This is a genomic window from Bradyrhizobium sp. 25ACV (assembly GCF_054863005.1).
Genome location: NZ_JAVAYO010000002.1, coordinates 405,084 through 520,426 on the forward strand (window position 1 = coordinate 405,084; position 115,343 = coordinate 520,426).

At 58.3% G+C, this 115,343-nt stretch carries 83 protein-coding genes and 27 pseudogenes (1 of these 110 only partly in view); 76 read left to right on the forward strand and 34 right to left on the reverse strand.

What is annotated here, in order from left to right:
• Positions 1–200: 200 nt before the first annotated feature.
• Positions 201–733 (reverse strand): annotated as a pseudogene (locus RAD04_RS05675) (carboxymuconolactone decarboxylase family protein).
• A 16-nt stretch (positions 734–749) separates the two neighbouring features.
• Complete coding sequence (locus RAD04_RS05680; protein WP_461622963.1) at positions 750–1,304, reverse strand: peroxiredoxin; 555 nt, start codon at positions 1,302–1,304, stop codon at positions 750–752.
• A gap of 1,292 nt (positions 1,305–2,596) precedes the next feature.
• Here RAD04_RS05680 and RAD04_RS05685 point away from each other — a divergent pair.
• The 3 genes from RAD04_RS05685 to RAD04_RS05695 all read left to right on the forward strand — a co-directional run bounded on the left by RAD04_RS05685 (position 2,597) and on the right by RAD04_RS05695 (position 6,518).
• Entirely contained in the window at positions 2,597–2,803 is a 207-nt protein-coding gene (locus RAD04_RS05685) for a cold-shock protein (protein ID WP_461623178.1), read from the forward strand.
• A 1,632-nt stretch (positions 2,804–4,435) separates the two neighbouring features.
• On the forward strand, positions 4,436–5,791 hold the full coding sequence (gene ectB, locus RAD04_RS05690) for a diaminobutyrate--2-oxoglutarate transaminase (RefSeq protein ID WP_461622964.1): 1,356 nt from the start codon (positions 4,436–4,438) through the stop codon (positions 5,789–5,791).
• The gene (locus tag RAD04_RS05695) at positions 5,685–6,518 is read left to right on the forward strand and encodes a 2OG-Fe(II)-dependent halogenase WelO5 family protein (protein WP_461622965.1); all 834 of its coding nucleotides are present in this window, start codon (positions 5,685–5,687) and stop codon (positions 6,516–6,518) included. Before ectB ends, RAD04_RS05695 begins: the two co-directional genes overlap by 107 nt.
• A 636-nt stretch (positions 6,519–7,154) precedes the next feature.
• On the opposite strand, the pseudogene RAD04_RS05700 reads toward RAD04_RS05695, so the two are convergent.
• From RAD04_RS05700 to RAD04_RS05735, 8 genes and pseudogenes are all read right to left on the reverse strand, one after another.
• Positions 7,155–7,590 (reverse strand): annotated as a pseudogene (locus tag RAD04_RS05700) (transposase); the annotation flags it as partial.
• Positions 7,591–7,608: 18 nt separating this feature from the next.
• Positions 7,609–7,998, reverse strand: a complete 390-nt coding sequence (locus tag RAD04_RS05705; RefSeq protein WP_461622966.1) for a hypothetical protein — start codon at positions 7,996–7,998, stop codon at positions 7,609–7,611.
• 58 nt (positions 7,999–8,056) lie between these two features.
• The gene (locus RAD04_RS05710; protein ID WP_461622967.1) at positions 8,057–8,614 is read right to left on the reverse strand and encodes a hypothetical protein; all 558 of its coding nucleotides are present in this window, start codon (positions 8,612–8,614) and stop codon (positions 8,057–8,059) included.
• A 44-nt stretch (positions 8,615–8,658) separates the two neighbouring features.
• A complete protein-coding gene (locus RAD04_RS05715; protein WP_461623179.1) occupies positions 8,659–9,123 on the reverse strand; it encodes an IS4/Tn5 family transposase DNA-binding protein in 465 nt (154 codons plus the stop codon).
• A 36-nt stretch (positions 9,124–9,159) separates the two neighbouring features.
• Positions 9,160–9,401, reverse strand: a pseudogene (locus tag RAD04_RS05720) (transposase); the annotation flags it as partial.
• A gap of 342 nt (positions 9,402–9,743) precedes the next feature.
• Positions 9,744–11,429, reverse strand: a complete 1,686-nt coding sequence (locus RAD04_RS05725; protein WP_461622968.1) for an MFS transporter — start codon at positions 11,427–11,429, stop codon at positions 9,744–9,746.
• Positions 11,426–11,818 (reverse strand): hypothetical protein, encoded by a 393-nt coding sequence (locus tag RAD04_RS05730; protein WP_461622969.1) that lies wholly within the window; start codon positions 11,816–11,818, stop codon positions 11,426–11,428. The genes RAD04_RS05725 and RAD04_RS05730 overlap by 4 nt, the downstream gene beginning before the upstream one ends.
• Before the next feature lie 314 nt (positions 11,819–12,132).
• Positions 12,133–12,609, reverse strand: a complete 477-nt coding sequence (locus RAD04_RS05735; protein WP_461622970.1) for an Lrp/AsnC family transcriptional regulator — start codon at positions 12,607–12,609, stop codon at positions 12,133–12,135.
• Between the two features lie 154 nt (positions 12,610–12,763).
• Here RAD04_RS05735 and RAD04_RS05740 point away from each other — a divergent pair, with 154 nt between their 5' ends.
• From RAD04_RS05740 to RAD04_RS05770, 7 genes and pseudogenes are all read left to right on the forward strand, one after another.
• The gene (locus tag RAD04_RS05740; RefSeq protein ID WP_461622971.1) at positions 12,764–13,147 is read left to right on the forward strand and encodes an aldehyde dehydrogenase family protein; all 384 of its coding nucleotides are present in this window, start codon (positions 12,764–12,766) and stop codon (positions 13,145–13,147) included.
• Positions 13,148–13,189: 42 nt separating this feature from the next.
• Entirely contained in the window at positions 13,190–14,593 is a 1,404-nt protein-coding gene (locus tag RAD04_RS05745) for an aminotransferase (protein WP_461622972.1), read from the forward strand.
• A gap of 252 nt (positions 14,594–14,845) precedes the next feature.
• Entirely contained in the window at positions 14,846–16,285 is a 1,440-nt protein-coding gene (locus RAD04_RS05750; protein ID WP_461622973.1) for an aldehyde dehydrogenase family protein, read from the forward strand.
• A 45-nt stretch (positions 16,286–16,330) separates the two neighbouring features.
• Positions 16,331–17,614, forward strand: coding sequence for a methylaspartate ammonia-lyase (locus tag RAD04_RS05755; protein ID WP_461622974.1), 1,284 nt, complete (start codon positions 16,331–16,333; stop codon positions 17,612–17,614).
• Complete coding sequence (locus RAD04_RS05760; RefSeq protein WP_461622975.1) at positions 17,611–18,762, forward strand: CaiB/BaiF CoA transferase family protein; 1,152 nt, start codon at positions 17,611–17,613, stop codon at positions 18,760–18,762. The genes RAD04_RS05755 and RAD04_RS05760 overlap by 4 nt, the downstream gene beginning before the upstream one ends.
• 641 nt (positions 18,763–19,403) lie before the next feature.
• Positions 19,404–19,907: pseudogene (locus RAD04_RS05765) on the forward strand (helix-turn-helix domain-containing protein); the annotation flags it as partial.
• Positions 19,908–20,197: 290 nt separating this feature from the next.
• Entirely contained in the window at positions 20,198–21,862 is a 1,665-nt protein-coding gene (locus tag RAD04_RS05770; protein ID WP_461622976.1) for an ABC transporter substrate-binding protein, read from the forward strand.
• Positions 21,863–21,933: 71 nt separating this feature from the next.
• Here the strand turns inward: RAD04_RS05770 and RAD04_RS05775 are convergent.
• A pseudogene (locus RAD04_RS05775) lies at positions 21,934–22,149 on the reverse strand (IS3 family transposase); the annotation flags it as partial.
• A 501-nt stretch (positions 22,150–22,650) separates the two neighbouring features.
• Here RAD04_RS05775 and RAD04_RS05780 point away from each other — a divergent pair.
• From RAD04_RS05780 to RAD04_RS05810, 7 genes and pseudogenes are all read left to right on the forward strand, one after another.
• Complete coding sequence (locus RAD04_RS05780) at positions 22,651–23,586, forward strand: Rid family hydrolase (protein ID WP_461623180.1); 936 nt, start codon at positions 22,651–22,653, stop codon at positions 23,584–23,586.
• A gap of 306 nt (positions 23,587–23,892) precedes the next feature.
• Positions 23,893–25,136, forward strand: a pseudogene (locus RAD04_RS05785) (amidase).
• 350 nt (positions 25,137–25,486) lie between these two features.
• Positions 25,487–25,603 (forward strand): annotated as a pseudogene (locus RAD04_RS05790) (hypothetical protein); the annotation flags it as partial.
• 186 nt (positions 25,604–25,789) lie between these two features.
• Complete coding sequence (locus RAD04_RS05795) at positions 25,790–26,485, forward strand: aspartate/glutamate racemase family protein (RefSeq protein ID WP_461622977.1); 696 nt, start codon at positions 25,790–25,792, stop codon at positions 26,483–26,485.
• 1,009 nt (positions 26,486–27,494) lie between these two features.
• The gene (locus RAD04_RS05800) at positions 27,495–28,598 is read left to right on the forward strand and encodes an ABC transporter substrate-binding protein (protein ID WP_461623181.1); all 1,104 of its coding nucleotides are present in this window, start codon (positions 27,495–27,497) and stop codon (positions 28,596–28,598) included.
• A gap of 160 nt (positions 28,599–28,758) precedes the next feature.
• On the forward strand, positions 28,759–29,850 hold the full coding sequence (locus RAD04_RS05805; RefSeq protein ID WP_461623182.1) for an ABC transporter ATP-binding protein: 1,092 nt from the start codon (positions 28,759–28,761) through the stop codon (positions 29,848–29,850).
• A gap of 14 nt (positions 29,851–29,864) precedes the next feature.
• Entirely contained in the window at positions 29,865–31,643 is a 1,779-nt protein-coding gene (locus RAD04_RS05810; protein WP_461622978.1) for an ABC transporter permease subunit, read from the forward strand.
• Between the two features lie 1,925 nt (positions 31,644–33,568).
• Here the strand turns inward: RAD04_RS05810 and RAD04_RS05815 are convergent.
• Positions 33,569–34,600, reverse strand: a complete 1,032-nt coding sequence (locus tag RAD04_RS05815; protein WP_461622979.1) for an NAD(P)-dependent oxidoreductase — start codon at positions 34,598–34,600, stop codon at positions 33,569–33,571.
• Between the two features lie 398 nt (positions 34,601–34,998).
• Here RAD04_RS05815 and RAD04_RS05820 point away from each other — a divergent pair.
• From RAD04_RS05820 to RAD04_RS05840, 5 genes and pseudogenes are all read left to right on the forward strand, one after another.
• Positions 34,999–35,154, forward strand: a pseudogene (locus RAD04_RS05820) (IS5/IS1182 family transposase); the annotation flags it as partial.
• A 74-nt stretch (positions 35,155–35,228) separates the two neighbouring features.
• A pseudogene (locus RAD04_RS05825) lies at positions 35,229–36,431 on the forward strand (IS701 family transposase).
• Positions 36,432–37,123: 692 nt separating this feature from the next.
• On the forward strand, positions 37,124–37,255 hold the full coding sequence (locus RAD04_RS05830; RefSeq protein ID WP_461622980.1) for a hypothetical protein: 132 nt from the start codon (positions 37,124–37,126) through the stop codon (positions 37,253–37,255).
• Entirely contained in the window at positions 37,252–37,569 is a 318-nt protein-coding gene (locus RAD04_RS05835; protein ID WP_461622981.1) for a reverse transcriptase domain-containing protein, read from the forward strand. The genes RAD04_RS05830 and RAD04_RS05835 overlap by 4 nt, the downstream gene beginning before the upstream one ends.
• Positions 37,566–37,718, forward strand: coding sequence for a hypothetical protein (locus RAD04_RS05840; RefSeq protein ID WP_461622982.1), 153 nt, complete (start codon positions 37,566–37,568; stop codon positions 37,716–37,718). The genes RAD04_RS05835 and RAD04_RS05840 overlap by 4 nt, the downstream gene beginning before the upstream one ends.
• A gap of 189 nt (positions 37,719–37,907) precedes the next feature.
• On the opposite strand, the gene RAD04_RS05845 is transcribed toward RAD04_RS05840, so the two are convergent.
• The gene (locus RAD04_RS05845; RefSeq protein ID WP_461622983.1) at positions 37,908–38,123 is read right to left on the reverse strand and encodes a hypothetical protein; all 216 of its coding nucleotides are present in this window, start codon (positions 38,121–38,123) and stop codon (positions 37,908–37,910) included.
• Between the two features lie 35 nt (positions 38,124–38,158).
• On the opposite strand from RAD04_RS05845, the gene RAD04_RS05850 reads away from it, so the two are divergent.
• Together RAD04_RS05850 and RAD04_RS05855 are read left to right on the forward strand one after the other, a co-directional pair.
• The gene (locus RAD04_RS05850; protein ID WP_461622984.1) at positions 38,159–39,325 is read left to right on the forward strand and encodes a DUF2817 domain-containing protein; all 1,167 of its coding nucleotides are present in this window, start codon (positions 38,159–38,161) and stop codon (positions 39,323–39,325) included.
• Positions 39,322–40,473: a M24 family metallopeptidase gene (locus RAD04_RS05855; RefSeq protein WP_461622985.1), complete on the forward strand. Its 1,152-nt coding sequence runs from the start codon at positions 39,322–39,324 to the stop codon at positions 40,471–40,473. The genes RAD04_RS05850 and RAD04_RS05855 overlap by 4 nt, the downstream gene beginning before the upstream one ends.
• Before the next feature lie 287 nt (positions 40,474–40,760).
• On the opposite strand, the gene RAD04_RS05860 is transcribed toward RAD04_RS05855, so the two are convergent.
• Positions 40,761–41,057, reverse strand: a complete 297-nt coding sequence (locus RAD04_RS05860) for a hypothetical protein (RefSeq protein ID WP_461622986.1) — start codon at positions 41,055–41,057, stop codon at positions 40,761–40,763.
• A gap of 347 nt (positions 41,058–41,404) precedes the next feature.
• A pseudogene (locus tag RAD04_RS05865) lies at positions 41,405–41,617 on the reverse strand (helix-turn-helix domain-containing protein); the annotation flags it as partial.
• Positions 41,618–41,942: 325 nt separating this feature from the next.
• Between RAD04_RS05865 and hglS the strand changes: the two are divergent.
• The 6 genes and pseudogenes from hglS (at position 41,943) to RAD04_RS05895 (ending at position 48,910) form a co-directional block, all read left to right on the forward strand.
• Positions 41,943–43,291, forward strand: a pseudogene (gene hglS / locus RAD04_RS05870) (2-oxoadipate dioxygenase/decarboxylase HglS).
• Between the two features lie 710 nt (positions 43,292–44,001).
• A complete protein-coding gene (locus tag RAD04_RS05875; RefSeq protein WP_461622987.1) occupies positions 44,002–44,706 on the forward strand; it encodes an aspartate/glutamate racemase family protein in 705 nt (234 codons plus the stop codon).
• A 561-nt stretch (positions 44,707–45,267) separates the two neighbouring features.
• On the forward strand, positions 45,268–45,501 hold the full coding sequence (locus RAD04_RS05880; RefSeq protein ID WP_461622988.1) for a hypothetical protein: 234 nt from the start codon (positions 45,268–45,270) through the stop codon (positions 45,499–45,501).
• A 67-nt stretch (positions 45,502–45,568) separates the two neighbouring features.
• The gene (locus RAD04_RS05885; protein ID WP_461622989.1) at positions 45,569–46,234 is read left to right on the forward strand and encodes a M24 family metallopeptidase; all 666 of its coding nucleotides are present in this window, start codon (positions 45,569–45,571) and stop codon (positions 46,232–46,234) included.
• A 356-nt stretch (positions 46,235–46,590) separates the two neighbouring features.
• A complete protein-coding gene (locus tag RAD04_RS05890; RefSeq protein ID WP_461622990.1) occupies positions 46,591–47,781 on the forward strand; it encodes a CaiB/BaiF CoA transferase family protein in 1,191 nt (396 codons plus the stop codon).
• Between the two features lie 364 nt (positions 47,782–48,145).
• Positions 48,146–48,910, forward strand: a pseudogene (locus RAD04_RS05895) (IS5 family transposase).
• A gap of 29 nt (positions 48,911–48,939) precedes the next feature.
• Here the strand turns inward: RAD04_RS05895 and RAD04_RS05900 are convergent.
• Both RAD04_RS05900 and RAD04_RS05905 read right to left on the reverse strand, forming a co-directional pair.
• Positions 48,940–49,106, reverse strand: a pseudogene (locus tag RAD04_RS05900) (IS5/IS1182 family transposase); the annotation flags it as partial.
• Between the two features lie 101 nt (positions 49,107–49,207).
• Positions 49,208–50,038, reverse strand: coding sequence for an enoyl-CoA hydratase (locus RAD04_RS05905; RefSeq protein ID WP_461622991.1), 831 nt, complete (start codon positions 50,036–50,038; stop codon positions 49,208–49,210).
• 1,500 nt (positions 50,039–51,538) lie between these two features.
• Between RAD04_RS05905 and RAD04_RS05910 the strand changes: the two genes are divergently transcribed.
• The 8 genes and pseudogenes from RAD04_RS05910 to RAD04_RS05945 all read left to right on the forward strand — a co-directional run.
• A complete protein-coding gene (locus RAD04_RS05910; protein WP_461622992.1) occupies positions 51,539–52,774 on the forward strand; it encodes a CaiB/BaiF CoA transferase family protein in 1,236 nt (411 codons plus the stop codon).
• The gene (locus RAD04_RS05915) at positions 52,771–53,601 is read left to right on the forward strand and encodes an enoyl-CoA hydratase/isomerase family protein (protein ID WP_461622993.1); all 831 of its coding nucleotides are present in this window, start codon (positions 52,771–52,773) and stop codon (positions 53,599–53,601) included. The genes RAD04_RS05910 and RAD04_RS05915 overlap by 4 nt, the downstream gene beginning before the upstream one ends.
• A 179-nt stretch (positions 53,602–53,780) precedes the next feature.
• Complete coding sequence (locus RAD04_RS05920; protein WP_461622994.1) at positions 53,781–55,256, forward strand: NAD-dependent succinate-semialdehyde dehydrogenase; 1,476 nt, start codon at positions 53,781–53,783, stop codon at positions 55,254–55,256.
• Positions 55,257–55,264: 8 nt separating this feature from the next.
• Positions 55,265–56,647, forward strand: coding sequence for an aspartate aminotransferase family protein (locus tag RAD04_RS05925; protein WP_461622995.1), 1,383 nt, complete (start codon positions 55,265–55,267; stop codon positions 56,645–56,647).
• A 1,009-nt stretch (positions 56,648–57,656) separates the two neighbouring features.
• A complete protein-coding gene (locus RAD04_RS05930; RefSeq protein ID WP_461622996.1) occupies positions 57,657–58,619 on the forward strand; it encodes a D-2-hydroxyacid dehydrogenase in 963 nt (320 codons plus the stop codon).
• A 118-nt stretch (positions 58,620–58,737) separates the two neighbouring features.
• Complete coding sequence (locus RAD04_RS05935) at positions 58,738–59,850, forward strand: M42 family metallopeptidase (protein ID WP_461622997.1); 1,113 nt, start codon at positions 58,738–58,740, stop codon at positions 59,848–59,850.
• A 146-nt stretch (positions 59,851–59,996) separates the two neighbouring features.
• Positions 59,997–61,445 carry an amidase gene (locus RAD04_RS05940; protein WP_461622998.1) on the forward strand — a complete coding sequence of 483 codons (1,449 nt, stop codon included), beginning with the start codon at positions 59,997–59,999 and terminating at the stop codon, positions 61,443–61,445.
• A gap of 936 nt (positions 61,446–62,381) precedes the next feature.
• Positions 62,382–62,607, forward strand: a pseudogene (locus RAD04_RS05945) (transposase domain-containing protein); the annotation flags it as partial.
• A gap of 296 nt (positions 62,608–62,903) precedes the next feature.
• Here the strand turns inward: RAD04_RS05945 and RAD04_RS05950 are convergent.
• Positions 62,904–63,380, reverse strand: a complete 477-nt coding sequence (locus tag RAD04_RS05950) for an Lrp/AsnC family transcriptional regulator (RefSeq protein WP_461623183.1) — start codon at positions 63,378–63,380, stop codon at positions 62,904–62,906.
• 689 nt (positions 63,381–64,069) lie between these two features.
• Here RAD04_RS05950 and RAD04_RS05955 point away from each other — a divergent pair.
• Entirely contained in the window at positions 64,070–64,969 is a 900-nt protein-coding gene (locus RAD04_RS05955; protein ID WP_461622999.1) for a LysR family transcriptional regulator, read from the forward strand.
• A gap of 891 nt (positions 64,970–65,860) precedes the next feature.
• Here the strand turns inward: RAD04_RS05955 and RAD04_RS05960 are convergent.
• Positions 65,861–66,244, reverse strand: coding sequence for a cupin domain-containing protein (locus RAD04_RS05960; RefSeq protein ID WP_461623000.1), 384 nt, complete (start codon positions 66,242–66,244; stop codon positions 65,861–65,863).
• A gap of 579 nt (positions 66,245–66,823) precedes the next feature.
• Here RAD04_RS05960 and RAD04_RS05965 point away from each other — a divergent pair.
• The 4 genes from RAD04_RS05965 (at position 66,824) to RAD04_RS05980 (ending at position 71,913) form a co-directional block, all read left to right on the forward strand.
• Positions 66,824–68,224, forward strand: a complete 1,401-nt coding sequence (locus RAD04_RS05965) for a M20/M25/M40 family metallo-hydrolase (protein WP_461623001.1) — start codon at positions 66,824–66,826, stop codon at positions 68,222–68,224.
• A 128-nt stretch (positions 68,225–68,352) separates the two neighbouring features.
• A complete protein-coding gene (locus RAD04_RS05970) occupies positions 68,353–69,522 on the forward strand; it encodes a M24 family metallopeptidase (RefSeq protein WP_461623002.1) in 1,170 nt (389 codons plus the stop codon).
• 43 nt (positions 69,523–69,565) lie between these two features.
• On the forward strand, positions 69,566–70,273 hold the full coding sequence (locus RAD04_RS05975) for an aspartate/glutamate racemase family protein (protein ID WP_461623003.1): 708 nt from the start codon (positions 69,566–69,568) through the stop codon (positions 70,271–70,273).
• 152 nt (positions 70,274–70,425) lie between these two features.
• Positions 70,426–71,913: an MmgE/PrpD family protein gene (locus RAD04_RS05980; RefSeq protein WP_461623004.1), complete on the forward strand. Its 1,488-nt coding sequence runs from the start codon at positions 70,426–70,428 to the stop codon at positions 71,911–71,913.
• Positions 71,914–72,042: 129 nt separating this feature from the next.
• Here the strand turns inward: RAD04_RS05980 and RAD04_RS05985 are convergent, their stop codons facing one another.
• Positions 72,043–72,900, reverse strand: coding sequence for an IS3 family transposase (locus RAD04_RS05985; RefSeq protein WP_461623005.1), 858 nt, complete (start codon positions 72,898–72,900; stop codon positions 72,043–72,045).
• Positions 72,897–73,298 (reverse strand): transposase, encoded by a 402-nt coding sequence (locus RAD04_RS05990; RefSeq protein ID WP_461623006.1) that lies wholly within the window; start codon positions 73,296–73,298, stop codon positions 72,897–72,899. The genes RAD04_RS05985 and RAD04_RS05990 overlap by 4 nt, the downstream gene beginning before the upstream one ends.
• 126 nt (positions 73,299–73,424) lie before the next feature.
• On the opposite strand from RAD04_RS05990, the gene RAD04_RS05995 reads away from it, so the two are divergent.
• The 7 genes from RAD04_RS05995 (at position 73,425) to RAD04_RS06025 (ending at position 81,697) form a co-directional block, all read left to right on the forward strand.
• Positions 73,425–73,943 (forward strand): transposase, encoded by a 519-nt coding sequence (locus RAD04_RS05995; protein ID WP_461623007.1) that lies wholly within the window; start codon positions 73,425–73,427, stop codon positions 73,941–73,943.
• A gap of 290 nt (positions 73,944–74,233) precedes the next feature.
• On the forward strand, positions 74,234–74,698 hold the full coding sequence (locus RAD04_RS06000) for an IS110 family transposase (protein WP_461623008.1): 465 nt from the start codon (positions 74,234–74,236) through the stop codon (positions 74,696–74,698).
• A 90-nt stretch (positions 74,699–74,788) separates the two neighbouring features.
• The gene (locus RAD04_RS06005; protein ID WP_461623009.1) at positions 74,789–75,262 is read left to right on the forward strand and encodes a transposase; all 474 of its coding nucleotides are present in this window, start codon (positions 74,789–74,791) and stop codon (positions 75,260–75,262) included.
• Between the two features lie 779 nt (positions 75,263–76,041).
• Positions 76,042–77,706, forward strand: coding sequence for an ABC transporter substrate-binding protein (locus RAD04_RS06010; protein WP_461623010.1), 1,665 nt, complete (start codon positions 76,042–76,044; stop codon positions 77,704–77,706).
• Between the two features lie 70 nt (positions 77,707–77,776).
• Entirely contained in the window at positions 77,777–78,727 is a 951-nt protein-coding gene (locus RAD04_RS06015) for an ABC transporter permease (RefSeq protein WP_461623011.1), read from the forward strand.
• Positions 78,724–79,578, forward strand: coding sequence for an ABC transporter permease (locus RAD04_RS06020; protein ID WP_461623012.1), 855 nt, complete (start codon positions 78,724–78,726; stop codon positions 79,576–79,578). The genes RAD04_RS06015 and RAD04_RS06020 overlap by 4 nt, the downstream gene beginning before the upstream one ends.
• Complete coding sequence (locus RAD04_RS06025; protein WP_461623013.1) at positions 79,571–81,697, forward strand: ABC transporter ATP-binding protein; 2,127 nt, start codon at positions 79,571–79,573, stop codon at positions 81,695–81,697. Before RAD04_RS06020 ends, RAD04_RS06025 begins: the two co-directional genes overlap by 8 nt.
• Positions 81,698–81,831: 134 nt before the next feature.
• On the opposite strand, the pseudogene RAD04_RS06030 reads toward RAD04_RS06025, so the two are convergent.
• Positions 81,832–82,038 (reverse strand): annotated as a pseudogene (locus RAD04_RS06030) (IS701 family transposase); the annotation flags it as partial.
• Between the two features lie 88 nt (positions 82,039–82,126).
• Here RAD04_RS06030 and RAD04_RS06035 point away from each other — a divergent pair.
• On the forward strand, positions 82,127–82,309 hold the full coding sequence (locus RAD04_RS06035) for a transposase (protein WP_461623014.1): 183 nt from the start codon (positions 82,127–82,129) through the stop codon (positions 82,307–82,309).
• 193 nt (positions 82,310–82,502) lie between these two features.
• Here RAD04_RS06035 and RAD04_RS06040 read toward each other — a convergent pair.
• A pseudogene (locus RAD04_RS06040) lies at positions 82,503–82,802 on the reverse strand (porin); the annotation flags it as partial.
• Positions 82,803–82,804: 2 nt separating this feature from the next.
• On the opposite strand from RAD04_RS06040, the pseudogene RAD04_RS06045 reads away from it, so the two are divergent.
• Together RAD04_RS06045 and RAD04_RS06050 are read left to right on the forward strand one after the other, a co-directional pair.
• A pseudogene (locus RAD04_RS06045) lies at positions 82,805–83,536 on the forward strand (porin); the annotation flags it as partial.
• Between the two features lie 785 nt (positions 83,537–84,321).
• Positions 84,322–84,648, forward strand: a complete 327-nt coding sequence (locus RAD04_RS06050) for a polysaccharide deacetylase family protein (protein ID WP_461623015.1) — start codon at positions 84,322–84,324, stop codon at positions 84,646–84,648.
• Positions 84,649–85,006: 358 nt separating this feature from the next.
• On the opposite strand, the pseudogene RAD04_RS06055 reads toward RAD04_RS06050, so the two are convergent.
• Positions 85,007–85,455 (reverse strand): annotated as a pseudogene (locus tag RAD04_RS06055) (ATP-binding protein); the annotation flags it as partial.
• Here RAD04_RS06055 and RAD04_RS06060 point away from each other — a divergent pair.
• The 3 genes and pseudogenes from RAD04_RS06060 to RAD04_RS06070 form a co-directional block, all read left to right on the forward strand.
• Positions 85,451–85,598 (forward strand): annotated as a pseudogene (locus tag RAD04_RS06060) (IS256 family transposase); the annotation flags it as partial. The pseudogenes RAD04_RS06055 and RAD04_RS06060 sit on opposite strands and share 5 nt — an antisense overlap.
• Before the next feature lie 80 nt (positions 85,599–85,678).
• Positions 85,679–86,771, forward strand: a pseudogene (locus RAD04_RS06065) (IS5 family transposase).
• A complete protein-coding gene (locus RAD04_RS06070; protein WP_461623016.1) occupies positions 86,771–87,115 on the forward strand; it encodes a hypothetical protein in 345 nt (114 codons plus the stop codon). Before RAD04_RS06065 ends, RAD04_RS06070 begins: the two are co-directional and overlap by 1 nt.
• Before the next feature lie 87 nt (positions 87,116–87,202).
• Here RAD04_RS06070 and RAD04_RS06075 read toward each other — a convergent pair.
• Positions 87,203–88,337, reverse strand: a protein-coding gene (locus RAD04_RS06075) for an IS630 family transposase (protein WP_461623017.1) whose coding sequence is annotated in 2 segments (ribosomal slippage) — positions 87,203–87,316 and positions 87,318–88,337 — 1,134 coding nt in all. Because the reading frame shifts where the segments join, the coding sequence is not laid out codon by codon here.
• Between the two features lie 38 nt (positions 88,338–88,375).
• On the opposite strand from RAD04_RS06075, the gene RAD04_RS06080 reads away from it, so the two are divergent.
• Together RAD04_RS06080 and RAD04_RS06085 are read left to right on the forward strand one after the other, a co-directional pair.
• On the forward strand, positions 88,376–88,660 hold the full coding sequence (locus RAD04_RS06080; protein WP_461623018.1) for a LexA family protein: 285 nt from the start codon (positions 88,376–88,378) through the stop codon (positions 88,658–88,660).
• Positions 88,661–88,668: 8 nt separating this feature from the next.
• Positions 88,669–88,977: pseudogene (locus RAD04_RS06085) on the forward strand (IS256 family transposase); the annotation flags it as partial.
• A gap of 246 nt (positions 88,978–89,223) precedes the next feature.
• Here the strand turns inward: RAD04_RS06085 and RAD04_RS06090 are convergent.
• Both RAD04_RS06090 and RAD04_RS06095 read right to left on the reverse strand, forming a co-directional pair.
• A complete protein-coding gene (locus RAD04_RS06090; protein WP_461623019.1) occupies positions 89,224–90,579 on the reverse strand; it encodes an LLM class flavin-dependent oxidoreductase in 1,356 nt (451 codons plus the stop codon).
• A 553-nt stretch (positions 90,580–91,132) separates the two neighbouring features.
• Positions 91,133–91,300 (reverse strand): annotated as a pseudogene (locus RAD04_RS06095) (transposase); the annotation flags it as partial.
• Positions 91,301–91,328: 28 nt separating this feature from the next.
• Between RAD04_RS06095 and RAD04_RS06100 the strand changes: the two are divergent.
• The 3 genes and pseudogenes from RAD04_RS06100 to tnpC (RAD04_RS06110) form a co-directional block, all read left to right on the forward strand.
• A complete protein-coding gene (locus RAD04_RS06100) occupies positions 91,329–91,556 on the forward strand; it encodes an IS66 family transposase (protein WP_461623020.1) in 228 nt (75 codons plus the stop codon).
• Positions 91,557–91,672: 116 nt separating this feature from the next.
• Positions 91,673–93,121, forward strand: a complete 1,449-nt coding sequence (locus RAD04_RS06105) for an IS4 family transposase (RefSeq protein ID WP_461623021.1) — start codon at positions 91,673–91,675, stop codon at positions 93,119–93,121.
• A gap of 9 nt (positions 93,122–93,130) precedes the next feature.
• Positions 93,131–93,918 (forward strand): annotated as a pseudogene (gene tnpC / locus RAD04_RS06110) (IS66 family transposase); the annotation flags it as partial.
• A gap of 47 nt (positions 93,919–93,965) precedes the next feature.
• Here the strand turns inward: tnpC (RAD04_RS06110) and RAD04_RS06115 are convergent.
• Positions 93,966–94,239: pseudogene (locus tag RAD04_RS06115) on the reverse strand (helix-turn-helix domain-containing protein); the annotation flags it as partial.
• Positions 94,240–94,407: 168 nt separating this feature from the next.
• Between RAD04_RS06115 and RAD04_RS06120 the strand changes: the two are divergent.
• Positions 94,408–94,689, forward strand: a complete 282-nt coding sequence (locus tag RAD04_RS06120) for a hypothetical protein (protein ID WP_461623022.1) — start codon at positions 94,408–94,410, stop codon at positions 94,687–94,689.
• A gap of 36 nt (positions 94,690–94,725) precedes the next feature.
• Here RAD04_RS06120 and RAD04_RS06125 read toward each other — a convergent pair whose 3' ends face one another.
• Positions 94,726–95,427 carry a hypothetical protein gene (locus RAD04_RS06125; RefSeq protein ID WP_461623023.1) on the reverse strand — a complete coding sequence of 234 codons (702 nt, stop codon included), beginning with the start codon at positions 95,425–95,427 and terminating at the stop codon, positions 94,726–94,728.
• A 513-nt stretch (positions 95,428–95,940) separates the two neighbouring features.
• Between RAD04_RS06125 and RAD04_RS06130 the strand changes: the two are divergent.
• A pseudogene (locus RAD04_RS06130) lies at positions 95,941–96,998 on the forward strand (IS3 family transposase).
• Between the two features lie 138 nt (positions 96,999–97,136).
• On the opposite strand, the gene RAD04_RS06135 reads toward RAD04_RS06130, so the two are convergent.
• On the reverse strand, positions 97,137–98,096 hold the full coding sequence (locus tag RAD04_RS06135; protein ID WP_461623024.1) for an IS630 family transposase: 960 nt from the start codon (positions 98,094–98,096) through the stop codon (positions 97,137–97,139).
• A gap of 1,659 nt (positions 98,097–99,755) precedes the next feature.
• On the opposite strand from RAD04_RS06135, the gene RAD04_RS06140 reads away from it, so the two are divergent.
• The 4 genes from RAD04_RS06140 to tnpC (RAD04_RS06155) all read left to right on the forward strand — a co-directional run bounded on the left by RAD04_RS06140 (position 99,756) and on the right by tnpC (RAD04_RS06155) (position 104,950).
• Positions 99,756–102,239, forward strand: coding sequence for a CaiB/BaiF CoA-transferase family protein (locus tag RAD04_RS06140; RefSeq protein WP_461623025.1), 2,484 nt, complete (start codon positions 99,756–99,758; stop codon positions 102,237–102,239).
• Positions 102,240–102,554: 315 nt separating this feature from the next.
• Positions 102,555–102,977: a transposase gene (locus RAD04_RS06145; RefSeq protein WP_461623026.1), complete on the forward strand. Its 423-nt coding sequence runs from the start codon at positions 102,555–102,557 to the stop codon at positions 102,975–102,977.
• Positions 102,974–103,327 carry an IS66 family insertion sequence element accessory protein TnpB gene (tnpB, locus tag RAD04_RS06150; protein ID WP_461623027.1) on the forward strand — a complete coding sequence of 118 codons (354 nt, stop codon included), beginning with the start codon at positions 102,974–102,976 and terminating at the stop codon, positions 103,325–103,327. The genes RAD04_RS06145 and tnpB (RAD04_RS06150) overlap by 4 nt, the downstream gene beginning before the upstream one ends.
• 69 nt (positions 103,328–103,396) lie before the next feature.
• Positions 103,397–104,950, forward strand: a complete 1,554-nt coding sequence (gene tnpC / locus RAD04_RS06155) for an IS66 family transposase (RefSeq protein ID WP_461623028.1) — start codon at positions 103,397–103,399, stop codon at positions 104,948–104,950.
• Here tnpC (RAD04_RS06155) and RAD04_RS06160 read toward each other — a convergent pair.
• Positions 104,841–106,918: pseudogene (locus RAD04_RS06160) on the reverse strand (recombinase family protein). The gene tnpC (RAD04_RS06155) and the pseudogene RAD04_RS06160 sit on opposite strands and share 110 nt — an antisense overlap.
• A 168-nt stretch (positions 106,919–107,086) precedes the next feature.
• Complete coding sequence (locus tag RAD04_RS06165) at positions 107,087–107,356, reverse strand: hypothetical protein (RefSeq protein WP_461623029.1); 270 nt, start codon at positions 107,354–107,356, stop codon at positions 107,087–107,089.
• Between the two features lie 35 nt (positions 107,357–107,391).
• On the opposite strand from RAD04_RS06165, the pseudogene RAD04_RS06170 reads away from it, so the two are divergent.
• A pseudogene (locus tag RAD04_RS06170) lies at positions 107,392–107,592 on the forward strand (transposase domain-containing protein); the annotation flags it as partial.
• A 64-nt stretch (positions 107,593–107,656) separates the two neighbouring features.
• Here RAD04_RS06170 and RAD04_RS06175 read toward each other — a convergent pair.
• Positions 107,657–108,046: a hypothetical protein gene (locus RAD04_RS06175; protein ID WP_461623030.1), complete on the reverse strand. Its 390-nt coding sequence runs from the start codon at positions 108,044–108,046 to the stop codon at positions 107,657–107,659.
• A gap of 1,572 nt (positions 108,047–109,618) precedes the next feature.
• The gene (locus RAD04_RS06180) at positions 109,619–110,110 is read right to left on the reverse strand and encodes a GNAT family N-acetyltransferase (protein WP_461623031.1); all 492 of its coding nucleotides are present in this window, start codon (positions 110,108–110,110) and stop codon (positions 109,619–109,621) included.
• Between the two features lie 633 nt (positions 110,111–110,743).
• On the opposite strand from RAD04_RS06180, the gene RAD04_RS06185 reads away from it, so the two are divergent.
• The 8 genes from RAD04_RS06185 to RAD04_RS06220 form a co-directional block, all read left to right on the forward strand.
• Positions 110,744–111,244 (forward strand): GNAT family N-acetyltransferase, encoded by a 501-nt coding sequence (locus tag RAD04_RS06185; RefSeq protein ID WP_461623032.1) that lies wholly within the window; start codon positions 110,744–110,746, stop codon positions 111,242–111,244.
• A 282-nt stretch (positions 111,245–111,526) separates the two neighbouring features.
• Positions 111,527–111,745 (forward strand): IS66 family insertion sequence element accessory protein TnpB, encoded by a 219-nt coding sequence (tnpB, locus tag RAD04_RS06190; RefSeq protein ID WP_461623033.1) that lies wholly within the window; start codon positions 111,527–111,529, stop codon positions 111,743–111,745.
• 34 nt (positions 111,746–111,779) lie between these two features.
• Entirely contained in the window at positions 111,780–112,010 is a 231-nt protein-coding gene (locus tag RAD04_RS06195; RefSeq protein WP_461623034.1) for a hypothetical protein, read from the forward strand.
• Between the two features lie 120 nt (positions 112,011–112,130).
• On the forward strand, positions 112,131–112,706 hold the full coding sequence (locus tag RAD04_RS06200) for an IS66 family transposase (RefSeq protein ID WP_461623035.1): 576 nt from the start codon (positions 112,131–112,133) through the stop codon (positions 112,704–112,706).
• A gap of 84 nt (positions 112,707–112,790) precedes the next feature.
• Positions 112,791–113,213 (forward strand): IS66-like element accessory protein TnpA, encoded by a 423-nt coding sequence (gene tnpA / locus RAD04_RS06205; RefSeq protein ID WP_247280258.1) that lies wholly within the window; start codon positions 112,791–112,793, stop codon positions 113,211–113,213.
• On the forward strand, positions 113,207–113,560 hold the full coding sequence (gene tnpB, locus RAD04_RS06210) for an IS66 family insertion sequence element accessory protein TnpB (RefSeq protein ID WP_280096162.1): 354 nt from the start codon (positions 113,207–113,209) through the stop codon (positions 113,558–113,560). The genes tnpA and tnpB (RAD04_RS06210) overlap by 7 nt, the downstream gene beginning before the upstream one ends.
• A gap of 51 nt (positions 113,561–113,611) precedes the next feature.
• On the forward strand, positions 113,612–115,177 hold the full coding sequence (tnpC, locus tag RAD04_RS06215; RefSeq protein WP_461623036.1) for an IS66 family transposase: 1,566 nt from the start codon (positions 113,612–113,614) through the stop codon (positions 115,175–115,177).
• Positions 115,174–115,343, forward strand: partial view of a plasmid pRiA4b ORF-3 family protein gene (locus RAD04_RS06220; RefSeq protein WP_461623037.1) — the 5' end (the start) only. The gene runs 433 nt beyond the window's last position; 170 of the gene's 603 nt are visible here — the first part of the coding sequence; the start codon lies at positions 115,174–115,176; the stop codon falls past the right edge of the window. The genes tnpC (RAD04_RS06215) and RAD04_RS06220 overlap by 4 nt, the downstream gene beginning before the upstream one ends.

Consider the following 115,343-nt stretch of genomic DNA (forward strand, 5'->3'; position numbering starts at 1 on the left):
CTCCGCGTTATCGGTAAGGCGGAGAAGATCTCACGGCGGAGTCATTGCGCCGTACCTTGCGCGCGCGCCAGAGGCCGAAAATCGACCGAACTCAAATATTCGGATGCAAGGGCACACTCGGCGAACTCAGCTCCTGAATATCGGCGCCCACCCCGAACCTGCCCCGGGAGCGGTGAGGCGAAGGGTGCGGGAAGGGCGGATTACTCCGCCGCTCGTGGCGTGCCACGCCCTGCCGCCTCGATCGCAACCGCAACTGACTGCACGATCGCGGCAAAGCGCACGGTCGTTTGAATTGTGTCCGAGCTGACGCCGTTATTGCCGCAGCGTCTTCTCGTGGGCGTCCATGCAGGCGCCGCAACCGTTGATTGCGCTCACTGCCAGTGCCCACAACTCGAAATCGGCTCTGTCCACGCCGGGACTGCCAAGCCAATTCATCCGCAGCCGAGCGGGCATTGTCTTGTATTCGGGATTGGAGGCGAGATGTACAAATCGGTAGTAGACGTTGTTCATCGCCAAGACGGATGCTGCGGATTTCGCCGCTTCGACTGCCGCCGGCGTCATCACCCACGCCTGCGGCGGATTCCACAGCGGCCGTCACGACCGAATTGCGGGCCGCGATCGCGCTCGACAGCAACAGGCCGTATTTGCTCTGCGATGACAATGTTTCATCCGCCATCATGGACGCCAGGTTGAGCCTGACGTCCTTAGCGAAATCCGGAATCCGCTCTTTCAACTGTCGTCATATCCCCTCAAGCGACTTTCAGTGTTTCGCCGCCGATCTCGCGGTTGCAGGGGCAGAGCTCGTCAGTTTGCAGGGCGTCCAAGACGCGCAACGTGTCATTCGGGCTGCGGCCGACATTGGGATTGGTGGCATAGACATGCTGGATGGTATTTTCAGGATCGACAATGAAGGTCGTGCGGTGGGCAACGCCATCGGCCGAGCGGCCGCCCAGGCCATCGACGAGCGCGCCGTCCGTGTCGGCAAACTGCCAAATCGGCAGATGGTGCAGGTCCTTGTGCTCGCGCCGCCAGGCAAGCTTGCAGAACTCATTGTCAGTCGAGCCGCCCAGCACGACCGCATCGCGGTCGGCAAAATCCTTGGACAGGCGGGCGAACTCGGCGATCTCAGTCGGGCACACAAAGGTGAAATCCTTAGGATAAAAGAAGATAATCTTCCATTTCCCCGGAAAGCTCCTTTCGGTCAGCGTCTCGAAGGCACTCTGTCCCTTCTCTTCGTGCAAGTGAAAGCCGGGCTTTACCCCGGTGATTTGGAACGACGGCAACTTACTTCCAATTCCAAGCATTTATGTCCCCACTGTGTACTTCGGACGAAGCCGTGTGATCTCGCGCCATCGGCGAAGCAAGCGATGTGCCATCAGATCCCGCGGGTTAACTGTCGCTGATCCAACATTCGCTTGTCCTTATGCGAGTCCGAGCCATGTTGCGACATCAACACTGTGGTTCCTGAATTCAGACGGTGCTGGACCGGGAGACCCGAAGAACGAAGATCTATCGCAAGCTCTCTCGACATCGCGACGAATAGGACAGGCGCCGGGTCCCGATCCGTGAGCAAGCCGGCAATGATGTCTCCGGAAACAGAATGAGGCTGGAAGCAAGGTCCTGAGCTTGTCCACAGTAGGCACTACATTGCGAGCGCAGGGAGTTGCGACCGCAAATAATGCTCGGGGCGATCGAGTTCTCTCAACGCTGAGCACCTGAAGTTTGGGTCGCAATCCGGCCCTCAAGTTGCGCAGTTGAATGAAGCGGTGCCATCGTCGTTGCTTGGCTTGTAAATGACAACCGAGCGAGCTTTCGATGAGTCTTTCCTCCGGAGTTTCGGGCCGAAACCTGAGAATACCGGAGGGAATGATCCCGTTCCTGTGGGAAGATCAAGTGCTAGCGACTAAGCTCGGGCCAATAGGCATACCTTGTGCTATTGACGCTTAGCGATACACGTCGAATCCGCTGGGGATCACGGCGCATTGTGTATCTCATTCATCATTCTCGCTGGGCAATGCACTTGGCCTGGATCTGAATGAGCCTACCCATATCCGATCTCGCGCAGTCAGCGCTATCAGCGTAGGAATCAGGAGACCAGATGATCAAGGCCCGGAAGGAAAGAGTCCGCGAACTAATTCGATCACTTGAATCGGTCCAGGTGCGAAATCGGGCTCTCCGCGAAGGAGCGAGTGCGTTCAAAGGTATGTCGTCCTCCTTGACGGAGACGGGGGCTGGCAAGAACGATGCAGCGCGTTCCCCGCGCGAAACTGGCGACGACATCCAGAGCGTCATTGAGCCCAGGACCGCTGTCGGTGATGACAGCCATGTCGGAACCTAAGGCGGCACCCAAGCCACCAATCATTGCCGTCTCGTCAGGCTCACGGCCACGCGCTTCTCATGAAATACTGTAGAGCAGCCTCGGCTAGAATGGCACCGGGAGCGCGACCAGTGGAAATCACAAGTCTGGCTCAAAGCTTGCAATAGGCGAGACGAAGCAGGAGACACGATGGGGCGCTCGGCGCTAAGCCCCGCCGGTCACGCCGGCGCTCGTCTGCGCTCCTGGAATCCCGAATATGAGCACTATTGGAGAGTGAACGTGGCGATAGGCATTGTGAAGTGGTTCAATCCTGAAAAGGGGTACGGATTCATCAGGGCTGACGACGGCGGCGGTGACGTCTTCGTTCATATATCGGCAGTTCAAAAGGCCGGGCTCACAACTTTAGCTGAGGGCGCGCGCGTGAGCTACGAGCTTCTCCCCGGCCGCTCCGGCAAGATGTCGGCGGAAAATCTTCGTATTGGCTGAAGCCGGACCTCTGGCCTTGTTAGGCCAGCAGATCGGGAGAAGGGGTTGGTGTGCCACCTTTCAGTTCAACTGACGTGTACGTCAGGCTCCTTGGACCAACTGAAGCTGCTCGATGACCCATCCTCCCTACATGAAGCTCCCCGAGCCTCAGCCCGTGCAGCCATTCGCGTTGATCGGTTGACCTAGGAAAGTGATCGTGACGCGACGCGCTTCGGCGTGCCTTTGAAGCAGGATCCAGCTTGCATCCCATTGGTCGAAGTGCAGCTTGAACTAGCGGCGTTGAGTGCTGATCCATAAGCATGTTAGCTTGATCGCTCCAGGTAAGGCAACCGGAGACGTCCGCCGACGGCCGCAGCTAAAGATCCGGGACTATAGATGAGACTCGGTTTTCGCTGGTGCCTTTGGTTGCGACGACCTGCGTCATGATGCCAAAGAGTGTCCCTGCGCTTGTCCGCTGGATGTCAGGATACGAGCCATGAACTGCGGGCGTCGTTCGTCCAAGCGGGCAGAAATTCAATGGTCATCGAGAAATGCTGATAACCGCTCAAAAGGCCTGAGCGCGACGGCCACACGAATTTGCCGTGTCGGATCGTTGTGACTCCGGGTTGGTGGACGAAGCAGATTTTGGGTCGCGCTGTTCGGGAAGTTGTAAGTGTTCCCGACCTTTGAGCGAGAACATCGCATCCGTGATCGACAATGTTTTGAGATCAACGCGCGCACAAATCCCAGCAAGCGCACTGGCAGATCCATCGAATCGTTGATAGGTGCACCAATTGAGTAGGGCGAGGCCCGCTGCGATGTGAGAAACACGAGCGCGCTCGTGCTGGTTGGGCGTTCCGGCCACAAGCGTCCAGTTGCGGACAAGACACTTGGCGAAGACCCTGGGATGCGCCTGGCCAGCACCGGCTAGGATGAGCTCAATCCGACCGTTAGACCCCGCGCAAATGCTTCGAAGCACTGTGTCGACACGCTAGAGTGAACCTGTACGGGCGCTTGGGCAACGACAGACCTTCTAACCGCGGCCAAGCCTCCACAACAGCCAGGCATCCTGAAACAGGTCGAAACGCCGAAAGCCATTCGGTTTTCGAGAGGCGACGATGGGCGTGGCAGCGTGGATACATAGCTCAGGATACGAAACTGCCAGCATTAGTAGGTTCGTTGTTCGCTTTTCTCAGGTATGGAGGAAACCATCTGAAAGATGCGCGCAACGCGGCACAAGTCCATGCTTCGGAAGATAATCATGTTCAGCAAGTTGAGTAAGATTGAGCGCAGGCCGAATACTGTACCGGCTTACACAGACAGCGTGCTAACCGGAATGAGGGGCTTCTGGACGTTGGCCATACGCACATGGCGCTGTCGCAGAATACGGTCGTCGTGGCGCCGGGCGTACGGGCAAGCCAAAGTATGCGGCTCGGATGGATTCTACATCTCGAACATAAAAGCGACAGCTTGCGAATGATCTCGACCAAGTCGATGATTAAAATGGGCTTCAGAGAGGCGCGATTCAGCTGCACGAAATCATGGGCCCGCAATGCGTCGTCATCACTCGTGTGGTCGGAGTCAGGCTGAAGAACGTCTATCGCGAAAAGCCAAACGCGCTAATGCGATGCCTACGTACAGATGGACCGAAAAATGAATACCGATGTCTTCGCGGCTTATGAGTCCAACGTCCGTCGCTATGGGCGCTCCTTTCCCGCGGTCTTTACAAAGGCCCTTGGCGCGACGATCTGGGATGAGGCCGGCAAGAACTATATCGATTTCCTTGTGGGGTCCGGCGCACTGAACTACGGACACAACAATCCCAGCATTCTTAAACCAGGAATCGAATATCTCGCCGGCGGGAACATTCTGTTGTCGCTCGATATGTACACGGCGGCAAAGCGCGAATTTATTGAAGTGTTTGTCGATTCGATCCTGAAACCCAGAGGCCTTTCGTACAAGATACAGTTTCCTGGGCCGACCGGCACAAATGCTAACGAAGCTGCGCTTGCGCTTGCTCGGAAATATACCGGTCGGTCGAGCGTCATGGCCTTCTCAAATGCATTCCACGGCATGTCGCTCGGTTCCCTGGCGGTATCTGGTTCTGCGTCGACCAAGGACCTAGGCGGTGTTCCTCGCCACGACGTGATCCGCGTCCCATATGACGGCTATCCGAGCGAAGCGTTTGATTCCGCGAGCTACATTGAGCACGCGCTAAGCGATCCGGGCAGTGGCATAGAGAAGCCCGCTGCAATCATTCTGGAAACGATCCAGGCAGAAGGCGGCATGAACTCCGCGTCCGCAGCGTGGCTCGCAGAAATTCAGCGCATTTGCCGTAAGTACGGCGTTGTTTTCATCGTCGACGATATTCAGGCGGGTTCGGGACGAACGGGCGATTTCTTCTCGTTTGAGTTCGCCAAGATCGAACCCGACGTCGTGTGCCTTTCGAAATCCCTGAGCGGTTCAGGTAATCCGCTCTCCATTGTTCTGATCCGACCCGATATGGACATATGGAATCCGGGAGAACATAGCGGGACCTTTAGAGGCAACAATCTAGCCTTCGTGACCGCGGGGGCCATGTGCAAGATGTGGTCGGACAAGCAGTTCGTTGCCGGCGTAGAGCGGACTGCCATCAAATTGCAAGGACACCTTGATTGCCTTGTCACTAGGTTTTCCAGTTTCATTGAACAAAAGCGCGGCCGCGGTCTGATGGCCGGCCTCAAGTGCCGTTCACACGCCGTTGTTGCCCGTGTGCATGATATCGCTTTTGAAAATGGCCTCCTGATCGAATCGTCAGGGCCAAATCGCGACGTCATCAAAGTCCTCCCGCCGATAACGATCACCCACGACGAACTCGATCGCGGCATCTCCATCCTCAACCAAGCACTGCAGGAGCAAGCCAATGGTAACTGCGCAAGTATCTCAAGCACCAGCGGTCTCGCCTCTTACGATCAGGGAGCGGACCGGCTCAATCAGCACTGCGGAGATTGTCTCAATCCTGAAAGGTGAGATTACAGGCCTACACATCAAACAAGGCTTCAGTATCGAGGTAGCCGAAGAGATCACCGCGAACTTTACTCGCAATCCCGGTCTCAAGGAGCGAAAAGATGGCGTTCCCGGACAATATATAGGCGCATCTCACTACAAGAAGGATGCAGCCGGCTATTTCGCAGAGGCAAAAAATGAGCAGCCGTTCATCGATGGCCTCTTTGGCTCTTTGGTGGATCCGGTCCGCGGATTGTTCGATGCGTTGAGGCGCGAGCTTCACAAGCACGGCATTCAATTGCGGCTGGCCAGTTCAAGCCACGGCCAGGCTAACATTTGTCGCGCCATCTGTTGGTCTGGCACCGGCACGTATGCCCTGGAGCCTCACGATGACCTGGCTCAGGTCTTGTGTGCCGACGACCTTGCTGCTGTAGCCAAAAACACCGTCGTCGCGCTCAACTTCTATCCTAGCATGCCCGAGAAAGGTGGCGATCTGAGGATCTGGAGCCATAAGCCGACAGCCACGGACCGAAAGTCGCAGGGCGTCGAGACCACCGGCTATCCTTATTCGACAGCTTATCTCGAGGCCGTTCCTTCTCACGAATTCAAGCTTCAGGTTGGGGATATCGCTCTGATCGATGGCGGCTTTATTCACGGCGTCACCCGACAACTGGGCGACGGTAGACGCCGTCTTCTGCTGAACTCCTTCTTCGGGTTTGCACGGCCTGATCTTGTTCTTTGGTGGACCTGAAGTTCGGCATCGCGGCGAGTGAGCTTCGCGGCAGTTACAAGCGTCAACACGCTTGGAAACGGGGAGTTTAGCGGGATAACTGGCGGTTCCAAAGGCAATTTGCCGAGGCGGACATGGCCTTGTAGATTGCTGCGTCCAGGCAAGGCCACTGCGAAGTGGTTCGCATCGCATAGGTGGAATGCGCATATGTCTCCAGCGCTTTCGACCGGGTTCCCGGCGCTTAGTGCTTACTGGCGATTGCGCCCGTCGCGCTGCGACGCGACGAGATCAGTCATGTCTTTCGACAAGGCCCAATCGGTGTGCTCTGATGCATCGGCGGAAACCAGCGAAACTGATCCTAGTGTCAACGGCTAAAGCTGTCGGCATGGGCGAGTTGCTCCATGCGAGCAACGTCAATGACGAGGGCGCGAGACCTGAGTTTTTTGCGCAGCTCCTAGGCTGGAGTCGCCGCCGAGCACATCCGTGAATGCTGGATGACGATCCGCCACGCTCGCGCCCTAAGACGACGACCGACGTGGAAGCTCATACCGGGAACGTCTTTGTTTCGTCGCACTGATCCGAGGAGCGGCCAATTTGCCGTTCCGACAGTGCAGCAGCAAGGTGAGATGCGGGCCGAGCATTCCTTTGAAATTGCAGCACCATGGTGTCGACCGTGAGCCGATTGAGGTCTTGACTCCGTAACGCGCCGGCCTCGTGCGCCACGCGCGGGTTCTCGGCCAACAGCAGCTCCAGTCTGTCGTCGAGCCGCTTACGCCAGCGGCTCAGGTCCGAGCGCTCGTGCGGGAATCCGTCCTGGTAAGAACTCTTCGCCGGTGAAGTACTGGAAATACAGGGTCTTGGACGCTGCGCTCGCACACAGCCTCGTCGGACAAGCCGTAAATGTGCTTGAGCAAGGATAGCCTGATCATGAAGCGCGTCTTGCCAGGCCGGCCGTTCTCCCCGTAGAGCGGCGGGATCTCGTCGCCGATCCAGTCCCAATCGACCTTGCCGGCAAGCAGAACAAGCTCGTGCCTCAGATTGATGATCTGTCAAGCCGCGCCCGGAACGGATCGTTGGATCCGGTCGTCTTGGTCTCCCTCCGGTGACGCTTTCAATTACCCACAATTTCTGCTCCGACCATGGCGCCCAGCGCTATATCGGTGAGGCGCGACAACCCGCGCCACATGACGGGATTGCCAGGCGGCGGATCGCTGGTGCGGGCGAGATAACCGCCGAGCCGCGCGATCTTGGTCAGGTAATGTGAGAGGGTTTTCCGTCGAGCTTGCGGTTTGTCATTCACGAGGCGATCGAGCAGGGCGATTTCAGTCGCGGTCAACGCAAGAGTCGGTAGTGCCCGTGGAGCTGATCGATTGAGCATCGTCATCCAGAAGACCCGCGAACTCAGGATGCAAAAGAGCGAGATCAGATTGGTCAGACGCTGGGCGGTCCTGAGCTTTGACTCCTCAGCTTTGCAGCCTAATTTGAGGATCTTGTGGAACACCTCGATCTTCCATCTCAAAGCATACCATTCGCGCTTCTCAATGGCGTCGGTGCGGGAGCTAACAGGCAGATCTGTGATCAGCTTCTACTCGATTTTTCTTTCTGTTCTTCGGCGTCGCGCGCTCTTCGGCATGGATCACCGTCAAGGTCTGCGCGGGATAGCGCTTCTGCTTTCCGATCGGCGGCAGGACGCGAATCTTGCGATATCTGATCTCGAGGACGGCTTCTTCGGTATCGCCGTTCTTGTCTTGTCTCTGACGTCGATGCGATGCAGTCCTTTGACCGCGACCTCGTCCATTTCGTCGGCGATCGTGTGATTTCCACCCAGCCAAGCGGTCAACGCAAGTCCTGATCACGAAATGCGTTCCAGCTTCTCGAGCCGAGCAGAACGGCTCATAGATGTCGCTCTCGCGATCACCAACATGGATGCATCGTTCCGGATAACCCAGCAGCTCTGTGGATTGCCGGACATTGTCCAGCCACCGAATGCTATCCTTCTTCTCGATGGGAACGCGCGTCGGATTGATCTTCTTCTTAAGCGCGGCAGTCCCCTTGAATTTCTTCCGAGTCCAGAATTTGACAGCCGTCAATCCAAGCGGCAGCCCGTCGGTCGTCACCGCCAGGCTCGAGTGCATCAGGATGCCGCAGACCGTGTGCGATCTCAGGCGGCACGCCTTGTCGCGCCCGCTGTTGGTGATCCCGATCGCGTCTGAGTTCTCTCTTTGATAACTGAACTCGGTCGTATCGTGGTATCGTGGAGCACTAGAATAGGGCCGTCGGCGGCAATCGTGCGTTCACGCGTCGATTGAAAGTGGCCGGCCAGAATGTCCGCCTCACTGACCCGGTCGTTGGAGAAAAACCGATACGCGGCCTTGGTATTAGCCCAGTCCTGGCACACCAGCGGAATGCTTTCTCCCATGGCGCTCCCGATCTGCGCTACCAGTTTGCGGAGCCGCTTATTCAGGCGCTCGTCGGCAAGCTTGCAGCCAGCGAGCTCGCGATCAAACCATGCGTCGGCTTTTTCGTCCATTGGCACCGCCCCCTGCGAATCGGTGCCAGACAAGGAATCACGGTCCATTCCTGCGATGCAATAGTTGGTGCGCTCCCTCAGCCCACTCGGCTCCATGTGGGTATTTGAAAGCCTCACCGGATGCTTACGAAGCCGCTCCGAGCGGATCGAATAAAACGCCTGCAACAGCATCGCCCGCAGCAGCTTCTCCGGCGGGATCGACGGCCGCCCAATCGGCGAATAGAGCGCGGCAAACTCGTGCTCCAGTGCTCCAGCGCCGACAGCGCTTCGTTCACGATCGTCCGGATCGTCCGCAGCGGATGATCACGCCGTACCCGCGCCTCCAGGTCAACGCAGCTGAACAGCTCGCCCGTTCGATCGTCGCTGTCGCGCACACACCACCTCCGAATCTCGTCGGAGCCAATGATCACGGCCACGATCGGCGGCGAGCGCCCTTTTCAACGGCCTGCTAGGTTCTTTCGACTAGACGAAACTCTTCGTCGTAACTCGATCGGCGCGGGCGTTCAGTACTGGATACGTTGAAACTGCATTCGCTAAATGAGTTGAGGCTAGACTAAAGGTCAGTTCCTAACGGCTGCCGATACCAACAGGCGATCCATGGTTCCGTGCTGTAGCGAATCCTTCACACTTGCCCCGGCGGGTTGTGGGAAGGTGCATCATCTGGCCGAGCGCACACGCGCAACCTTCGATTCAATAAGAGCGAGGCTTCCCTGCAACTACTGCTCATCGCCACACTTGTAGATGCGGAGCATCATTTCGTTCGCGCCACGATCGGCCACGTCTCCCTTCGAGCGCACCGATCCGAACGGGCGCTCAAGCATGCGGCGGACGCGCGTGGGCTCAGGGCCGAGGTGGAAAGCAATCGCCTGCTGTTCAATTTCGCGCTCCGACCGCGTCGAGCGGTTGCGCTGCCGCAAATAATCGAGCCATGTTGGGCAGTGATAGCGCTCGGTCCACAATTCGGGGTCGGCGATGTTGCGGGCAATCGACCAGCCATAAGCACCGTTGCGTTGGCGGAACAGCTGTACGTCCTGCATCACGGTGTGGAAGGCCCGCGCATTCTCCTGCGCAACCCTGTATTCGATCTCAACCACCAATGGGCCGCTACGTCCGGTGAGGGCCAGCCGTACTTCGGGATCCGCTAGCACCTCCGCCTCGTCGCGCCGCGCACCGATGCGCGGAACAGGCAGCCAGAGACCCAAAAGGGGCGAGACCAACATTAGAGCGGCCGAGACCAGGAGCGCAGTTTCGACTCCAGCGGAATCGGTCAGATAACCCCAGCCCCAACTGCCGACTGCAATCCCCCCTGAGCTCGCCGCTTGATAGGCTGCCAGCGAGCGCCCTGTCACCCACCTCGGCGCCGCCAGCTGCACGCTAATGTTGAACAGCGCCCACGCCAGCATCCATACAGCCCCGGCGAGAACAAGCGCGGCTGCCGTCACCATCAGCTCGCCGCTGAGTCCCACTGCGGCAATCGCTCCGGCCATGGAAAGCGCGCAGGCGCGGATCGCCGCCTCACCACTCATGCGCCTCCGGACTTCGCTGACACTCAGCGCACCAATGACCGCACCGAGGCCAAAGGCGCTGAGCAGGATACCATAGGTCTGGGCATCGCCCTGCAGGAGATCGCGCGCAACTAGCGGCAGTAACGCAATGATCGCGCCGCCGATCACGCCGGTTACCATGGAACGAATTAGAACAATCTTGATCGAGGGTGAATTGGCGATATAGCGCACGCCGGAAACGATGGCACGGTTGAGTTTTTCAGGCGGCAGATGCGGGGGCTCGGAAATGCGTTTCCATAGAAATAGCGCAAGCATTAGCGGTAGGTAAAGCAGCGCATTAACAGCGAAGGCCGCAACTGCGCCGGCGGTCGCAACGACAATGCCGCCGATCGCCGGGCCGACACTACGCGCGGTATTATAGCTAATACTGTTTAACGCCACAGCCGCAGGAAGTGCTTCTAATGGTACCTGCTCAGTGACTGAGGATTGCCAGGCCGGATCCATCAACGCCGCGCCGATCCCGACGACGAAGCACAGGGCCAACAACAAGTTCGGCGTGACTAAGCAAAGCCAAGCGAGCATCGCCAGGGCAGTCGCGCCGGCGAGCGCGATAGCGAGTGAGACCAGCACCACGATGCGCCGGTCATACATGTCGGCAATTGCGCCTGCCGGAATCGAGACCAGCATAACCGGTAGCATCAGCGCGGTCTGGACCAATGCGACCTTGTCAGCCGACGATGTCATCTGCATCATAGCCCAAGCCGCGCCAACTCCCCGGATTAAGGCGCCAAGATTGGACAGCAGGCTCGCCAGCCAGATGCGCCGGAAGCTAGTGTGGCGCAGTGGTACGATGATCCCATCAGCGCTGAATGACCGAGGTTTGACCAAATCGATCATCTCGGCTCCAATGGCATGATTCTGGACCAGATCGGCGATAGTCCGGAAGATTTGGTCAATAGCGCCTGGCCAAGCGCTTTTTCAGCGCCGTCTAGCTTGTGCAGCTTGCATTCAAGGGCCTCATGACGCTGGTCAACGGCCTCAGGTATTCCTGTTGATTCGCAATCGCCTCTTCGCGCGCGAAACTCCGTCTTTCCGCCTGTGATACGGAAGTCCAAGCTCCTCTTGCGGTGTCTTGTCAATTTGGCCGGCATAGCAGCGCCATCGCCCGGATCGGGCGATATGGTGTCCCATTTTTGATGACAGCTTCCCGCGACCTGGTACGGCAAACCCTGATCGACCGCGGTATTGACTTCGAAATTGATGCCGCTGGCGTAGCGGATAAACATGACATTGACGTCACGGCCGTTTGAGATGGTCCCTGTATGATTAGCTGACCCCCAGATAAAGCTCTCAAATCGCCGAATTCCTGTGCTTTGAAGAGAGTCATCAGTGGATGGGTAACGCGACCGAATGAGACACGATCTTGGTGGTCCTGATTCTGTTCTGAGTCGAATCCGAAGAGAACTCAGCTCAAATTCGAGCAGCATAGGATAGAGGAGGAACGGTGCGTTTTTTTCCTGTTCTAGGGCGCGTTAGCGAGGAAAAAGTGCGCAACCGCACGAATCCCGCGGAGCGCGTGAGACGCCAATGCTGATTTTGCTCAATCCCCCGGCGGGGCCTCAATTGGGATAGCAAAGCTCACCTTTACGCGATCTACGATGACCATCGTCTTAAAGCCCTTGATGTTTGGATTTTCATAGAAGAACTGCCTCGTGAATTGCTCATAATCCTCCATGCTGTGCGCGGTAATGTACAGGACGAAGTCTGCGTCGCCAGTGACGTAAAATCCATTGACGACTTCAGCTGACGACTTGATAGCTTTCTTAAACTTATCGATGATATCTGCACGCTCCCGCTCCAGGCTTACCATCACAAGCATCTGAATAGACCTCCCCACCGCCTTGGGCGAAACGATCGAGACATCAGCCTCGATGATGCCCTCCGAGCGGAGCCTCTTCAATCGCCGTTGGCACGCGGTAGCGGAAAGTCCCGCCATTTCGCCAATCACCTCGGACGTTAGACGATTGTTCTTTTGTACGATCTCGAGGATGCGGGCGTCTGTTCGATCGTACTGCATAGTCGGCTCCAGCCTTTCAGGTGAATTGCGGCGTCAAATGCCTCTGCGATGCAGGAAATACTCCGAAGCGCGGGACATACGGCGCACATATGTTCGCAACATCAGTATCCTGAATGCATAGGCATTTCAACAAATGGCCGCTTGGAACGCGCAAATGGTCTTTCAAACAGTTCGGCAGTCGGTGCCGAGATCGCAGCAAGCGGCTGGCCCGCTAGAAAATAGCTTTATGAAAGCTGCCGTACTTGCCGATGATGTTGGGGACATGCGGATCGGCAAGGAAGACGCCTGCGGCCGGGTCGCGGGACTCTTGCCTTTCGATGACGAGGAAGAGGTCCTCGCGCGCCCAAACAGTTTGGAAAGGTGCCAAGGTGGCTACGCCTATCCGCAAAAGCCTAGTGTCGTCATGCGGCTCGCGGGCTCGCTTGAATGCGGCATGTTCGCGACTACCCAAATCGACGGCGCTGGCCTCTTTCGGAGGATGAAAACAGTCGAGCGTCGTTCCGTAAAGGCCCGAAATGTGGTCTTCCCGAGAATCTAGAAACCCAAACACGTCCGCCCGGCGATTGAGAGGAAGTGCAGAATGACCATTGATATCAAAGAAATCAGCGAGAAGGACAAAAGGTCCGTCCTACATCCTTTCACGCATCTCAAGGATTTTGCGACTGGCAAGCTTGGGGAGCCAACGATCGTCGAAACCGGTAAGGGCATCCGAATTCAGGACGCTCACGGCAATGAGCTGATTGACGGTTTCGCCGGCATGTATTGCGTCAATGTTGGCTATGGGCGTACCGAAGTGGCTGAGGCAATCTCGCGGCAGGCCTATCGTCTCGCGTATTATCACTGCTACGCGGCGCACACGACAGACGAGCTCGCGATCCTCTCCGATCGTCTCGTCAAAATGGCGCCAGGAAAGATGAGCAAAGTCTTCTACGGCATGTCCGGCTCCGACGCCAATGAGACGCAGGCAAAGCTCGTCTGGTACTATAACAACCTTCGAGGTAAGCCGAACAAGAAGAAGATCATCTCGCGCGACCGCGGCTATCACGGCTGCAGCGTCGTTTCCGGTTCGATGACGGGTATGAGCTTTTACCATGACTATATGGATCTTCCGCTGCCGCACATTGTGCGGACCGGTGTTCCGCACCACTATTGGGGCGCGAATCCAGGGGAGACCGAGGGCGAATTCTCTGCGCGTCGCGCGGTTGAACTTGACGAGCTCATCGAGCGCATCGGCCCAGACAATGTTGGCGCCTTCATCGCCGAGCCGGTGCTCGGCACTGGCGGCATTACGCCGCCGCCGGAAGGCTACTGGAAAGCAATCCAGGCTGTGCTCAAGAAGCACGACGTTCTTCTGATCGCCGACGAAGTAATCACCGGCTTCGGCCGCACCGGGTCAATGTTCGGCTCTCAGCACTACGGTATCGAACCCGATCTCATCACTGTCGCCAAGGGTTTGACTTCCGGTTACTTCCCTCTTTCCGCTGCGATCGTTGGCGAGAAGGTCTACAAAGTCTTCGAAGACGGTGCTGACAAGGTCGGTGCATTTTCGCACGGCTACACTTATTCGGGTCATCCAATCGGAGCCGCTACGGCAAATGCCGTTCTCGACATCGTCGAGAAGGAGAACCTTCCTGGCAATGCCCGCGAGGTAGGTGTCTATTTCCAAGCTCAGCTAAAAAAGAAGTTCGCGCAGCTGCCGATCGTCGGTGAAGTGCGCGGGGTCGGGTTGATGGGCGCTATCGAGTTCGTCAGCGACCGCGATAGCAAGAAGCGTTTCGACCCATCCCTCAAGGTTGGTGCTCGTGTGTCCAAGGCAGCCCGCGACCGCGGCCTGATCGCGCGTCCTATGCCCCATGGCGAGATTCTCGGTTTCGCTCCGCCGCTCGTGACCAACAAGGCTGAAATCGACGAGATCATCTCGATTACTGAAAAGGCCATCCGCTCCGTCATGGACGAGCTCGTCCGTAGCGGTGAAAAGATCTAGCGAATGGCGGCCGGAGACCTTCGGCCGCTATCTCCCAGAGCTTACTGCCAACGATCTCCATTCGTTGCGATGGCGCTGGTCGCTTTGGGTTGACATCGCGGGATGACATCGATGTCGCGGGTACCGCGATCCAGCCGAAGCTGACGCTGATGGTCGAGAAGACGGTGATCCTCAGCCTTAGGCTAGCGGCAGGTTAATCACCGGCGTTTGTAAACAGCATGAGATGGTCAACAACAGAGCGGCGATTGACGTATGTCCGATAGCGTAAACTACAAGCTCTTTATCAATGGAACGTGGCGCACAGGCGGTTACGGCAACGACCTTGCCCTCGTCAATCCTGCCACCGCGCAGGCATTCGGGCATGTCGCTGTCGCTTCCGCGTCCGATCTCAATGATGCTTTGACGTCGGCAGAAGGCAGCCTGCTGCGCTGGTCCAGCACACCAGCCCACAAACGGGGGGCGCTTCTCGTTCGCGCCGCACAAATACTGAAAGGAAAGATCGAACTCGCGGCATCAGCACTTTCCAGAGAGCAAGGGAAGACTGTGGCCGAAGCGAGAGGCGAGTATGCGCGTGCGGTCGAAACCCTCGAATGGAATGGTATTCATGCGGAGGAATTGTCGGCGCCAATTTCGATTGATCAGAAAAGGATGATCGTGCCGGAAGCGATTGGTGTTGTTGCTGCATTTTCACCTTGGAACTACCCGGCCGTCCTCAACGCCCGGAAACTTGCCGCTCCTATCGCGGCCGGTTGCGCGGTCATCCTGAAAGCGGCGGAAGAGACTCCAAGCGCTGGCGTCTACCTAATGGAAGCCTTGGAGGAAGCAGGGATTCCAGCCGGAGTAGTAAGCCTGGTTTTCGGTCATCCGCCAATGATCTCCGAGCATCTGCTCGGTTCCCCTATCGTCCGAGTTCTGTCCTTCACCGGCTCGACGCCGGTTGGCAAACAGCTTGCGAAGATGGCAGCGACCAATCTGCAGCGATGTGTTCTAGAGCTTGGCGGCCACTCCCCTGTCGTAGTCTTTGAAGATACAGACGTCTCAAACGCGGTTTCTGCAATATCCGAATACAAATTCGAGTGCGCGGGTCAGAGCTGCAACGCGCCAAACCGCATTCTAGTCGCGCAATCGATTTATGAGGATTTCGTGTCAAAACTCGTTGATGCCGCAGAAGGGATCCGGATCGGTCTGCCCGACGACCCAGCGACGGACATGGGCCCGATGGCGAATGCGAGACGAATCGAGGCAATGGAGCGCCTAACGAAGGACGCCGTCAGTCGCGGAGCAAAAGTTGAAACAGGTGGTAAGCGCCTCAACCGACCAGGGTTCTATTGGGCACCTACTATTCTGACCAACGTCCATCCCGACTCGCAGATACTTTGCGAAGAACCTTTCGGGCCGGTCCTCACAGTTGCTCCGTTCGATACGATTGAAGAGGCAATTGAGGGAGCCAACGCCACTGAATTCGGGTTGGCATCCTATGTCTTCAGCGACTCCGCTGACGTTCAGAAAAGAATGATCCGCAGCCTTTCTGCGGGTACTATCAGCGTGAACTATCTCAAGGGCGTGTCCGCGGATGCGCCGCTCGGTGGCATCAAACAGAGCGGTTATGGCTACGAAGGTGGAGTGGAAGGGTTGAGGGTATTCCAAAACCTAAAACTCGTTAATTCAGCCAATGCCCTGGCTATCGGTTAGGCGCCTACGGGCGGCAGATAACGACGAACCTAGATTGAGTACGCAATGAGAAACTCCGCAACGGTAAAAGATGTCGTTTTGGCTCCCGGGAACGGTAGCTTCTTCTATGACGATCAAGCTGCAATACGAGCCGGCGCCGCCCAGGACGGTTTTCTCTATGTAGGCGCTCCTGTGACGCCTGGATTCACCAGCATCCGCATGCCGGCGCGTTCGCTCAGCATCGGTCTTGTCTTGTCGGACGATGTCATCGTGTGGGGCGACATGATGAGCGTGCAATATTCAGGCGCCGGCGGACGCGATCCGGTGTTTGAAGTCGCGGCAATTGAAGCCCTTACTAGATCTGTTGTCATCCCACGACTTCTATCGGCCGACGTGTCTAACTTCGTCGGTGCTTGTAAACATGCCCTCGCATACCACGAGGATAAACGTCTGCCCCTGGCAATCGAATATGGCGTGAGCCAGGCGTTGCTTCGGGCTGCCGCACATTTTGCGCGGATTACACTTGCTGAGGTGATCTGCTCTGAATTTTCTTTGCCACTGCCGGAGCGGCCGATTCCGATCTATGCTCAGAGTGGCGATTCAAGAGAACTCAATGTTGATAAGATGGTCCTCAAGTCTGTGGATGTTCTTCCACATGGATTGATCAACTCTCTTGAAAAATTCGGCCCTTCGGGCGAGACGTTTCGCAACTTCGTCAGGTGGGTCGCTACGCGCACGAGAGAAATCGGCGGGCCCGGATATCATCCCATCCTGCATTTCGACGTTTACGGTTGGATTGGTCTCGAGATCGGCATGCAAGCGGAAAAGATTGCCGATTTCATCGCGCGGCTGGCGGATGACGTCCCCGGTTACCGGCTTCACATCGAATGCCCGGCAGACTTTGGGTCCACGGAGGCACAGCTGCGCGAGTACGCCAAGATCGTCGCACTTCTCGATGCGCGTGGCACAGAAGCCCGGGTCGTGGTTGACGAGCAATGCAATACCCTTGAGGATATACGCCTCTTCGCCGAAGCAAAGGCGGCTCATCTAATTCAGATCAAAATGCCTGACGTGGGTTCGATCGCCGATACTGCGAGGGCTGTGTTGGTTTGTAAGGAAAATGGGTGCGGTGCGTATGTTGGCGGAAGCTGCACCGAAACAGACTTGTCGGCCAGGGTCACGGTCAACATCGCAGTTGCTACGCAGGCGGACATGATCCTTGCAAAACCTGGGATGGGCGTCGATGAGGGCATCTCCATTGTAGGGAATGAGCAGAGCAGGTTACTCTCCATTCTCAGCTACCGACGTTCGAAAAACGCCATTCGGAATGTTAATGCGGCATCAGCATGAGAAAGCCCCTTGAAGGTATTACGGTCGTTGCTGTCGAGCAGGCGGTGGCTGCGCCCTATGCTTCTTCCCGGCTTGCGGATGCTGGTGCACGTGTCATCAAAGTCGAGCGGCCCGAGGGCGACTTTGCGCGAAATTACGATAAGCTCGTTCAAGGCCAGAGCGCCTATTTCGTTTGGTTGAATCGTGGGAAAGAATCGATCTGCCTTGACCTGACGGTCGAGCAGGACCGCGCAGTGCTGGATGGGATGATTGCTCAGGCGGATGTCTTCATTCAAAACTTGAAACCTGGCAGCATCGGCAAGCTTGGTTTCGGCTCCGCAGTTCTCCGCAAACGCTTCCCCCGTCTGATAACCTGTGACATCTCCGGGTTCGGTGACGGCGGCGCCCTGTCGCATTTGAAAGCGTATGATCTAATCGTGCAAGCGGAGACCGGTCTCTGCGCTATCACCGGGACAGCGCGTGGACCGGCTCGGGTCGGAGTCTCTGTTTGTGATATTTCAGCCGGTATGACTGCTCTCAACGCGATCTTGCAGGCGCTGCTGCTGCGTGAGCGCACCGGGGAAGGAGCAAGTATTAAGGTATCGCTCTTTGATGCCATTGCGGACTGGATGAACGTTCCAGTGCTTCAGTTCGACTATAGCGACTACCACACTGCACGAGCGGGTGTGAACCATCCCTCTCTGGCGCCCTATGGGGCATACAGTTGTGCGGACGGCAAAGACATTATCTTCTCCGTCCAGAACGACCGCGAATGGGTCAATTTCTGCACGAAATTCCTTCAGCGGCCAGAACTCATCCGACGGACCGGGTTCGCTGATAATATGGCGCGAATCAGCAACAGGGCAAATTTGGATGAAATCGTCGTTCAGCGGTTTGCGCAACTCTCGAGCGAGCACGCGATGCGAGAGTTGGAGGCGGCCGGCCTCGCGTACGGGAGGCTCAACCAGATAGAGGACGTATCACGGCATCCGCATCTGCGACGCGTACGTGTATCTACGCCGGAAGGCGATGTTCGCGTGATCGCGCCGGGCGCAATCTTTGACGAAGAGAATGCTCCGGAATTGGGACCTGTTCCCGCTCCAGGAGCCCATTCTGTGGCCTTGCGGAAGGAGTTTGGAAATTCCCACCGGCATCGGACGGCCGACTGACTCAATTGACCTTATGCGAGACCTTCGAAGTTCATGGTACAAACTTCAAGCAGTTTCCAAGTGCGCCACGTTCGAAAGTGTGAGCGAGCCGGTCGGTCTCGTGGTTCTCGGTAGCGACGCGGGGCAGGCTTGATCATTACGCCATTAGCGAACGCAGAAGCCCTTTTTGGATGCCATAGTAGCGTCGGTGAAGTAGGCACCCTTCGCCTCGACAACAATCCATAGGTTTGACCTAAACCGTATAGCAAAGGCATCCAGTGCGCGTTCAGCTACCATCGCCGTTCCGGTGGGAATTCGCCGCGAATGTTTGCCTTCGGTTCTTCATGGCTGCTGAGAGACATGACTGGCCGATTGTGGCGCGAGGCAACCGCTTAAAAAATGCCGATGGATAACAACATCACCGCACCAATCGAGATATTGGCAAAGCGCCTTTTCAATCGGGGCGCGAAGATCTGGAAAGCATCAGGCAGCGTTTGAACCGAGCTGACCTATATCCGGTCGAAGGTGCGGATCTCGATCGATGTCGCCCGGGATTCCGAGATGATCTCGCCCACCCATTCCGGGATGATGTCGCCCGGGTGACGAGGTCTCTTCTGGCTCCCATAGGGTCAACCCTTTCGGCTTTGCGAAGGGGGACTTGGATGCCGACGGAGAGGCTTGCGATGCGCCGTGTGCGCGATGTGATCAGGATGAAGACGGCCGGGCTGCCGAGCCGCGAGATTGCGCGACGGGTGGGCGCCGCGCCATCGACGGTGCGGCTGACGATCCGGCGGTTTGAGGCTACGGGCTTGACCTGGCCGTTGCCGGACGAGTTCACGACGCGGTTCTGGAACTCCGCCTGTTCGCCAAGACCGGCAATGGCAACCGGCAGGGTCGCCGCCGCATCGCCGAGCCCGACTGGGCAACCGTTCACCGAGCTCAAGCGCAAGCACGTGACGCTGTCGATCCTGTGGGAGGAATACATCGCCGCCGAGCCGGAGGGATACCGGTACTCGCGCTTCTGTGAGCTTTACCGCGCCTAGGAGGGCCGCCTGTCGGTGACGATGCACCAGGCGTACGCAGTCGGCGACAAGCTGTTCGTCGACTGTGCCGGCGACGGCGTGCCGGTGGTGGTCAATCGCGTCAGCGGTGAGCGATCGCCCGCTGTTCGCCAAGCTTGTCGAGGGCCGCTGGGTCGACGACTACGTCAATCTCCTGATCTGCGGTCCGGCCGGCGTCGTCAATCATGCCGCGAACTGACGTCCTGACCTGCCACCGCATCGAGCGATGCTTGGCAAGCCACTTCAAATTCAGCGGCGAAATCCATCGATAACAAGGGCTAGAACGCAGAAATTAAGCGTCAACGTCGGGTTGGTTGCATCACTCAATATAAACGTGTGGTTACTATCGAGGGGGACACGTGTCCCGTAGGTCACGACACAACGAAACGGGAATCATGAAAAAAGCTTTGCCGTTGCTCGATGAGCTTCGCTCCGGCCTCTCACCTCTCGAGAACCATCTGATTGACGGCGTTGTCGATGGCCGTGTAAGCCGTCGGGAGTTTATGCGGCATGGCAGCGTGATCGGTCTGTCGCTGCCGTTTCTGGGACGAGTTGCTCTGACAGCGGGTGTGGGTGCGTCGCCTACGCTGGCTCGAGCAAACGTTCAGCCTGGCGCAACGATCCGGATTGCCTGCGACGGGCCGATCCAGGCAGTCGACCCCATCGTGGTCGGTGATACTGGCGGCATTGTAATGATCCAGCAGGTCGGCGAGTTCCTATGCATCGACGGAACTGACCTAGTGCTAAAGCCTTGCCTCGCAACAAGCTGGAAGCCCAATCAGGATGGCACTGTCTGGACTTTTCTACTCCGTAAGGGCGTCAAATTCCATTCCGGGAGCGAGATGACGGCTGACGACGTCGTCGCCACCTTCGATCGCCTAACCGACCCAAACGTTCCTTCACCTGCGGGCTCGGTTTTTAGCGGCTTCTTGCGGAAGGGCGGTACTCGAAAGGTGGACGACTATACTGTAGCATTCCACCTCGATGCGCCGAACGGCAACTTCCCTTATCTGGTATCGTCGGATAATTACAACGCGATCATCCTACGAGCATCCTTTGCTGGTAATTTCGAGCAGAACTGGGATGGGACCGGTCCGTTCAAAATCGAAAAGTTTACAGCAAGGGTTGGCGCCAGTTTCGTGCGCAACGAGAACTATTGGGGGCCCAAGGCATTGCCAGCTCGTACCCAATTCGTATTCTTTACCGATATTCAGCCGCAGATCCTCGCATTTCAGAGCGGCGAAGTCGACGTCATCCTTAAGCTGCCTGCGCTTGCCGGCGTCTCGCTGTTGAACGATCCGACCGTCGACATCATCAGCGTAGAGTCTGCGGCGCACGAGGCGGTGAGCATGCGCTGCGACACGGGACCGTTCAAGGATCCACGCGTCCGGCAGGCGGTGGCACTATGCCTCGATCGGGAAAAGCTGGTGCAAGGCTTGATGAGAGGCCATGCAATTATCGGCAATGATAGCCCATTTGCTTCCATCTATCCCTCGACAGACCAGACAGTACCGCAGCGCAAGCGGGACATTGCGCGGGCCAAGGAACTAATGAAGGCTGCGGGGATGGAGAAGGGATTCCAAGCGCCGGTCGTGGTCCTGAATTGGCAGGAAATTCCGCAGTATGCGCAGCTCATCCAAGCCTGGGTAAAAGAGATCGACATCGATCTCAAGTTAAACATCATGAATTGGAAGTCGGCTATCGGCGATAGGGTGTTCGGCAGATCACCTTGGCTCGATTCCGCGATGTCTTTTATGGTTTGGGGTGCTCGTGGCGTGCCGAACTTTTACCTTTCGAGCATACTGCGTAGCGAGGGTCCGCGCAACGCCGCACACTTTAAGAACACGCGGTTCGACACGCTGGCCAGCAGCTATATAGCCGCCATTGATTTTGAGGCACAACGGGCGACTGCCGGCGAAATCCAGCGGCTTCTGCTTGAGGAAACGCCCCAGCTATATGGGTACTTCTTTAGCCAATTAGCGGCAGTCAAGAAGGGCATTGTCGGCATTGAGACAGATGCGCTATCTCATCTGTTCCTGCAAAGCGCAGGGAAGGCATGAGCGAAGCATCCTGGAACAGGCATATACCTGTTCTCAACCGCGCCGGGTTTGCCGAAGGCCATTGGTTTAAGTTACGCCGCCATGGCGGGTTGTTCGAGCATGGCGGAGTAGCGTTGTTCGGCCTCCGCCGGCGGGATGTTGTCGATGGGCTCCAGGAGCCGCCGGTTGTTGAACCAGTCCACCCATTCCAGGGTCAAGAACTCGACGGCTTCGAAGCTGCGCCATGGTCCGCGGCAATGGATCACCTCGGCCTTGTAGAGACCGTTGATGGTTTCGGCGAGAGCATTTCTACGGCAGTGGCCTTGCACCAAAGATGCGTGCCTATCCGGCACCAGCCTAGGACCATTGGAGGCAATTATCGTGTTAACAAGAAATATGGCTCGCGCGTGTGGACTGCGCTCAAGCGCCGCCTCGATCGCATCAGCGCGAAAGACGCGATCTGGTGGTCCGCCGAGGCTTCAATTGATGTACAGGGAAGCGAATTGGGGAGGGGCATGATGGCACCGATCACTTGGAATTTGCCGATTGCCGATGCCCACCATTTGTCTGCCAGCGCGGGCGCATTGAGCTTCGTCGGCGGCGCCGGTGACTTCGATGCAGCGGGACGGATTCGCCATCCTGGCGACCTCGATAGGCAGATCGAGGGCGCGATGATGAATGTGACGGAGGCGCTTGCTACCGAATCTTGCACACTCCAAGACGTGGTGCGGCTCAAGGCTCATTACACCGCCGAGCGCGACGACTGGGAGGTGATTGCGGCGATGGCCCGCTTCTTCAAGGCAGATCCCATGCCTGCGATCAGCACGGTGCCCGAGCCCTTGCAGCCGTTTTCCGGCCAGACGATCCAGATTCAGGCCATCGCTCAGCGCGGCTGGCGGACGCACGCCGATATCCGAGCTGTGCCCCGCCCGGTTCCGCCGCAGAGACATGCTCTCTTCGCCGGCCGGCCGGTGACGGCTGGCCTGCGCGCTGGCGAGTTCATCACCGTAGCCAATCGTACGGCCGAGGATGCCGATGGCGTGGTGCGCCATCCCGACGACGGTGTGGCCCAGACGCACTTTATCATGGAAAGGCACGCGGAGACATTGGCTGCTCTCGGCGCCTCCTTCCAAGACAGCGTCAAGCTGGAAGGCTACCACTTTGGCAGCATCACACGCGAGCAATGGGTGCCGTTCGCCAAGGCGCGGGCGAGCTACTTTCGCGAGCCGGGGCCCGCGGGGACCGTGGTCCCCTGCCACCGTCTCAATCCAAAGGGGGCGTTGACCAAGGTCGAGGTCATCGCCATGCGCCAGCTGCGGAACGGCTTCGACAAATATATCCCGCGCGAGGACCATTGGCCGGAGCGCGTGTGGGATTGGTCGATCCCCGTGCCCTACCGCCAAGCCATCCGGCTGCGGGATACGGTGTGGCTCGGCGGGCAGGTGCCCCAGAGTCCTTACAGCAACAAAGCGGTGCGCGTCATGGACGGCCAGCTCATGCCCCAGACCCGCTTCACGATGAGTTATGTCCAGGACCTCCTGCGCCCCTTCGGCCGGACACCCGCGGACTTGAAGCTCATGGTCTGCTATTTCGCCTCGACTGGCACCGAGGCCGAGACGATCGCTTTTACCAGGACCCTCGCCGACTGCGTAGGCGGGGCGCTTCCGCCGATGACGCTCGTTCCAGAGCCCACGTTGCACAGTTCTGGCGGTACCGTTGAGATTTGGGGCGTGGCGCAGGGCTGAAGCGCTTTCGCCGAGCAAGGACATCTTTGAAGGGTGGAAGATACAATGGCCAGTTTATCGGAAGATATCCGATCGCTTTATAGGAAAAGCGATGCGCTCGCACTTTCGGATATTGTGAAACGAAAAGAGGTGAAGCCCTCGGAGCTCATGGAAAGCGCTCGCCGCAGCTGAAGAGTTCAATCCTGCGCTCAATGCGGTGGTCAACATTAACTATTCCGACGCTCGAACACGTGCAGAGCAGTGCGATCCCACGGGACCATTTGCGGGCATACCTTTTTTTTTCTGGCGAAGAATCTGGGTGTAAGCGTGGCCGGTCTACGGACCACCAACGGTTCGCACTTTTTCCATCGATACGCACGGCCGGCTTCCGACGACAGTGAGGTCATTCGACGAACCCGCCAGGCAGGGCTGATTCCGTTTGGGAATACGAACGTGCCGGAATGGGGAGCGTCCCTGACGACTGAATCAAAACGCATGGCCCTTCGCGGAATCCATGGCATAAAGACTTTTCCACCGGCGGTTCAAGTGGCGGTTCGGCAGCCGCGGTCGCGGCGCGAATCGTGCCAATCGCCGGCGCGAGCGATCGGCGCGGCTCGATCCGTTTGCCAGCGAGCGCATGCGGGCTCGTCGGTCTGAAGCCGTCCCGCGGGCGCGTCCCTGTATGTCCGGACGCGGACCGCGCCCATGGGAGTTCGGTGCTTGGCTGCGTCTCGCGCACCGTTCGGGATACCGCTGCCTACCTCGACGCGGTCAGCGGCTGGTGTGACGGCGACCCCTATACACCCCCGACACCCAATGCATCATTCCTCCAGTTGTCGTCGCAGGACCCACGGCGGTTGCACATTGGATTTACCACCTCCTTGCCATTCGGATACAAACTCGATGGCGAGGTTGCAACATCGGTTGCAGATACAGCGCGCATGCTCGAGAGAATGGGCCACGATGTCCAGCCATACGACCTCACGTTCGACATTGAGGCTTGCTGCCGGGCCAACCTGCGCATCATAGCCGTGCAAGCAGCACTCCAATTCCAAAAGGCCGAGGCGGAATTCGGTGTAACATTGGGGGGCAACGACGAAGAGCCATGGATCAGAACCTGCATGCAGAAGACTAAGAGCATCGATGCTGTTATGCATGCAATGGACATTGATCTCATTCGACCTGCTGGTCGTGATATCGCCTCCAAGTTGGCTCGGTTTGACGCTTTCCTATGCCCGGTTTATCCGCAGCGCCTGTTCCGCATAGGCGAATGGGGGCCTTTGTATGACGCGGAATCCGATTCTGGAAAAATTGCGCTGCTCGCGTTTCTCTTCCCCGTCAATGTAAGTGGACTGCTAGCCATTTCGTTACCCGTTCATGAATCACAGGACGGACTTCCGATGGGCGTGCAATTGGTCGGCCGCTATGGTGACGAAGCCACGCTGCTCAGCGTCGCGAATGTCTTGGAAAGACAAGTGCGCTGGGATGAGCGGCTCCCGCCCATCCTCACTACGCAAGTCCAAGTCCACCGGCAACACAGATCTCCGGGACTCGGGAGCCGGGACAGATGAAACAGAGGAATTGCCGCCTAGGACACTCGTTGGACTAAAGGATCGAATGATGCGGAGGTCGCGAGGATCCGCGCCGACGCGTTCAGCCTCCGCGATCTGATCGGCAATGACAAAGAACGGCGACGTTCAGGTGGGGCACTTCATCCCTGAGGCACCTTCATGTCGCCCCTCATAGAGCTTTGCCGGACGGCCTGATCCGCTCCCGGTGCAGGGGACGCCGTTGGACAGACCGATGTCACGGGTGCGTTGCCACTTCCTGCGCCGTCGACTTGATCGAAGCGGCCAGGACCGTGCCTAGGCGGGCAAGTGGAGGAGCAGGCCCATCGGTCGGGCTTTAAGGCGTTGAGCCGGCACGTGTCGTATTGATCGGTGGCAGCGTCGCCGGGAGCCGCGCCGCCCTCATGACGGCAGCGCTCGGTGCGAATGCGTTGTACTTCACCGTCGTTGCTCCGCTTGCGTTAGTCTAGCTCAACGTTCGCGAGCCCCGCACGCTGTTTCAGCAACTGTGCTACAAGGCTGATCGCGTGGAACCTTCGCACCGATCCAATCCGGCGCAGAATTTCAAACGTGCTGCGCTGAAATTGAGAGATTTCGGGCTCAAAACCCCGCTACAGTTCATAGCGTTCGCAGTTTCAGCAACCCGGAATTCCAAAATGGCCTCGCAGACCCCGCGCTCTCTTGGAGTTCTGAACCTCGAATCGGGAGTGTCGGTCTGGAAGCCGAGGCTTGGATCTATAACGAATCCTTCCACGTTTGGCTTCCCAGTCGTCGTAGAAACGGTCGAGGGGGCTTGGGCGGATGTCGTCATCCGCGGCGATCGAGCGCTTGCGCCGGCCTGCATCGCAGCTGCCCAGCGCTTGGTCGAACGTGGCGCCGCCGTAGTAAGTGCAAACTGCGGCTTCTTTATCCGCCATCAGGCGGCGGTCGCCGCCTCGGTAAACGTACCTGTGGCGTTGTCGAGCCTGCTGCTGGTACCGACGTTACTCCGCCAACTGCCGCCCGCCGCCAAGCTCGCCGTCGTAACCGCCGATTCAACGAACTTCAGCGAAGATCTTCTGGGAGTCGCCAATCCGGCTGATCGGGCCAGGGTGGTGGTCGGCGGCATCGAAGGCGGTAAATTGTTGCAGAATGAGATGCAGCGCCCGCCGGTGCCGACTGAGGACGCTGAGATTGAGGCAGATGTTGCCGCATGCGTCGCGCGGCTCCGCGCCGCTCACCCGGAAATCGCGGCGCTTCTGTTCGAATGCACCGCATTCCCACGGATAACGTCAGCGATTCGTCGTTTTACAGGACTGCCCATCTACGACATTACGACCCTCTGCCGGATGACGTTCGCGTCGGTCGTCTGACGGCGTCATTGGGTGTCGCGGAAGCACTGCAGTGCTTGCTTGAAGAAGTCGAGTCGATGATATTGGACGGCGACACGCTGCGCATTTCAGTGGACGACCGCCTCGCCAGCGCCTGGCATGGGAGGGCCTCGTGCAACTCTTGGCGGGTTGGAATCTGGTGAAAGAGCACGCGAGTATCGGCGTCGTCGTACTCACGTCAATCGGCTAGGACTCCAGCACCGTTATGCCCCTGAGATACATGCTCGGGGGACCTGGACCCGCGACGGAAGCGGCAGCACGTTCGCGGGCATTGTACATGCGTTGTACGCCTGCCGTCGCTGACCTTCGTCCTGAAAAGCCGCGTGGAGTGAAGCGAGACCATGGGCGGTTGCGTCTGATTTCCGCAATCGCGTGCCGCGCGCTGGTCAGCCGAAATGCATTTCGATTCGTCGACGCCATTGTGCATCGCTGAGCCACATGTCGCCAGTCAGCTGGCACGTCTTGTGGAAGTTGCGGCCAATACGATGAGTGTTTCCGATGCGCGTGAGGATTTAACTAGCCTGGTTGACGGACGCGTGTGCGCTCTCGGTCACGCCGCGGGTGAACCGATCACGCCCGACTCATGCGGTTGCACAGGATTCTATAAAACCTTGACAGAGGTGGCAGCCAGATCGTCGTCTTCGATGTTTGCTTTCTCACAGCGCCCGCGGCGCAGCCGGACAGTTATACCAAACGGAGGTTGCCAAAAAAAGTGCTCGTTGCCGGCTCCCAAATTATCGACAACCACCGGTCGCGGCTGCGGACTGATCCTCGATGGGGTTGTGTAAGCGTTAGATACAGAGCGAGGCACAGCACGCGGCTTAACGGCGACGCGTGAAGACCGCGCTGGTCGAAAACCTTCACATATCGCGATCTGGCGCCCACTTTCGATAGTACGCGGCCCTACATCGAAGAAATTCCTCTTCAGGAGGCGGTAATGAGAAACGAAAGCAAAGTTTCCGTCGACGAACTCACGAAATGGGAGGGGATAATGAGCCGTTTATTGAACCGCAGGCGTTTCATGCTGGCAGGGTCTTCCGCTATGGCGGCTGGCGCGCTGTCTTTGTCTAGCCGCGCTTCGGCACAATCATCCGGTGCGCTAAGGGTGCAGGTGAACGGTGGCGATTTTGGTAAAGCCGTCATCGAAGCTTATGTGAAGCCTTTTGAAGCCGAGACCGGAATCAAGGTGACTCCGATCACCCAAGATGTCCCCACAGCTCAGATCGCGATGATGGTAAAATCGAAGAACGTCACGATCGACGTGTCCTCATCCAGCTCAGTGCCGACGCTTGTCAATCTAGTTAAGGACGGCCTCCTCGAGGACATCGACTACACGATCTATAAAAAGGATGAGCTGGCGGGAATCCCGGACTACTGCAAGCAGCCATACGGTGTGGCCAGCTATATGTATTCCTACAATATGGTCTACAACACCAATAAGTTTCCGACTGGCAAGCCGCGGCCCGCCAGCTGGGCCGATTTCTGGGACGTCAAGAAGTTTCCTGGTGTCCGCTCGCTCTTCTCCGGTCAATACGGAACTGTAGGCCCCTGGGAGGAAGCCCTTTTGGCCGACGGCGTGCCTATGGATGCGCTCTATCCGATGGATGTCGACCGCATTTTCGCTAGCTTGGACAAAATAAAGCCGCATATCGTCAAATGGTGGACGAACGGGTCTGAGATACAACAGATCATGCGCGATAACGTAGCTGATATCGTGGAATCGTATGACGGGCGGGCTCTTCTTCTAATTGATCAGGGGTCTCCGATCGAGATCAGTCGGAATCAGGCTAGGCTGACCTGGGACTATTGGTTCATCCCAAAGGGCAGCCCGAATGCGCAAAACGCCCAGAAGTTCATCGAATTCATAACCCGCGCCGATCGCCAGGCGGCCTTCGCGCAGGTGTACCCCCAAGCTCCCAGCAACCGCAACGCTTTCAAGTTGATACCGGAGAAGGTGGCCCGGAAGCTTTGTACCTATCCTGACTACATGGCAACTAGCTACCCTATCAATCCGAATTGGTACGTCGAAACCGGATCGGACGGCCTGACGAATGCCCAGCGGTTACTCCAGCGCTGGAACAAGTGGATTCTGTAGGTCGCTAGATGGTTCTCGGCGGGGCGACGACAATTTCCCGCCCTTGCTAATCGGCTCCAGAGTACATGTGGAGAAGTTGGTCCGGCGGCCAGTCTCGCACGCTGGCTCGCCGACTTTGGTTGTTCGTGCAATAGCGTCATTCTGGAGTCCAGCAGTGGATATGTATGTTCAAGGTGCCGTCCTGCTTACCAAGGGTGAAACGGTGGAGAAGAGTTTCGTTTCCGCGCAGATTGAATTCCGTAGCGTCACCAAAATGTACGGTGCGATCGCTGCGGTTAAGGACTTGTCACTGACGGTCCGGCGCGGCGAATTTCTAACTATTCTTGGTCCAAGCGGTTCAGGTAAGACCACCGCTCTGATGCTGCTCGCCGGGTTTGTCGCGCCCAGTGAGGGTGACATCCTGATCGCCGGAAAATCGGTCGCCGCAGTGCCGTCCTACCGGCGCGACCAAGGCATCGTCTTCCAGAGTTATGCGCTGTTTCCGCATCTTACGGTGCGCCGAAACTTGGAATTTCCGCTCGAAATGCGTGGCGTAAAGGCCGCCGAGAGGGCGGCACGGGTTGAACGAATGCTCGAGCGCGTGCACCTCTCCGAGCTCGGCGACCGCATGCCGTCGCAATTGAGCGGCGGCCAGCAACAGCGGGTGGCGCTTGCCCGCGCGCTGATTGCCGATCCGCCGATCCTCCTGCTCGACGAGCCGCTCGGCGCGCTGGATCGCAACCTTCGCGACCAGATGCAAGGCGAGGTCAAGCGCCTGCACAAGGAGTTCGGCAAGACCACAATATGCGTCACTCACGATCAGGAGGAGGCGCTCACGCTGTCGGATCGCATCGTCGTCATGCGTGCTGGGCAGATAGAGCAGACCGACACGCCCGAAGCCCTGTACGACCGACCTGCGACACGTTTCGTAGCGAATTTCCTGGGCGAGGCTAACATCTTCGAAGGTCTCGGTTTCAAGCTCGACTTCGATGCTCCGCAGCCTGCGGGCACAGTGGCCATGATCCGGCCGGAACGCATCTGCGTCGCCGCTCTGGCGGCGCCGAAGCGCACTGATGCGGGCCGGCGTCAATACGTTACTGGCACCGTGGAAGATATGATCTATGCGGGCCCGCTCCGGAAGTACCATGTGCGCGTCGGGGACGGAATCCTTGTGGTGCGCGAGCACGTTGCCCCAGCGCAGCAGACCTTCCAGCTCGGGGAGCAGGTGCGGCTCGATTGGTTGCGGTCCGACCTCCGCTTGGTCGCGTGCTGAAAGACGGACCGCAGATGAAAACGCTTCAAAAACTTGGTCGAATGCCCATCCTGCTCACGGTCCCGGCCTTAGCAATCCTGCTGGTGGTCTTCGGCATACCAATCATTGAGCTGTTCCTGTCCAGCCTCAACGCGCCCTCCCTCTCGATCGTCAACTATCAGGCGTTTTTTGCTCAGAGGGCGAACGTCCTCATCGTCTTGCAAACCATCGAGATAAGTGTCGTGGCCACGGCCATCTGCTTCATCATCGGCTACCCCACGGCCTATCTCATCGTGGCCGCCTCAACGCGCCTCCGCATGATGCTCATCGTGCTCGTTCTCATTCCGTATCTGACCAGCGGGTTAGCGCGGACCTACGCCTGGGTCGTAATTCTCGGCGGTAAAGGCCTGATCAATAATCTGCTGCTCGAACTCGGGCTGATTTCTAGTCCGCTGTCCCTTATTTACAATCGCCTTGCCGTCTATATCGGCATGGTCCACATCATGCTGCCGATGATGATTCTGCCGCTGGTCAGCACTATGCAGGGTATCGACAAATCCTTGATGGCGGCAGCCCGTAGTATGGGCGCGCGGCCTCTTACCGCCTTCTGGCGCGTCTTCTTCCAGCTCAGCCTGCCAGGCGTGCGAAGTGGCTCGCTGCTGGTCTTTGTGATCTGTCTCGGCTTCTACGTCACGCCTGCCGCCCTTGGGGGACTGAGCGACGCTATGCTCTCGACCTTTATTGAGGGACAGGTCGAGAATTCCTTTAACATCGCACAGATCGCCACCTCAGCGTTCATCCTTCTGGGGATTGCCGGGATCGTGCTCAGCGTGTTCGGGCTGGATCTTTCCGGCAAAGAGGGCCTTGCAGCACAACCAGTGCGGAAATCTGGACTTAGCGGGCGACAGCCATTCGGCGTGCTGACACGCAATCTCAATAAGATTGCTACGCCCTATAGGGCGCGGCGCTGGATGACCCAGCTATATCAGGCTGGGGGCAACAGCAGTTGGTCGGACATCGCCGGCACTATATTTGTCGTACTCGTTCTGGTGTTTTTGCTGTTTCCCGAACTTGTCGTCATCACCATGTCCTTCAGCGCTGGGGCATTTCTGGAATTCCCGCCCTCGGGCTTTTCGCTGCAATGGTACCGCTCGTTCTTCGACGATCCGTCCTGGATCGGCGCGCTCTGGACCAGCGTTCAAATTGGAATCGCTGTCACCATCCTTTCGACCATTGTTGGAACTCTCGCGGCCTACGGCCTAAGCCGCACTTTCGCGCGAGTCCGAGGGATCCTCACCTTGTTGATCCTGACGCCGATCACTTTTCCGATTATCGTTGTCGGCGTCGCGACTTATTTGGCGTCGATTAAACTCGGAATGATCGGCACGACCGTCGGCGTCGTCCTAGCGCACAGCATTGGATCTATCGCCTTTGTCGTCGTTGTTGTCTCGGCAACTTTAGCGAATTTCGACCGGCGGCTGGAGCAAGCGGCAAAGGGCATGCGGGCTGGGCCTTTGCGGACCTTTACGAGGGTGACGCTCCCACTGATACGGCCGGGTATCCTCGGGGCCGCCGTGCTCGCGTTCCTCCACTCCTTCGACGAGGTCGTCGTGACGTCTCTGGTGAACGGTTTCTCGATCTATACGCTGCCGCTGAAGATGTGGCAAAACATCCGCAACCAGATCGATCCGACGATTGCCGCGGTTGCGTCGCTGCTGACGCTACTGCCCGTGCTCTGGCTAATCGTCCTTTATGTCACCTTGTGGCGGTCAAGGCCGGGCGCTCAGCATGGCTTCTCAGGTCCCCCTACTTGAGCTGCGAGCTGTCGAGTTGGCCGCCTCCGATCGATCCTGCGATCAGCCACGATCTTTCGCCGCGACTTGAGACCGGCACTGGAAAATGCAGAACGCTTCGTCACGAAGGGCTCAGAGGCGAGGGCCGCCTACAGCGGCCAGCTTGCTGAAACCGAGCTCGCGCATTCGCCTCCCAAGACAAGCGTTATCCAGTGTAGCGGTACTAACGCTTGGACCCGTATGCGGGTTCCGACTATGGCCGGTGTCACAGAAGAGCTTCCCGATGCAGTTCTGACCGCTGATCTCGGAACAGACGCCTATCGGGCCGGCAGCCGCGTATCGCAAGATTTCGGCGGCGGACCACCCCATGTTTCAGAATTTGGGCCTCGAAAATCTCATACTCTTTTGTGTGAAGCGACACGAGAATCACCAAGCAGCTATTCAGGACGAGATGCTTATGACTACCTTCACAAAAGTAACCCTTTTCACTGATACGGACGGTCGCGCGCGTTTCCTAGACCACACTTGCAGCTGACGTCACTCGTCCCATGCAAGAGTTATCAGCTGCGCCATAGCCCCGTGGGCTTCATCTATGATTTTCATTGCAGTGATCCGGTTTGGGTTATCATTCTCGGAGGGCAGATGGAGATTTCGCTGCAGGATGGGAGTTCTCGTCTATTCAAGCCGGCCGATTGTTTCTACGCCGCTGACGTGCTACCCGTCGGTGCGACTTTCGACGAAAAGGTGCATGGACGCCGGTCGAGACAAGTCGGTCCAGATCCCCTGGTCACGCTCTTCGTGCACGTCTAAATCAACGTACAATCTGTGACGCAAACAGGTTGATCGTCCACATTGGGCGGCGTCGAGTGAAGTCGGACATGCGTTTGGCAGATGATCTTACTTTTTTTGTTGACCCACTCCTATAGAGTGGCGTCGGCGGTCAGGCGGGAACGGTAATCCTCCGGCCCGCCACGTCGCCCCTCTTTATGGCATGTCGCCTCCAACCTCCGGACCGGGCGTATCGGCTATCAACCGCGACACCCGAGATCGACCTCGCATCACCATGCGGGATTAGCTTTCCATGCTGATCGCCCCGGATATCCGGTCATCGGGAGCTCGCTGACTAGCCCTCGGTCTGTTCGTTGGACGAAGTCGGGACGCCGGCGGCGTGAACCGCGACGATGTTTTGTCGCTCACCGTTGGCGAAGGATGCGACTGGGCTGCCACTGGCCCGCTCCAGCCATTCGCGCATGCCGACGCGGCGCATCTCATGGGACGCAATGATGATCTCTGCGCTTCGAGGAGGCGGTACGCCGTCCTCGATGGCGGCAATCGTGACGGGTTCAGACGGTGAGGCTGTCTCTCGATCGGGTCATGCGCCGCGCGGTAGGTCCAGGGCGGTGCTGTCAGCGCCTCGCCTTGGCAGCACGGGCCGCCAGCGGCCTCTTCGGCCACCACTCGGGCTCATTCCTTGAAGCCATGGTTGCGGAGATCCCGCTAGAGCCGGGCGGTGTTGCGCTTGCCGGCTCCCGATTTGTACTTCGATCCAGGGCAGATACACCTGCTGCGATCTTTACCCCGCGTCTGAACACGTCCGATCGTTTGCCGCGCCATTCCTGTTATGAGCGACCAGCAGCCCATGCGGCGCCCGAGGTCGTAGGCGATCGTGCCTCCCGTGGTTTCGCCGCGAGACAAAGCCGTCGGCGCCGATCGCGGCGACAATCAGTCGGCGTGCGGGACAGAGACGTACCACTTGCGGTGGCATCTCGGTGCTGACCGCACCGTCAGCCGTGCGGTCAGCTATCGGAGCCGGTGCGGCCGCACCCCAAGCGAGACCAAACTGTTCAACGATGTGATCTAGGCGCTCCGTTGGCTTCAGTAAGGCGCGCCGTCCAGGAAGTCAGCGACGCGAAGACCGCCGCGTTGCTTTTTTAGCGCAGAGCACTTTAGTACCCCAGCTCTAGGTTCACCTCTCGCGTCAGCGGCTTTCCCGTTGCAAACTCCACTAAGTTTTCAGTCCCCCACTGAATATACCGTTCCAGCGTTCCATCCACATTGTGCGATTGATCAAGGGATGCTGTGACATTCGGAAGCTTCAACATTTCGAGGCGAGGACCACCGGCGGGGGGGAAGGTCCGCCCGAATTCGTACCGCCACCAAACATCCGCTGCGAAGCCGCGCAATCGACCGGATGTCAACGCATCGTAGAGAGGTTTCTCCTGAACCGTCCTTGCCCGGGCGATGTTAATCAGGAAGGCGGACGGCTTTAGTGCGGCCAATTCAGCCTCGCCAAAGAAGTGGTAGGTCTCAGTTGTGTTCGGAGCGGCCAAGACCACATAATCGCACTGCGAAAGCACGGAGTGCAATTCGTCCGGACCATGCATAGAATCGACATGCTCTGCCGATCGGTCTTTGTGGCGGCGTACGCCGAGAACCCGCATGTCAAATGCCTTTGCACGCTTGGCGACAAGGCTTCCGATGCTTCCAACACCGATGATCCCGATGGTGCGGCCGCTGAGCATGGCCCCACGATACTCATCCGCAAATAGAGGAAAGAACTTGTGGTTCACTCGCGCTGCTTCGTGCTTAACGAGTGTCTTCTTCGCTAGCGCAAGCACGAACATCATCGCTTGCTCCGCAACCGCTACTGCGTTTGCGCCGCGAACATTAGTAATCTTGAAGCCGCGCTGCTTCGCCAGCGCGAGCACGCCCATCTCGCGTAGATCATCCACGCCGGAGTGCATCCAGGACAGCATCTTCAGCTTAGTTGCCCTCTCCAAAATATCTCCATACGGGATGGTCCAGCCGATGATCGCGTCTGCTTCGGAAATGTGAGGCGCTAGATCTTCGGAGGTGCACTCAAAACGGGAAAAGCTTTCTCCCTTTATCGTCACAACTTCTGTGCCGCGCGGCATTGCGTCCTTGATGTATTTAACTTCGTGTTCGGTCGCATGCCACGCACAAAGAACTTTCATCATCTTCTCCCTGTTGCGTATCTTCTCGCGTCGAAAGCGTTGATCTATACCGCGTTGCGCGGCAGGACGTCCCCGATTAGGTGGGACGATGGAGTGAATTGCTGCGTGGATAATCCATTCGCCGAGGGAAATCGGCGGAAGGCGCGCTTTTCGAGCAGATCCGCCGGCTTGTGTGGCCGCCGGTTCAGCTGCGATAGAGATCCTCGACGAGAGATGGCCTCGGTTGCCTGGGGCGTGTCGTGTGGCGACGTGTTCCCGAGTGAGTCTGAACCTCACGACCACCCTGAGGGGCAGCGAGTCTACGAAGAGTGTGGGGATGCTCTCTTCCCTCGCTAATTTCCGCGCCAGCATCGACGACATCCACTTGCGTATGGTTGGTCGACAGAGTGACCCTCCACAGCTTCAGCAAACGCGCCTACAAAGGGCGCAATGTTATCGAGCGCTGTTTCTGGCGGCTCAAGGACTTCAGGCGTGTCGCAACTCGCTACGACAAACTTGCCAGAAACTTCCAGGCTGCCGTCCACTTCGCCGCCATCGTCGCCTATTGGATCAATTGAGTCTGAACCCTAGCACTACTTTGGCAGTTTTGTCGGTCTGGTGAGCCTATCAGGATTCCCGAATCGATTTTTCAATGATTCATAGGGGGTCGGCTGTTGGAGGGCCGACCATGGGGAACGCGACATCGGATTGGGAAGACGAACTCGAACGTTGGCTGAAGCCGTTCCTGGATCGTTTGGGTCATAAGGCCCGGCGGCGGATGTGTCCGCGTTACGTTGCGGGATTGATCGGTCCTGGTGAGCGCAAAAGCATTCAGCCGATCGCGGAGCGCTTTGCAGCGGGCGATTATGATCAGTTGCACCATTTCATCGCCGACGGCGTCTGGGATGCGGCACCGCTGGAGTCAGGCTGCTCATTCAGGCCGACCGGCTCGTCGGCGGCGACGATGCGGTGCTGGTCATCGACGACACCGCAATGCCGAAGAAGGGCGAGCGCTCGGTTGGTGTCGCTGCGCAATATGCATCGAGTCTCGGCAAAACGGCGAATTGCCAAACGCTGGTGTCGCTGACGCTTGCGCGTGGTGAAGTGCCAGTGATGCTCGCATTGCGTCTCTTCCTCCCCGAGAACTGGACAAGTGATACGGCACGTTTGAAGCGCGCCGGCGTACCGGTCGAATACCGAACACCACGATCCAAGCCAGAGATCGCTCTGGCTGAGATTGATCACGTGATGGCAGCCGGTGCGGGGCCGCCCCCGCAAGCGATACATCCCGGACATTCTGTCAAGGGCAGCCGAGGACATGCTCGCCGATGCCAAGTGGCAAAACGTGAGTTGGCGAAACGGGACCAAGGGTCGATTGAAAGCCCGTTTTGCCGCCGTTCGGGTGCGGATCGCCGATGGGCCACCCCAGCGTATCAAGGACAAGGGCCAGCAGCATCTTCCCGGCGAGGAGGCCTGGCTGATCGGTGAACACAGGACTTCAGGAGAGAGGAAATACTATCTCGCCAATCTGCCGGCCGCGACAGATCTGCGCACATTGGCTGCCAAGATCAAGGCGCGATGGATCTGCGAACAGGCGCATCAGCAGTTGAAAGAGGAACTCGGGCTTGATCACTTCGAGGGGCGATCCTGGCAAGGTCTCCACCGTCACGCACTCATGACCATGATCGCTTACGCCTTCCTCCAGCATCGTCGTCTCGCACAAGCGGGGCGGAAAAAAAAGAATCAATGGACCTCCACCTCAGCCAAGCTTGCCGGCAATACGCCACGCAATCGTCGACCTCATTCTTCGACCGCCAACTCAGCCATGCCCATATTGCAAACGACGAATCCGTGAAAAACAGCGGCGCAAATAAATCTGCCAAAGTAGTGCAAGCATTACAGTTGGTGCGCCGGGAGACCGGCAAGGAGTAGGTGTGGAACTCCACTACGATGAAGGAATAGCGATCCACATCGGCCCCGAGCCGTGCGCAGGCCTCCGCGAGGATGTCGGCGAAGCGTCGGCAGGGGAGCGCATAGGCCAGCCATTGAGCCGCGAAGAATGTTTTCCGAGAGCCGACGCTGTCAACCTGAGCGGAAGGCAACACGAAGGGTGCGATATCGCGAGCGCTCAGTCGTTTCGGCATGGTCGCAGACACTGGTATGGCGGAAGCTTCTTGTACGGGAACCGGGAGATCTCTTGTGGCCAGATGCCAAGGGGAGCGCGGGACAGCAAAGCACGCACCGGACGCAGACCTGGGCTCGCGTGACCCCAGGGCGCTGGACCGCGTACGGCAAGCTGCACAAGTTAGGAAGAAAGAGCGGTTCACCGCGCTTCTCCACCATATCAACACTGACACGCTCCGATTGGCGTTCTACGCGCTCAAGCGCAAAGCAGCCCCCCGGCGTGGACGGTGTGACATGGCAGGATTTCGAGACGGACCTGGAGCCTCGGCTTGAGGATCTGCATAGTCGGGTCCATCGAGGAGCGTATCGGCCCAACCGCCACGCCGGACATATATCCCGCAGGCTGACGGCCGGGAGAGACCGTTGGCGATCGCGTCTCTGGAAAACAAAATCGTTCGGGGCGCAACCGTCATGGTGCTCAACGCCATCTATGAAGGCGACTTCGTCGGCTTCTCCTACGGGTTTCCACCTGGCCGGGGCCACATGAGGCGTTGAACGCCCTGGCGGTAGCGATCACCTCGCGGAAGGTGAACTGGATACTTGACGCCGACGTGCAAAACTTCTTCGGAAGTGTGAGCCAGGACTGGCTGGTCCGGTTTTTGAAGCACCGTATCGGCGACAAGCCTATCATCCGCCTAACCTGGAAATGGCTGAAGGCGGGCATCCTTGAAGACGGGGTCGTAACCGTGGACGACAGGGGCGCGGGGCAAGGATCGGTGATTTCGCCGCTGCACGCCAACGTTTACCTGCACTACACGCTCGATCTCTGGGCCGAACGCTGGCGACGCAAGAGGCTCACGGCGAAATGATTATCGTGCGCTATGCCGATGATCTGGCAGCCGGCTTCGAGCATGAGGACGACGCTCGCCATTTCCTTGATGCGATTCGTGAACGGTTTGAGGCATTCGCGCTGTCGCTCCACCCGGACAAGACCCGCCTGATTGAGTTCGGTCGTTAGCGGACTTCGGGGCGATCGAGCCTGCGTTCGTCGGTCAGGATTCCCATATGGCTTCGGCGACAGTTTCCGAAATGACCGGGGAGTCGAAGGAAGCCAAATCTAGCCGGCAACGAGCTGCGCATCGCTTGGGGGCCGCAGTCACATTCGAGGTTCGGGATTCTGTATGGTGGCACGAACTATAGCTGCGCTTTAAAGCCGAATAACATCGATCTCGTCGATGCCGAGCTTCTTGACGGTCGCCTCGCCGTCCGGCGCGAGATGTCGCGCGCCAGTCGGGAGCACGTAAACCACGCGGCACAGTAGTTTCGCGCAGCTTTTCGGCATCGAATACTCGAAATAAGCTCGGAAAAGACAGTTGAACTTGAAAAGATTGAAAGCCGATGGAGCCGCGGTGGCCATAAACATGTCGAATCCGAGTGGTTCGCAAGGAGCGGGGTAGAATGAATCTTGACAGCGCAAAACAGCTTGCTTCCGTTTTCTTTTCTGACAGCTATCTAGAAGCCCGGCAGAAATTCTTGGAGGCGGCGCCTAAGTCGCGAGCATACCCGTCCAGCACAAAAGGACCATCCGGTGAGGCTCTCTTCACCGATGCAGCGTATTTCGGCCGCCCCGACGCCAAGAAACTCTTGGTTCTGGTCTCTGGCACCCACGGTCCAGAAGGTTACTGCGGCTCCGCAGCCCAGCTTACATTCTTGCAAGCCAAATTCCACGAAGGTCTTCCGTCCTCGACAGCTGTGCTCTGCATTCACGCGCTGAATTGCTACGGTTTTGCATGGGATCGCCGAGTGACGGCGGAGGGGTGCGACCTCAATCGGAATTTCGTCGACTTTTCTAAGCCGCTCCCTGCGAATCCGGGTTACGAGGAGTTGCACGAGCATCTTGTTCCTGCGGACATATCACAGGAAGGCCTGCAGCGCGCCGACGCTGCGATCGCAGCGTATGGCTCGGTGCATGGCGCGCAGAAATTGCGGGAGGCTTGGACGTCCGGGCAGTATACGAGGCCTGGCGGCAGGGGGTTTGGAGGCAAGGAACCCACCGAAGCGAGGCGAACACTTGAGCGCATTGCGATGGATTTTGACGTCGCGAGCCGCGATCAGGTCGTCATTATCGATTATCACACCGGGCTCGGCCCTTACGGCTATGGGGAGCTGCAATGTGAGCAGCCGTCGGGATTGGACGGCTATGAACGCGCCGTAAAACTGTTTGGTCCCTCCGTGACATCGCCGGAAGTCGGGAACTCCTCTGGCGTTATTATTTCCGGATGCCAAGACGCGTTTTGGGAGCGTGCCCTGGGTGATCGGCACACCTACATCGCCCTCGAGTTTGGAACATTTACGCCCAACGATGTTCGTGCTCAAAATATTGGGCGCAACGAAGCCTGGTTGTTCCTGCATCGGCCAGAAGAAATCAATTCTGAACTCGGTCGCAAGATTCGGAAAGCTTCCAAACTCTACTTCTATCCGCAAAGTCCGGATTGGGAGGAGATGGTTCTATGGAGGTCACACTTGGTGCACCGACAAGCAATGGAGGCCCTGACGTCGGGAGAAGCAGCCACCCTGATCACATCGAAAGAAACGAACGCTACGACTAGTGGAGATAACGTATGAGTATTCCTTTTACTGGTGTGCCATTCCCGAAATCAGAGTACGAGCGCCGGCAACAGAAGGTGCTTCAGGCAGTGGAAAAAGCCGGTCTCGATGCGCTCTTGGTCACCGCCCACGCCCGCCTGCAGTATCTCAGCGGATACACTGGCCGTGGCGCGTACTTCGCACCGTTCCCGTTGATCCTCGCGCCGGGGCGGGCGCCGACCTATGTCGTCCGGGAGTACGAGATCCCGGCCGTACGCGCGGACTGCTGCATTGACGAGATCGTCGGCTACACCCAACAGCAGGACTTTGCCAAGGTATGCGCTGATGTCCTTCGGCGGTACGGGTTGCAGAATAAGAGGGTGGGACTCGAGCTTGGCTGCTGGAACCTGGCGCCAACGGATGTGAGTGCGCTCCAGGCGCAACTTCCCGATTTGAAGATTGTCGATGCAACTCATCTGGTTGGATCTGTGGCGGCCGTGAAAAGCGACCTGGAGTTGGAGATCCTGCGCGAAATGATGGTCTTGACCGACCTGGCTGTGCATACCTTTCACGCTTCGCTGCGCGAAGGCGTCGCCGAAGCAGAGGTGGCCGCCGCCATGAGGGACGAGGTCACCAAGGCGGGTGGTAGCTTTTCATTGACTCCCACTTTGCTGTTCGGCGAGCGGACGAAGCTGTCGCACGGCGCCGCCACGTCCAATCGGATCCGAAACAACGAGCCCGCGTTCGGGGAATTTGGGGCAGCGAAGCACGGGTACTTCGCAGGGCTGGTGCGGAGCGCCGTGCTGGGCCGCCATCCTGAGGCCGAATCTGTTCACGCCCTGGCGGAGGAGATAGTCGAGGCTGTGATTGCAGCGATCAAACCAGGGGTGACGGCCGGTTCGGTCGATGCCGCAGGGCGCAAGGTGCTTGAGCGATCCGGACGCCCGCAGGCATGGCGCCACCGGACCGGATACGTGACCGGCGTTAATTGGACGGACCGCGGTAGCCTGAGCCTGGAGCCAGGTGCGACTGATCTCCTTATGGTCGGCATGACGTTGCACATGCCGATTATCCTGTTCGGGGAGAGCGGTTACATGGTCGGAACCAGTGAGCACGTCTTGGTGACGGAGCGCGGCGCGGAGATTCTCAGCCGGACACCCCACACGCTCTATCGCGCAGATTTGTAGGGGGCATCAACATAAAGGGTTGCATTTCTGGCCGTAACCCTTGTTCTACGCGGAAACAAACGCGCGGGAAGAGATCCAGCTCCCCTAAGTTTCTTCCTTCGCGCTCCTGTTTGGCGCGTGCGGCTCCGCCGCATCGGCGATGCTCTCCCCTCCGTCAGTATTGCGGGCAGGCCGACTGGGTAACCCGCCAACATGACTCAAGCGCCGGCGCGGCGCTGAGGCGAGGAGGCTACGCGACCGGCACCGACAAGTGGCTGTGCTGATGGTGGCTGCGGCCAGCATTTTCGTCAGCGCAATTGTGGTGTCATGCCATCGACCCCAAATGTCGGTTTGGCATGGTTCGTGGCGCGACTGGTCTCGAAGTGCCTGCCTCGATCAATTGCGACATCTACGAGAACTGATCTCGCCCGCATCAACTTAAACATGTCGCGGCGGACACGCTTCGAGGCGCTCGCGCGCGACGCAAGGACCTCCTCCCACAAAACAAGGAATGAGCCCGAGTAGTGGCCGAAGAGGCCGGAGGCGGCGCTGTGCTGCAAGATGAGGCGCGGACAGCGCCGGCCTGGCCCCATCGTCCGTAGCATGACCAGATCGAGAGACAGTCTCACCGTCTGAACCCGTCACCATGTTCTCGCTCAGTCGCGCGTTCGCAGACTTCACTGATGGGTCCACGGTCGTCGCCGTCGCAAGGGATAATGAGGATGCCGCGACTTTAGATTTTTAGGGCCATCGGTTTTGACGACATTAGATTTTCACTGTGTTCAAGGTCGCGCCTTTTTTTGCGCCGGGGCGGCAGTATTGCTGCTTTGTTGGCAGATAGGGTGCATAAAATTGGCAATGTTGAGCCGTCATGTCTGAACATTGAAAGCTTGCTGATTCCGCTCGAAATCGCCCACGATTCCGAAATGAAATCGCCCACCATTCCGATTTACAGACGGATGGTCTGGCGCTCGCGGTGAAACAATTCAACCCCGAGTTGCCGTTCCAGCATCTTTATCTGCCGGCTGACCGCAGTTTGCGTCAATGCGAGCTCCTTCGCCGCCTCCGTGACACTGCCATTGCGGGCCGCTGCCTCGAATGCGGTCAATAAGGCAACCGATGGGACAAACCGTCGCGCGCCCAGCTTGTCATTCCGATCTTTCATGATCTTGCAGGTGGTCGCTCGGCGCGAGTTTCAGAGGAGGACGCCAAGCGAATCGCAGCGCTTCAATCCGCCTTCCTTTCAATGACGTCAACGCACTTTAGCAGGGGGTGTCATTCTGATTGAGAATAGACTGTTGCACAAATATCGATATCAAGCGGCATCCCCACCGCCCATCATAGCGCAAGCGTTGTTTCGCCAGAGGCCGCCTTCGTCCCGCGCGATATATCAGGAAGTCTCGATGAGTTTGCATGCTCAAGTAAACCCCCTCGGAATTTAGTCGTCGAAAGTCCACCCGGACGAGATTCGGTTTCTGTTCTCGCATGCGATGTCACACATGTATCGGGCAGAGGTGCCGCAATATGGTGCTCGTCGAACTCGTCGCCGACGTGAACGCCCAGACACTCGCGAACGATCCGGAACTGGAGCAGAGTTTGCGCCGCAATGACGAGATTGGCCGCCTCGGCGTTGAACGCCATGGTGCCATCCGGCTCGGCACGCCGGAAGAGCTGTTCAACATCCGCCGCGTCTTCGCGGTGCTCGGCATGCATCCGGTCGGATACTACGATCTTTCCGTCGCTGGCGTACCGGTGCATTCCACCGTGTTCCGTCCCGTCACCGACGAGTCGTTGCGCCACAATGCATTCCGCGTTTTCACGTCACTTCTTCGCCTCGAGCTCATCGAGGATGCGGCGCTTCGCGAAGCAGCGGCGCGCATCTTGTCGGAGCGGCGGATCTTCACCTCTCGCGTCCTCGAACTCGCGACGTGCTCGAATCTGATGGCGGTCTCCATCAGACGCAAGCCGAGGAGTTCGTGCGTGAAGTACTGGAGACCTTTCGCTGGTATAGCGACGCTACAGTGACGCTCGAAACCTACACCAAGCTGCACAATGCTCACCGTCTCATCGCCGACGTGGTCAGTTTTCGCGGTCCGCACATCAACCACCTGACGCCGCGCACCCTCGATATCGACGCCGTCCAGGCCATGCTGCCGCAACGCGGCATTACACCTCAGTCATCGAGGGGCCACCTCGTCGTAAGTGGCCCATTCTGCTTCGACAGACCAGTTTCAAGGCGCTTCAAGAGCGAACAGAATTCAGGGCCGGAGACAGCGATAAGGTCGAGTTCGTTCACACCGCCCGCTTCGGCGAGATCGAGCAGCGCGGCATTGCGCTCACCCCAAAGGGGCGCAAGCTCTATGACGAATTGCTGGCTTCGGTCCGGAGCGATGTCCAGGTAGACGCGATCGGCTCTCATGCCGGTGAGTACGAGAGCAAATTGGCGGAACGATTCCGAGCTTTTCCTGACGCTTGGGCGGAACTGCGGGACCAGCGGCTCACCTATTTCCGCTGTTCGCCGACGGCTGAAGGCTTGGCCGCCGCCGGCCGGAACAAGGTCTTGCCTTCGCTCGAAGAACTCCTGATGCGTGGCCATTTGCGTTTTGATCCGATCGTGTACGAGGATTTCCTCCCAGTCAGCGCCGCCGGCATTTTCCAATCGAATATTGGTACAGATGAGCAGCAGAACTATACCGAGCGCGCTAACCGGGAGGCATTCGAAGACGCCTTAGGCGCAAAAGTCGCCGATGAGTTCGCGCTCTATGACCCAGGCGGAGAAAAAAACTCGCTCGACGAAGCTCTGTCGCAACTCGACAAGTTGGCCGCCAAAGCGCGGTAAAGTCATCCGCATCCCGGATCGAGCAGGCAGTGGCGGCGGATGTCTCGCGCTTTGTGGGCGAACAGCCGCGCTCCGGCGATCGTGGTCGGATGACGCGACGTCGCTCGTCGCCAACAGAGGTTTCCCTACCGCGCCAGACATCCGCTATGCTTACTGGATCAGGGCTTGGTGCTGAGCTACTTTTCCAGGCCAATGCCGATCACTGCTGCTGCCGACCTGCCGAAATTTGAGCGGTAAGACGCGGCCCTAGCTTCCTCATGGAATGGCAGAAGTCTGCTACTCGAACGATGACCAAATTTAAAGTGGCGATATCGTTATTGTCCCTCGGCGCGGCGACGACTGCGGATCTATCTGCGACGTCTGAGGGCGCGCGAGTGACCGAGGACGTTTCTGGCGGGCGCGTTTCGATGGTCCTGTCGGACGAGTCAGGATTACGACTGTGGTCGGGTGTCACAGAAGAGCTTCCCGCTGCAGTTCCGGCCGCTGATCTCAGACCAGACGCGCATCGGCCCGGGCGGCTACCACAGATCGGAGGATCGCGTCGTGTGGTGGCGCGTTCCCAAGTAAGTCCGAACCTCGCGATCGCCTGCGTGACATGCGCGTAACCTCGTATAATGGGAATTACTGCGCTGGAAGTGCCGTTATCAATGGAATTCGTCGGCAAACCTGATTTAGCATATTTCGATGCTCGATTTTAGTCGGAGCTTGGAATGACGCTGCAGGCCCCACGTGCTCTCGGAGTTTTGTGCCTCGAGCGCGGACTTTCGCCAGGCGAGGCGCCATCGCCCATACCCGGCTCGATACGAAATCCAGCCACCTTTGACTTCCCCATCGTCTCGGAAACGGTCTCGGGGGCTTGGGTGCCGAACATCGTCCGCGGTGATCCGACCCTCGAGCCGGCTTACGTGGCAGCTGCCCGGCGTCTGGTTGAGCGAGGCGCCGTCGCGATAAGCTCGACGTGTGGCTTCTCCATCCGCTATCAGGCGGCGGTGGCCGCATCGGTGAATGTGCCCGTGGCGATGTCGAGTCTCCTATTGCTCCCGATGTTGCTCCGCCAGCTGCAGCCACCGACCAAGATTGCCGTTCTGACCTATGACTCAAGTTGTCTGGGCGACGATCTGCTCGGGATCAATGATCCGATCGAGCGGGCCAGGATCGTCGTGGGTGGCATCGAAGGCGGAAAGTTCTGGCATGACGAGCGGAAGCGCCCTCCGGCGCCGTTCGATGTCGCTGCGATCGAGGCCGATCTCGCCGCCTGCGCTACGCGACTGCGCGTCGCGCATCCGGAGATTGCAGCGGTCGTGTTCGAGTGCGGCGCATTTCCGTTCGTTGCGCCAGCGATTCGCCGCATCACAGGGCTGCCCATCTACGACATCACGTCCATCTGCCGGCTGCTATTGGCGTCCGTCGGCTGAGAGCAAGTCTAAGTATTGCGGAACGCAGCAATATGCGGTTGGAAGAGTCCATGCGCTCCGCCGCAGCCGCGCGTGCGTCGATGCGTGGTCGAACACCATGGCACACCGCTGTTGTTTAGGCGTGAGAAGGTCGTACCATATTGAGTGTGATCTGCCATTTTGCGGAGAAGACTCAAGTCAGATTTATCTTCTTGACGGCGTTGCGGTATCGCCGTTCGGGATAAGCGATAGGCAATTCGACGTTGCCCATTCCATTGTGATCAACGCAAGGGATCAAATCCTTCGTACGCTCTCCTTCGCGGGCCGATGGCGGAAGGCGGACTGGCGTGCGTGAGCCACCAAATCTCCAGGCGAAGTCGGAGTTCACCTGGTGCAGTGAAATGAACCGAGCAGAATACCTGCGCAGGCTCGCCGCAGTGAAATCAGAGCTGGCGCGACGCGATGTCGATGCGCTTATTGTGACGAGTTGGGCAAATATTACGTATCTTACGGGGAATGTAACCCGAATGCATTCTTTGCACGGGCTGGTGGGTGGTTTCGATTCACGCAGAGGAGCCCACATTGGTCGTCCGTGGCATGGACGCGCCGGGCTGCATTCATCACACGTTCCTCGATCGCGGGAAGGTGATTGGATACCCCGAAACGCTCATCGGCAAACCTGACAAGAACGGGTTCGACGCGGTGATTGACGTTATCCATGAACTCGGTCTCGCTAGCCATGGCTTGGGGTTCGAGCTGGGTAACCTGTCGGCACCGGCGGCAGAGAAGTTCAGAAGGCGATTGCGGGGACGCTAAGATCGTCGATTGCACCAAAGCCATAGACTGGATCCGGGGAATCAAGTCCGATCTTGAGATAGCAGTAATGCGGGAGGCTGCCGCCATCGCGGATGCGGCAATCGCTCGTGCGAGAGAAATCATCCGCCCTGGTGTGCGCGAAGCTGATGCCGTAGCCGAGATCACGGCCGCACAAATTCGCGGCCCCAAAGGCGGACCGCCGGGGACGAATCTGAAACCATTCCTGATGTGTTCGTCCCCACGCACGAGTACGCCTCACATTCTGTGGAGCGAGGACGTCTTCCGCCAGGGTTCACAGATCAATATCGAACTTAGTGGTCACCGCCACAACTACGTTGCCCCGATCATGCGTACTTTCTCAATTGGCGTGCCTTCGGATCGTCTACGTCGTCTCCATGAAGCAGAAGTTTCCGGCATGGATGCCGCGCTGAACGCGGCTCGGCCCGGACGCACCTGCAGCGATGTTGCCAACGCGTTCTATCGTACGCTCGAAAAGCACGGCTTCAAAAAGGAGTCTCGCTGTGGCTACGCCATTGGTATCGATTGGATGGAGCCTACGGCGAGCCTCGCGGATGGCGACATGACAGAGCTGAAACAGAACATGACCTTCTATTTGATGCTAGGCAACTGGATCGATGAGGATTTCGGCTATGTCTTCAGCGAGTCAATTCGCGTTACTGGCGCCGGTGCAGCAGTATTGACGCGGTCGCCAAGGGAGATAATTCAGATCTAACATCCGAGTGTAGAGTGCTGTTCAGAGGGAGCCGGACAGCGCCGCCAAGCTCCCTCCCGACGGAACGAAACGCGCACCGAAGCGTGTTTTTTCGCAGATCTCATCCGTAGTGGGCGACGTGACGGCCCCTACTTAGCCAGACGTGTGTTACTGGGCGTTATGTTTCGAAAACATGCGGCCCGCCGCGGCAAATGAGCAAGGGTGAGGCACAAATTGGGGAAAATCGACTCTTACACTCTCGTATCATCCTGCCTGCGAACCACCATCGGCGGTTCTTCCCCGCACGTCATTAGTAGCGCGCTAGCCGATGTGAGGCGAGCGTGCAGCCCATTTCGGCGGGCGCAAGGAGAGAAACTGTGAATCAGGTGCCCAGTGCGCTTTCCGGCATTCGCGTGCTCGATCTATCCCGCGTCCGCGCCGGTCCAACATGTGTACGGATGCTCGCGGACTTTGGGGCCGACGTAATCCGGGTTGAACCGCCCCCCGGGGTCGATCCGAACGACACGATGTTTGCTGACAAGAGGGGCGGCGGAGATTTCCAGAATCTGAACCGCAACAAACGTGGGCTATCTCTCAATCTCAAGACGCCGGAAGGCATTGAGATACTGCATGAACTCGTGAAGACGAGCGACGTTGTCGTGGAGAACTGGAGGCCGGATGTTAAGGTGCGCCTCGGCGTCGATTATGAGACACTTAGCCGCCTCAATCCAAGAATCATTCTAGCTAGCATATCGGGTTACGGACAGGATGGCCCGTACGCAAAACGCCCCGGATTTGATCAGATAATTCAAGGAATGAGCGGGCTGATGTCGGTGACGGGAACGCCCGAGAGTGGGCCTCTCCGAGCGGGTATCGCTGTGGCCGACTCCAGTACCGGCCTTTACGCGGCTCTCGGGATTTTTACAGCCCTCTTCGAACGTGAGAGGTCGGGCAGGGGACAGTGGGTACATGCGAGCTTGCTGCATTCCCAGATCGCTATGCTTGACTTTCAGGCCGCAAGATATCTTGTTGAGGGAGATGTACCAAAGCCGGCTGGTAATGATCATCCGACCGCGGCGCCGATGGGCACGTTTCGCGGCAACGATGGTCTATTCAATATTGGGGTTTCTGGTAGTGGACAATGGGAGGCGCTTTGCAGGGCAATTGAGCGCGAAGAGTGGATCAAAGACGAAAAGTTCCGGTCTAGTCAGGCGCGCGTCTGTAATCGTCTTGAGCTCAATAGGGAGCTACAAGCAATATTCGAAAGACGTAATGTACAGCATTGGGTGGGGCTACTTAACTCGGTTGGCATCCCAGCAGGTCCAGTATACACGATCCCAGAAATGATCGAGGACGTACAAGTCAAGCACCTGCGTGTTGTGCAGACGGTCAAGTCATCGACCGGGTTGTCAATCCCGGTGATTTCGCAGCCAATTACCTTGAGTCGAACCCCGGCGCAGCTTTTTGCAGCGGCGCCCGACAGAGGCGAGCACACAGTCGAGATACTTAGCGAGCTTGGATATGTGCGCGAAGAGGTCGACGATCTACGTCGTAAGAACGTCGTTTGAGGGGACCGAAGCACATCGCGCAGATGAGCCTTTTCCCCAGAGCACTGACCAACCGGCCAAACTTCTGAAGCCGTGCCGAGCTAATCGGGCAAAGCTCGCAGCTCGGTATGCGGAATATTGCAGTGGCAGCCAGCTTCGCGGTGTTTCTGAGGAACGATAGGTTGCATCTCCACGGGTTGCGAGCTGCGTCCAGCGAGCGAGTGATTGCTTCATGTGCATGGATGGCGATTGACTTAACTGCTGCTGATCTAACAGGCGCTCTCACATCGGTCGTGCGCAGAAGATCGCCGTGACGGACAGTGGTTCTTATCTGGTTTAGTGCCTGTCTTCAGCTAGGGATTCGAAAATCGGCAACTGAGTCATTCTGGGAGGCCGGCTTTGGAGGGACGGCCCATCCCGCATCGCACTACGCGACGACCAGTGGGACCCGGATCAAGGAGTTTCCACCCGGACGCGGGGGCATGTCGCCGGCACTCGGCCGAAATCGCTTGTACGTCGATGCGGTGCTGTACCGATACTGCGGATATCCCTTGGCGCGATCCGTCGGAGTATTTCAGGAACTGGAGGTCTATTCAACTCTTCAACCTGTGGGCCAAGAGCCGGGTTTTCGAGTGCATTTTCGAGCTGTTGGCGAGTGATGATAATTGATGATCGACGCCACGATCGTGCGCTCCCATCGACACAGTGCGTGCTAAAAAAACGGTGCGGAAGCGATCGGCCGGTCGCGTGCCGGATTGAGGACCAAGGGTCACGCGCTCGTCGATGCGTCGGGCGATCCTGTGGAGTTGATGCTTTCGCCAGGACAAGCCAACGATCTCGTCTGCACAGAGCCCGTTGCTTGATACTCCGATCCGCAGGCATTGATTGGCTACAAGCCCTGCGACGCCGATGCGTTCATCAACACACTCGCCGGCAGGCGAATCACCCCGGTCATCCTTTCCCATTCCCGCAGGCAATTCCGTTGCCATTCGATTTCGTCCTCTACTGCGAGCGCGACCTCGTCGAACGCTTCTTCAATAAACTCAAACACGTTCTTGCTATCGCAACGCGTTACGACAAGCTCGCCAGACATTTCCTCATCGTCGACCTGGGTTCGGCTATCGTCTTGCTCAACCGAAGGCAGCCCTAGCTGTGTGGATAGTTACCTTAACCAGAGCAGGCTGCATCCGCCATGACGATCGGCCCTGCGAGCTCCTCGACGAGGGGCTCGCCCTGCGGCGCATCGGGGGCCTGGCCTGCCGTCAGGAAGAAACGCACCGGACAGCCCAAGCAGCGGACAGCCGGATGGAGCCGCCGCGCGACCGCCCGATAGCCTGATTTTCAGCCTTCAAGCGCGAGACGTTCCCTCTGATTTGAGAATCCCAAGAGTCCACACGGCCCAGGCTAATGCCTGGTCAATGATCGGCTCGACCGCATATTCCGGACGTCACCGGCCGCGGAAGACGGGCTGGCGTTTCTCAGCAAAGGCGGCTCGCCCTTCTACATAATCCGCACTCTCAAAGCAGGCACGTGTGGCCGAATCGACCGCTTCGAGCGACCTGTCAATAGGATCCTTTAGCGCTGCGTCGATAGAGAGCCCGGCCGCATAGATGGTTAGAGGTGCGTTCCGCGCGATCTCCTTCAAGTAGGCACGCGCCTCAGCTTCAAAGTCGTCGACGGGAAACGCTCGATTGATGATGCCGAGTGCTCGCGCCTCATCCGCAGGGTACTGTCGAGCGGTGTAGAATATCTCGCGTGCGTTGGCCGGCCCGACGATGTCGACGAGCGTCTTCACCCCGCCGTAGCGATAGCCCAGTCCCAACTTGGCAGCGGGAATAGCGAAGCGGCTGTCGTCTGTTGCAAGACGAAGATCGCAGCAGAGCGCGATAGCGAGGCCACCGCCGATACACCATCTGCGGATTACTGCGACAGTCGGTTTGGTGCATTTGATAATCGAGCCGCTCGCCATGGTCGTGAGCTGGTCGTAGTCTGCGAGTTGCTCGGGTGTTGACCGTTTTGAACCGAATTCACTGATATCGGCTCCCGATGCGAACGAGACCTCACCTTCGCCCCGGAGAGCGATTACCTTCACGTCTGGGTCTTCTTGCAGGTCGGCAACCGCGAGGGGAATCTGCCGCCACATTGTGTGGGTTACGGCATTCCGTCGCCTCGGATTTGCGAAAATTATCCAACCAATCCCGTCTTCGATCTCGGCACGGATCGTCGGCGTATATCCGTCAGGTTCGGGCGTGGCAACTGTATCGGCCAATCTGGTCAATCCACCTAATCCTTCTCAGAGTCTCGTGTCGCTCGCAACACTTCCAGCTCAGTCGATGCCCTCTTTTCCGCGGATCGCCGTTCCATGCGGAAAGTGATCTCGCCGAGAGACGATTTGATTCTTCATGCGCGATGCAGGCGTGTTGCCCGAACCAAGCACCCAGTATAGGCATGTCATCATCTCGAGTCCTTCGCGCAGCAGCTCCGTTGGTAGATGCTTATTCGGCGCACGTTATGAACATCCGCCGTAGGAATGCGAAACCCAGATTGAACATCTTACCCTAGCCAAAGCACCGCATCAGTTTCTGCATTCTGGCCTCTTTGGCGCTCAAATACCGCATTCACAACACGATCGGCGACAGGATTCACCGCCTGCTAATCACACTGAGAACCCGAGGTGCGATAGTGCGTACGCAGTTCGTCCTCGTGGGGTGCGCGGACATTTCGCTAAGTGGACGCCTCGAACCCCGATCAAACCGGGGCGCGGCGACTGCAAGAATATGGCGTGGGTCGGTCGCTTTGAACCGGATCGGCGGCGTCAAGTATGGCGCCGCTACGATTTGGTGGTCCTGCGTCGGCCCTTGCATCGCGTATCGTCCGCAGGCTCGCTTTGCCACGAATCTCGTCGAGATGAGGTGAGGATCGAAGTGAGTTCTCGATTGCGCCATAGCGAGTGATATCTGTTGGAGGCCGTATAAGTTAAACTAACATTCCGTTCTGAAGCAGCAGCGGTGGCCACCGGCATCAGTCCTATGCACATGGCAGCGACGGCTCACGTCGCGCCCCGCCGCCCCTGTCTCGGCCCTCTCGGCCAGAACCCGTCCCGCGGGCATATTTCCGGCGGCCCACAATCAGAACGCATCGCTTTGCCACACCGCGAGTTTGTTTGTCGGAATGTGCGCGACATGGCCGCTGCGCTTCACATCTTTTTCGGTCCCGATCCTTGCGATCGTCTTTGGCGCCAAGCTAGCGCATTATAGGACGCGGTGATCCGCCGAACGTGCGAATCGATGTGTAGCGCATCAGGGAAATTGGGATTCGCCCAAGTCCTAACCAGCGCTAGAAACTATCGCCCGTTCCTCAGACGACAACGCCATTGACTGCTTCGTGGGTACTCACCTTGCGCTTGTCGTCCGGCGCGCTCGGCTGGCGGGACCAGCAGCCGTTACAATCAGTGTGCGATTGGTAGGATGATGCAGCTTGCGGCGATCGTGCCGCCCGGCATTTCGCCGCTTTCCCGCGCGCCGTGCGCGACAGAACGCGGCAATGCTGCGGATCCGTCCCAAAAAATGCACGATCCGGACCCTTGGGCAGGTCTAATGTCCCGAGAGGCCCATGGAGCGCACGTTGGAGCATTATTGCTTGAACACTCTGCGACTCCAGTCTTGGAGGAAGCGGGATTGTCGTGCAGTAGGCCGAATACTGCCCAAACAGCCGGTGCGAAATTGTCCAGGATGTTCGCGCGATCTAACAAGTCCCAGTTGATTAAGGATGAACCAACTTGACGCCGGTCCGAGACACACAGGCTGATCACATCGAACAGGCGGAGCCTTTAGCCGGTATTCGTGTCCTCGCGGTCGAACAATTCGGCGCGGGGCCTTACGGAACGATGTTCCTGGCAGATCTGGGTGCTGAAGTTATCAAGATTGAGAACATCACCACGGGTGGTGATCCCGGTCGCTATACCGGCCCATTCCTGCTTGGCGATGCGGACAGTGAATATTTCCAGAGCTGGAATCTCAACAAACGCAGTGTTGCTCTCGATCTGAAGTCAGAGGAAGGACGTGACGCTTTCAATCGCTTGGTGGCCGGCGCTGATGCCGTCGTTAACAATCTAAGGGGCGACCAGCCTGAAAAGCTCAGGCTGGATTACGCTTCGCTGAAGAGCGAGAATCCAGCCGTAGTCTGCTTGCACATATCCGCATATGGCCGCGACAATGACCGCAAAACGTGGCCCGGTTATGATTTTCTGATGCAGGCGGAGGCCGGATTGATGAGTGTGACCGGGGAGCCAGACGGTCCTCCCACGAAATTCGGGCCGTCCATCATAGATTACATGACGGGGTTAACGGGTGTGGTCGGGCTTCTCAGCTGCGTGCTTCGCGCTCGCCGGACCGGCGTTGGATGCGATGTCGATACCTGTCTCCTTGATGTTGCCATCCATCAGATGAGCTACGCTGCCACATGGTTCCTTAACAATCGTCATGTGACGGGAAGGCAACCACGAAGTGCCCATTTCTCAATCGCGCCGGTTCAAACCTTTCCCACACGCGACGGCTGGATCTTCGTCATGTGCATGACCGAAAAGTTCTGGCTGAATCTTCTTCGCGTACTTGAGAGGTCGAACCTTGCCGATGACAAACGGTTTGCCACAGCTGCGGCTCGTTTCAAGAACCGTACCGAACTGACGGCAATCCTGGACGCTGAGTTTAGGCACAATGATACTGCACATTGGCTGAATCGGATGTCGGGGCTTGTTCCTGTTGCTCCAGTTTATGATATGGAGCAAGCGCTGACCAATCCCTTTCTCGCGCAGACAGGAATGCTCTGCGAAATTGCACATCCATTGAATCCCAAGCTGCGCGTCCTTTCGAATCCGATTAAGGTTGATGGGAAACGCCCAGCGTCGGCTGCGGGACCTCAACTTGGCGCCGACAACGATGTACTCATAGGACAGGCGGTCTTGACTGGATCCAGCTCGACTGCTGCGGAGTACGATCAGGATACCGGCATATGACGGCCAGGATAACTCCAAAGGGAACCCACGGTGAGCTCGAACAAGTAGCAGTGCCGGTTCGCTGCCGGGTGGAGCGTGGCATTGCGACGCTCGTGCTTCAGAATCCGCCCTTGAACCTCGTGACAAGGCCCTTAACGATAGCCCTGAGCAAAGCCCTCGACGCGATTGAGTACGATGAATCCGTTAGGGTCGTTGTTATCACGGGCGCGGGCGATCGCGCATTCTGCGCCGGCTCCGACATCACGGAATTTGCCCATGATCTCGCTCCGAACGAGATTGTGGAGAACAAGCTGAGGCTACAGAATGAGACATTTTCCCGACTGCATCATTTTCCCAAACCAACCATAGCTGCAATTGCAGGAGTTACGTACGGCGGAGGGTTGGAGATCGCAGTCTGCTGCGATCTGATCGTAGCCGAGGAGCGCACTCGGCTGGCATTGCCGGAGATTAGGCTTGGCGTGTTTCCTGGCAGTGCTGGCGCAATCCGGGTCACAAGACGCATTGGCGAGGCGCGGGCCAAGGAGATGATGTTTCTCGGCGAGCCGATTACGGCGACAGCCGCGTTGAATTGGGGACTTGTAAACCGTGTCGTGCCGGACGGTCGTGGCCTGGCGGTGGCGCATGAGATTGCAGCAAAGCTTACAACCTACCCGCGCAAAGCCCTGATGCATTGCAAGGATATCATCGGCCTTTCGTTTGACCTAACCGAGGAGGAGGGAATTATGCGATCGATGAAGGCCAGCGATATCGTATTCCGCTCCTTGGAGAAGGCAGAGGGAGTGAACGCGTTCCTCGAAAAGCGTGCGCCCGACTTCACTCGGCTATGAGCGTCGGGCAAACGGGCCCGCAATCTTAGGACGGATGCACCCCATTGATCGATAGCCTCGATATTTCTGCCTGCGAAGTTGGATAGGGTCCGAACAAGTTGAGTTGGATGAACTAATGGTCGAAGTCCCACGCTTCAGTGGCCGACCCAGCGGGCTGATCCCAGACGGAAAAATTGGAAATGCTAGATAAGACGGAGTCCATCACAACGGCCGATCTGATGCGGCCTTTAGCCTTTGTGGGCGGCGCGTGGATCTCTGCTGATAACAGCGCGACCATGCAGGTCATGGATCCGGCAACCGGCGAAATGGTCGGGGAAGTCCCCGACTTGGGGATGGCGGAGACCGTCCGAGCTATAGCCGCCGCAGAGGCCGCTCTTCCGGCTTGGCGCGCGTTAGCGGCGAGCCAGCGTGCGGCGCTGTTGAAGCGCTGGCACGCGATGATCCTGGCGCACCAGGAGGCTCTGGCTCAGATACTTACCGCTGAACAGGGAAAGCCGCTTGCTGAAGCGCGGGCCGAAATCGCCTATGGCGCGACCTTTGTCGAATGGTTTTCCGAAGAAGCGAAGCGCGTCTATGGCGACATTATCCCTGCACCGAAGCCAAAACAGCGAATTCTTGTCCAGAAGCAGCCGGTCGGAGTTTGCGCCCTTATCATACCATGGAATTTCCCTTCGGCATTGTTTCACCGCAAGGCAGCTGCTGCTCTCGCCGCCGGCTGCACGATCGTATTGAAGCCGTCAGAGCTCACGCCGTTCTCCGCATTGGCGTTAGCCAGGTTGGGGCAACTCGCTGGCCTGCCCGACGGAGTTCTCAACGTGGTGACCGGAATGCCGGTCGAGATCGGACGTGCGCTCATGCAGAGCCGGGCGGTGCGGAAGGTTAGCTTCACCGGGTCGACCCGCGTCGGCAAGCTGCTGCTCGAACAGGCTGCGCCAACGGTCAAACGGGTGTCACTCGAACTCGGGGGAAATGCTCCGATGATCATCTTCGACGATGCCGAGGTTAAGAACGCGGTTGCAGCGTGCTTAGCGTCCAAGTTTAGAAACGCCGGGCAGACCTGCGTGTCGGCCAACCGTATCTATGTGCAGTCTGGCATTTACGACGCTTTCACTGGCGCTCTCAGGAAGGCCGTCGAGGCTTTGAACGTAGGGCGTGGTACTGAACCGGATGTTACCATTGGGCCGCTGATCAACGATGCGGCAGTCGCTAAAGTCGAGCTGCACGTAGCGGATGCGGTGTCGAAGGGCGCCACGGTCATTATTGGCGGCAAGCGCCACGCTCTCGGTGGACGCTTCTACACACCAACGGTCCTCGGAAACGCCAACTCCGATATGGAGCTGGCTCATGATGAGACCTTTGGTCCCGTCGCGCCTCTGTTTCGCTTTGAGACCGAGAACGAAGTTATACGGCTCGCAAACGCCACCTCTTACGGCCTGGCTTCATACATTTTCACCTGCGATCTCGACCGGATGTTCCGTGTCTCCGAGGCACTCGAGACCGGAATCGTGGGCGTAAACGAGGGCTTGATTTCCACTGAAGTGGCGCCGTTCGGTGGAATGAAGGAAAGCGGTATCGGCCGGGAAGGTTCTTATCACGGTATAGATGAGTATCTCGAGACCAAATATCTCATGATCTCGCCCGTGCATTCAGCGTGAGTATTGACATGACCGTATCAAATTCGCTCGTAGCAATGGATCTTGCGACTTCGCTGCACCCGTATACGGATGCACGCGCTTTGGAGGCGACAGGTCCTCTGGTCATGGATCGGGGTGATGGCATTTATGTCTACGATTCCAGTGGCAAGCAGTACATCGAGGCGCTCGCCGGATTGTGGTCGGTTGCCGTCGGATTTAGCGAGAAGCGGCTGCTCCAAGCAGCCATGAAGCAGATGGAAAAGCTGCCCTATTATCACATCTTCGCCGGCAAATCGCACGAGCCGTCTATCAGGTTGTCGGACAAATTGGTCGAGATGGCGGCTGAGAAGCGCTTATCGCGGGTGTTCTATACGAACTCCGGTTCGGAGGCGAACGATACGATAGTCAAGCTTGTCTGGTACATGAACAACGCTTTGGGGCGGCCTCAAAAGAAAACGTTCTTGGCTCGTAATAAGGGCTATCACGGCATTACCATTGGTGCCGGCAGCCTGACCGGCCTGCCGAACAATCATCGCGATTTCGACCTGCCTGCGATCCCTGTTGTGCATCTGACCTGTCCGCACTATTACCGCTTTGGGGTGGATGGGGAATCTGAGGCGGAGTTCACCCAACGCCTGCTGATCGAGGCCGAGGATACAATACTGCGAGAGGGACCGGATACGATTGCTGCGTTCATCGGCGAGCCGGTCATGGCAGCCGGCGGCGTCTTGCCACCCCCGGAAGGCTACTGGGCCGGAATCGAAGCCCTCTGTCGCAGGTACGACATTCTCTTGGTCGCCGACGAGGTAATTACCGGTTTCGGGCGTCTGGGCACGTCTTTCGGGTACAAAAGGTTCGGTTTCTCGCCGGACATTGTCACCGTCTCGAAGCAGATCACGTCAAGCTATATGCCGCTTGGCGCAGTCTTGTTCGGGGAAGGCATCTACGATGTGATCGCCGACAACACTCACAAAATCGGTACGTTTGGCCACGGCTATACCGGGTCGGCACATCCCGTCGCTACCGCTGTTGCGTTAGAAAACCTGAAGATCATCGAGGAACGCGATCTGATTGGCAATGCCGCGAAGTTGGAACACCAATTCCAGACCGGTCTTCGCGAACTGGGCGAATTGCCTTTCGTCGGAGAGGTGCGTGGCGTGGGCCTCATTGCCGCTGTGGAGCTTGTCGCGGATAAGGCGTCGAGACGCCCTTTCTCGAAACCGGGGCAAGTGGGTAGCTTGGCAATGCAGATTGCCCACGATCACGGTCTTATCTTCCGCGGCATTGGAGATACGCTGGCACTTTGTCCGCCCCTGATCGTGACTGAGGACCAGATCCGCGAAATCATCGCTCGAATGCGCCTTGTTGTAACCCTCACCGTGGCCAAGATCGAAGCCCTGGGCATCGATTGAGAGGAGTGGGCGCGCGAAAGCGGAAGTAGTGCTATTTTCAAGAGGAGCGCAACAACGTGCTCGGCCTTCAAAGATGGAGGTTGTGCTGTGATCGCCCTCAGCGACCGTGGACTGATCGTTTTCGGTAGCGCCCATCGCGACGTCCTCGCTTCGCGCCTCTGCCAGTGACTTCGAATCAGGGAAGTCGACGAGATCAATTCCACTCCCGAGGCTGCGGTTCGCACCGTGATGGACGAATTCATCTCGGCCTCGAGTTGGCCTGTTCGGACGGGCGCTGTCACTCATCCTTCCGCGTAGCCCACGCGCAGCCGTGGGCCGATGGGTGTCGCGACTAAGAGCGACGAATTCGGCCGCCAGACTGATGCAATTTCGCGCGAACTGACATTGATCGACAGAATGCGCATGCGGTGACAAAGTTGCCCGCCTCCATTCCGGCGCGGCCCGACCAACTGCTGGCCGCAGGCGAACTGGCCTTGAATCGGTGGGCGCCTCGCAAGCCGCCATCGGGCATTCGATCCACTCATTCCCAAAGCCGAAAGCAGGTGACTTGTCGGAGTCACAAAAGGCCCCTTCGTCTGAGCGATTTCAGATCGGAACGTTGCGCGATTTCAGTTTCAGATTGTTCAGCATTTTCATTTGGAAACGCAGGCGAATTCGACCGAAATCAGCGCGCAGGCGCGGAATTTCCGCCCTAAGCGGCGCCACATTGAAGAATTTCGGATCTAATGGTTCGCTAATGTTTGCACGATGAATGTAAAGGATGGAAATGTAACGGATGGACTTGAGAGGACATACGCGTAGCGCCGAGTCCCAGTAATGGGAGATCCTCTGCGAAATGGGTGCATGCCTACCCAGTCAATCGCTCACTTTGCCATGGATACTGGTCCATTCTCATCTCGCCGCGCCTACTTTGCAAGGTGCGTTTTTCCTGTTCTGCGTTCGACGAAATCGCGGCCTCGAGCCCTGTTGTCATCCGCCAAGGGTCGCCCACGCATCCATAGAGGTAAGCATGTCCACTGAAAGCCCGGCCCTCACCATTGTCATCAACCACCCCAAAGCCGAGCTTCTTGCGCGACTTGTGGGGGAGCGCTTTCCGCAAGTTCGCGCCATAGTAGCTCCAGACCCTGATCGGCTTCAGCGACACATAGGCGAGGCGGACGCGTTGCTCGCCTTTCAATTTCCCGTTGAAGTCTTTGATCAGGCCAAGAAGCTGCGCTGGTTTCAGAGCACGGGCGCCGGTGTCGATTCCATGTTCCCGCTCCGTGACAGGGCCGATCATATCATGGTGACCAATGTTCGCGGCATGCATGGCGGCCTCATAGCGGATTACGTGATGGCCGGCGTGACAATGCTGAATTGGGATTTCCGCAAGTTTCTGCGCGACCAGGCGGAGCGGCAATGGACCGTCCGCAGCGTGACGCCACTGGCCGACAAAACGCTTGGCGTGGTCGGGTTGGGCTCGATTGGGGCGACTATTGCTCGGCGCGCGAAGAGCGCGGGGATGACCGTTGTGGGCTCGAAGCGGGATGTTTCCGTCCCAGTCGAAGGCGTAGACCGGTTGTTCGGCTCCGATGAGCTGAAGGATTTGCTGCCGCTTTGCGATTTTGTGGTCCTGGCCGTTCCGGCCACGCGGGAGACGGTCGGCCTCATCGGCGCAGCTGAGATCGCATGCATGCGGCGTGATGCATTTTTGATTAACATCGCCCGGGGCAGCGTTGTCGTCGAGTCCGACCTGATCAGTGCTCTGCAGGCGGGCACAATTGCGGGTGCGATGCTCGACGTGTTCGAGCGTGAGCCGCTGCCGCAGGACAGTCCACTGTGGGACATGCCGAACGTGATTGTAACGCCCCATACTTCGGGTATCCCCACAAATTATATGGAGCGAGCATTTGAAATCGTTGCAGAGAATATTGAGCGCTTCCTGAAAGGGCAGCCGCTGAAGAATTTGGTGGACCTGCGACGCGGCTATTAAGCGCTATGTCGCAAGCACCGGAATATACCGGCTGCTTGTCCCAGATCAATGACGTTCTCACAACGACCGCAGCACGGACAGCGGGTCAATCATTTTCTAAAGAGGCGAGGAGACATAAATGAGTGAGAACGTTAGCGACCAGCATCTCAAGGAGGGGCTGAAGCAGACCCTGCGCGATCTTTCGGGCTTGCACAGCGTTTCGGGTTTCGAGCAGGCAGTGGTACGTTATGTCCAACACCGCTTCGAGCCACTTGTCGACGAGGTCGAGACGGACACTTACGGCAACGTCACAGCCGTGAAGCGCGGCCGCCAGGCGGCGCCGCTGCTCATGCTCAGCGCCCACAGCGACGAGATTGGCTTTATCGTAAAGGGTGTAGAGCGGAACGGCTTTTTGCGCTTCGAGCGCCTAGGCGGGGTAAGTGACGCACTGCTCGGTTGCCGCAGGGTCAACGTCAACGGCCATTTCGGCCTGATTGGCTCTCTCTCCGAGCGCTCCCGCGTGGCAGCCGGTGCTAAGGAAGTCACGCCCATTACCGAGCTCTACATCGATGTTGGCGCGTCGAGCGCGCAAGAAGTAAGCGAACTGGGTATTAACGTTGGGGACCCAGTGAGTTTCATCAGTGAATTCGAAGAATTCACTGGAGGACATCGCGTTTGTGCCAAGGGTATGGACGACCGCGCCGGGCTTGCAATCATGATCCAGGCGCTGGCTGAACTCAAAGGTGAGACTCCTTTCGGAACCGTTCACGCGGTTGCTACCGTGCTCGAGCAGGTCGGCCTTCGCGGGGCCGTTATGGCGGTTCATCGCAGCAAGCCGGACTATGCGATCGCCATTGATGGATCTCCAGCGAACGACACGCCCGATTTCAGCGTGACCAAGGAAGCTCCCCCGATTATGGGTAAAGGCCCGTCGGTCCACCTGACGATGTCAAGTGGAGAGGTGATTGTTCGGGGTAATATTGCCCACCCCGCGATGAAACGCCATTTGCTAGCCGCGGCGGCGAGCAGGAAGCTGCCATTGCAGTTCACGGTCTCGAATAATCGTGGCAGCTCAGAAGCCGCCGCTATCCACGTCAGCAATGGCGGAATTCCTACTATCAGCGTGGGCATACCGCGGCGCTATTCGTTCTCACCACATGAGATGATCGACCTCCGTGATGCGGCCGCGACGGTCAACCTGATCGTTCAATTTGTTCGCGACATGAAGAACCACGATCTGAGTTTTGTATGAAGGTTGCCTGCCTGCCCCGGAAGCGGGCAAGCGCTTGGGCTTGAGGCGTGAGCCGTCGGTGATGCAGCCTTCCGTTGCGTCATCACTGCAGGGGAGCACCGCCGGTAGAGCCACAGCACAGGCAGTTCGGCTAATGGGAGGGCCGCATGAGTGACGATCTTTGGCGGCTAACTGCGGTCGAGGCAATCACGCGGCTTAAGAAGCGCGAGATTACGCCGCTCGATCTGATCGAGGCTTCGGCAAAGCGCGTCGCGGAGGTCGAACCGGCGGTCAATGCGTTGCCCATCCTGTGCTTCGATCGGGCGCGCGATCACGCCAAGCGTATAATGTCCAAGGCCGCTTGCGAGGCGAAGGACGAGCCGGGCTGGCTCGGCGGGCTCCCGGTCTCGATCAAGGACCTCACGGATGTGGCTGGCGTGCGCACCACCTACGGCTCGCCGCTGTTCGCGGATCATGTGCCAACCCGGTCTCATCCGCTCGTCGAGCGCATCGAGCGCAAAGGCGGCATCGTGGTTGCGAAATCCAACACGCCCGAATTCGGTGCGGGCGGCAGCACGTTCAACGAAGTGTTCGGCCGCACCCGCAATCCCTGGAACACCTCTCTCACCTGCGGCGGATCGACCGGCGGTGGCGCGGTCTCAGTCGCGACGGGCGAGGTGTGGCTCGCACACGGCTCGGATCATGGCGGCTCGCTGCGCGGTCCCGGCACCTACTGTTCCGTCGTTGGTCTTAGGCCCTCGCCGGGGAGGGTGACCCGTGGAACCACGAATAGTCTCTATTCGCCGCAGTGGGTGCAGGGTCCGATGGCGCGGACAGTCGCCGATCTGGCGCTATTTCTCGACACGATGGCGGGAATGTGTCCGCACGATCCTATGACGCTTGACGCGCCGGCCGTGTCGTTCAGCGCCGCCGTCGCTCATCCCATCGCGCCGAAGCGGATCGCCTTCACAGCCGACCTGGGCGGCAAGATACAACTCGATGCGGAGATTAGAGAGATCTGCACGAAGGCTGTGCGACGGTTCGAGGAGCTGGGCGTAGTTGTGGAGGAAGCCTCTCCGGATTTCGGACCGGTGAACGAGGTATTCATGGCGCTGCGCAGCCAACAATTTGTCGTCGACAGCGAACTGCAGATCCGGGAGCACCGCGAAAAGATCAAGCCCGAGATCCTCTGGAACACAGAGCTTGGCCTTAAGCAGACGGCGAGTCGGCTTGCCTGGGCCGAGCGCGAACGCGCCGCGCTGTTCCGACGCATGGTCGCGTTCTTCCAAGAATACGACCTGCTCGTGATGCCAAGTATGCCGACGGGAGCGTTCGACGTCAATCTGCGTAAGCCCGCCGCCATCGCCGGCAGACCGCTCGAGCACTACTTGGCAGGCTCCAAGGCCCTGTCGGCGATCACCGCGGCGGCTAGTCCCGCCATCGCCGTGCCCTGCGGGTTCGATCGATACGGCCGGCCGGTTGGCCTGCAACTGGTCGGTAAGTCGCGCGGAGAGGCCGCCTTGTTGCAAGCTGCTTCGCTCTACGAAAGCCTGATGGGGCTGCATAAGCTTTTGCCCATCGACCCTCGACCTGGAACCGTGCCACCTTCCTCTTGAACAACTGAGGAAACGATGCTCGTCGTGATCGCAGCCGCGAGACGGGGGCCGTGCGGCGGCGCTGAAGCTCGCGGGCCCCTGGCGCGAACGCGCTGGCCTTGTGCGACGTGGTTTACCTCGACGCACGCGAGGTGCTGGCCCAGTCGTCGAGCGCCTCGGGCTGCAAGGTACGCACGTGCAAGCCCGATCTGGCGACGCCGAATGCGGTGACTCGACCAGACTAATCGCCTGCTGCGGAAGGCGTAGGTGGCATCGGTGCGATCATTGGTGCCGCCGGCATCACGGTGCCCGGCAACACTTCGACATCTCGACCTGGGAGCGCGTCTCCAATTTTGCGCTTGCGTGTTGAATGTTGCCGGCAACCGGGGACCGATTTCGCGCGCTTGCGCATGGTGATGTTATCGGTTGCGCCGCTCACGGTGAAGGCTCAGGTGTGACCCGATGAGAGCCTGCTCTGTCGCGTTTAAGGTCCTGGTGAACCGCCAATCTAAGCTAGCTGTAGCGAGTATGGGGGCTGTCAGTAGAGTGTGCCCTCTCTCGTCGGGGTGGTGTTGAAACGCATAAGGACCTTCTCACGTTGCCGCCATTGTCGATGGAGCACGATCGTGTGCTCGCCGGCGAGAGCTTCACCACGCGACCAGCGGTAGCGGATTCTTCTCTGGGTCCGCCCTTCTTCGCCTTGCTGCGCACGGCATCAACTTGACCCTATGGGCTGGGCTCCTGTGCAACATGCAGAACGTGTGTCTATGTTCTGGAGGCCACAATCCGCGATTAGCATGATCGCCGCAAGCGTGGAAACACGACGATCTCACGCTCAGAACGCTTTGCCGGCAAACGCGCCGTCACAGCCAGACGCCGGAAAGGCATGATCGATCCCCACGTGTCCTCGCCGGATCTCGGCTCACAGCGAGTTCTTTGTCCAGCGCGTGGCCCGAGAAGGCAATTGCCGTGGAAAGAAAAAATTGGACCTTCGCCGGCTCCGATGGGCGGCCGGTATGCGGCTGCTATCTATACCCCTATTGCCAGCGCCAAGCTCAGCGACATTGATCCCCAAGCCTGGCTTGCCGATGTCTTGGCCCGCATGCCGGATCACTCCGCCAAGCGCATTCACGAACTGCTCTCTTGGAATTGGCGTCCTCAGCGCGTCGCTCACGCGACTTGAGTTCATCAGCATGCCACCCCAAAACGGCCCAGCCGGGGGCCGACACCGGATGCGTACAAGTGATCGTGAAACTCGCCTATCCCCCTTACCGCGAGAGGGCGGGGCAAAACGGCGCTCACCGTATTCGATCGGTGCTCGTGTGTCGAATGGGATCCGAATTGCGCGCTTCCGGACCGCTGACATTTATCGGGTTGACACCGCCCTCATGGTCACCAAGGCGGAGGTCGACCAAAACCGTAGCGGTTGCCCAGCAGGCTGTCTTGCAGATCGCTCAGAACCGCGCGAACAATGATTGATCACCAGCAGGCGATGGAAGACATTGGCAAAGTGAAGCCGACTTTGAATCGGTCCAAGACCACTATGGTTTCAAAGCGCTTTATGTCCGGAGCTTCGTGTACAAGGCGACGGGTAAATTGTTCGTAGTCTTCCATATTATCTGCCGTAACTAGCAGCACGAAGTCGGCCGGACCAGTAGTGTAGAATCCGCTCATCACCTCAGGCATCTTGCGAATTGCCCGTCTGAAGCGATCAATGATGTCGGCCCGAGCGCGCTCAAAAAAAATGACAAGCACCACGGTCACGTTTCGTCCGATCGCTTTTGGAGAAACGATTGAGACGTCTGCTTCTATGATACCTTCCGATCGTAGGCGCTTCAGTCGACGCTGAACCGCAGATGCGGACAGACCGACCTTCGCGCCAAGTTCTTCACTGCTCAGACGATTGTTGCGCTGCACGAGATCAAGAAGACGACCATCGATTCTGTCGAGTTCCATCGCTTCTGTGCGGTCAATTGAGTGCGATTGCCTGGCCGAGGCATACGATATGATTTCGCTAACTGAACTTGCCATTCCCCCACTTTCCTCGCTGGTTAAAATTACGAAACGGAGGACTTCACCAGACGATCATTGTGCATACAGCCAGTTGTACTTGAAAGGCTTGCCAAGTGAGATCGGGCAGCAGACGGCCGTTGTGATTCATCTTTGACGATGTGCGCCATTGGATTGTGACTCGGCATGCGAATGCAGCATCAAAGCCGCGTCTCTGATAACTAAAGGCCCGAGGCGCCCTCGGACTAGAAGGACCGGTCGATAGTCTCTCGGCAAACACCGCGAACGCAAGGATCGAAGGTCTGAGCAGCCGCTCAAGGGCGCCGCCAGCTGCTGCTTGATTTGCCCTGCCAAGCCGATCCGCATGAAGGCGTGCCCTTCTCCCATCGAAAACGTGCATCAAGATCTATCCCGGCCACAGTGTCTCCCCGGATGATTGCCAAACTCGTTCGGGCGAAACCGGCAGAAAGCCAACCAACTCATTTGCTTCCGATACTGTCCCAATGATACGGAGGACTTCCAAACAGAAAAAGCGAATTCTTTTGATCCATAGATGCAATATTTTCAACAAACGAACATTTACGCTGCCTCCCTCAAGGGCGGAAGATGCAAGTATTCATCTAAACTGAGGTGTCATGTCGTTAGGTGCCTATGAGGTTTTCGTCACGATCGCGGAGCGCGGTACCTTTGCGGCAGCTGCGCACCAGTTGAATCTTTCGCCGTCTGCAGTTAGCCATGCACTAGCTTCATTCGAGCAGGAAATCGGATTTACACTTTTTGTCAGAAATCGAAGTGGTGTTCATCTGACGGCAGCAGGGGAAGCCCTCTTGCCGACCGTGAGAGAAGTGCTTCACTGTAATGGCAAATTGAGGCAGCAAGCGTCAAAACTTCTCGGACTTGAGGCTGGGACCGTGCGCATCGGCGCGTTCAGCAGCGTCAGTGTCGCATGGTTGCCGAAGATCATTCGCTCCTTTGCTGCCCACTACCCGAAGATAGAAGTCGCCATTGATCAAGGCGGATACGACGATGTTGCTGAATGGATCATCAAGAGCCAGGTCGATATGGGTTTTATTATCCTGCCTGCGCCGCCGGGTCTGGACATAACGCCGCTATACACGGACCCACTCGTTTGTATCGCGCCGCTCGGCTTCACGCCCAAAAATAAGGCCTACGTCACCGTTCCCGATTTGGCCGACCACAACGTGGTGCTGCAGGGACAAGACTATGGAAAGGAAATCCAGCAGGTATTGGCGAAACACAAAACCTCGGTTCGATCGAACGCGCGGGCGATCGACAGCGCCGCGGTCATTGCAATAGTCGAGAGTGGGCTTGGCATTAGCGTAATACCCCAACTGGCACTCCTGAACTACAGAACTTCCGTGCAGGCTTTTCCATTCCGTCCAGCAGAAAGCCGGCTCATTGTGCTGGCTTCGCTGAATCGGCAGAATTTGGCGCCTGCGGCGAAAGCCATGCATCGACATATTATAAACTCTGTTGCCTCGTGGGCCAAAGATAAGAGCGGTACTCAGAGTTGACTCGACAAGGAGAAGGCAAACGTAACGCGTAAATTCATGAGGGACTGCAATGCCGATAGCCATCCGGAGTAAGCGACTTATGCGAGCAGCAGAGTTTTTCAGCTCCGATTAATAGCCGGGTCTAGCGAGACTTTATCGGTCACCTTGCGCCTAGCCGCCGTAAATCCGAGCGAAGTGGAAATCAGAAGGAGAGTCCCTTCCGGCTCCGCTTAGGGAAAAGAAGAGCGACATCATAGATTTCCCCATTTTTGGCGCGCGCCGGAGCTCTTGTTCGACGCCGAACCCAATGAACTCTCACTTGATGCTAGCGGCTCTGCGGCGGGGCGCTATGAACATACGGCGGAGAAGGCGTAACCTACACCGCAGAAAAGATCTTGGACGAAACAGCCGCCGAGATGTTTGTGTACGATCACACCAATCGTCCTCCATCGGCTTGCCAGAGTCCAGCAACAGCCCATTATCTTGCCCTACGCACAGGACGGGTGACTGTTTGTCGGTGCGACAGCGTCCTGTTCGATTGTCGAAGGCGAGTTTGGCAAGAGAAAAGATTGTTCACAGTTGTTCCTATTCCCAAAAGCTGCTGGCGGCCAACCGGGTCGACGGTTGCTAGATCTAGTGCGATCGCGCTTGCGACTGTGGTCGCCAGTCAGGATCTTGAGCTGATGTGTTCGCTGATGTGTTCCTGGCGCGAGGCATGGGCGAGTTCACAATCTCTCATGCGGAACGACCCGTTCAGGGGGAGGTTGAATTCCTCTCGCAACGCCAGCGATCGCTAGGAGAAGAGACTCCGTCGGTAACTTTTCCTAGGACAAACGCTACGCTTGATCAGCCACAAGTCTTCAAACGACAAATCGACTTTAGCCTAAAGGAGACATTAGGCGAAACAACAGGTCAAATGCCCAAGAACAGCGTGACCAGCGGATCTGGGCCGACCTGACGTGAGGCGTGCCCATGTACTTTCTTGTTGAAAGCCGCGCCGGCGGGAAGCACGTCTGCCGAATAGAAGCTGTCGCCAGGTTTGAAGAGGCGGGCACTTCCATCCTGCAAAATGATCTCCATCTGCCCTCCAAGAATGAAAACGTACAACGGATTGCCCGAGCAATGAAAGTCGTAGCTAAAGCCGACAGGGCTTTGACGCAGCCGATAACTCTTGCAGGGGAAATGTGGTGACGTCTGGATCTGCGGCGTACCTTCGGAGAGATCTACGATCTCTTCGCGAAAGCGTGCGCGGCCGTCAGTGTCGGTGAATAGGATAACCTTTGTGAATACGCTCATGAATGCCTCGCGGTGATTAGGTCAGCTCGTTCGCAGATGCTAACCAGTCCTTGACGCGGAGATGAGCTAAACGAGAGCCCTCTTTTACCGAAATTGTGCGTTTGCATGCTGGTTTCCGCTCGAAATGCAGTGACTCCTTCCATAACTGAAAGGTCATCTTCGCTGCCTAGCTACGTTCGATAACTCCGTCCGGCTGGCGCGAGCTCTTCAACGGCGGTACGCTTGGCAGCATAAATGCTGCGCGAATTCATGCTTAACCGGAGACTTTCGGCGAAAGCTCGCCCAAAACGCATGGAAAGATCGGTCGAATTTGAGAGGATCGCGCCGACCTGAGAACTGAGGCTGTCAAGAAGTTTCGCGAAGCGAGCACTACGCGTAGGAGTGGGCCGAATTGACTTTGATATTGCGCAGCAATTTGCGCCTATCGAGCGCCGGCGATCGAACCTCACCTACGATGGCTCGACGATCAACCCGTGCTGGCCATCGTCTCATCGTTTTGGTGGCCGGCAGCCGAGGAGATGTGTCGGTGTCTTTGCCAGAGGTCTGAGGCTTGCTCTCGGTCGAATAGGATAGATGTCCATGAGTCTGAATGTTCGTGATGTCGCCGCCAGCGCGGACTTAGCCAAAGTATTTCAGTACATCGATACCAACAAAGATGCGTTCACCGGCCGTCTTATCGATTATTTGCGACACCCGAGCATTAGCGCGCAAAATATTGGTATGAATGAAGTTGCCGACATTCTCGTCACAATGCTGGAGCGTGTAGGACTCGCCTCTAAAAAGATTCAGACGTCCGGATATCCGGTCGTAATGGGGCGTTGGGAGCAGGATGCTAGAGCGCCGACAGTTTTGCTATACGGTCACTACGACGTAATGCCTCCCGACCCGCTCGAAGAGTGGGTCAGCCCACCTTTCGAGCCGACTATTCGAGACGGGCGCATATATGCGCGAGGGGCCGGGGACAATAAGGGACAGCACTTCGCACAGATCCTGGCGATAGAGTCTTATTTGGCTGTCCATGGCCGTTTGCCGTGTAATGTTGTCCTTCTCCTGGAAGGTGAAGAAGAGACGGGAAGCCCGAGTATTGCCGAGTTCGTGCGTACTCACCGCGACGTGCTTAGGGCTGATCTAGTCGTGACGGCCGATGGTCCGATGCATATTTCGGGGCGCCCTTCCGTATCGCATGGATGTCGGGGAATTGTCGCGTTTGAATTGCGTGCTCGGCATGCAAATCGCGACGTTCACTCCGGCAGCTTCGGCGGCGTGGTCCCAAATCCAATCTGGACGCTCGTGCACCTGTTGGCGACGATGAAGGATCCGTCGGGGCAAGTTACGATAAATGGCTTTTATGATGGCGTTATACCGCCGACCGATAGGGAGCGCGAAGCGCTAGCGCGTTTGCCTCTGCATATCGAGGAGCTAAAAGAGAGCCTCGGTCTTTCGAGGGTGGACAATCCGCCGGACCGATCTTTGGCGGAAAGGCTGATGTTCTACCCCACGTTGACCATCAACGGTTTCCGTGGAGGATATGGAGGGCCTGGGGTGAAGACCGTATTGCCGCATCAGGCTGTCGTAAAGTGCGATGTTCGTCTTGTCGGCCGACAAAATCACGAGGACGTGTTCTCGAAGATTGAGGAGCACGTTAAGAAGCATGCGCCTGATGTTGAGCTCGTATTGCTCGAAGCTACACCGCCGTCAAAAACTCCGATAGACTCCGCATTCTCAACCGTCATTTCTCGCGCCGTTCAAGTCGCGCAGGGCGTTGAGCCTCTGATCTATCCGTCTGGTGCCGGTACATTGCCCGACTACATTTTCACGGAGATTCTCGGTGTCCCATCATTCGTTGTGCCTTACGCCAATAATGACGAGGCAAATCACGCGCCGAATGAAAACATCAAGATTGAATGCTTCTATAATGGAATCCGGACTGGCGCCGCCGTCCTTGACGGTATAGGTCGCACTGAGAGCATGTCACAATAGTGCGCTCATCTCTTGCTGCGTACGCAACGCAGAAAATCTGACAGATCGGTGTTGATCGGCATCGGTTTTATATGCGCCCCCCTGCACGACCACTGAAATACGTAAATCAACCAGATAGAGTGTTAACAATGGCGATAAGCAAAGGACCGCAGGCGTTCCCGAGAGAAGAGTATCTGCGTAGACTTGCAGAAGTGAAATCGGAGATGTCGCGCCGCGATGTTGATGCACTTGTTGTAACGAGCTGGGCCAACGTGACATATCTCACGGGTAGCTTAAGCAGGATGCACGCCCTGCATGGACTGGTGATCACGCTTCGAGACGAAGAACCGACGATGGTCGTGCGCAGTATGGATGGACCTGGCGTCATCCATCATTCGTTTATGGATCGCAGAAAGGTGATCGCCTATTCGGAGGCCTTTGTCGCGAACGCCGAGAAGAATGGCTTCGATGCCGTTATCGATTTTCTTCTCGATGCCGGTGTTGCCAATCGTGGGGTGGGGCTTGAACTCGGTAACTTAACGGCTCAGGCAGCGGAGAAATTCAAGGCCCGACTATGGAATGCGAAAATTGTCGATTGCACGAAGGTCGTAGACTGGATCCGCATTGTTAAGTCTGATCTTGAGATTCGCGTAATGCGGGAGGCGGCCGCCATTGCGGACACTGCAATCATGCGCGCCACCGAGGTAATCCGGCCTGGTGTGCGGGAAGGCGACGCGGCAGCTGAAATTCAAGCCGCGCAGGTTCGCGGAGCCAAAGGTGGTCCTAACGCAACAAACTTGAAGCCTTTCTTGATGTGTACGACGCCGCGTACCGGCACGGCACACATTCTATGGAGCGAAGACGTGTTTCGCGACGGGTCCCAAGTGAATATTGAGTTGAGCGGAATTCGCTATAATTACACGGCCGCTATCATGCGTACCTTCTCAATAGGTGCGCCATCAGATCGTCTGCGTCGCACGCATGATGCACACTTGGCTGGTCTTGAAGCGGCATTAGACACGGCGAAACCAGGGCGCACCTGTAGCGATGTCGCTAATGCTTTCTATCGAACCTCGGAAAGCATGGGCGTCAAGAAGGAATCACGTTGCGGCTACTCCATTGGAGTCGACTGGTTGGAGCCAACTGCAAGCCTTGCGAACGGCGACATGACGGAACTCAAGCCGAATATGTGTTTCCATTTGATGCTGGGCAACTGGATCGATGAAGATTTCGGATATGTGATCAGCGAAACGATCCGCATTACTGATACGGGCGCCGAAGCCTTGACCCGCGCACCGCGAAAGCTTTTCGAGCTTTGACGGTGCTTTCTCCGGCCTTCCGCGTCTTTTCGGGGAGATCCAATTGACCTCAAAAGAACCGCCTTCTCTCGGAGTGCTCAGGACCGAGCGCGGATTACCGCCCGGCGCTGTATCTGCGATGCGGCCTCCGCCCCACATGCTGAACCCCGACACCTTCAACTTTCCAGTGATAGCCGAGTACATCGAGGGCGGCTGGGTAGACAGAGTCTTTCGTGGTGAACCGGAGCTCGAGCCTGCATATGTAGCCGCCGCTCGGAAGCTTGTCGGTCGAGGCGCCGTCGTTATCACCGCGTCTTGCGGGTTCTCGATCCGGTATCAGGCGGCCGTGGCCACGGCGGTAGGTGTTCCTGTCGTTCTGTCGAGCCTTCTCCTTTTGCCGACTCTACTGCGCCTGCGGCCACGGCCAGCGAAGATCGCCGTATTGACGGCTGATTCGAAGGCATTCAGCGACGACATGCTTTGCGTCGATGATCCAAAGGAACGGGCTAGGATAGTCATCGGCGGCATCGAAGGAGGTACGTTGTGGCGAAATGAGTTGTTACGTCCTCCGCCGCCGACAGACCTGGCGGACATTGAGGGGGACGTAGTGGCTTGTGTCGAGCGCGTGCGCTCTGATCATCCTGATGTTGCGGCATTTCTTCTCGAGTGCACCGCCTTTCCGCTGGTAGCGCCAACCATCCGACGCATGACAGGCCTACCAACGTTTGACATCAATTCTCTCTGTCGAATGACAATCGGATCCGTAACTTAGGAATGGGTGTTGTTTGTGATCTTGCTTGTAGCCGCGTGGCAGGAAGCGGCAAGGTACGTAAATGCAATAGTCTCTCGGAATACACCGGATCAAGGCTGGTCCGACAAGTGAACAAGATAGCTTCTTGGTTGGGCTAGAAGGAAAACGGGCAGATGGTCGCACTCACATCTTCGTTGGCGGAGTTTATAGCCGACCTTAGCCTTGATCGGGTACCAGACGCGATCAGGCACGAAGCACGTCGATTTATAATCGACACCTTCGGCTGTGTAGTCGCGGGCGCAAGGAGCGAGCTCGGTCCAATCATTCAATCAGCAGCGAGGTTATTTGGCGAAGGAAATGAAGCGTCAGTTGCGGGAGAAGGAAAGCGATTTACATCGCTGGCTGCTAGCTACGGCAATGGGAGGCTGGCGAATTGTCTCGATATGGATGAAACGTACCCCGGCGGTGCGATACCGGGATGTCATTTCGGAGCCAGCATATTTGGGGAAGCGTTGGCGTTCTGTGAACAAAATGCTTTGACGACTAGAGAGCTCTTACTTGCTGTTGTGTGTGGATACGAAGTAGCGGGACGCATTTCGGATATCGGAAATCAAACGAAGATTGAAGCCGGCCGGGTAACCGGGCTGCCCGAAGTTTGGGGGTACGCGCTCGCGCCGACCGTCGGAGCAGCGGCCGCCACCGCGAAGCTACTCGGCCAGAACGCCGCTTCCATGGAACAGACATTTGGCATGGCCGCCTCCAATGCAGCGACGCCGAATACGCCGATATGGTCGAGGCAAATAGCTCTTCCGAATACCAATTGTTTTGATGCCGGCTGGGCTGCGGTGGCTGGCGGCTTTGCCGCTCGATCGGTTGAGCATGGCTCCACAAGCATATCATCGATCTTCGACGGGAATCCTAACATTTTTACCATGGTCGGCGCTCGGCACGTTGATCCAGACGGAATCGTTGGAGAGTTGGGCGCGCGATGGGCTCTTACCAATACGATTTATAAACCCTGGCCGAGCTGCCGGGCGCATCATTATTCCCTCGACGCATTGAGAAAGTTGATTGCGACGCATCGTCTCAAATACGACGAGATCGATGAGATCACGGTGGGTGTCAATGCCTCGAAGCTCTCACGCAGGCACCTCAACCCAGAGCCGCCGACGTTTGTGGCCAGGGAATTTAGTTTCCCGCATTCCATCGCAATGCTGTTGCTCGACGTCCCCCCTGGCGCAGAGTGGGGCTCGGAACGATGGACATCTGATCCAACGGCAAGGCGTCTTCGGTCTAAGGTTAAGTTTATCAACTATCCAAGGGCGGCGACATCACCTGAGTATTTCGTGCGCGGCCAGTTTCGGCAGATGCCTTGCTCCGTCGAAGTTAGAGTAAGAGACAATACGTTCCGCTCCGAAGTCGATTTTGCGTGGGGCGATCCGTGGTCGGACGAAACTCGGTTTAGTGACGGGGACATCGTGTCAAAATTTCGAACGGTCACATGTCTACCGACTGAAACTGCTGATGAAGTGATTGAAACCATCATGGTCTCGGACTTGGGGGCCGATTTATCTCCACTCTTTCGAGCAATGGACGTATCATCATCTTCGCCGAATGCGGAGCTGCGCAACCGATCCGGCGCGCGAAAAACAAGCATGTGAAGGCCATCGAAGGTTAAATGTATGCGTCGTTCCGCTCCCACCTTCTCGCGGCACCTGAGATAGGCAAGTGGACTGCACCCCTGAAGTGAGACACGATAATTACAGTGACAGTGGGGTTGTCACGATGCGTTACCGCGCGTTGTTTTGCGCGAACGCGGTTTCGAACTCAAGAGGCGACTGGTATCCGAGCGCCGAGTGCAGGCGCTCTTTGTTGTAGACCTCCGCGATGAAGCTGTTGATGTGGCGGCGGGCGTCGACCAAGTCGGCGAAGGCTTTGCCGTTGATCTGTTCGGCCTTGAGCGTTTTCATGAAGCTTTCAGCCTTGGCGTTGTCCAAGGGATTGCCCGGCCTACTCATGCTGATGGTGATGTCGCGATCGGCAAGCCGCTGGCGATAGGCGATGGACGCGTATTGCACGCCGCGATCGGAGTGATGGATCAGACTGCCCGGTGCCGGTCCCCGAGCCGTGATGGCTTTCTCCAGCGCGGCGATGGCGAGCGAGGCATCGAGCGTGTCCTCGAAAGCCCAGCCGACAGCCTTGCGCGAGAACGCGTCGAGAATGACGGCGAGATAGGCGAAGGTCTTGGCGAGATGCACATAGGTGATGTCCGCGACCCAGATCTGGTCGGGTGCGGACGGCACCAGGCCACGAACCAGATTGGGGACGACGAGAAAGCCCGATAGCCGTTCCGCCGGCGGCTTCAGGAACGGCGTCTTGCGCTGCGCCAGCAAGTTGTCCTGGCGCATAAGTCGCTGAACCTTCTTGGCATTTACGACCATGCCTTGGCGTCTGAGGGTCGCCGTCACCCGCCGATAGCCGTAGAAAACGTGCTTGAGGCAAATGCGCTGGATCACGTCGCGCAGCTCGCACTCGGCCGTCTCGCGGCTGCGTTTGGCGTGGTGGCGATAATACGTCGCGCGCGGCAGGCCCGCGAGGTGACACAGGCGCTGCACATCGGCATGAGCATCGATTGTCTTCGACGTCATGGCTTTGATGATTTCGATGATGCGGATGCGGGTTTGCCTTGCGCTGCCGGCCGCTTCAATGCGCGCAAGGCTTGCCGAAAAAAATCGAGGTCCATCTGCTGGCGACCCACCAGCCGTTCGAGTTCGGCGATGCGGGCTTTGGCAAGCGCAAGGGCGGAGCGCTTGTCGTCGTATGTCGGTAGCGGCTTGAGCTTGCGGGGGCCAGGTTTGGGTCCGGGCTTCCGGTTCAAACCATCTGGCCCATCGGCGTTCCAGGCTTTGATCCAGTCATGGAGAATCTTGCGGGAGATTCCAAGCTCGCGGGCCACAGGGAGGACGCCTTCGCCCCGCTCCACCCGCTTGATCGCCTTCAATTTGTAAGCCGTCGGAAACTGACGCTTCTTTCCTTGTCCTGCCACAGGTCATCCTCGAAATGCCTGTCACTGTAATTATCGTGTCTCACTTCAGGGGTGCAGTCCACAAGTGTCACGATCTCTTTGAAGGGATCGGCTTGTGTCTATGCTTGACCATACGCTCAAATCGGAGTGACGGGGCGCCGGCTGGAAGGGATCACGGAGACGGGACGCCGTCGTTGGTTCTCCAAGGACGACAAGGCCCGGATCGTCGAGGAGACGCTGGTACCAGGCGCGGTCGTGTCCGAGATTGCCCGGCGACACGGGCTGACCCCACAACAAGTGTTCACTTGGCGCCGGCAAGCACGACCAACCGATACAGCACAGGGCGCCTTCTACAGACGGCTCTCGGCGCGCATCGGCAAGATCAAAGCAGTGACAGTCACGGCGCGCAAGATCGCAGTTCTACAAGGCGCTGCAACACGGCATGAACTACGTAGGCCTTGGCGCGTCCTTTTACGAGACCCGATACCGAGCGCGGATAATTGCGAATCTACATCGCCGAGCCAAGGCCTTCCGCCTCCTGCTCCAGCCCGGAGACCCAATCGTCAGCATCGCCGTTCCATGAAAGCGTGGTGGCTGGTGAACGCGATCGTCCCGACTCGGCGCGGCGGCGCCTCAAATGGAAAGTGTCAAGACCGCATCGGCTGATCTTCATCGAGGAGACCTGGACCAGGACTTTCATGGCGCCCTTGCAGTGGTGAGTGCCGCACGGAGACGGCCTCCCACCAAGGGCTCCCCACCGCTGGAAGACCATGACCTTCCTCGTGGCGTTGCGCCGTGATCGGATCGATGCGCCGATGGTTCATCGAGGGACTGATCGACGGCGAGAGCTTTCGGATGTCTTTCGGCCTGCAAAAAAGTTGCGAACGATGACGTAATTGCGGAAGGCACTCTCTCGCTATTGTCAAGCTCTCGCAATCAAACGATTCGGAGCAGCTATGATGAAGCAATACGTTGGGCTGGACGTCTCGCAGAGGGAAACGGCGATATGCGTAGTCGGCGAGATGGGACAAGTAATCTTCGAAGGAAAGGTCAAATCGGATCCGGGCGCGTTGACCAGCCTGCTTCGCAAGCATGCGCCTCATGCCGAGCGCATCGGATTCGAAACTGGCGCGATGGCGAGTTGGCTGTGGCATGAACTCCGAAGGGTTGATCTTCCCGTGGTTTGTATCGACGCTCGGCGCGTGCACGCAGCCTTGTCGGTTCGCATGAACAAGAGCGATCAGAACGACGCGCGAGGTCTTGCTGAACTGGTGCGGGTCGGCTGGTATCGAGAGGTAAAGATAAAGAGCGAAGAAAGCCAAAAGATTCGTGCGACACTCGTCGCGCGATTTCGTCTCGTGACCATTCGCCGATATATCGAGAACCAGGTTCGCAGCCTGATCAAGGAGTATGGATTATAGTTCCCTCGCGCAATCGGCCTGCAGTTCCGCCACCAGGTCCACGAGCTTTTGGGCAATGATCATCAGCTGCTGAGCGTCATAGCGCCGCTCTTGTCGATCCATGAGAACGTCTGTCAACAACAGAGCAAGTTCGATGACGAAGTCCGCCGTTTGGCAAAACAGGACGAGACGACGCGTCGTCTGATGACGGTCCCGGGTGTCGGCGTCGTTACCGCCCTAACGTTCCGCCACACGCTCGATGACCCATCGCGCTTCCGATCGGCCTCGACGGTCGGCGCCTATCTGGGCCTTACGCCTCGACGTAACCAATCTGGCGAAACTGACACCAACGGCAAGATATCCCGATGGGGCGATCGGCTTCTCCGAACTTACCTGTTCGACCGCAACCGTTCTGCTGTACCGAACAAAGAAATGGTCTTGCCTCAAGGCCTGGGCATGAAGCTCGCAAGGCGGATTGGCATGAAGAAGGCAAAGGTAGCCATTGCCCGGAAGATCGCCGTAATCCTGCACTGCATCTGGGTCGACGGCACATCCTTCGACTGGGGGCAGGTGAAGGAGGCCTAATGCTATCTTTGTAAGTTCCTGGTCCGGTTCGCCGGACTGGCGATGTCCCGCTGGGACGGTGGTCGTGGCGACCGCGGTCAATCGGCTGGCGGCGGTTCGTCCGCACTCCGCTGCAAACGTTGAGGCGCCCGATCCGGACATCATCATGAGGCGCTCGCGACCTCGGAAAGGACCATGACCCCAGCTGCGACATCAACCCAATCACGCCGAAGCCGCCAACGACTTCGATTAGATCGTCTCGCCATCAGCGATCGCTCCGTCTCCGCAACCCCGACCAGCTCCGACGGAGCAAGCGCTGCCGGCGTGTCACTGGAGAGAAAGAATGGTAGCTTGACACAACCCGCAATTAAAGGCCGATTGACTGCCGTGTTCGTCGGTCAGGACTCCTATATGGCTACCGCGCCAAGCTCTCAAGACCTGAGAAGGACGATTACCATTGGGGCGTGCTTGGCTGAGCTCTTGCTTGGATACACTCAGGCTTCCTTGAGATCGTGGAAATTTATCTGCGATTCAGGCGTTACAAGAGGCATCGCGTGCTCGCTGCGTCGATTGGATCCTGGTGGGCGGACAAACGCAGAGGGAGCCCGCCGAAAGGCCGGGCGGTCTTCTGTGCACAAACTCTGCGAAGCGGCGGCATCCTTCGCTGAAATTCTTCTCTGATTTGGCAAATGGGGCCGAAAAGCGATTGAGGCTTGTGGAATACCTCTATGCTAGAATTGCAATGGCGAGTTGCGCTCAGCGCACGCTAGTTGGTCAATTGTCGAAAAGGAGGAACTGACATGACAAGAGACGGTCGCATACTTGATCATCTCCGCTCAAGGCTATCTCCTCTTCAGAACCATCTGGTCGACGGTTATGTCGATGGTCGGGTGAGCCGCAGAGAGTTTTTGCGGCACGGCAGTCTGATCGGCCTATCGCTGCCGTCTCTCGGGCGGATCTCGCTCGCAGCCGGGTTCGGCGCGGTGCCGACTTTCGCAGGGGCCGAAGCTCAATCCGGGGCCACCATTCGGGTCGCCTGCAACGCACCGATCCAATCAATTGACCCGATCGCCATTGGAGATAGTGGCGGGATTATAATGGTGCAGCAGGTCGGTGAATTTCTTTGCATCGACGGTCCGGATCTGGTGCTGGAGCCGTGTCTTGCCAAAAGCTGGAAGCCCAATATGGAGGCCACCGTTTGGACCTTCACGTTGCGTAAGGGCGTCAAGTTCCATTCCGGCGGCGAGATGAAGGCCGATGACGTTGTGGCTACGTTCGATCGCCTAACCGATCCCAATTCCACCTCGCACGCGCTGCCCGCGTTCAAAGGCGTGCTGCAGAAAGGGGCGACACGCAAGGTAGACGACTATACGATCGAATTCCATCTTGACACCCCGTACGGCAATTTTCCCTATCTGGTATCCTCCGACAACTACAACGCGATCGTCCTGCCGGCTTCCTATACTGGCAATTTTGAGGAAAGCTGGGATGGAACTGGCCCCTTCAAGATCGAGAAGTTCACGCCGAAGGTTGGTGCGACCTTCGTTCGAAACGATGACTACTGGGGGCCGAAGGCTCTGCCGGCGAGGACAGAGTTCCTGTTCTTTACCGATATCCAGCCACAGCTTCTTGCGTTCCAAGGCGGGCGAGTCGACGTCGTCAATTCGGTCCCCGCCCTTGCGGGCGTCTCGGTTTTAAGCGACCCAGCGGCCAATATCATCGGCATAAGATCGTCAGCACATCAGGCGGTCCATATGCGCTGTGATATAGCGCCTTTCGATGACCCGCGTATTCGCCGGGCGATAGCACTTTGCCTCGACCGGGAAAAGCTCGCGAAGGGCCTGATGAGAGGTCAGGCCGACATCGGAAATGACAGCCCCTTCGCCTCGGTCTACCCCTCGGCCGATCCGACGGTGCCGCAACGCAAGCGCGATATTGCGCAGGCCAAGGAACTGATGAAGGCCGCCGGGATGGAGAAGGGCTTCCAGGCGACAGTCACGGCCATGCAGTTTCAGGAAATACCTGACTATGCGCAACTTATCCAAGATTGGGTAAAGGAAATCGGCGTCGATCTAAAGCTTAACGTCTTGAACTGGAAATCTTACGTTGGCGATAGGGTATATGGCAAGTCGCCTTGGCTTGACTCTGTGATGGGTGTCACGATTTGGGGCCACCGCGGCGTGCCGAACTATTATCTCAATACTATTTTGGCCAGCGATGGCCTGTTCAACGCGGCACATTTCAAGAACAAGGAGTTCGACGCGCTGGCCAAGAGCTATGTCGGAACGGCTGACTTGGAGGCGCAGCGGACCGTTGCGGGAAAGATTCAACGGCTCCTGCTCGACGAGACGCCGCAGCTCATTGGTTATTTTGAGCACACGCTGACTGTGACCAAAAAGAATATCATCGGTGTTCAGCCGACTGCGATCGCCCAGCTCTTCCTGCAACACGCTGGAAAGTCGTAAGCTAACCGGGACTTCGCGCCTGCGCGGCTTTCCGTTGGATCATCAAGCTGCCCACAGGAGACCGAAGACCGTGCTGTTTATTGCCCGACGTCTTGTCTTTGCTGTCATCACGCTCTTCACTTTGAGTGTGCTCGTATTCCTCGGGAGCCAAGTGTTGCCCGGCAACGTCGCCCTGGCCATCCTCGGACTTGACGCAGATCCGGATGCTGTGACGACCCTCAATCATCAACTGGGCCTCGATAGGCCATTACTGGTGCAATATTCCAGTTGGATGTGGCATTTCCTCCATGGTGACATGGGTCATTCCTATGTCTATCGCACCCCTGTCTCTCCATTTGTCATGCAGGCGCTCGGCCACTCACTGAAGCTTTCGGCAGTGGCCTTGGTGCTCGTCGTGCCGCTCGGTATCCTCGGAGGGGCGGTTGCCGCGCTGAAGGTAAACCGGCCGCTTGACCGCATAATCAGCGTTGGCGGCCTGTCGGCTATGATGGTGCCGGAGTTCGTGACTGGCATCGTGCTGATTCTAATCTTCGGAGTCTGGCTGCGCTGGTTCCCGACTTCCGCCACCTGGCCAAGCGGTGCAAGCCTCTGGACACAGTTGTACTACTTGATCCTCCCTTCGCTCCCGCTTGTGCTCGTCCTATTTGGCTATATCGCCCGCATGGCCCGCGCCGGCATGATTGAAGCATTGGATTCGGACTACACCCGCACGGCGGTCCTGAAAGGCTTGACTTGGCGTCAAGTCATCTGGCGGCACGTGCTCCGAAACGCACTCCTACCAACAATTACTGTCATCGCCACCCAGACCGGCTTTCTGATCGGCGGCTTGGTCGTGATCGAGACCTTGTTTCGCTATCAGGGCATTGGCTCGCTGATATTTGAAGCCGCCAACAACAAGGATTTTCCGATTTTGCAGGCTGGCGTATTCGTCGTCGGCATCGTCTTTGCCGTCACGACGTTCTGTGCTGATCTTCTCTCCTCTCTTCTCAATCCGCGCATCCGGATCGGAGAAATCCAATGACAGCCATCGCTGCCACGGCGCCAAGCCAACGCCGGGAGGTCTATGCGGTCCTATTTCGCTCCGGAGCCTTTTTGACCGGTATGGCCATCACCCTTTTTTGGCTGGTCTGCGCGATCTTCGGCCACCGCTTCGTGCCCTATGACCCGCTTGCCTCGGACGTTCTGAACGCGCTCGCGCCGCCCTCGGCGGAGCATTGGTTCGGTACCGACCAACTCGGACGCGACATCTTTTCCCGCTTTATCGTCGGCTCGCAGGGCATTCTGACCGTTGCACCGCTGGCAACCATCCTGTCGACATCGATGGGTACCGCTCTCGGCCTTCTCACCGGCTATTTTCGCGGGATCGTTGACGACATCATTTCACGCCTGATCGAGGCGTTCATAGCGATACCGGGAATAATCGTTGCACTTCTTGTGATCGTCGCGCTTGGCAACTCCAAGATGACAGTGATTATAGTCATCGGTCTCTCCTTTGCCCCAATCATTGCCCGCACTGTGCGCTCCGCAGTCCTGTCGGAGCGGCAGCTCGAATATGTCGCCGCCGCCAAGCTCCGCCGAGAGACTGCCGCCCATATCATGTTCGTTGAAATTCTCCCCAACGTCCTGCCCCCGATTCTAGTCGAGACAACCATCAGACTGGGGTTCGCCATTTTCGCCGTGGCGACCCTGAGTTTCCTTGGATTTGGTCTGCAGCCGCCGTCGCCCGACTGGGCTCTCGCGATCTCGGCGAACTATGGCCTCATCGGAGGTGGTTATTGGTGGACGGTGTTGTTCGACGCCTTGGCCATTGCTAGTCTCGTTGTTGGTGTCAATTTGATCGCTGACGGACTGCACGGGGCGCTCGATGATTGAACCAGCCCTTCGGCTTGAACGTCTTTCCGTCGCATTTCGATCCGGCGGTCGCGACCGCGCTGTGTTGCGTGAAATCAGCTTGGAGATTGCACGCGGGGAGTCCTATGGCCTTGTCGGGGAGAGTGGCTGCGGCAAGTCCACTTTGGCTCTGACAGCAGTGCGCTATCTGCCGCGGAATGGTAGGATAATTGGCGGTTCGCTCATGCTTGACGGAGCGGACATAATGCGACTCAATCCCCGAGCCCTCCGGAATCTGCGAACAAAATCGGTCTCGATGGTCTACCAAGACCCCGGGAAAGCACTAAACCCGTCGCTGAAGATAGGTCGGCAGCTGGTCGAAGTGTATGAAGTGATGGGCCTCCCGCGTGCCGAGCGTGAAGCTCGCGCGTTGGCAATGCTGAAAATGGTTAGGATCGCCGATCCTCGCTCCGTCATGGAGCGGTACCCTCATCAACTTTCCGGTGGAATGCAGCAACGGGTCGCGATCGCCATGGCATTGGCGAACGAGCCGACGATGCTAATCCTTGATGAACCAACGACCGGCCTCGACGCTACCGTTGAGGCAGAGGTCCTCGACCTCGTCAGCGATCTCCGACGCGAGTTCGGCTCGTCGATATTATTCATCAGCCACAATCTTGCCGTGGTGGCAAAAATGTGTGATCGGGTCGGTGTCCTCTATGCAGGAATGTTGGTGGAAGAGGGACCGACGCGGGATATCTTGAGTTCACCGCGCCACCCATACACCATCGCGCTTTTGCGGTGCCTGCCGCGGGGTGGGCAGCGAAAGGACCAAAGGCAGCTCGAAACCATTCCGGGCTTCCTGCCAATTCCCGGCGCGCCGATGCCTGGTTGCCCCTTTGCCACAAGGTGTGCGTTAGCCGACGATCGTTGCCGGACCGAAGTTCCGGACTTGACGACTGCTGGTAACAGGCGCGTGCGCTGCCACTATTCGGATCGGTTGTCGGACCTTCCCCGCAGCACTGCGGCCGCCGTTGCGGCACCGAACCTGAAAGCGGGCGCCGCTCCGATGCTGCAGATTCGCAATCTCTCGAAGACTTACGGTCAAGGCGGATCTGCAATCCAGGCGGTGGTCGACGTCTCGCTAAGCCTCAATTCAGGAGAAACGGTCGGTTTGGTCGGTGAGTCCGGTTCCGGCAAGACAACGCTGGCCCGGATGCTTTTGGGCCTAGTGCCGCCTGATCCCGGTGGAACGATTGAGCTTGATGGCGCGCCTCTTGCCAGCGCTCTCGATCAGCGGAGTGACAAAGAGGTGAAGGCAGTGCAGATTGTCTTCCAAAATCCGGACTCGGCGCTGAACCGTTCCCATTCCGTTGCGCGCATCATTGGCCGAGCATTGCGCCGGCTTGGCGGCTTTCGCGGCTCGACCTTGTCTACACGTCTCGACGCGCTCGTCGCGGCGGTCCGCCTGACACCCCGACATCTCACCCTTCGTCCGCGTCAGCTTTCCGGCGGATTGAAGCAGCGCGTGGCCATTGCGCGTAGCTTTGCAGGCGATCCGCGGATCATCGTCTGCGACGAGCCCACCTCAGCGCTCGACGTTTCGGTTCAAGCCGCAATTCTGAATCTTCTTGTCGAGCTTCAGACCGCCCGCGCGGTTAGCTATGTCTTCATATCTCACGACCTTAGCGTTGTTCGCTATCTCGCAGACCGGATCGCGGTGCTCTATCTAGGTAGAATTATGGAAATCGGCCCGTCAGAGCGGGTCTTCCAGGGCCCGCAACACCCTTATACTGAGGCACTACTTTCAGCTGTGCCTGACCTCGAAGGCACTCGTAAATCACGTATCCGGCTTACCGGGGAAATACCGAGCGCAGCCAATCCTCCGCCTGGCTGCGTCTTCCAAAGCCGCTGCCCGCGAAAACTTGGCCAAGTGTGTGAAACGATTGTGCCGCCACTCGCTGAGGCTGGGCCTGATCACGCCATCCGGTGCCATATTCCTGCTGCGGAACTAGAACGTCTTCAGCGGCAATCCAAAGCCGAACGGTGCAATTCCGAGAGCAATGTGAACACATTGCCAACCGTCCGGCCTGCCGCTGAAGAGGAAGGGCAGTCAGGCGCTCGCGGGTTAGGCACAACCGGAATCAACACCGCCGATTAGTCTTACTGCGTCATGGGCGTCGACGACCATTGGATGGTGCGGCGGCGCCACAGCATGGACATCTCGGCAAGGTTTTTATGAGCGCGCGGATCAGTCGGGCGCGCATGGTTGCGATCGAGTTCGGGATGTGGCGTTCAGGCCGCGCGGGCGGAGCCTCTGGGGCGATAATCGTCGGGTAAGCGAGGTAGCGGGACTGGCGCGGCGGCACGAGGTCCTGAGGGGGGAATCGTCGCCTGCTCGGCGATCAAGAAGCCGTAGGCCGCGATGCACAGAGTTGCGTGGTGATGGAAGCCGCGCCAGCCGGGTCCTTCGTAGTGGCCAAGCCCGACCACCTGCTTGAGCGTAAGCGTGGCGCCGAGGCCCTTCAGATTGTTAGTGCGTAGATTTGGGAGCATCGCTAGAAGAGTCATCTTCGGCAAGGGTGCCACAATGGACGACCATTCGGACGACATAAGACGACCGTTGTCGCCGCGTATTGAAGTGTACGCTGGCGTGGGTCGAAAGCGCTGGCCAGATGAGCTGAAGGTGCAGATCGTCGCGGAAAGCCTCGAGCCGGGCGCAGTTGTGACAGATGTCGCCCGCCGCCATGGCTGCGCCTCGGGCGAAATATAGGAAAACGGGGCGCGCTGATCCTCGGACTTGCCTCGCAGCAGATCCCCCGAGATTTGCGACACATTCTTGAATCACGAAATCACGCCAAAAGCGAGAGTTTTTCAGCAAACTGCTAGATCCCCCGGGCAAGCCGGTGACCATCAATGTGATGGACATCTGCCGATTTTTCGATGGCAAACTCGTCGAACACCGGGCGATCCTGCGCCGAGAGCGAGAACTGCATTCCCTGCCCGAAGTCGAAGGTGTAGCTGAACTGGTTGACACCGACAACGGTGCCGCCGCCACCAGGCAGGCCATCGAAGAGGTTCGCTGGATAGTTAGTCCAGGGCGCGGAGAATTGCGAGATCGCGTGCCCGAGGGTAAAGCCGGCGAATTGGATAAAGGCAGTGTAGACGCCGAGCGAACCGCCCGCGACGCCGTCACCGCTATAGGTTGTGGCACCGCCGGCGAGACCGGTGCCGGCGCCCGTGAAGCTACCCGTCGTCCAAGTGTACCATGTTTCGCCTCGATCAGGCTTGGGGCCTGTTTCAGGCTTCATTCGCGGCGCACGACAACGTTGCTGGCTACTATGGCGTTGACGAAACGACCGGCCATCCGGGCGACAAGTGGGGCTGGGCTGCACAGTTGGCGTTGTCGATCAAGAACCTTCCGACAGGGCCGGGCGACACGATCAACATCCAGGGCGTGTATACCAAAGGTGCAAGCCGTTACGACTTCCAGGAATTCACAAGTTCCAGCTATTCGATGTTCGGTGGTAGTGGCCTGGCCGGTGCTTATGGCAGCATCGGCCTTGCTGGCCTGTCTGACGCAGTATTCGTCGCCGGCTCCGGCATGCAGCTGACCACGACGTACGGTATGAACGCTGGTTATACCCACAACTGGAATCCGAACTGGAACACGTCGCTCTACGGTGCGTGGGCGGCAGTCCGCTACAACGGCACAGCCAAGGGCTATATCTGCGGTAGTGCCGCCATGGGGGCACTTTTGACGCCTGGTTCGACCTGCAACCCGGACTTCGACCTCTCGGTCATCGGTACGAAGACGACTTGGACTCCTGGGAGCAAGCTCGCCATCTCGGCCGAGGTCAACTACGAGCGGCTTAACCAGAACTATTCGGGTTCGGTCGCTTACCCGGGTTCTGCGGCGACGGCCAAGCCGCCTGCGATCTATCAGATCAAGGACCAGGGCACCGTCTCTGCCACGGTCCGCGTGATTCGGGCCTTCTGATCCTGGTCACCAATCACACTTGTTGACGAGCCTCCGGCGGGAAGCCGCCGGAGGTTTTGTTGTGTGCCGAGCATGTTCGACAGCTTGGAGGTGAAAGTCCTTTACGCAGCCCGATGACGGCGAAGGGTTAGCGAAGCGCAAGGGCGTCGTCGCGAGGCGGGGTCTGAAGGAAGCGTGGAGCAAACCTGCGGCTCGATGGACAAAAACCGGGTAACGAGGCCTACCCGGTCGGACGAGCAAGCAACAGATTGCGAAGTCCATGGTCATCAAAGGTCGGGGTGGTAAATTCGGCGAGCGTGCAGGGAAGGCGGTCGAACTTACCTCGGGAGATCTCTGTGTCTGGGAAACCGGACTGAGCGCGTCGTAAGGCTCGTGATCGCGGCGGAGAAGTCAGCAGACGGCGTAGTAGGCGGAACGAGTTTCGCCGGAGGCCTGAACGCTGGAAAGACGCCTAGGTGTGGGAATCTCGAGCCGGCGATGCGGCTGAAAACCCAGGTCACTGGCTTTCGTCGCGGCGGGAAAGGGTGAAGCCCGGACAGTGATCCTTACCTGAGCAACCGGCCGCGTTTGCCACAGCATGGTGGTGAGCGGGGACGTCGCACCACCGGAGAGTCGTAAAGCCAATTTGTGCAGGCGCATTCTCGCCGTTGAACAAGGTCGCTGCGGCATGCGCTTGGCACTTCGCGCGTGCTCGTTGTCGATGTAAGGGCCTATCCCCGCTTCGGACTGAGGAGCTTTCCGCAAACGTTGCCTTTAGCCGACCATGAGGTCCGTTCTCACTTTCGATGACGGCCGCGCCCCCCAACACGCAGAAGGTGCCGGCCGTACTCGTGCAAGAGTGCGTTCAAGCTAGGTTCTTCCTGGTAGCCGAGTCCTCCGCCGAATTTCCCAAGCTTGTCCGGCGTATCGCCCCCCAGGGCCACACTGTCGCGCACCACAGCTGGTTGCATCCGATGACTTCGAAGATGAGTCGAGCAGGGAACGAAGACATTGAGCGCGGAATCGCTGGCGATGAGATGGCGCTCAAGGGCGAGTCGACCAAAACGCCCCCCACGCCGTTCTCCGCTTCCCGTATTTTGACTCGACGCCCTGCGGCGCTCAGCCTCCTGTAGTCACGTGGCATGGTCGTGTTCGGCGCCGATGTTTGGGCAAGCGACTGTGAGAACATGACTGCGGAATCCGAGGCAAAGCGGCCACCAACTCCGGCGGAAAGCGGCTATCCAAGCCGAACGAAGGCGGCCACCCCATCGATAGGGTGACACGGGGCGCGTTGTCGGCAATCTGGACGGGGCGAAGTCCTCCTCTCGCGGTCCACGATGGCCGCCGCAAGCTGTTTGCGCCGGCCCGCTTTAACCCACCGCGATCGAAGCTGCTTCCGGAGTGGGAGCATGTCCATACCGAACTGCGCGGCCGCGGCGTCGCGCTGGCGCTACTGTGGGAGGAATATCGTGGCCATCTATGGCGCGGCAATCAGAATGAGAGCGCCAGCTTGGCAATCGTTGTTCGATCGAGAGCAACTTTTCGACGATAGCTCTCGACATTTATCTCGCGGATCGTGGTGTGGTGCACCAGGCGATCGACGGCCGCCAGCGTCATTGCCTCGTCGGGGAAGATACGCCCCCACTCGCCGAACGGCTGATTGGCCGTGATCAGCAGCGAGCGTCGCTCGTAGCGGGCGGCGATCAGCTCGAACAATACGCTGGTTTCCGCCTGATCCTTGCTCACATATGTGATGTCGTCGAGGACCAGGAGGTCGTAGCGATCGAGTTTGGCGATCGCAGACTCCAGCGCCAGCTCGCGCCGAGCCCCTGCAACCGCTGCACCAGATCAGTAGTGCGTGCGAAGAGAACGCGCCAACCGTTCTCGACGAGAGTCAGGCCGATCGCTGAGCCGAGATGGGTCTTGCCTCGGCCGGGTGGGAAGGCGTTGTCGAAGGCGATCCGCCGCACCTTCGGTTCGGCCGCTGCGATTCCAGCGCAGCCAGATCTACGAGGTGCGCAACATCATGGAACGCCTGCCGAATGAGCATCGTGCGGCCACCCGTCGGGTGCTGCGTCAGGCCTAGGAGGCTGTTAAAAAAAGGCGCTCGCCGACGACCGGTGACCGTGATTCATTGGCTCCGATGAAATTCGGAGATTGTGCGTGCGCGGCGGGGACAATCGAACGGGCGAGCTGTTGAGCTACCTTGATTTGGAGGCGCGGGTACGGTAGCGATCATCCGCTGCGAGCGATTCGGACGATCGTGAACGAGGCGCTGTCGGCCCTGGAGCGCGAGTTTGCCGCGCTCTATTCGCCAATCGGGCGGCCGTCGATCCCGCCGGAGAAGCTCCTGCGGGCGATGCTGTTGCAGGCCTTTTATTCGATCCGCTCGGAGCGGCTTCTGATGGAGCGGCTGGAATATGACCTGCTGTTCCGCTGGTTCGTCCGAATCGGCGTCGACGACGCGGCCTGGGATCATTCGGTGTTCTCGAAGAACCGCGACCGGCTGCTGGAAGGCGACATCGCGACGAAGTTCCTGACGGCGGTGCTGGCGCAGTCCAAGGTGAAGAAGCCTCTGTCGAGCGATCACTTCTCGGTCGATGGCACGCTGATCGAGGCCTGGGCCTCGTTGAAGAGCGTGAAGCCGAAGGACTGCTCTGGGGAGCCGTCGGCGCAAGGCGGCGAGCGCAATGCCGAAGCGGACTTCCATGGCTAGAAACGCTCGAACGACACCCATGCTTCGACCGCCGATCCCGACGCCAGGCTCTACCGCAAGGGTAAAGGCAGTGAGACGAAGCTGTGCTTCATCGCGCATGGGCTGATGGAGAACCGCCACGGCTTGCTGGTCGACGCCTGCCGGACGCTGGCTGACGGGCATGCCGAACGAGTGGCCGCGCTGCACATGATCGAGCCTCGCGCCGACCGACCGACAGCGATCACGCTTGGCGCCGACAAAGCCTACCACACAGAAGACTTCGTTAGCGAGCTGCGCTCGATAAACGTGCCGCCGCATGTTGCGCAGAACACCAGTGGCCGTAGCTCTGCGATCGACGGGCGAAGGACCCGGCACGGCGGCTATGCCGTCAGCCAGCGCATCCGCAAGGGCATTGTGGAGGCATTCGGCTGGATCAAGACGGTCGCCGGGCAAGAGAAGACTAGCTTCCGTGGCCGTGATCGCGGCAGATGGGCGTTTACCTTCGCTGCCGCCGCCTACAATCTGGTGCGGCTGCCCACGCTGATAGCGGAGGCCGGCTGATGGCCAAGGAGCCCGGCTTCGCCAAGGCCTTTGCCGGCCGCTGGCGCATTGTCGAAATGGACAACTGGGACAGCGACTTCCTCGATCTCGCCGAAGAGGCGCATCTCACCTTCGTGGGCAAGTCCGACGGTGAAATTGCCTTCGGTGCGCTGAAGTGCTTTCTCGACGTCCGCTACGCCACGCGAGACGGTTCGGCCTGCGCGGAGTTCTCGTGGGAAGGGCACGGCGAGAATGACCCCACCTGCGGTCGCGGATCGGCTATGATTGGCACCGCGGGCAGGCTCGTCGGCCACTTCTATATACACAATGGCGACAATTCAGCCTTCGTTTGCGAACGCGGCTGACTTATTCAACAGCCTGCTAGAGCTCGATGAGGCCGACAAGGCCGAAAAAAATGATCCGCAATCTCGCGCGTCGACCCGACTAGTGGTTCATCCCAGTGATTTTGACTCTTTGGCGGTGGCTGGATAGGCGCGGCCGAGTTTGGCGCGGGCTTTGTCGGTTGTGAACATCCATTTGATGCGGGCTCGGGTTTTATTTCGCCGCCTTTTGCCATGCTGCGATTTCGTTTTGGAGCCTTTTGGGGTCGTCGATGCGGCGGCCGAGACACTGGCGCTGTAGCACGCTGATCTCGCACTCGACCGTGTTGAGCCAACTGGCGTGTTTCGGGGTGTAGTGGAACTCGAGGCGGCGCAGAATGCGCCGGGCCTCGGCGGGCGCAAATGCTTGATACAGCGCGCCGGCGGTATGGATCGACAGATTGTCCTGCACGACACGGATGCAGGTGGCTTGGGGATAATGGACATCGACGAGTTCGCGCATGCAGTACGCGTAGTCTACGGCGGCGCGGCGGTCTGTAGCCTTGACGTTGCGCCAGCCACGATGCGGGTCGAAGGTAACGAAGAGGTTGACGGTGCCGTTGCGGCGGTACTCGTAATCGTAGCGCTCGCGCTGTCCCGGTTGGGCCGGAATCGGCTGACGCACCTCGCCGATGAGTTGGACGGGGGTCTCGTCGAAGCAGACCAGCGGCCGCTCGGAATCCGGCGCTTCAGCATAGAGATCGAGCACGTCCTCCATGCGGGCGACGTATTCGCCGTCGACACAGGGAATGCACCACATGTCCCTGCGCCACGGCTTGAGGTCGTTTTCGGCCAGCCGGCGGCGCACGGTCTCGCCCGACAGGCTGTCGTGATCGGTGAGCTTGACCATCGCGTCGGCCAGCAGCGCTAGCGTCCAGCGCTTGCGGCCGGCCGGCGGCTTGGCGCATGCCGTCGCCACCAGCAGGGCCTCTTCCTTGCCCGTCAGCTTGCGTTCCGCGCCCGGACGCGGCTCCTCGCTCAAGGCCCGCTCCAGATTGCCTTCTACGAAGCGGCGCTTGATCCGGCCAACGGTGGAGAGGCTGACGCTCACGGTCCGGGCAATCTCCTCGTCACTGCTGCCGGCGTCGGCCGCGAGCAAGATCTGCGCCCGCTTGAGTTTGCGGGCGGCATGCTTGCCGCCCCCGAGCATCGCCGTCAGTTCGTCCCGCTCGATTTGGCTCAATTCGACCCGATAACGTACATTCATGCTTCGCCTCCTTGTCGGAGGCCGGGACGAATCCAGCGATGAGTCACAAATCAGGCACGCACTTCACGCAGAAGCAGGGACACTACCTGGCTTTTATCTACACCTACGCGCACATGTTCGGTCGCCCACCCGCCGAAACCGACATGCAGCGCCATTTCCGCGTCAGCCCGCCGTCGGTCCACCAGATGAGCGTCACCCTCGAACGAAACGGATTCATTCGTCGTCAGCCCGGTGTTCCCCGAAGCATCGAGATTCTCCTGCCACCTGAAAACTTGCCCATCCTCGAATGGCTCGGTATCAAAACGTCAAAATCACTGGGATGAACCACTAGCAATGGCCCGGCGTAGCGGCGAGCATCCTCGAACGCCTCGACGGAGTCCTGACTGTCGTCCGATTGAAGCTGCCGAGCCGCTTCGTCGATCGCTCGCCCACACCAACATCGCCGAGAACATGATGGGCACCATTCGCCATGCCACGCGGAACGTCGAATTCTGGTGGGATGCCGGTATGGCCCTACGCTGGGTCGCGGCCAGCGTGATCGAGGCCAACAAGGGCTTCCGATGATCGAGGCGCATAGCAGTTGCCGGCTATGCCCGTGGCCCATAAAGCTCACCACGATCGCATGACGATCACGCCGTTGCCAACGTCACGAGGCCGCGCAATATTCACTCCGGCAACGTCGGCTCGACGCAGTTCAACATCGATCGGGACATCCCCGTGCCAACCCCAAAAGAGGTTTGCGGACAAGAAGAGTCAGCACACAGATTTTTTTGAAGTTGGTCGAACGTCTGGAGCCACGAAAATGAAACTGCACAGCTTTCAAGCCTCCAGATCTCGAAAGCTGGCAATCTCAAAGCTGGCGCTAGCCAGCGGCTTGGGCACTTTTTCATGGTCGACTGCCGACACCTTCCCGTGCGAACTGATTGAGAGGCCGCTTCAGACCAAGGTTCTCTCTTAGAGTTTGTCCTGAGTATCTGAACCTGAATTTGCCTATTCGACGCAATTCGGGAATGACGAGCTCAACAAAATCGTTAAGTCCGTTGGGAAAGGTTGCCGGCATTACGTTGAATCCGTCAGCCGCATATTGATCGAACCTATCCACCATGGCATTGACAATTTCGTCTGGCGTTCCGACAATCATAAGGTGACCTTTGCTGTCTGATGCCAACCGGATCAGTTGTCTCCAGGTGAGTTTCTGGCGTGCCGCCACGTCGAGGAGCAGTTTCTGACGACTCTGAATCAAGTTCGTCTGCGGTAGAGACTCAGGGACCAACGAGTCGAGATTCGTTGAACGCAAGTCAGTACCCAGCAAAAATTCTGCCCTTCCAATTTGCACATCGATGTGCGTATACGATTGGAGGCGTTCAAGCTTCTCAGACGCTTCTTGCTTGGTCCTCCCAACGATCGGGACAATGCCCGGCATGATTAGCACTTGATCGTCCTCCCGTCCGAGCGTGCGTGCTTTTTCTTTGAGAGTTGCGTAGTATCGTTTGCCGTTCTCTAAAGAAGGTTCCGCGGTGAACACGACCTCGCCGACTTCTGCGGCGAACGCTATTCCGGCACTGGATGCGCCAGCCTGAACCAACACGGGATACCCTTGCGGTGGCCTTGCGATGTTCAATGGACCTCTGACTGAGAGGTAATCCCCTCGATGTTCAAGCAAATGAAGTTTAGTGGTGTCAGCGAAAATACCATTCTGCTTGTCACGAATGAAAGCGTCGTCTTCCCACGAGTCCCAAAGACCCTTGACAACCTCTACGAATTCTCTCGCTCGAGCATAGCGCGCGTCATGATCGGGAAGTGCCTTTTCGCCAAAATTTGGGGCTTCAAACTTGGATCCCGAGGTGACAATGTTCCAGGCTGCGCGCCCCCGCGACAGGTGGTCAAGCGAGGCGAACATTCGTGCAAGATGATAAGGCTGGTGGTACGTCGTCGTCGCCGTCGCGATAAGGCCGATGTCTTGTGTTTTCGATGAAAGCGCCGACAATAGGGTGATTGGCTCGAATCCATCGTTTCGGCTTACACGCGCTATGTGTGCGTCATCTCGTTCTGATACGCTTGGGTGATCGGCGAGAAACACGAAGTGAAATGCCGCACCCTCAGCAAGTGCTACGAGATGAGCGTAGTGGTCGATATTGACGCCGCCATTCGCTGGCACGCTCGGATCGCGCCACGCGCCGTCATGATATCCTGCCCGGTTGAGAAAAAGTCCAAGCTTCATTTCATCATTTCGCCGCATCATGTCACCCTTTGAGTTGGACTGTGTAGTCGACCACGTCGATTTGATTCCGTGAAGTGTCGCTCGCATTGTGGTAGCCGAGAGAGAGAGCAACTGACACTTGCGCCCACAACCTTCGAACCAGCTCGCTCGGCTATCCATCGTGCGCTTCGTGAGAAAGGGTAGGTGACGGTGAATGAGACCTGTGCGCGGCACTCAACAAGCTCGCCTATCGATCTGAGCCGTTTGCGGCAATAGATTGTGTTTGACGTTAGCATGCCGAACTCCCTGCAGGTCATATCTGATCGGCTCAACGCTCATCAACTCATAGGTGACAGCGTCTGCTATCCAAATCAACTACTGGCATTGGTAGCTGATCTGAGCTCTGGCTCTTCTGCGGTGAGACGGCTGAGCGATCCCGGTTCTGCGAGATCGAACCTCGCAGCATCGCCAAAATGTATGGGCGAGTTGCTGCGGGTCAAAAACTGGTCCCTCGCGCTTCGTCGCAGCGGGTGCCTGGCCATCCTCGTCCAAGCGGGGCAGGCAAGACCATTGCGCTGATGCTGCTCCCCGGGTTCGCCTCAAAGATGCGGCACCAGACGCCTTTGGCACTCCATGGATTGAAGCGTCGGAACACGTTATTCCATTCTCCGAACACTTCCGGAAGATCCCGCCAGGGAGAGCCCGTACGCACGATCCAAAGCACGCCTTCCACGAACATCCTATTGTCGCGGCCGGTCGAACCCGTAAGCCCCGCGCGGCTTTGCCGGGCCATGTTGGCGATGGTCCTGGTCAACAAGTGCCTGCTGCACCAGCCGCTGAACCGTCAGAGCAAGACCGATGCCCGCGAGAGCATCGAGATCGATGTCTCGACGCTGACGGATCGGGTCGGCGCCTGCGCGGTGGCGCTTGAGCCTCTTATTGAGGCCACCGGACCCATGTCATGCGCGCGGAACGCATTCATGCCCGCGACACCACGGTCCCTGTGCTGGCGAAAATGAAGGACGTGGTCGAGCGGATCTGTATCCGTCCGGCGAAGCTTTCAATTACCCACATTTAGCCGAGTGGGCTGAGGGAGCGCATAAACTGTTGCATCGCAGGAATCGATCGTGATTCCTTGTCTGGCACCGATTCGCAGGGGGCGGTGCCAATGGACGGAGAAGCGGGCGCATGGTTTGATCGCGAGCTTGCAGGCTGCAGCCTTGCCGATGAGCGCTTGAACAAGCGTCTCCGCAAACTTGTCGCGCAGATCGGGAGCGCCATGGGCGAAAGCATTCCGCTGGTGTGCCAGGACTGGGCCAACACCAAGGCGGCTTATCGCTTTTTCTCCAACGACCGGGTCAGCGAGGCGGACATTCTGGCCGGCCACTTTCAATCGACGCGTGAGCGCACGATTGCCACCGACGGGCCTATTCTAGTGCTCCACGATACGACCGAGTTCAGTTATCAAAGAGAGAACTCAGACGCGATCGGGATCACCAAAAGTATAAACAGCGGGCGCGACAAGGCAGGCCGCCTGAGATCGCACACGGTCTGCGGCATCCTGATGCACTCGAGCCTGGCGGTGACAACCGAAGGGCTGCCGCTTGGACTGACGGCGGTCAAATTCTGGACCCGGAAGAAATCCAAGGGGACTGCCGCGCTTAAGAAGAAGATCAATCCGACGCGCGTTACGATCGAGAAGAAGGAGAGCATTCGGTGGCTGGACAATGTCCGTCAATCCACAGAGCTGCTGGGCGATCCGGGACGATGCATCCATGTCGGTGATCGCGAGAGCGACATCTATGAGCTGTTCTGCGCGGCCCGGGAAGCTGGAACGCATTTCGTGATTAGGACTTGCGTTGACCGTTTGGCCGGGAATGGAAATCACACGATCGCCGACGAAATGGACGAGGTTGCGGTCAAAGGACTGCATCGCATCGACGTCAGAAACAACAATGGCGATCCCGATGAAGCCGTCCTTGAGATCAGATATCGCAAGCTTCGCGTCCTGCCGCCGATCGGAAAGCAGAAGCGCTATCCCGCGCAGACCTTGACGGTGATCCATGCCGAAGAACGCATGACGCCGAAGAACAGAAAGAAAATCGAGTGGAAGCTGATCACAGATCTGCCCGTTGGCTCCCGCGCGGACGCTATTGAGAAGCTCGAATGGTATGCCTTGAGATGGAAAATCGAAGTCTTCCACAAGATCCTTAAATCGGGCTGCAAAGCTGAGGAATCGAAGCTCCTGACTGCCCAGCGTCTGACCAACCTGATATCGGTCTTTTGCATCCTCAGTTGGCGGGTCTTCTGGATGACGATGCTCAATCGATCAGCTCCCCGGACACTACCGACTCTTGCGTTGACCGCGACTGAAATCGCCCTGCTCGATCGCCTCGTGAATGACAAAGCGCAAGCTCGACGGAAAACCCTCTCACATTACCTGACCAAGATCGCACGGCTCGGCGGTTATCTCGCCCGCACCAGCGATCCGCCGCCTGGCAATACCGTCATGTGGCGCGGGTTGTCACGCCTCACCGATATCGCGCTGGGCGCCATGGTCGGAGCAGAAATTGTGGGTAATTGAAAGCTTCACCGGACGGATACGCGGATCTGGACGTATGTTCGCGATGACCGGCCCATTTGCCGGCACCGATCCGTCGGCGGCATTGTTCTATTACTCGCGCAACCGGGCCGGAGAGCATCCGCAGGGCCATCTTGCTGGCTACGTTGGTCTGATGCAGGCCGATGCCTTCAACGGCTACAACGATCTCTACAGAGCCAATCGGAAACCAGCGCCGATCCTTGAGGCAGCGTGCTGGAGCCACGGCCGCAGCAAGTTCTTCGACATGGCGAAATCGGGAGAAGCCCCGATTGCGACCGAAGCGGTGCGGCGCATCGATGAACTGTTTGAGATCGAGCGCGCCGTCAACGGACAAACGCCGGAGCAACAGCTTACAGCGCGCCGTGAAAAATCGAAGCCGCTCGTCGCCGATCTCGAAATCTGGATGCGCCAGCAGCGCGCCTTGCTCTCATCAAGCAATGACACCGCGAAGGCGATCAACTATCTCCTCAACCGCTGGGCAGCGTTCACCCGCTTCCTCGACGACGGCCGCGTCTGTCTCACCAACAACGCCGCCGAACGAGCCGTGCGCGGTGTGGCGGTCGGAAGAAATGGACCTTCGCCGGTTCAGATGCCGGCGGCCGTCGTGCCGCCGCCATCGATACACTTGTTGAGACCTGCACGATGAACGACGTCGATCCCCAAGTCTAGCTTGCGGACGTGCTGGCCCGGCTCCCCGATTATCCGGCCAACAAGTCGCCGACCTGCTGCCCTGGAATTGGAAGGCGAACCAGCAGCACAAAGCCGCCGTTGCCGCCTGAGTGATCTTCACCGGAAGTTCGCGCCTACCCGGGGTGCTGGCCGGATGCGTACTCTTCGAATAGATCGGTTGCTTGTCAGGGTGCGAGGCTTGTCTTGCAGCCCTTCAAGGCCATGGTCGGCATAGCTACCGCCAAAGGCTGACAATCCGCGGCTGGACCCCGACTTCTTTCAATCGAGCGGGTGCTGCGCCCGTCCGCCGCCAGCAGAACTATCCGCGCCCGCTTCAAATCGCGCTGTAACGTCACCGGTGAGCGACAACACCTCTCAAGTACTTTGCGATCTTTCCTCGAAAGGTGGACTTCTCTTGCTTCGGGTATCACTCGATCTTGAAGCACCACTCACGATCCAAGAAAAGTGGGTGCTGGCATATCCAGCTATGTCGACATCGCATCCAGCGACAACTGCCTCGAACCCGGATCGCGAGCAGGCAAGACTCGGTGACCTCCAGTGGAAGGCGCAGTTCGTACGTCATCCTTGTCGCAACGCACTTGATCGACGACCGCGCCGTGACGAATCACTTCTACGCACGTCGCAACGACGCTAACGGTCGGCGTGAATACGACGCCGATAATACGCAATCGATCGTTGATGGCGAGGAGCAATCGCATTTGATTTCGAGAACCATAATTGAAAATGAGGAACTCCCGCCGGACCCTTATGCATTGCTCGACGAGGCAGCCCATGTCCGGGAGTGGTGCGCGATTAGCAACTCGCCGATTGTCGCGTTTAGCGATATCGCCAGTATCGGTGCGGATACGCACCAAGCTTAAGAAGTACCCTTCGCGAAGCCGACGAAAATCGCGACGCTAAATCTGCTCGGTTCTGTCGTGACGATTTACAAGGCTCCACAACTCCTCTCCAGTTAGCCAAGTAAGCCAATCCTTGTCCATAATACCCTCTTCTACCAACTGCAATATCGAGCCGCCGGGTTCATAATGCACATCTCCACATTGCGCAATGCCACCCGTATCCAGTCGCCAGCGCGCTACAAGTCCACATAAGAAGTCAGGAGCCCACATCGATAGAGACACACCGCGTGCTATTCCTGAGATGATCTTGGGTATGCCCTGTCCTCTCAAGTCTCTGCGCACCCAAAGATCCCCGACGTAGGCGACTTTCCCGGCTATTCGTTTCGCACTCGGCGATATGCAAATACACCTATCTTGAGGATGTGCATGTACGGGCGGATCAGCATAAAACGCCTTCAGGGATTGGAGATGTTCTGCAAAGTTACTTTGCGAAAGGTCATACAATCGAACAGCCTCCAAAAGCGCGACCTCTTCATTCTTGTCGATGCCCATGATCCAAAATCCCTCGCCTGGTTTAATTGATGAGCGATCTGGTCGGAAGTTTGGATATGTCCGGCCCTTTGTCGGAGTGGCCCGTGTGATCGAGACATACTTATGAAAATCGAATCCTATCGAAAGCTTGATGCCTTTTTGGGCGGCGGCATCATCATGTTCCTGCAGGAAACGTGAGACTTGCAACGGGTTAACCACGCTTGTCATTGCTGCGCCGTGTCCTATCGTCATGAGCTGTGTTCTACTGCAATCCGCAGCTGAATTTTGATGGCACTACATCGTTTACAACAATCGAGATACTACCTAGTCTGGTGAGGAACGTTACAATCTCTATTTGAGAGCGCGGTGCGCAACGTATCAGCAATTTGACGGAGGCGGAGCGCGAGCCCTGATCGATGGCCACCTCAGCTTGCGGCGGTGATGTCGCCGAGCCAGTCCCGCGTTCGGATTATTGTAGAGCACCGTCTTCTTAGCAAGAACACCAGCTATTCACGATCGAGGGATTCCTGGCTCAATCACTTCCACCTTCCGAGACGGGATGAACGATTTCGGACCCTGAACGTCGCTATGCAGGCGCGAGCGGCTCGCATGAGATGCACCGAAGGTTCAGATACAACGCGCTGCCGCTCATAAGAGCCGGCTCCGCAAATCTGCACAGGGGCGATAAGTGGAGTTTCTGCCTGACGGCGGGCAAGATTGTCCCGCGAATCAGGAGAGACGATGAGCAGACGAGCACGCCGGAACCACACACCGACCTTCAAGGCGAAAGTGGCGCTTGCCGCGGTCAAGGGCGACCGGACACTGGCTCAGTTGGCTGAGCAATTCGACGTCCACCCCAATCAGATCACATCGTGGAAAGCGCAACTTGAAGGCGGAGCCGCCGATGTGTTCGGTCCGGGGGGCAGCAGCGCAGCGGCGGCGTTACCCGCCATCGACGTGAAGTCGCTGCACGCCAAGATCGGAGAACGGACGCTGGAGAACGATTTTTGGGCGGAAGTTTTGAAGATCAGCCGCAGCAACGTCTATTTTCTGCCGCGTCCGGTGTCGCCCGATGACCTCGCGATGATGCAACGGCTCGACCGGCTGCATCTGGAGTCTCCTTCGCCGGTTCGCGAATGTTGCGAGGCCTGCTGGCTGCCGAGGGGTGAAAAATCGGCCGCCGGCATGTCAAGACGTTGATGCGGAAGATGGGGATAGAGGCGTTGTATCGGCGTCCACGCACCACCAAACCTGAGCCCGGGTACAAGATCTATCCGTACCTGCTGCGTGGCATGGAGATCACACGGCCGAACCAGGTCTGGGCGATGGACATCACGTATGTCCCGATGGCGCGTGGCTTCGTGTATCTCGCCGTCGTGCTGGATTGGGCGACCCGCCGGGTTCTGTCGTGGCGGCTGTCGATCACGATGGAGGCGGCCTTCTGCGTCGAGACATTGGAGGACGCCCTGGCGCGTCACGGCAAGCCCGAAATCTTCAACACCGACCAGGGCTCACAGTTTACCGGCGCAGACTTCACCGGCACGCTCGCCAGCAATGGCATCGCCATCAGCATGGACGGTCGTCGGGCTTGGCGGGACAACGTGTTCGTCGAGCGACTGTGGCGCAGTGTCAAATACGAGGAGGTCTATCTGCGGGCCTACGAAAGCGTGTCCGACGCCCGCGCCGCGATCGGCCGATACCTCGACTTCTACAATAGCCGGCGTCCCCACTCGAGCCTTGACGGCGGCACTCCGGATCAAGCCTACTTCAACCCGCTGCCAATCCGCATGGCGGCCTAACCCCGGCAGACGCTCCACTTATCGACGCGGAGATTCTGTTCAGACAAGCGGGACCAGCTCTATAAGCCATACTTGCGATAATAGGTCCGACCTGTGCATTGCGGTGGCTAGCTCAGCGTTTTCTTGGTTTGAATCATATCAGGCGGCCTCGGCGAGTTTGTAGGACCAGGTGTGGATGACCGGATGGCGATTGACGTCGCCGATGCCAGCCATGATGCGCTCCTTGAGTTCGTGCTTTGAGGCCACCCGGATGTGGCGCAGAACCGAGCGGGCGAACTTGGAGAAGAAGCCCTCGATGAGATTGAGCCAAGAGCCGTGCTTGGGGGTGAAGGTGAGCTCGAAGCGCCCGCGTGGTCGCGTGGCGAGCCAAGCTCTGGTTTCTCTCGAGATGTGCGCGGAATGATTATCGAGGATCAACTTGATCGCAGTGTTCGGCGGATAGGCGGCATCAATAAGCCTGAGGAATTCGACAAACTCTCGACTGCGGTGGCGATCTTTGACGAGGGCGTGGACCTTGCCGGTGAGCAGATCAATCCCGGCCAACAGGCTCAGCGTACCATGGCGTTTGTATTCATGGTCGCGTGCAAAGGAGGTGTAGACGCCAGGCTTGGGCGGCAAATCCGGCGCCGTCGTTGCGATGGCCTGGATTCCCGGCTTCTCGTCGCAGGAGACGATCGTCACCGGCTTTCCCCGCCGCGTTCCCTTGGCAGTGGCTTTCTTCAGGACTTCGACCTCACGATAGACGCACAAGACCTCCGCCATCTTCTGTTCGAACTCGGCGTCGCGATTTTCAAGATAGTAGCGCACCTTGTGCGGCTTGATTTCCTCTTGGCCGAGGATCTTGCACACCGTTCCCTGAACCAAACGGGCCAAACACGCATGCCCTGCCGCCGGTCCGTGCTCGCGTGCATGTCGTGCCAGCAACCGCGTCGTCCACAACTCATGCGGATAGCCGTGGTCCTTGGCCTTGTCGCATGCCAACGACACCAACCAGGCTTTGGCCTCAGGCGTGATCGTTGGCTCCTTGCCCGGTCGTGGACGATCATCAAGGGCCGCCAGGGGGCCATCGGCCAGTGCGCGCTCGACACAGCGCTGCACCGTCTGATGATGGACCCCAAGTCTTTGGCCCACCGCAGAACGAAGGATTCTCCCGAAACGCCAGCAGCATCTGTGCCCGCGATACCCGGCTCGCCAGATCGGTTCTCGACCGCGAAAGAGCCGCCAAGGTCGCTATCTCTTCATCACTCTTCGCCAATTCGACCGCTCGCCGCCATCCTGCCATGGTACAGCTCCTCGTTTCGCCGACCGCAAACGAGGAATCCGCCAACAACCCGTCCGTTCCACCAATTCAGCCTGCTCCACCTCCGCAGGTTTCATGGAATCGGTCGTCTAGTAAGTTGATGGAGAAATCGAAAGCCTCGGATTGGAGGGGCCTCGTAAAAAGCCGTGGCAGCAGGAGGTCCCATCAGGAAATCTGCGCTCGCTCAAGCCAGAAGATACAGGGGTGAGCTCTTCCGCAACTCTGCCGTTGGTGTCTCAAAGATCTCCCTCCGGTGAGGTCCTCATCGCAGCTTACGAGCTGTCCTAGGGCCGCCCAGTGACGTTCGCGGTAACCACGATGTTGATGTTGGCCGGTCAGGGCTTACCAAGCAGCAATATCCATCAATCCAGTTTGAACGGCAACTTCTCGAGCGAAATCGCGTCGCTTTAGGGCGGCTCGTTTTTCCAGATCGTGGCGATTGGCGTGCTGCGCGCGCAATTTTGAGACGCGCCTCATTGTCGAACGAAACTCTCGTCGTCCCTGCGGAATGGTCGAGCGCGCTTTGTTTGATTTGCGACATTGTCGGCATTCAGTCGGAGATGGGTGGCGCGACAGCTTGGGGCAGGCGCTTAGATAGCGGACCTTCCTTGATTGTGCTGTTGTCGGTTTTCAGTCCTATCATGGCGTAGCGGAAGAGCGGTTGGTCGCCGTGGACCATGAAGATCAAGATTGGCGAGCCGCTGACCCGATGGGTGGTATTGTTCTGTTTCCAACAGGACTGGTGTGTCCAGTATGAAGGTGCTGTGTGCCGCGTCGAGGCAGAGCATTTCCCGTGAGCCGACCGTACGCAATCGATTGCAAATGCGGTCGCTTTCCATTCCAGTTCGTGCTGGCATGGTTTTTGCGAACTACCGCGGAGAGAGCTATCAACGTTGCGCGGGCATCCACGAGTGGTCGTAGACGGGAACCAACAGAACTAGCGGCGAAGATCCTCGTGGAAGCGACACTCCGAACTCGGTGCACGGGCAGTTTGATAGCAAATGGCACGATGCAGCGCGATTTCTCGATGGCGCAGGACGTGGTGTTCGCAGCAGGACTGCTAGTTGGTCGTCGGGAGCAATCTTCTCCACAGCGCGATTGATCCGAGGGTTTGGTCGATATGGCCGATTTTAATGGAATTGGTGGCCGACGAGCAATCAGGCGTGACACTTTTGTCCCGTGGTTTTGCTCTGACCCGAGCGGCGCGTTAAGCCTGTTTTTTAGGGCTCAATCTGCTCGATGTCGTGCAAGTCGCTGTTTGTGCCGTCGCAGAAGGCGCAAAGCACGCCTGATACCGCTGATACACGGCGTTGCAGGGTGGCGGATATGTGCTTGGCCTCACCGCCTCAACGTCGCGCCAGTTGCAGATGCCGGTGTTTCGAATTGGAAAGCGGCGCCGCGCTCCTATTGGGCACCTAGTCGCATCTCGTCCAGACGGGATGTTTCGGAGTAGCATCATGACTGATCAAATGGACCTAGTATTATCACATCTGCGGGTGATCGAGATCGGTAGCTCGGCTGCAACAAGCTATTGCGGGCGGTTATTCGCGGATTTCGGCGCAGATGTTCAGAAAGTCGAGCCGCCTGGGGGTGATCCACTTCGTCACAGCGCGCCGCTTACGCCCAAGGGCCAGAGCGCGTGGTTCGCATTCCTCAACTTCAACAAGTCAAGCATCATCATCGATGCCACTCAGCCGAGCTCGATTAGACATCTTACCACAATGATCGAGGATTGCGACATTCTGATCGATGGCCGCGAGGTCGATTCCGCAGATTGCCCGGCCATTGATATCGCCGCGATCCGCCGTCGACGTCCCGGATTGATTTGCGTTGAAGCGAGCTGGTTCGGCCGCGATGGGCCTTATGCGGGATTCGCCGCAACCGACTCGACAGTCCGCGCGCTTGCCGGCCTCATCAAGCTGGTTGGGCCCGTCGAGGGCCCCCCGTTGCACGCACCGGATTTCCAGACGGGGATCCTTGCAGGATTGTGGGGCTTCATCGCCGCGGCTTCTTCGGCCCTTTCGCGAATGCAAGGTCGGGCAGGGCGGTCATGGTCGCTCAATATTTTCGAATCCAGCCTCGTTGTCAGCGAGTATCTCATGTTCGAAGCCTCTGCCCGCGGTGATGCGATGTGCAGGCTTGGCATCAACCGATTCTGGCCAGTGTTTCCCGTCGGCATTTACGAAACCAAAGAGGGACGGCTCGGCGTTACGGCGGGGACGCCGTCACAATGGCGCGCATTCTGCGATATGCTCGACCTATCCGAATTGCGTGATGATCCAACTCTGGTCCTCGGCGAAGATCGTTGGCCACACACGGAACAGATCGAGCGATATCTGGTACCAAGGCTAAAGGCGCGGACAGCGCTGGAGTGGTTTGCGGAGGGATTGAAACGGAAGATCCCGATCGTACCAGTACCCGAAATGTCCGATCTGCTCCAGCATGCGGGGGAGAAAGTGCGCGGCGCGATTGCGCCTGTCTGGGTCGGCCAAGAAAAGGGCTTTACCGCTGGCTCGATGCATCGTCTGACACAGACTCCACCGCGCTGGGGCGGAAAGGTGCCATCTCCCGGCGAGCAACAGGCTTTCGCGAAAATACCGCACCGATCCCTCGCTACGCCCGAGTCGTTCAGCTGGATCGGTTCCGACCGGCCGCCGTTGCACGGGATTCGCGTTATCGACTTCACGATGGGCTGGGCAGGCCCATTGTGCACTCGCACACTGGCGGATCTCGGTGCTGATGTCATTAAGATCGAGGCTATCCAATACCCCGATTGGTTTCGCGGCGTTGACCGGCGTCCTGCGTATGTCAACGGCCAAATGTACGAAAAGAAGATGCGCTTCTGCACCATGAATCGCAACAAGCGCGGTATCACACTCGACCTGACACGGTCGCAAGCCCTTGCTTTCGTCAAACGGCTAGTGGCGGAAGCCGATCTTGTTGTCGACAATTATTCGACCAATGTGCTGCCGAAGCTCGGGCTCGGTTACGACGTGCTCAGAACTCTCAACCCTCGCCTCGTCATGATGTCGATGTCAGCCTTTGGAGCGAACAGCGTACATCGCGATTGTCGGGCCTACGGCTCGACTCTTGAGCAGGGCTCGGGCCTGCCGAGCGTGATTGGACATCCCAACGGGCCACCCGTAATGAGCCACAGCGCTTTTGGGGATCCCGTCGGCGGGTTGAACGGCTGCGCCGCAGTTCTTATTGCTCTCATTCACGCCCGCAGCACCGGGCAGGGGCAGTTTATCGATCTTTCGCAGGTCGAATGCATGATGCCGTTTGCGGCGCCATGGATCATGGTCCATTCGATTGACGGTAAGCCTCCGACGAGATATGGCAATCGACATCCGCAGTTCGTGCCGCACGGCTGCTTCCAGTGTGCTGGTGAGGACAACTGGATCATTGTAGCCGCTACCGATGAGGAAATGTGGCAGAGGCTTGCCGTTCTTATTGGGCGGCCAAACTGGGCCGCCGACGCATCGTTGAAATCTGCGGAAGCCCGCCGTGGCATCGAGGATCTTATAGAGACAGGTATTGAAGCCTGGACAGTCGCCCGCGATGCTGATCAGGCCATGTCCGAGTTGCAGGCTGTAAAGGTTGTTGCAGGTGTGGCGCGCTTGCCGACTGACCTGCTCAAAGATCAACATCTCAGATCACGCGGATTTCTGCAGGAGGTCGAACGCGCTTTCATTGGCATGCATCTGCAGCCGTCGATGCCTATTCGCGAAGGTACGCGGCCCTATGCTGTCCGTACAGCGGCACCGACGCTCGGGCAGCATAACAGAGAGATCCTATCGGGGCTTCTCAAGCTGTCCGACGGCGAGATCGCGCAATTGGTGAGGGATCGCATTATCGGTACGGCGATGCTCTCCGAAGAGGAGCTTGCAAGAACAAGAAGGTATTGTCAGGCTGACAAGTCGAGTTCGGGCTTAAATTGACCAACCATGAAGCTTGACAGCATTTCGCTCACCTGATCAGAAATTCGTGCTGGTGCTCTGGTCTGCCGCCAGAGAGTACGGAGCAGCGCGACTCCGAGCTGCAGATCGAGCGCTCTATTCCGAGAGCTTATGTTGCCTGCCGCGGACACGGCACGAACTGTGTTTGGAGCGGTAATTTCCTAGATGCTCGCAACAATGCAGTCCGCATCCCCAACTCACCTAAGGTCGGGCTCGGGGTAAGCGCGAAGCCGATACCCTTGCTTCAGAGTTAGAATGAATGTGCGAAGAAGCCTCCGGCTTGGAACGGAGGTTTGGATGGGATTGGACAGCAAAAAGGACGTCCATTTGGACGGCTCACCGCTATGGCCGGTGAGCCGGCTGGAGGTCCTCGAAGGACCGTCGGGGCGCCGTGTGCGTTCGGAGGCTGAGAGAGCCCGGATTGTCGCCGAGAGTCTGCTACCTGGTGCCCAGGTGTCCGAGGTGGCGCGCAAGCACGGAGCGACGCGCTGGCAGATTTACGATTGGCGCCGACGCTTTCGACAGCGAGGCATGTTGGCGCCGTGCGAGGCATCGCAGTCGACATTTGCACCGCTGGTCGTGGAAAGCGCGTTGGAGGAGCGTCACGTTCCGGCGATCAAGCTTGAGATCGCGATTGGCGATGTCGTGCTGCGGACGGACACAGCCATAACTGGCGAGCAGCTGTCCCGGGTGATCCGCGCAGTGCGAGCGTCACGATGATCGCGGCCGGTGCCGATCTGAAGATTTACATCGCGACGCGGCCGATCGACTTCCGCTGTGGCCACGATGGGCTTGCGGCAAAGGTGCAAGAGATGCTTCGTCTCGACCCGTTCAGCGGCGCAGCCTTCGTGTTCCGATCGAAACGGGCGGACCGGATCAAGATTTTGGTCTGGGATCAAACGGGTCTGGTGTTGGTGCACAAGCGTCTCGAAGGTTGCAAGTTTGTTTGGCCAACGATCGCAGACGGCGTGATGCGGATATCGCCGGCGATGTTCGCAGCCCTGTTCGAGGGGTTGGATTGGAGGTTGGTCCGCCCGGAAGAAGCGCGGCGTCCCCAGGCGGCTGGATAACTGCGGCAGAATGACTCGGAAGCTATTTTGAACGTGGCACGCGCGGCGGCGATGTGCTCGAAATAGCGCATGAGCATCGCGGCTCTGCGCGACGAAAATGAACAGCTGAAAGCGCTTTTGGCGCAAACGCAGGCGGCCTTGAGCGAGCATCAGGGAGCGCTGGCGGCGTCGGAGGAAGCGCGGCGTCGGCTGGAGGTCATCCTCGGCGAATTGCGACGCGAGAAGTTCGGCGCGAAGTCCGAGAAGCTGCGGCCAGATCAGTATCACTTACCGCTGGAAGACGTGGAGATCGCGCAAGGCATCCTGGACGCGGCGCAGGAGAGAGCCGAGGCTGTGATCAAGGGCCGATCGCGGAGCGTGCCGGATCAAGGCTCTCATCGCAATCGCGGCTGCTTGCCTGCCCATTTGCCGCGCGTGGAACGGATCATCGAGCCTGCGAGCACGCTCTGTCCGTGCGGTTGCGGCACCATGACGAAGATCGGCGAGGACGTCAGCAAACGCCTCGACGTGATCCCGGCGCAATGGCGGGTGCTGGTCACGCGCCGCCCGAAATACATCTGTCGCCACTGCTCGGGCCCTGTCGTACAGGCGCACGCACCGGAGCACGTCGTGCCCAGCGGGCTGCCGACCGAAGCGGCCATTGCGCACGTGATCGTCTCCAAGTTTGGCGACCATACGCCGTTCTACCGTCAGGCCGAGATCTATGCGCGCCAGGGCATCCGGCTTGATCGGGCGACCCTGGGCAACTGGTCCGGCCGCGCCTGCTTCCATCTTCAGCCCATCGCGGACCACATGCGCCGCCGCCTGGCCATGGCGGATCGTCTGTTCATGGACGAAACCACGGCGCCGGTGCTCGATCCCGGGCGTGGTCAAACGAAGAAGGGCTACTTCTGGGCGATCGTCTCCGACGACCGCGGCCACAGCGGCCCAAGTCCGCCGATCGTGCTGTTCCGATATGCCCCCGGTCGCAGCGGTGCCTTTGCAGAGCAGTTCCTGGATGGCTTTTGCGGACGCTTCCTGCAATGCGATGCCTATGACGGTTATGACCGGCTGACCGAAGTCGCTCGACCGCAAGGGCCGTGGACGCTCGTGCATTGCTGGAGCCATTTGCGCCGGCGCTTCGTCAAATTGGCCCGTAACAGCAAGTCGCCGATCGCTGAGGCCGCCGTTCGGCACATCGCACAGCTTTACGCCATCGAAGCCATGGTACGCGGTGCATCGCCGGACATCCGGCTGGCCGCGCGCAGGGAGCACTCGCCGCCCATGGTCGCCGCGTTAAAGCCTTGGTTCGAGAAACAGCTGTCGATGATCTCCAGCGGTTCGACGCTCGCCGAGGACATCCGCTACGCGCTCAATCACTGGCAGGGGCTGACCCGCTTCCTCGAAGACGGGCGCCTTGAGCTCGACACCAACCCGGTCGAGAACGCCATCCGGCCAGTCTGCCTGACCAGAAAAAATGCTCTCTGCGCCGGGCATGACGTTGGCGCGTCATACTGCTCATCTGATGATGTCCTTATAATGGAAGGAGATTCTGCTGCGGATCCCGAGATATCGGGCGACGTGATCGCCTGGCATCAGCTTCGCGGCACACAGTGTCTCGCTGCAGGTCGGCGAACTGGATAATCCAAGGCGCCCCGCCGCACAGTTGCCCGGCCGGAAGGGTGCCGCTGCTGACCATCCGATAGGCCGTCGTGCGGCTCACCTTCAGAATGTCGGCGGCTTCATCCAACGTAACTTCGGCGCGCTCGGCTCGTTCACCTTCGCGATAGACAGGAATGCCGTTGGCGTTCCGAAGGCTGCAGACGTGGGATCGTGTCCAACTCGCACCATGTGCAGTCAACTTGCCGGATCGATTGAGAATCGCAGCGATTGCCGTGTCCGATAATTGCCTCGCCAATACGCGAACGAGATCGAGGACATCGGCTTCGACCGTCCAAAGGGTTTGTCCGATCTTGTTCTTTTTTGACCGTCAATTGGGTGTGGTCGCCGCCTTGCCAGTGAATGAGGAGCGCCAACGTATTGCCCACGACATCGACGATGATCTCTTTGACAAGTAGCCTGATGATCTTCTTGCGTGCCTCGATGGACGCGCCGGGACTGTTCCACGCCTTGGTCAAATCCTTGCCGAGTATCATCAGCCTCGCGCGATCCGCAGCGGAAAGCGCTGGAGCATGCTGCGTCTGTTTGAGGGTCTCAAGCTGGACCTCCACGTCGCGCAGTTGAACCAGCTTCTCGTTCCAGCGCCGTTCCAACTCACTGGCGACCAGCCGGTTATCGAGATCGACGGCGTCGTACTGTCGCCGTGCCCGGGCGGCTTCGTACTGAGCCTGCTGGATCGCATTCTCGATGTGCTGACGCTTGTCGCAATGATTGACGCTCTGGGCCTCCATCGCGGCCAGCGCCGCTTCAATCCCAAGAGGCTGCAGTCGATCCGAGCACCTCCTGGGCGACAGCGCGATCGACCCGCATGCCGCCGAAGCCGATACAGTTGTCGGCCGCTTTGGCGCTGAACGCGCCGCGGCAGGCATATCGCTGTATATTCCCGCCCTTTCCAGTGTAGTGGATGTGCAGGCGTCGGCCACAGCGCGCGCAACGGAATAATCCTGGCAGCAAGGCTTCGCCGCGCCTTATGGAGCCGCGACCCATATAGCTCTTCCCATTGGCATTGTCGGCGATCAGGTGCTGATTCCTCTCGAACTCAGTCCAGGCAATGTAGCCCTCATGATGGTCGTGGATCAAAACCTCCCAATCCTTCCAATTGCGCCGGAGCGTGTCGCGCATGACCCGCTTGCGGCGATCCTTGATCGTCACCCGTGTCCCTCGCCGACCGTAGGCGTAAGAGCCGGCGTACACCGGGTTCGTCAGCATGTGGTACAGCGTGTGATAGACGGGGGTCTTCCATTCGACCGGGCGTTTGCCGCCACCTTGCACAATCGCTGGAACGAGAACGTTCTCCTGCCTGCACCAAAGCAGCACCTGCCGGATTGTCTGGAGTTCAGCGAATTTGCGGAAAACGAGCAAGATGCCGTCATGGACGCGTCGATCAGGGTCCTTCTCGATACGGTTGTCATCCGTCTTCACGTAGCCAACGGCGACGGTCAAATGGAGTTCGCCCCGCCGCGCCTTTTGGCGCATGGCCTCGACGGACCGCTGCCGGAAGATCGACAACTCCATCTCACTCATGGTGCCCTTCATACCAAGCAACAGCCGGTCATTGGGGGAGCGTGGATCATAAATTGCTTCCTCATCGACAATCAATGTGCCGACCAGGCCGCAGAACTCCAGCAATGTGTGCCAACCTCGGCCGTTCCGAGCAAGGCGTGATGCCTCGAGCGATACCACGGCGCCAACGCGCTCTTCGCAAATCGCTGCCAGCAGCTTCTCGAAGCCCGGCCGGACCGTTCCGCCACCGGATCGGCCGAGATCATCGTCGATAAGTTGGACATCTTCCCAGCCAAGCTGCCGCGCACGTTCGACCAAGTCATACTGGCGACGTTGGCTCTCGAGATTGTTGACGACCTGATATGCTGTGGATTGGCGGATGTACACGAATGCGGCACGGGTCAGGTGCGCGGGCGTGATCTTACTCATTGCCTGCCCCCTTTTTGCCGTTGGCCTCAGGCTCGTTGGCCGGCTTCGCCGCCGCTTCCATTAGCAATACTCGCAGAAGAGCCACTGCCTTCTGGCGTTCGGCGCCACTCATGTCGCCTAGCCGGGTGAGTGGAAGGACCAGATCCATTTGCACGCGACAGTGCTTTGTCATTGCCGAATCCTCCGGGGCTTTTCTTCCGGACGACAAGCTACGAGATGATCAACCAGACTGCGCAGTTGAAGGAGTTGGCTGACGGGAAGGCGCGGAACCGATACAATCTCCATCGAACATGCCGCCGGATCGAACATCCAGCCCGGCACCTGGAAGGAGCCGCCCTGCGGTTGCCGAATCAGGAAATAATGAACACCGTCGTGCTCATGGTCGCCGGTCACCAAGACCGTCCGGCCGACCAGCGGGTGGTACGGATAGGCGATCACGGCTTCGAATGTCAGAAACCCGGCATTATGGCCCCGGCTCGGAGGTCGGGGCTGAAAATTGGGCCTTGCTCGCGTCGCTCGTCGCCACCTGCAAGCTAAACGACGTCAACCCGGCCGCCTACATCGCCGAAACACTCGAGGCCATTATCGACGGCCATCCCCATAGCAGAATCGAAGACCTTATGCCCTGGCGATTCCGCAAAGCGTCAAGCCTGCGTCCATACGGTGGCGGCTAAGCGCTTACGGCTCGGGACCGCCGTACAAATTTGAGCCGAGAGGCAGCTTTCTGAGTTGGGCGGCTCACTTCAGCTCTGAGCGCCCTCGCTCATATGCCAGGGCTGGCAGCACCCGGTGTTGGGCCCTATCGGCGTCTTTGGCCGCACAGTTGGAGTGCAGCGTACATATGTCACAGGCACAAGACCGCGGGGCAGCGCTTGCGCCCGCAGTCACGGCCAGTTCGGCCAGTATTTGCTCTCGGGCTTTGAAGGCGTGCTCGCCATCATCAAACACGCGCCCCTGCGCGCGCGGCGGCTTCCCGTCTATCGCGCCGTAGTGAACCTTCGCTATGCCTGCTTCCAGAGCGCGCTGATTGATGTCCAGCGGCTTCTCGTCGCTGATCCCAGCTCCGAGCGAGTTTTTCAACAAAAAAGTGATTTCTTGGTTGCCGGGACGATGTCCTCTGACGGACATGCAAGATGTTCTTGGGCTGGCGCCGCTCTGGTTAGTGGGCTAGCTAGGCTGCGCGTTTATGATTGAGACTTAACTTCGCGCTCGCCCGCGTGGAATGCAGCTAATCGCTCAGCAATGCAGGAATTGCGGCAGAGGGTGGCGAGATCAATGGAATTCATGGCGAACTTGGGTACTAATACATAGCATACTTGAAGCCCGACAGTGAGCCGGAATCCCAAATCACTGGAGACCCCACGCGCTCTCGGAATTTTGTGCCTCGAGCGCGGACTTCCGCCAGGCGAGGCGCCGCCGCCCATTCTAGGCTCGATACGAAACCTGGCCACCTTCGACTTCCCTGTCGTCTCGGAAACGGTTTCAGGGGCATGGGTGCCGAACATCGTCCGAGGTGACTCGACGTACGAGCCGGCCTACGTTGCAGACGCCCAGTGGTTGAGCGAGGCGCCCTCGCGACAAGCTCAACGTATGGCTTCTCTGTCCGCTGTCAGGCGGCGGTGGCCGCATCGGTGAATGTACCCGTGGCGATGTCGAGACTCCTATTGCTTCCGATGTTGCTCCGCCAGCTCCCGCCACTGGCTAGGATCGCCATTCTAACCTACGACTCAACTTTGGGTGACGATCTGCTCGGGATCAATGATCCGGTCGAGAGGGCAAGGATCGTGATCGGTGGCATCGAAGGCGGAAAGTTCTCGCACGACGAGCGGAGCGCTGGCGCCATTTGATGTCGCTGCGATCGAGGGCGATCTCGCCGCCTGCGCCACGCGACTGCGCGTCGCGCGTCCGAAGATTGCAGCGATCGTGTTCGAGTGCGGCGCATTTCCGTTTGTCGCGCCGCCGCGGGACCGTGGTGCGCCCGATCCGCCCCAACCTCTTTGTGCACGACGCATTTGACGCGTGGATGACGCGGACCCCGCTTCGAGGTGGTGTCGGTATGCGGGTGGCGGGTTGGTACATTGTCGGAGTGAGATGGAGGCGCAAAGCGTTGGCGAAGCGCTTAAGGCTCGGCTGGCCGAGTGCCGCCTGGAATTGCATCCTACGAAGACGAGGATCGCCTATTGCGAGGATGATCGACGCCGAATAAAAGCGAGGCGGTCATGTTTGACTTTCTCGATTATTGCTTCCGGCTACGATCGGTCCTGAGGCCGCATTCGCAGAATATGTTCTGTGGGTTCGCCCCAGGAGAACTGGACGTTATTGCTCGGGAGCTAGACCCGATGGTTAGCGCGGGATCGCTTATTATGGGCAATACACCCGCTCAGCGCTCTATCCGCTGGCACACGTTATATCAACCAACGGTGGATATTACGGTGGATATTTTTCCATCACCGTTTAGGACGCGCGCGTTTCTTCATGGAGAAGATCGCGCGTGAGACCGCAGGCTCTTTGTGCATTGGCAACTCGGCGATGGCGGCCAGATTGCCTGATGGGAGCCGGGCGAGGCGAGAGTCTCACGTTGGTTCTGCGAGAGGTTGGAGCTGAAGTCCTTCCCAGCCGACGGTGCCGGTTCTGGCCAAGGGCAAGACGAGCACCGTCCACGGGCTCCCATTGCTTCGGACACATTTGCAGATCATGATTTCATCGTAACTTTCTCCAGAAAAACACGTCGTTGTGCCATTCACCGCGAATGCGCGCTGCTTCGTGTAGCACCGCCGTGGGAAAGAACTCAAAAGGGCTGGCGCTTCTTATAGTTCGGATATTTTTTTCATACGCATGTGACACCAGTAACCGGAAACCCAGATCTGTAGCGGTTTCAATCAAGTGTGCAAGCATTAACCTGCCAAGGCCCTTCCCTCGATGATTTTCGTCAATGTAGCGCGATGTTTCGGCGACGTCTTTATATTCGGGACGCAGGGTAAACCGATTCAAGGAGCACCAGCCGATCACCGGACCATTGTCAATTTCATAAACGAACGCAGGAAAAGGATCTTGATGTTCGTTCAGCCATGCGAGACGATCGATGTGAGTATCAGGAGCGATTTGGCTTATTGCGAAGATGCCTGGCTTCGCTGCCTGATTGTAGATCTTGGCCATGTTGTCGGCATCGGCATATGTTGCATGTCGAATCATTGTTCTAACTCGTCTTGTTCTTGCCTGAGCGCTGTGCGCGATGAGTTGAGGCGCACTACGCGCATCAGCGCCAGCAAGGCCGGCCGACATAATCGGGTAGTCCGGCTTCTCTTGTGCCTGCGAAGACGCAGTCCTTCTCCAGCTGAGTCCTGATATCCGTCGCCGCGTACTCAACATGTGGAACAAACCACAGTAAGAGTTGTACACACTAGCTATCAGCTCTGGTAGTTTGCGGTAAGCTCTGGAGAGAGCACTGTCCAGCTGATCGACCCGGTCCGCTCTGGCTGGCTCGCGCTCGAACGTCTGAGTGATAGTATTGCTCTCAGCTAGATGCAGAGCACGGCGCTAGTCAATTGACTAAATCGCGGCTCCAGACGATGAACATGCAATTCGTGAGCGAAAAGAACACCTACGCCTGAGGTGCTCTCAGGGGGCGCCTACAGAACCGACGCAAGATACAAACATCGTTGAGCAACCGCTCATCAGCCAATTCGATGAATCGTAAAATAGGTACCCTGCTTTCGCTCTCACGAAGCCTAATCTTTTGGACGTTTCTGTCGAAGTTTAGGATGTTTCTAATTGACCGACTGTCGAGCTGAGTCTCGTCTCGATGAGGAAGAATGGAGATAATTGATGTCTTATCAGGTGCGTCCGTTGCGGACAGGTGACCTACCAAGCGTGACAGAGATCTATAACGCAGCATGTCATGCAAGGGAATCAACACAAGGAACGCGCCCTTGGAGTGTCAACGAAATGAAAGAGTTTCTGTTCGAACAGCGTCCGTCATTTGAGTCTTACACGTGCGTGGACGAAGGCGCCGTGGTCGGTTGGACAGCATTCACTCGATATCGCGTCCGGGAAGATGTCAGGCACACGGCGGAAATGTCGCTCTATGTTCAAGAGTCATTTCGTCACAAGGGAATTGGGTCCATCCTTGCAAAAACGCTTCTAAATCGGGCAAATAGCCATAATCTGCACTGTGTTTTTGCAATGGTGTTCAAAGATATGCCTGACGTTGTTTCTTTCGCGGAAAGGAATTGCGGCTTTTCGCTCGCCGGATGCCTTAGAGAGGTCTTTTCCGACAACGGAAAGCATTACGACATTTTGGTCTTGGAAAGGCTAGTAGTACTGTGAAGCTAATCGCTGCTGATGGCTTTTGGCAACCGACTGCGGCTTCGAACACGTCAATGGATCGTCTCTCCAGCAAATTGCGGATCAATTTCTCTTATGTTCGATGGTGGCCTCAGTCTGCGATAGCGATGGAGATATTCAGCCCGTTCCGATTTGAGCCTGCGGCTGCCGATCGCGGTACTCTTGCGCCACTCTTGAAGTTAACGCGGTCGACTTCCGCAGAGGTGCTGACGGTCTCGCCGCGCCGGTGCGCAATCAACTCCGCCTTGATCGGCCTCGGGAACAATGTTTGTCTTCCATTCGAAGCGAGCAAATCGTTCGAAGACGTTGGCCTGGGACGGGTACGGACTGTTGCTTCCGTGGAAATGTCTCGAGCAGAACGCGTTCCTGGCCGCCGATCAGCGTTCGTGTGATGCGACTTTCCGCCTCGCAGCTCGCCACGCTGATGGACGGCGTGGACTGGTCGCGCCTTCATGTCCACGACCGCCGGCAACGACATCGTGAGCGCTGAAATCAGTTGAATCGAGCCGCTCTTCGCATGCACCACAACGTCCCGCCAATCAGATTGAGTGATTCATGTGACGAGATCCCAGTCCAGCTTTCCACCGATATTGCCGCGCTGCAGGCGCTGGTGGCAGTGGCACGCGCGGAGCGCGACCACGCGCTGTCGCAGATCGACCGGCTGCGCACCTCTTGCATCAGCTGCAATGCGCCCAGTTCGGCCGGAGAAGCGCGATCCGGAGCAACTGCTGCTGGCGATCGAGGTTGACGTCGAGCAAGCCCGTGCCGGGGACGAGGGGGCTAAGGAGGGATTCTGCACGCGCACGCAAGCGCGCTAACAAGCGCCGCGTCGATCGTGACGCGCTTCCGGCCCATCTGCCACACGCCGATGCATGTGATCGTCACGCATCGCCCTAAATATGCCTGCCGGGCCTGCACGGATGGCGTGGTTCAGGCGCCGGCACCGGAGCGGCTGAGCAAGGGCGGGCTGCCAACCGAGGCGATGGTCGCCTATGTGCTGGTCGCCAAATATACCAGGCATCTGCCGCTCTATCGGCAGGCCCAGATGCTGCTGGCGCAGGGCATCCACATTAAGCGCGCGGTGCTTGCGTTCTGGGTGGGCTATGCTGCCGCGGCGCTTGCGCCGCTCTGGCTTCGATTGCGTCAGCTCATTCTGACCGCGGGCAAGATGCGACGAGACCACAGCGCGGGTGCTGAATCCCGGCCGCAACCATACCAAGAAGGGCTTCTTCTGGCGATCGCGCGCAACGATCGGCCCTGGGGCGGGACCGACCCGTCGGCGGTGGCCTACACCTACGCACCCGGTCGCGGCGCCGTCCACGCGCTCAAGCTGCTCGACTGCTATCGTGGCATCGTGCAAGCGATGATCATAACATCGTCTAGAAGACCATTGCGGACAATACACCTGACGCGACGATCACGCTCGCGTTCTGCTGAGCTGTAAGCGTGGCGTTGAGGCCCTTGAGAATTGTTGTACTCAATCCTGAGAGCACCGCTAGAAGAGTCATCTTCTGCAAGGGTGCTCATAATGGACGACCATTCGGACGACATAAGACGACCGTTGTCACCGCGTATCGAAGTGTACGCAGGCGCAGGTCGAAAGCGCTGGCCGGACGATTTGAAGGCACAGATTGCCGCGGAAAGCCTTGAGCCGGGGGCGATTGTCACAGATGTCGCGCGTCGCCATGGGTGCCGGCCCCAGCAGGTGCACGACTGGCGGCGCCGGGCGCGTTTGGGCCAGTTGGTGCTGCCGGCTTCGGCGGACACGCTGTCGTTCGTGCCGGTGGTATCGGAATCGGCGCTACCGGCGGCCGCAGAGCCCACCGGGTCGCCGGAAGCAGCCGTTGTAACTGTTGAACTCCAGGGGGCACGCGTGGAGGTGCGAGGGACGCCTGGCCTTGCTGTGTTGAGTGATGTGTTCTTGGCGCTTCGACGGACACGTTCATGCTGACGGCGCCCGCGAGCCTCATGATTTACGTGGCGACGCAACCTGTGGACTTCAGAAAAGGTGCGGAGGGCTTGGCGCTGTTGGCGAAGGAGACGCTGGGCCATGACCCGATGAAGGGCGTGGCGGTGGTGTTCCGTGCGAAGCGCGCCGATCGGGTGAAGATTGTCGTCTGGGATGGCAGCGGCCTTGTGATGTATTGGAAGCGGCTCGATGGCAGCGGCTTCAAATGGCCTCCCATCGTGGCCGGCGTGATGCGGATGAATGCCGCCCAGCTGTCCGCGCTTCTGGCCGGCATGGATTGGACGCGGATGCACGCGCCTCGAATCCCGCAGCCGAAAGCACTTGCGTAGGACATAAAGTCTTCGCTGCATCGGGGCGCGAAGCATGGCAGACTCGGGCCAATGAGTGATTTGCCTGATGAGCTGCCGAGCGATCCAACCGAGCTGCGTGTCTTTGCCGCGGCTCTGCTGGATCGTTGCGCCAGGCTCGAGCGGTTGCTCAAGCTTGCGAAAGATGCGCAGTTCGGTCGATCCTCGGAAAAGCTGGACGCTGATCAGCTGCAGCTTGTTCTGGAAGATATCGAAGAGGCCGTTGCGGCTCTCGAAGCAGCCGAGGATCGCGCCAATCCCAGAACCCGCGAGAAGAGAACTGCCGAGCGCAGAGCCAACCGTGGTCAGCTTCCGCAGCATTTGCCGCGCATCGTCGAAATCCTGATGCCGGCTGCAACCTGCTGCCCGTGCTGCAAAGGTGATCTCGTCGAGATTGGTCGCGATGAGAGCCAGAGGCTCGACGTCGTTCCGGTCCAATACCGGGTGATCGTCACCCGCCGGCCCAAACTGGCCTGCCGCGCCTGTCACGGCGTCGTCCTCCAACACGCTGCTCCCGAGCGACTGATCAGGGGTGGATTGCCCACCGAGCGACTGGTCGCGCATGTGATCGACGCGAAGTATCATTGGCATCTGCCGCTTTACCGCCAGGCGCAGATGCTGGCGACGCACGGAATAGCGCTTGACCGTTCCACGCTCGCCTTCTGGGTCGGCTATGCCGCCCAGGAATTGAAGCCCTTGTGGCATCGTCTGCGCCAGCTTCTGCTCGCCTCTTCGAAGCTCTGTGTCGATGAGACCCCGGCGCCGGTGCTGGATCCGGGGCGCGGCAGGACCAAAACCGGCTACTTCTGGGCGCTGTCACGCGATGACAGGCCCTGGGCCGGACCTGACCCACCTGGCGTGGTTTACGCCTATGCACCGGGCCGTGGGGCCGTTCATGGCTTGAGGCTGCTCGAGGGCTATCGCGGCATCATCCACTGCGACGGCTATCAGGCTTACAAGACCATGACCCGAGAGACGCGTGCGGACGCCTTGTCCGGAACGCTCGCCTTCTGCTGGTCGCATCTGAGGCGCCAGTTTGTGAAGATCGAGCGCGAGGCTGCTCCGGCGCCAGCTCCGGTTGCCCGCGAGGCTCTTGAGCGCATTGCCCAACTTTACGCGGTCGAGAAAGCGCTCCGCGGCCGATCGGATGCCGAGCGCCGTGCTGGCAGGCAGGCGCATGCCCGACCTCTGGCTACAGCCTTGAAGCAGTGGTTTGAGGCCAAGCTTGATTACCTTGCACAAAAGAGCGACACGGCGGAGGCCTTGCGTTACGCGTTGCGTCATTGGGACGGCCTGACGCTCTACCTTGATGACGGGCGCATCGAGATGGACACGAATGCTGTCGAGCGTGCGATGCGACCGATCAAGCTCAACGCCAAGAACTCCCTTTTTGCCGGTTGCGACGAGGGCGCCGAGAATTGGGCAGTTCTGGCTTCGTTAATCGAGACCTGTAAGCTCAATGGCGTCAGTGCCGAGCACTGGCTCGCTGATGTTCTCGCGAAGCTCGTCAATGGTTGGCCTGCGGCGCGACTGGACGAACTGCTCCCTTGGGCGTCGATCTACACGATGCATGCACACGATCCGAGGCTGGCGGCATGAGCCTGAACACGACCGCGGTCCGGATCAAGGTGACCCTCAAGGACGTGAAACCGGAGGTGATGCGATGCCTTGTCGTGCCGCTCACGCTGCGCCTTGATCGGCTGCATCTGACGCTTCAGGCGGCGTTTGGCTGGACGAACAGCCATCTCTTCGAGTTCCTGGCCGG

What these genes read in the sequence shown, in the direction of transcription:
- RAD04_RS05680 (WP_461622963.1), bottom strand. Translation starts at nt 1,304, where the DNA reads ATGCTTGGAATTGGAAGTAAGTTGCCGTCGTTCCAAATCACCGGGGTA.
- ectB (WP_461622964.1), top strand. Translation starts at nt 4,436, where the DNA reads ATGAATACCGATGTCTTCGCGGCTTATGAGTCCAACGTCCGTCGCTAT.
- RAD04_RS05695 (WP_461622965.1), top strand. Translation starts at nt 5,685, where the DNA reads ATGGTAACTGCGCAAGTATCTCAAGCACCAGCGGTCTCGCCTCTTACG.
- RAD04_RS05715 (WP_461623179.1), bottom strand. Translation starts at nt 9,123, where the DNA reads ATGGAGCCGAGTGGGCTGAGGGAGCGCACCAACTATTGCATCGCAGGA.
- RAD04_RS05725 (WP_461622968.1), bottom strand. Translation starts at nt 11,429, where the DNA reads ATGATCGATTTGGTCAAACCTCGGTCATTCAGCGCTGATGGGATCATC.
- RAD04_RS05730 (WP_461622969.1), bottom strand. Translation starts at nt 11,818, where the DNA reads ATGTTTATCCGCTACGCCAGCGGCATCAATTTCGAAGTCAATACCGCG.
- RAD04_RS05735 (WP_461622970.1), bottom strand. Translation starts at nt 12,609, where the DNA reads ATGCAGTACGATCGAACAGACGCCCGCATCCTCGAGATCGTACAAAAG.
- RAD04_RS05740 (WP_461622971.1), top strand. Translation starts at nt 12,764, where the DNA reads ATGGTCTTTCAAACAGTTCGGCAGTCGGTGCCGAGATCGCAGCAAGCG.
- RAD04_RS05745 (WP_461622972.1), top strand. Translation starts at nt 13,190, where the DNA reads ATGACCATTGATATCAAAGAAATCAGCGAGAAGGACAAAAGGTCCGTC.
- RAD04_RS05750 (WP_461622973.1), top strand. Translation starts at nt 14,846, where the DNA reads ATGTCCGATAGCGTAAACTACAAGCTCTTTATCAATGGAACGTGGCGC.
- RAD04_RS05755 (WP_461622974.1), top strand. Translation starts at nt 16,331, where the DNA reads ATGAGAAACTCCGCAACGGTAAAAGATGTCGTTTTGGCTCCCGGGAAC.
- RAD04_RS05760 (WP_461622975.1), top strand. Translation starts at nt 17,611, where the DNA reads ATGAGAAAGCCCCTTGAAGGTATTACGGTCGTTGCTGTCGAGCAGGCG.
- RAD04_RS05770 (WP_461622976.1), top strand. Translation starts at nt 20,198, where the DNA reads ATGAAAAAAGCTTTGCCGTTGCTCGATGAGCTTCGCTCCGGCCTCTCA.
- RAD04_RS05780 (WP_461623180.1), top strand. Translation starts at nt 22,651, where the DNA reads ATGCCTGCGATCAGCACGGTGCCCGAGCCCTTGCAGCCGTTTTCCGGC.
- RAD04_RS05795 (WP_461622977.1), top strand. Translation starts at nt 25,790, where the DNA reads ATGGCCTCGCAGACCCCGCGCTCTCTTGGAGTTCTGAACCTCGAATCG.
- RAD04_RS05800 (WP_461623181.1), top strand. Translation starts at nt 27,495, where the DNA reads ATGAGCCGTTTATTGAACCGCAGGCGTTTCATGCTGGCAGGGTCTTCC.
- RAD04_RS05805 (WP_461623182.1), top strand. Translation starts at nt 28,759, where the DNA reads ATGTATGTTCAAGGTGCCGTCCTGCTTACCAAGGGTGAAACGGTGGAG.
- RAD04_RS05810 (WP_461622978.1), top strand. Translation starts at nt 29,865, where the DNA reads ATGAAAACGCTTCAAAAACTTGGTCGAATGCCCATCCTGCTCACGGTC.
- RAD04_RS05815 (WP_461622979.1), bottom strand. Translation starts at nt 34,600, where the DNA reads ATGATGAAAGTTCTTTGTGCGTGGCATGCGACCGAACACGAAGTTAAA.
- RAD04_RS05840 (WP_461622982.1), top strand. Translation starts at nt 37,566, where the DNA reads ATGATTATCGTGCGCTATGCCGATGATCTGGCAGCCGGCTTCGAGCAT.
- RAD04_RS05845 (WP_461622983.1), bottom strand. Translation starts at nt 38,123, where the DNA reads ATGTTTATGGCCACCGCGGCTCCATCGGCTTTCAATCTTTTCAAGTTC.
- RAD04_RS05850 (WP_461622984.1), top strand. Translation starts at nt 38,159, where the DNA reads ATGAATCTTGACAGCGCAAAACAGCTTGCTTCCGTTTTCTTTTCTGAC.
- RAD04_RS05855 (WP_461622985.1), top strand. Translation starts at nt 39,322, where the DNA reads ATGAGTATTCCTTTTACTGGTGTGCCATTCCCGAAATCAGAGTACGAG.
- RAD04_RS05860 (WP_461622986.1), bottom strand. Translation starts at nt 41,057, where the DNA reads ATGCTACGGACGATGGGGCCAGGCCGGCGCTGTCCGCGCCTCATCTTG.
- RAD04_RS05875 (WP_461622987.1), top strand. Translation starts at nt 44,002, where the DNA reads ATGACGCTGCAGGCCCCACGTGCTCTCGGAGTTTTGTGCCTCGAGCGC.
- RAD04_RS05885 (WP_461622989.1), top strand. Translation starts at nt 45,569, where the DNA reads ATGCGGGAGGCTGCCGCCATCGCGGATGCGGCAATCGCTCGTGCGAGA.
- RAD04_RS05915 (WP_461622993.1), top strand. Translation starts at nt 52,771, where the DNA reads ATGACGGCCAGGATAACTCCAAAGGGAACCCACGGTGAGCTCGAACAA.
- RAD04_RS05920 (WP_461622994.1), top strand. Translation starts at nt 53,781, where the DNA reads ATGCTAGATAAGACGGAGTCCATCACAACGGCCGATCTGATGCGGCCT.
- RAD04_RS05925 (WP_461622995.1), top strand. Translation starts at nt 55,265, where the DNA reads ATGACCGTATCAAATTCGCTCGTAGCAATGGATCTTGCGACTTCGCTG.
- RAD04_RS05930 (WP_461622996.1), top strand. Translation starts at nt 57,657, where the DNA reads ATGTCCACTGAAAGCCCGGCCCTCACCATTGTCATCAACCACCCCAAA.
- RAD04_RS05935 (WP_461622997.1), top strand. Translation starts at nt 58,738, where the DNA reads ATGAGTGAGAACGTTAGCGACCAGCATCTCAAGGAGGGGCTGAAGCAG.
- RAD04_RS05940 (WP_461622998.1), top strand. Translation starts at nt 59,997, where the DNA reads ATGAGTGACGATCTTTGGCGGCTAACTGCGGTCGAGGCAATCACGCGG.
- RAD04_RS05950 (WP_461623183.1), bottom strand. Translation starts at nt 63,380, where the DNA reads ATGGAACTCGACAGAATCGATGGTCGTCTTCTTGATCTCGTGCAGCGC.
- RAD04_RS05955 (WP_461622999.1), top strand. Translation starts at nt 64,070, where the DNA reads ATGTCGTTAGGTGCCTATGAGGTTTTCGTCACGATCGCGGAGCGCGGT.
- RAD04_RS05960 (WP_461623000.1), bottom strand. Translation starts at nt 66,244, where the DNA reads ATGAGCGTATTCACAAAGGTTATCCTATTCACCGACACTGACGGCCGC.
- RAD04_RS05965 (WP_461623001.1), top strand. Translation starts at nt 66,824, where the DNA reads ATGAGTCTGAATGTTCGTGATGTCGCCGCCAGCGCGGACTTAGCCAAA.
- RAD04_RS05970 (WP_461623002.1), top strand. Translation starts at nt 68,353, where the DNA reads ATGGCGATAAGCAAAGGACCGCAGGCGTTCCCGAGAGAAGAGTATCTG.
- RAD04_RS05980 (WP_461623004.1), top strand. Translation starts at nt 70,426, where the DNA reads ATGGTCGCACTCACATCTTCGTTGGCGGAGTTTATAGCCGACCTTAGC.
- RAD04_RS05985 (WP_461623005.1), bottom strand. Translation starts at nt 72,900, where the DNA reads ATGACGTCGAAGACAATCGATGCTCATGCCGATGTGCAGCGCCTGTGT.
- RAD04_RS06000 (WP_461623008.1), top strand. Translation starts at nt 74,234, where the DNA reads ATGATGAAGCAATACGTTGGGCTGGACGTCTCGCAGAGGGAAACGGCG.
- RAD04_RS06010 (WP_461623010.1), top strand. Translation starts at nt 76,042, where the DNA reads ATGACAAGAGACGGTCGCATACTTGATCATCTCCGCTCAAGGCTATCT.
- RAD04_RS06020 (WP_461623012.1), top strand. Translation starts at nt 78,724, where the DNA reads ATGACAGCCATCGCTGCCACGGCGCCAAGCCAACGCCGGGAGGTCTAT.
- RAD04_RS06025 (WP_461623013.1), top strand. Translation starts at nt 79,571, where the DNA reads ATGATTGAACCAGCCCTTCGGCTTGAACGTCTTTCCGTCGCATTTCGA.
- RAD04_RS06035 (WP_461623014.1), top strand. Translation starts at nt 82,127, where the DNA reads ATGGACGACCATTCGGACGACATAAGACGACCGTTGTCGCCGCGTATT.
- RAD04_RS06050 (WP_461623015.1), top strand. Translation starts at nt 84,322, where the DNA reads ATGACGGCCGCGCCCCCCAACACGCAGAAGGTGCCGGCCGTACTCGTG.
- RAD04_RS06070 (WP_461623016.1), top strand. Translation starts at nt 86,771, where the DNA reads ATGGCCAAGGAGCCCGGCTTCGCCAAGGCCTTTGCCGGCCGCTGGCGC.
- RAD04_RS06080 (WP_461623018.1), top strand. Translation starts at nt 88,376, where the DNA reads ATGAGTCACAAATCAGGCACGCACTTCACGCAGAAGCAGGGACACTAC.
- RAD04_RS06090 (WP_461623019.1), bottom strand. Translation starts at nt 90,579, where the DNA reads ATGATGCGGCGAAATGATGAAATGAAGCTTGGACTTTTTCTCAACCGG.
- RAD04_RS06100 (WP_461623020.1), top strand. Translation starts at nt 91,329, where the DNA reads ATGTTGGCGATGGTCCTGGTCAACAAGTGCCTGCTGCACCAGCCGCTG.
- RAD04_RS06125 (WP_461623023.1), bottom strand. Translation starts at nt 95,427, where the DNA reads ATGACAAGCGTGGTTAACCCGTTGCAAGTCTCACGTTTCCTGCAGGAA.
- RAD04_RS06140 (WP_461623025.1), top strand. Translation starts at nt 99,756, where the DNA reads ATGACTGATCAAATGGACCTAGTATTATCACATCTGCGGGTGATCGAG.
- RAD04_RS06145 (WP_461623026.1), top strand. Translation starts at nt 102,555, where the DNA reads ATGGGATTGGACAGCAAAAAGGACGTCCATTTGGACGGCTCACCGCTA.
- tnpB (WP_461623027.1), top strand. Translation starts at nt 102,974, where the DNA reads ATGATCGCGGCCGGTGCCGATCTGAAGATTTACATCGCGACGCGGCCG.
- tnpC (WP_461623028.1), top strand. Translation starts at nt 103,397, where the DNA reads ATGAGCATCGCGGCTCTGCGCGACGAAAATGAACAGCTGAAAGCGCTT.
- RAD04_RS06175 (WP_461623030.1), bottom strand. Translation starts at nt 108,046, where the DNA reads ATGTCCGTCAGAGGACATCGTCCCGGCAACCAAGAAATCACTTTTTTG.
- RAD04_RS06180 (WP_461623031.1), bottom strand. Translation starts at nt 110,110, where the DNA reads ATGATTCGACATGCAACATATGCCGATGCCGACAACATGGCCAAGATC.
- RAD04_RS06185 (WP_461623032.1), top strand. Translation starts at nt 110,744, where the DNA reads ATGTCTTATCAGGTGCGTCCGTTGCGGACAGGTGACCTACCAAGCGTG.
- tnpB (WP_461623033.1), top strand. Translation starts at nt 111,527, where the DNA reads ATGTTTGTCTTCCATTCGAAGCGAGCAAATCGTTCGAAGACGTTGGCC.
- RAD04_RS06195 (WP_461623034.1), top strand. Translation starts at nt 111,780, where the DNA reads ATGCACCACAACGTCCCGCCAATCAGATTGAGTGATTCATGTGACGAG.
- RAD04_RS06200 (WP_461623035.1), top strand. Translation starts at nt 112,131, where the DNA reads ATGCATGTGATCGTCACGCATCGCCCTAAATATGCCTGCCGGGCCTGC.
- tnpA (WP_247280258.1), top strand. Translation starts at nt 112,791, where the DNA reads ATGGACGACCATTCGGACGACATAAGACGACCGTTGTCACCGCGTATC.
- tnpB (WP_280096162.1), top strand. Translation starts at nt 113,207, where the DNA reads ATGCTGACGGCGCCCGCGAGCCTCATGATTTACGTGGCGACGCAACCT.
- tnpC (WP_461623036.1), top strand. Translation starts at nt 113,612, where the DNA reads ATGAGTGATTTGCCTGATGAGCTGCCGAGCGATCCAACCGAGCTGCGT.